At 61.1% G+C, this 114,997-nt stretch carries 98 protein-coding genes and 1 pseudogene (2 of these 99 cut by a window edge); 46 read left to right on the forward strand and 53 right to left on the reverse strand.

From position 1 onward, the window contains the following. The 8 genes from MFF34_RS11860 to MFF34_RS11895 form a co-directional block, all read right to left on the reverse strand. Positions 1–267 carry the 5' end (the start) of an Ig-like domain-containing protein gene (locus tag MFF34_RS11860; RefSeq protein WP_238213883.1) on the reverse strand. 1,965 nt of this gene lie to the left of the window's left edge, so 267 of the gene's 2,232 nt are visible here — the first part of the coding sequence; it begins with the start codon at positions 265–267; its stop codon lies off the left edge, out of view. Between the two features lie 32 nt (positions 268–299). Next, positions 300–1,628 (reverse strand): hypothetical protein, encoded by a 1,329-nt coding sequence (locus tag MFF34_RS11865; protein ID WP_027593360.1) that lies wholly within the window; start codon positions 1,626–1,628, stop codon positions 300–302. 224 nt (positions 1,629–1,852) lie between these two features. Then, positions 1,853–2,989: a DUF6708 domain-containing protein gene (locus MFF34_RS11870; RefSeq protein WP_238213885.1), complete on the reverse strand. Its 1,137-nt coding sequence runs from the start codon at positions 2,987–2,989 to the stop codon at positions 1,853–1,855. Beyond that, positions 2,989–5,655, reverse strand: coding sequence for a T6SS effector BTH_I2691 family protein (locus tag MFF34_RS11875; RefSeq protein WP_238213887.1), 2,667 nt, complete (start codon positions 5,653–5,655; stop codon positions 2,989–2,991). The genes MFF34_RS11870 and MFF34_RS11875 overlap by 1 nt, the downstream gene beginning before the upstream one ends. Before the next feature lie 11 nt (positions 5,656–5,666). Then, positions 5,667–6,545: a DUF4123 domain-containing protein gene (locus MFF34_RS11880; protein ID WP_238213896.1), complete on the reverse strand. Its 879-nt coding sequence runs from the start codon at positions 6,543–6,545 to the stop codon at positions 5,667–5,669. Then, positions 6,545–8,725: a type VI secretion system Vgr family protein gene (locus MFF34_RS11885; RefSeq protein WP_238213906.1), complete on the reverse strand. Its 2,181-nt coding sequence runs from the start codon at positions 8,723–8,725 to the stop codon at positions 6,545–6,547. Before MFF34_RS11885 ends, MFF34_RS11880 begins: the two co-directional genes overlap by 1 nt. A 468-nt stretch (positions 8,726–9,193) precedes the next feature. Then, positions 9,194–10,072, reverse strand: a complete 879-nt coding sequence (locus tag MFF34_RS11890) for a phosphatase PAP2 family protein (protein ID WP_238213908.1) — start codon at positions 10,070–10,072, stop codon at positions 9,194–9,196. Between the two features lie 2 nt (positions 10,073–10,074). Beyond that, entirely contained in the window at positions 10,075–10,764 is a 690-nt protein-coding gene (locus tag MFF34_RS11895) for a histidine phosphatase family protein (RefSeq protein ID WP_238213910.1), read from the reverse strand. A 314-nt stretch (positions 10,765–11,078) separates the two neighbouring features. Between MFF34_RS11895 and MFF34_RS11900 the strand changes: the two genes are divergently transcribed. From MFF34_RS11900 to MFF34_RS11935, 8 genes are all read left to right on the forward strand, one after another. Further along, positions 11,079–11,819 carry a gluconate 2-dehydrogenase subunit 3 family protein gene (locus MFF34_RS11900; RefSeq protein WP_027593354.1) on the forward strand — a complete coding sequence of 247 codons (741 nt, stop codon included), beginning with the start codon at positions 11,079–11,081 and terminating at the stop codon, positions 11,817–11,819. 3 nt (positions 11,820–11,822) lie between these two features. Then, positions 11,823–13,607 carry a GMC family oxidoreductase gene (locus tag MFF34_RS11905; protein WP_238213912.1) on the forward strand — a complete coding sequence of 595 codons (1,785 nt, stop codon included), beginning with the start codon at positions 11,823–11,825 and terminating at the stop codon, positions 13,605–13,607. A gap of 12 nt (positions 13,608–13,619) precedes the next feature. After that, on the forward strand, positions 13,620–14,912 hold the full coding sequence (locus tag MFF34_RS11910; protein ID WP_238213914.1) for a cytochrome c: 1,293 nt from the start codon (positions 13,620–13,622) through the stop codon (positions 14,910–14,912). 234 nt (positions 14,913–15,146) lie between these two features. Beyond that, positions 15,147–16,169 (forward strand): LacI family DNA-binding transcriptional regulator, encoded by a 1,023-nt coding sequence (locus MFF34_RS11915; RefSeq protein WP_238213916.1) that lies wholly within the window; start codon positions 15,147–15,149, stop codon positions 16,167–16,169. Between the two features lie 63 nt (positions 16,170–16,232). Continuing rightward, positions 16,233–17,012, forward strand: a complete 780-nt coding sequence (locus tag MFF34_RS11920; RefSeq protein WP_238213917.1) for a sugar phosphate isomerase/epimerase — start codon at positions 16,233–16,235, stop codon at positions 17,010–17,012. Beyond that, positions 17,005–17,955 (forward strand): sugar kinase, encoded by a 951-nt coding sequence (locus MFF34_RS11925; RefSeq protein ID WP_027593349.1) that lies wholly within the window; start codon positions 17,005–17,007, stop codon positions 17,953–17,955. Before MFF34_RS11920 ends, MFF34_RS11925 begins: the two co-directional genes overlap by 8 nt. 53 nt (positions 17,956–18,008) lie before the next feature. Then, complete coding sequence (locus MFF34_RS11930; RefSeq protein ID WP_027593348.1) at positions 18,009–19,301, forward strand: MFS transporter; 1,293 nt, start codon at positions 18,009–18,011, stop codon at positions 19,299–19,301. Between the two features lie 11 nt (positions 19,302–19,312). Beyond that, positions 19,313–20,287, forward strand: a complete 975-nt coding sequence (locus tag MFF34_RS11935) for a D-glycerate dehydrogenase (RefSeq protein WP_238213919.1) — start codon at positions 19,313–19,315, stop codon at positions 20,285–20,287. 18 nt (positions 20,288–20,305) lie between these two features. On the opposite strand, the gene MFF34_RS11940 is transcribed toward MFF34_RS11935, so the two are convergent. The 7 genes from MFF34_RS11940 to MFF34_RS11970 form a co-directional block, all read right to left on the reverse strand. Further along, a complete protein-coding gene (locus tag MFF34_RS11940; protein ID WP_238213951.1) occupies positions 20,306–21,271 on the reverse strand; it encodes an endonuclease in 966 nt (321 codons plus the stop codon). Between the two features lie 196 nt (positions 21,272–21,467). After that, complete coding sequence (locus tag MFF34_RS11945) at positions 21,468–23,105, reverse strand: BCCT family transporter (protein ID WP_238213954.1); 1,638 nt, start codon at positions 23,103–23,105, stop codon at positions 21,468–21,470. 72 nt (positions 23,106–23,177) lie between these two features. After that, positions 23,178–24,314, reverse strand: coding sequence for a hybrid-cluster NAD(P)-dependent oxidoreductase (locus tag MFF34_RS11950; protein ID WP_238213956.1), 1,137 nt, complete (start codon positions 24,312–24,314; stop codon positions 23,178–23,180). Positions 24,315–24,319: 5 nt separating this feature from the next. Further along, on the reverse strand, positions 24,320–25,513 hold the full coding sequence (locus tag MFF34_RS11955; protein ID WP_374707389.1) for an SRPBCC family protein: 1,194 nt from the start codon (positions 25,511–25,513) through the stop codon (positions 24,320–24,322). Between the two features lie 320 nt (positions 25,514–25,833). Then, positions 25,834–27,021 (reverse strand): MFS transporter, encoded by a 1,188-nt coding sequence (locus MFF34_RS11960; protein ID WP_371918125.1) that lies wholly within the window; start codon positions 27,019–27,021, stop codon positions 25,834–25,836. Between the two features lie 195 nt (positions 27,022–27,216). After that, a complete protein-coding gene (locus MFF34_RS11965; RefSeq protein WP_238213960.1) occupies positions 27,217–28,446 on the reverse strand; it encodes a pyridoxal phosphate-dependent aminotransferase in 1,230 nt (409 codons plus the stop codon). Then, positions 28,443–29,111 (reverse strand): RraA family protein, encoded by a 669-nt coding sequence (locus MFF34_RS11970; RefSeq protein ID WP_238213962.1) that lies wholly within the window; start codon positions 29,109–29,111, stop codon positions 28,443–28,445. The genes MFF34_RS11965 and MFF34_RS11970 overlap by 4 nt, the downstream gene beginning before the upstream one ends. A 104-nt stretch (positions 29,112–29,215) precedes the next feature. Between MFF34_RS11970 and MFF34_RS11975 the strand changes: the two genes are divergently transcribed. The 3 genes from MFF34_RS11975 to MFF34_RS11985 all read left to right on the forward strand — a co-directional run bounded on the left by MFF34_RS11975 (position 29,216) and on the right by MFF34_RS11985 (position 32,592). Further along, positions 29,216–30,112, forward strand: coding sequence for a LysR family transcriptional regulator (locus MFF34_RS11975; RefSeq protein ID WP_238213964.1), 897 nt, complete (start codon positions 29,216–29,218; stop codon positions 30,110–30,112). Positions 30,113–30,205: 93 nt separating this feature from the next. Then, positions 30,206–31,021 carry an alpha/beta fold hydrolase gene (locus MFF34_RS11980; RefSeq protein WP_238213966.1) on the forward strand — a complete coding sequence of 272 codons (816 nt, stop codon included), beginning with the start codon at positions 30,206–30,208 and terminating at the stop codon, positions 31,019–31,021. 128 nt (positions 31,022–31,149) lie between these two features. Then, positions 31,150–32,592, forward strand: coding sequence for a sodium:alanine symporter family protein (locus tag MFF34_RS11985; RefSeq protein ID WP_238213974.1), 1,443 nt, complete (start codon positions 31,150–31,152; stop codon positions 32,590–32,592). 56 nt (positions 32,593–32,648) lie between these two features. Here MFF34_RS11985 and MFF34_RS11990 read toward each other — a convergent pair whose 3' ends face one another. The 10 genes from MFF34_RS11990 to MFF34_RS12035 form a co-directional block, all read right to left on the reverse strand. Then, positions 32,649–33,644 carry an aldo/keto reductase gene (locus MFF34_RS11990; RefSeq protein ID WP_238213976.1) on the reverse strand — a complete coding sequence of 332 codons (996 nt, stop codon included), beginning with the start codon at positions 33,642–33,644 and terminating at the stop codon, positions 32,649–32,651. Positions 33,645–33,760: 116 nt separating this feature from the next. Then, a complete protein-coding gene (locus MFF34_RS11995; protein ID WP_238213979.1) occupies positions 33,761–34,612 on the reverse strand; it encodes a LysR family transcriptional regulator in 852 nt (283 codons plus the stop codon). Between the two features lie 37 nt (positions 34,613–34,649). After that, positions 34,650–35,270 (reverse strand): TetR/AcrR family transcriptional regulator, encoded by a 621-nt coding sequence (locus MFF34_RS12000; RefSeq protein ID WP_238213981.1) that lies wholly within the window; start codon positions 35,268–35,270, stop codon positions 34,650–34,652. A gap of 2 nt (positions 35,271–35,272) precedes the next feature. After that, positions 35,273–36,097: a CoA ester lyase gene (locus tag MFF34_RS12005; protein WP_238213983.1), complete on the reverse strand. Its 825-nt coding sequence runs from the start codon at positions 36,095–36,097 to the stop codon at positions 35,273–35,275. Beyond that, a complete protein-coding gene (locus MFF34_RS12010; RefSeq protein WP_238213985.1) occupies positions 36,094–36,936 on the reverse strand; it encodes a MaoC family dehydratase N-terminal domain-containing protein in 843 nt (280 codons plus the stop codon). Before MFF34_RS12010 ends, MFF34_RS12005 begins: the two co-directional genes overlap by 4 nt. A 40-nt stretch (positions 36,937–36,976) precedes the next feature. Then, entirely contained in the window at positions 36,977–38,179 is a 1,203-nt protein-coding gene (locus tag MFF34_RS12015) for a CaiB/BaiF CoA-transferase family protein (protein WP_027593334.1), read from the reverse strand. A 63-nt stretch (positions 38,180–38,242) separates the two neighbouring features. After that, on the reverse strand, positions 38,243–39,406 hold the full coding sequence (locus tag MFF34_RS12020; protein WP_238213987.1) for an acyl-CoA dehydrogenase family protein: 1,164 nt from the start codon (positions 39,404–39,406) through the stop codon (positions 38,243–38,245). Between the two features lie 69 nt (positions 39,407–39,475). Beyond that, positions 39,476–40,072 (reverse strand): thiamine pyrophosphate-dependent enzyme, encoded by a 597-nt coding sequence (locus tag MFF34_RS12025; protein WP_027593332.1) that lies wholly within the window; start codon positions 40,070–40,072, stop codon positions 39,476–39,478. Continuing rightward, positions 40,060–40,590, reverse strand: coding sequence for a thiamine pyrophosphate-binding protein (locus MFF34_RS12030; RefSeq protein ID WP_238213989.1), 531 nt, complete (start codon positions 40,588–40,590; stop codon positions 40,060–40,062). Before MFF34_RS12030 ends, MFF34_RS12025 begins: the two co-directional genes overlap by 13 nt. A gap of 201 nt (positions 40,591–40,791) precedes the next feature. Continuing rightward, positions 40,792–42,159, reverse strand: a complete 1,368-nt coding sequence (locus MFF34_RS12035) for an MFS family transporter (protein ID WP_027593330.1) — start codon at positions 42,157–42,159, stop codon at positions 40,792–40,794. Positions 42,160–42,349: 190 nt separating this feature from the next. On the opposite strand from MFF34_RS12035, the gene MFF34_RS12040 reads away from it, so the two are divergent. Beyond that, positions 42,350–43,273 carry a LysR family transcriptional regulator gene (locus MFF34_RS12040; protein ID WP_027593329.1) on the forward strand — a complete coding sequence of 308 codons (924 nt, stop codon included), beginning with the start codon at positions 42,350–42,352 and terminating at the stop codon, positions 43,271–43,273. Here MFF34_RS12040 and MFF34_RS12045 read toward each other — a convergent pair. After that, a complete protein-coding gene (locus MFF34_RS12045; protein WP_238213991.1) occupies positions 43,270–44,469 on the reverse strand; it encodes an MFS transporter in 1,200 nt (399 codons plus the stop codon). The two genes, MFF34_RS12040 and MFF34_RS12045, sit on opposite strands and share 4 nt — an antisense overlap. A gap of 92 nt (positions 44,470–44,561) precedes the next feature. Beyond that, positions 44,562–45,497, reverse strand: coding sequence for a LysR family transcriptional regulator (locus tag MFF34_RS12050; RefSeq protein WP_238213992.1), 936 nt, complete (start codon positions 45,495–45,497; stop codon positions 44,562–44,564). A gap of 106 nt (positions 45,498–45,603) precedes the next feature. On the opposite strand from MFF34_RS12050, the gene MFF34_RS12055 reads away from it, so the two are divergent. Continuing rightward, positions 45,604–45,876 (forward strand): PepSY domain-containing protein, encoded by a 273-nt coding sequence (locus MFF34_RS12055; RefSeq protein ID WP_027593326.1) that lies wholly within the window; start codon positions 45,604–45,606, stop codon positions 45,874–45,876. 7 nt (positions 45,877–45,883) lie between these two features. On the opposite strand, the gene MFF34_RS12060 is transcribed toward MFF34_RS12055, so the two are convergent. After that, entirely contained in the window at positions 45,884–46,807 is a 924-nt protein-coding gene (locus tag MFF34_RS12060) for a LysR family transcriptional regulator (protein ID WP_085272891.1), read from the reverse strand. A 102-nt stretch (positions 46,808–46,909) separates the two neighbouring features. Between MFF34_RS12060 and MFF34_RS12065 the strand changes: the two genes are divergently transcribed. Beyond that, entirely contained in the window at positions 46,910–47,662 is a 753-nt protein-coding gene (locus MFF34_RS12065) for an SDR family NAD(P)-dependent oxidoreductase (protein WP_238214000.1), read from the forward strand. A 50-nt stretch (positions 47,663–47,712) separates the two neighbouring features. Here MFF34_RS12065 and MFF34_RS12070 read toward each other — a convergent pair whose 3' ends face one another. Together MFF34_RS12070 and MFF34_RS12075 are read right to left on the reverse strand one after the other, a co-directional pair. After that, entirely contained in the window at positions 47,713–50,259 is a 2,547-nt protein-coding gene (locus tag MFF34_RS12070) for an HWE histidine kinase domain-containing protein (RefSeq protein WP_238214002.1), read from the reverse strand. 186 nt (positions 50,260–50,445) lie between these two features. Then, entirely contained in the window at positions 50,446–51,453 is a 1,008-nt protein-coding gene (locus MFF34_RS12075; protein WP_238214004.1) for a zinc-binding alcohol dehydrogenase family protein, read from the reverse strand. 234 nt (positions 51,454–51,687) lie between these two features. Here MFF34_RS12075 and MFF34_RS12080 point away from each other — a divergent pair, with 234 nt between their 5' ends. Further along, on the forward strand, positions 51,688–52,632 hold the full coding sequence (locus MFF34_RS12080) for a GlxA family transcriptional regulator (protein WP_238214006.1): 945 nt from the start codon (positions 51,688–51,690) through the stop codon (positions 52,630–52,632). Positions 52,633–52,671: 39 nt separating this feature from the next. Here the strand turns inward: MFF34_RS12080 and MFF34_RS12085 are convergent, their stop codons facing one another. The 5 genes from MFF34_RS12085 to MFF34_RS12105 all read right to left on the reverse strand — a co-directional run bounded on the left by MFF34_RS12085 (position 52,672) and on the right by MFF34_RS12105 (position 58,488). Further along, the gene (locus tag MFF34_RS12085; RefSeq protein WP_238214019.1) at positions 52,672–54,048 is read right to left on the reverse strand and encodes an amino acid permease; all 1,377 of its coding nucleotides are present in this window, start codon (positions 54,046–54,048) and stop codon (positions 52,672–52,674) included. 331 nt (positions 54,049–54,379) lie between these two features. Beyond that, complete coding sequence (locus MFF34_RS12090; protein WP_238214027.1) at positions 54,380–55,768, reverse strand: tripartite tricarboxylate transporter permease; 1,389 nt, start codon at positions 55,766–55,768, stop codon at positions 54,380–54,382. Beyond that, a complete protein-coding gene (locus tag MFF34_RS12095; protein WP_238214029.1) occupies positions 55,765–56,241 on the reverse strand; it encodes a hypothetical protein in 477 nt (158 codons plus the stop codon). The genes MFF34_RS12090 and MFF34_RS12095 overlap by 4 nt, the downstream gene beginning before the upstream one ends. Before the next feature lie 58 nt (positions 56,242–56,299). Beyond that, on the reverse strand, positions 56,300–57,202 hold the full coding sequence (locus MFF34_RS12100) for a hydroxymethylglutaryl-CoA lyase (RefSeq protein ID WP_238214031.1): 903 nt from the start codon (positions 57,200–57,202) through the stop codon (positions 56,300–56,302). Further along, positions 57,202–58,488 carry a hydroxymethylglutaryl-CoA reductase, degradative gene (locus MFF34_RS12105; RefSeq protein WP_238214045.1) on the reverse strand — a complete coding sequence of 429 codons (1,287 nt, stop codon included), beginning with the start codon at positions 58,486–58,488 and terminating at the stop codon, positions 57,202–57,204. Before MFF34_RS12105 ends, MFF34_RS12100 begins: the two co-directional genes overlap by 1 nt. Before the next feature lie 137 nt (positions 58,489–58,625). On the opposite strand from MFF34_RS12105, the gene MFF34_RS12110 reads away from it, so the two are divergent. The 3 genes from MFF34_RS12110 (at position 58,626) to MFF34_RS12120 (ending at position 61,145) form a co-directional block, all read left to right on the forward strand. Next, positions 58,626–60,005 carry a PLP-dependent aminotransferase family protein gene (locus MFF34_RS12110; protein ID WP_238214047.1) on the forward strand — a complete coding sequence of 460 codons (1,380 nt, stop codon included), beginning with the start codon at positions 58,626–58,628 and terminating at the stop codon, positions 60,003–60,005. A gap of 85 nt (positions 60,006–60,090) precedes the next feature. Next, complete coding sequence (locus MFF34_RS12115; protein ID WP_027593315.1) at positions 60,091–60,513, forward strand: hypothetical protein; 423 nt, start codon at positions 60,091–60,093, stop codon at positions 60,511–60,513. A 14-nt stretch (positions 60,514–60,527) separates the two neighbouring features. Continuing rightward, positions 60,528–61,145 (forward strand): dTMP kinase, encoded by a 618-nt coding sequence (locus MFF34_RS12120; RefSeq protein WP_238214049.1) that lies wholly within the window; start codon positions 60,528–60,530, stop codon positions 61,143–61,145. 38 nt (positions 61,146–61,183) lie between these two features. On the opposite strand, the gene MFF34_RS12125 is transcribed toward MFF34_RS12120, so the two are convergent. Beyond that, a complete protein-coding gene (locus MFF34_RS12125) occupies positions 61,184–62,080 on the reverse strand; it encodes a LysR family transcriptional regulator (protein WP_374707390.1) in 897 nt (298 codons plus the stop codon). A gap of 137 nt (positions 62,081–62,217) precedes the next feature. Between MFF34_RS12125 and MFF34_RS12130 the strand changes: the two genes are divergently transcribed. Both MFF34_RS12130 and MFF34_RS12135 read left to right on the forward strand, forming a co-directional pair. After that, complete coding sequence (locus MFF34_RS12130; protein ID WP_238214053.1) at positions 62,218–63,558, forward strand: aromatic acid/H+ symport family MFS transporter; 1,341 nt, start codon at positions 62,218–62,220, stop codon at positions 63,556–63,558. A 167-nt stretch (positions 63,559–63,725) separates the two neighbouring features. Then, positions 63,726–64,973, forward strand: a complete 1,248-nt coding sequence (locus MFF34_RS12135) for an OprD family porin (RefSeq protein WP_238214060.1) — start codon at positions 63,726–63,728, stop codon at positions 64,971–64,973. 42 nt (positions 64,974–65,015) lie between these two features. Here the strand turns inward: MFF34_RS12135 and MFF34_RS12140 are convergent, their stop codons facing one another. The 3 genes from MFF34_RS12140 to mdlC are packed head-to-tail and all read right to left on the reverse strand — an operon-like array spanning position 65,016 to position 68,873. Then, positions 65,016–66,095: an enolase C-terminal domain-like protein gene (locus MFF34_RS12140; RefSeq protein WP_238214063.1), complete on the reverse strand. Its 1,080-nt coding sequence runs from the start codon at positions 66,093–66,095 to the stop codon at positions 65,016–65,018. Further along, a complete protein-coding gene (locus MFF34_RS12145) occupies positions 66,092–67,276 on the reverse strand; it encodes an alpha-hydroxy-acid oxidizing protein (RefSeq protein ID WP_238214064.1) in 1,185 nt (394 codons plus the stop codon). Before MFF34_RS12145 ends, MFF34_RS12140 begins: the two co-directional genes overlap by 4 nt. A gap of 10 nt (positions 67,277–67,286) precedes the next feature. Then, a complete protein-coding gene (gene mdlC / locus MFF34_RS12150) occupies positions 67,287–68,873 on the reverse strand; it encodes a benzoylformate decarboxylase (protein WP_238214066.1) in 1,587 nt (528 codons plus the stop codon). Positions 68,874–69,022: 149 nt separating this feature from the next. On the opposite strand from mdlC, the gene MFF34_RS12155 reads away from it, so the two are divergent. From MFF34_RS12155 to mdlD, 3 genes are all read left to right on the forward strand, one after another. Beyond that, complete coding sequence (locus tag MFF34_RS12155; RefSeq protein ID WP_238214068.1) at positions 69,023–69,724, forward strand: helix-turn-helix transcriptional regulator; 702 nt, start codon at positions 69,023–69,025, stop codon at positions 69,722–69,724. A 100-nt stretch (positions 69,725–69,824) separates the two neighbouring features. Beyond that, positions 69,825–71,312: an indoleacetamide hydrolase gene (iaaH, locus tag MFF34_RS12160; RefSeq protein WP_238214077.1), complete on the forward strand. Its 1,488-nt coding sequence runs from the start codon at positions 69,825–69,827 to the stop codon at positions 71,310–71,312. Positions 71,313–71,320: 8 nt separating this feature from the next. Then, on the forward strand, positions 71,321–72,631 hold the full coding sequence (gene mdlD / locus MFF34_RS12165; protein WP_238214079.1) for an NAD(P)-dependent benzaldehyde dehydrogenase MdlD: 1,311 nt from the start codon (positions 71,321–71,323) through the stop codon (positions 72,629–72,631). Between the two features lie 39 nt (positions 72,632–72,670). On the opposite strand, the gene MFF34_RS12170 is transcribed toward mdlD, so the two are convergent. Continuing rightward, positions 72,671–73,759, reverse strand: a complete 1,089-nt coding sequence (locus MFF34_RS12170) for a hypothetical protein (protein ID WP_238214082.1) — start codon at positions 73,757–73,759, stop codon at positions 72,671–72,673. A 399-nt stretch (positions 73,760–74,158) separates the two neighbouring features. On the opposite strand from MFF34_RS12170, the gene MFF34_RS12175 reads away from it, so the two are divergent. Then, entirely contained in the window at positions 74,159–77,008 is a 2,850-nt protein-coding gene (locus MFF34_RS12175) for an HD domain-containing phosphohydrolase (RefSeq protein ID WP_238214084.1), read from the forward strand. 106 nt (positions 77,009–77,114) lie between these two features. Here MFF34_RS12175 and MFF34_RS12180 read toward each other — a convergent pair whose 3' ends face one another. From MFF34_RS12180 to MFF34_RS12190, 3 genes are all read right to left on the reverse strand, one after another. Next, positions 77,115–77,756 carry a 3-oxoacid CoA-transferase subunit B gene (locus tag MFF34_RS12180; protein WP_238214086.1) on the reverse strand — a complete coding sequence of 214 codons (642 nt, stop codon included), beginning with the start codon at positions 77,754–77,756 and terminating at the stop codon, positions 77,115–77,117. An 8-nt stretch (positions 77,757–77,764) separates the two neighbouring features. Next, positions 77,765–78,460: a 3-oxoacid CoA-transferase subunit A gene (locus MFF34_RS12185; RefSeq protein WP_027593311.1), complete on the reverse strand. Its 696-nt coding sequence runs from the start codon at positions 78,458–78,460 to the stop codon at positions 77,765–77,767. A gap of 246 nt (positions 78,461–78,706) precedes the next feature. Further along, positions 78,707–79,612 (reverse strand): LysR family transcriptional regulator, encoded by a 906-nt coding sequence (locus MFF34_RS12190; protein ID WP_374707391.1) that lies wholly within the window; start codon positions 79,610–79,612, stop codon positions 78,707–78,709. A 114-nt stretch (positions 79,613–79,726) separates the two neighbouring features. Between MFF34_RS12190 and MFF34_RS12195 the strand changes: the two genes are divergently transcribed. The 6 genes from MFF34_RS12195 (at position 79,727) to MFF34_RS12220 (ending at position 86,916) form a co-directional block, all read left to right on the forward strand. Continuing rightward, on the forward strand, positions 79,727–80,917 hold the full coding sequence (locus MFF34_RS12195) for a CaiB/BaiF CoA-transferase family protein (RefSeq protein ID WP_238214090.1): 1,191 nt from the start codon (positions 79,727–79,729) through the stop codon (positions 80,915–80,917). Positions 80,918–80,933: 16 nt separating this feature from the next. After that, a complete protein-coding gene (locus MFF34_RS12200; RefSeq protein ID WP_238214092.1) occupies positions 80,934–81,899 on the forward strand; it encodes a hydroxymethylglutaryl-CoA lyase in 966 nt (321 codons plus the stop codon). Further along, the gene (locus MFF34_RS12205) at positions 81,896–82,273 is read left to right on the forward strand and encodes a VOC family protein (protein ID WP_238214094.1); all 378 of its coding nucleotides are present in this window, start codon (positions 81,896–81,898) and stop codon (positions 82,271–82,273) included. Before MFF34_RS12200 ends, MFF34_RS12205 begins: the two co-directional genes overlap by 4 nt. 38 nt (positions 82,274–82,311) lie before the next feature. Continuing rightward, the gene (locus tag MFF34_RS12210) at positions 82,312–83,253 is read left to right on the forward strand and encodes a D-2-hydroxyacid dehydrogenase (RefSeq protein ID WP_238214096.1); all 942 of its coding nucleotides are present in this window, start codon (positions 82,312–82,314) and stop codon (positions 83,251–83,253) included. A gap of 37 nt (positions 83,254–83,290) precedes the next feature. Next, complete coding sequence (gene dctA, locus MFF34_RS12215; protein ID WP_027593305.1) at positions 83,291–84,589, forward strand: C4-dicarboxylate transporter DctA; 1,299 nt, start codon at positions 83,291–83,293, stop codon at positions 84,587–84,589. A 257-nt stretch (positions 84,590–84,846) separates the two neighbouring features. Continuing rightward, positions 84,847–86,916, forward strand: coding sequence for a PAS domain-containing sensor histidine kinase (locus MFF34_RS12220; protein WP_238214098.1), 2,070 nt, complete (start codon positions 84,847–84,849; stop codon positions 86,914–86,916). Between the two features lie 133 nt (positions 86,917–87,049). Here MFF34_RS12220 and MFF34_RS12225 read toward each other — a convergent pair whose 3' ends face one another. Together MFF34_RS12225 and MFF34_RS12230 are read right to left on the reverse strand one after the other, a co-directional pair. Continuing rightward, positions 87,050–87,727, reverse strand: coding sequence for a type 1 glutamine amidotransferase domain-containing protein (locus tag MFF34_RS12225; protein ID WP_238214100.1), 678 nt, complete (start codon positions 87,725–87,727; stop codon positions 87,050–87,052). A 16-nt stretch (positions 87,728–87,743) separates the two neighbouring features. After that, on the reverse strand, positions 87,744–88,487 hold the full coding sequence (locus tag MFF34_RS12230) for an SDR family oxidoreductase (protein ID WP_238214102.1): 744 nt from the start codon (positions 88,485–88,487) through the stop codon (positions 87,744–87,746). 123 nt (positions 88,488–88,610) lie between these two features. Between MFF34_RS12230 and MFF34_RS12235 the strand changes: the two are divergent. The 3 genes and pseudogenes from MFF34_RS12235 to arfB form a co-directional block, all read left to right on the forward strand. Next, positions 88,611–88,772: pseudogene (locus MFF34_RS12235) on the forward strand (LysR family transcriptional regulator); the annotation flags it as partial. 39 nt (positions 88,773–88,811) lie between these two features. After that, a complete protein-coding gene (locus tag MFF34_RS12240) occupies positions 88,812–89,519 on the forward strand; it encodes a substrate binding domain-containing protein (RefSeq protein WP_238214423.1) in 708 nt (235 codons plus the stop codon). A gap of 115 nt (positions 89,520–89,634) precedes the next feature. Then, positions 89,635–90,048 (forward strand): alternative ribosome rescue aminoacyl-tRNA hydrolase ArfB, encoded by a 414-nt coding sequence (arfB, locus tag MFF34_RS12245; RefSeq protein ID WP_238214110.1) that lies wholly within the window; start codon positions 89,635–89,637, stop codon positions 90,046–90,048. Between the two features lie 24 nt (positions 90,049–90,072). Here the strand turns inward: arfB and MFF34_RS12250 are convergent, their stop codons facing one another. Genes MFF34_RS12250 through MFF34_RS12260 form a run of 3 tightly spaced genes read right to left on the reverse strand, consistent with a single transcriptional unit; the run spans position 90,073 to position 93,090 of the window. Continuing rightward, a complete protein-coding gene (locus MFF34_RS12250; RefSeq protein WP_238214112.1) occupies positions 90,073–91,464 on the reverse strand; it encodes an MFS transporter in 1,392 nt (463 codons plus the stop codon). Further along, positions 91,421–92,200 (reverse strand): SDR family NAD(P)-dependent oxidoreductase, encoded by a 780-nt coding sequence (locus MFF34_RS12255; protein WP_238214120.1) that lies wholly within the window; start codon positions 92,198–92,200, stop codon positions 91,421–91,423. The genes MFF34_RS12250 and MFF34_RS12255 overlap by 44 nt, the downstream gene beginning before the upstream one ends. Then, positions 92,197–93,090: a sugar phosphate isomerase/epimerase gene (locus MFF34_RS12260; RefSeq protein ID WP_238214122.1), complete on the reverse strand. Its 894-nt coding sequence runs from the start codon at positions 93,088–93,090 to the stop codon at positions 92,197–92,199. The genes MFF34_RS12255 and MFF34_RS12260 overlap by 4 nt, the downstream gene beginning before the upstream one ends. A 125-nt stretch (positions 93,091–93,215) precedes the next feature. On the opposite strand from MFF34_RS12260, the gene MFF34_RS12265 reads away from it, so the two are divergent. After that, complete coding sequence (locus MFF34_RS12265) at positions 93,216–94,136, forward strand: LysR substrate-binding domain-containing protein (protein ID WP_238214124.1); 921 nt, start codon at positions 93,216–93,218, stop codon at positions 94,134–94,136. Between the two features lie 108 nt (positions 94,137–94,244). Here MFF34_RS12265 and MFF34_RS12270 read toward each other — a convergent pair whose 3' ends face one another. Both MFF34_RS12270 and MFF34_RS12275 read right to left on the reverse strand, forming a co-directional pair. Beyond that, positions 94,245–95,321, reverse strand: coding sequence for an aromatic ring-hydroxylating dioxygenase subunit alpha (locus MFF34_RS12270; protein ID WP_238214132.1), 1,077 nt, complete (start codon positions 95,319–95,321; stop codon positions 94,245–94,247). A 36-nt stretch (positions 95,322–95,357) separates the two neighbouring features. Beyond that, complete coding sequence (locus tag MFF34_RS12275) at positions 95,358–96,311, reverse strand: PDR/VanB family oxidoreductase (RefSeq protein ID WP_238214134.1); 954 nt, start codon at positions 96,309–96,311, stop codon at positions 95,358–95,360. 352 nt (positions 96,312–96,663) lie between these two features. Here MFF34_RS12275 and MFF34_RS12280 point away from each other — a divergent pair, with 352 nt between their 5' ends. From MFF34_RS12280 to MFF34_RS12335, 12 genes are all read left to right on the forward strand, one after another. Further along, entirely contained in the window at positions 96,664–97,134 is a 471-nt protein-coding gene (locus MFF34_RS12280; RefSeq protein WP_027593298.1) for a MarR family winged helix-turn-helix transcriptional regulator, read from the forward strand. 369 nt (positions 97,135–97,503) lie between these two features. Next, positions 97,504–99,183 (forward strand): DUF1302 domain-containing protein, encoded by a 1,680-nt coding sequence (locus MFF34_RS12285; RefSeq protein ID WP_238214136.1) that lies wholly within the window; start codon positions 97,504–97,506, stop codon positions 99,181–99,183. Between the two features lie 12 nt (positions 99,184–99,195). Beyond that, positions 99,196–100,560: a DUF1329 domain-containing protein gene (locus MFF34_RS12290; protein ID WP_238214138.1), complete on the forward strand. Its 1,365-nt coding sequence runs from the start codon at positions 99,196–99,198 to the stop codon at positions 100,558–100,560. 58 nt (positions 100,561–100,618) lie between these two features. Further along, positions 100,619–101,707, forward strand: a complete 1,089-nt coding sequence (locus MFF34_RS12295; protein WP_238214140.1) for a BNR domain-containing protein — start codon at positions 100,619–100,621, stop codon at positions 101,705–101,707. A gap of 4 nt (positions 101,708–101,711) precedes the next feature. Beyond that, positions 101,712–104,177 (forward strand): RND family transporter, encoded by a 2,466-nt coding sequence (locus tag MFF34_RS12300; protein WP_238214141.1) that lies wholly within the window; start codon positions 101,712–101,714, stop codon positions 104,175–104,177. A gap of 112 nt (positions 104,178–104,289) precedes the next feature. Next, positions 104,290–105,495, forward strand: a complete 1,206-nt coding sequence (locus MFF34_RS12305; protein WP_099429312.1) for an MFS transporter — start codon at positions 104,290–104,292, stop codon at positions 105,493–105,495. Between the two features lie 46 nt (positions 105,496–105,541). Next, the gene (locus MFF34_RS12310) at positions 105,542–106,114 is read left to right on the forward strand and encodes a cupin domain-containing protein (RefSeq protein WP_238214143.1); all 573 of its coding nucleotides are present in this window, start codon (positions 105,542–105,544) and stop codon (positions 106,112–106,114) included. Further along, the gene (locus tag MFF34_RS12315) at positions 106,111–107,103 is read left to right on the forward strand and encodes a fumarylacetoacetate hydrolase family protein (protein ID WP_238214152.1); all 993 of its coding nucleotides are present in this window, start codon (positions 106,111–106,113) and stop codon (positions 107,101–107,103) included. Before MFF34_RS12310 ends, MFF34_RS12315 begins: the two co-directional genes overlap by 4 nt. Next, positions 107,094–108,074, forward strand: coding sequence for an NAD-dependent epimerase/dehydratase family protein (locus MFF34_RS12320; protein ID WP_238214155.1), 981 nt, complete (start codon positions 107,094–107,096; stop codon positions 108,072–108,074). The genes MFF34_RS12315 and MFF34_RS12320 overlap by 10 nt, the downstream gene beginning before the upstream one ends. A gap of 11 nt (positions 108,075–108,085) precedes the next feature. Continuing rightward, positions 108,086–108,874 carry a cyclase family protein gene (locus tag MFF34_RS12325; RefSeq protein ID WP_238214164.1) on the forward strand — a complete coding sequence of 263 codons (789 nt, stop codon included), beginning with the start codon at positions 108,086–108,088 and terminating at the stop codon, positions 108,872–108,874. 18 nt (positions 108,875–108,892) lie between these two features. Then, entirely contained in the window at positions 108,893–110,530 is a 1,638-nt protein-coding gene (locus tag MFF34_RS12330) for an arylsulfatase (RefSeq protein ID WP_238214166.1), read from the forward strand. Continuing rightward, positions 110,527–111,534: a formylglycine-generating enzyme family protein gene (locus MFF34_RS12335; protein WP_238214168.1), complete on the forward strand. Its 1,008-nt coding sequence runs from the start codon at positions 110,527–110,529 to the stop codon at positions 111,532–111,534. The genes MFF34_RS12330 and MFF34_RS12335 overlap by 4 nt, the downstream gene beginning before the upstream one ends. A gap of 123 nt (positions 111,535–111,657) precedes the next feature. Here MFF34_RS12335 and MFF34_RS12340 read toward each other — a convergent pair whose 3' ends face one another. The 3 genes from MFF34_RS12340 to MFF34_RS12350 form a co-directional block, all read right to left on the reverse strand. Next, complete coding sequence (locus MFF34_RS12340; RefSeq protein ID WP_238214171.1) at positions 111,658–112,593, reverse strand: VOC family protein; 936 nt, start codon at positions 112,591–112,593, stop codon at positions 111,658–111,660. A gap of 22 nt (positions 112,594–112,615) precedes the next feature. Further along, positions 112,616–113,773 carry a S9 family peptidase gene (locus MFF34_RS12345; RefSeq protein ID WP_238214173.1) on the reverse strand — a complete coding sequence of 386 codons (1,158 nt, stop codon included), beginning with the start codon at positions 113,771–113,773 and terminating at the stop codon, positions 112,616–112,618. A gap of 353 nt (positions 113,774–114,126) precedes the next feature. Next, positions 114,127–114,997 carry the 3' portion of a LysR family transcriptional regulator gene (locus tag MFF34_RS12350; RefSeq protein WP_238214175.1) on the reverse strand. Its footprint extends 53 nt past the window's final position, so only the last 871 of its 924 coding nucleotides appear in the window; its start codon lies beyond the right edge, outside the window; it ends in the stop codon at positions 114,127–114,129.

Below are 114,997 nucleotides of genomic sequence, written 5' to 3' on the forward strand. Positions count from 1 at the left end.
CAAGGCGTCGTCGTAGATGCCCGGCTCCGGCAACAAAGTACACATGTAGGACGGTGCACCCGGCGCGCCGGCAACCCGCGAACTGGTGGCGCGTGACTGACACAGCTCAAGCGACAGGTCGTTGCCGTCCTTGTACCACATCGGGTAGCCGCCGGTGGCGAAGGTGTAGGGCCCGGGGTCGACATCGGACAGCGCGGCGAAGGCAGCGCTGGTGACAGTGAGGGAGAAACCGGCGGCGAACAGCGCACGGCGTGGCCAAGTGTTCATGCTGCCTCCTTGAGGGCTGAGCCTTTGTCTGTTCATGGCACCAGCACCACGTCTTCGCTGTCGCTACCGCCATTGGCGCTGGTGACTTGCACCTTGGCCGGTGGGATGGGCGAAAGGGATGTGCTCAATGTCTTCACCGCGCCGTTGCCACTGAGGTTGCCCAGCAACGTGCCGTTGCCGGTGTGTGCGGTGAGGGCGGGCGGGCTGGTTTCGTCACTGGTGCTGGCGACCAGCGTCAGTTGCCCGGTGGACAGGTGGTATTCAGCCTGAGTGATGGTCACCAGGTCGGTCAGTGGCAGGTTGGCCGTGGTCAGGCTGCTGGTCGGGATGGCCACGCTGTTGTCGGCGGTCAGTACCAGCGTGGTGGGCACATTCGGGTTGAGTACCGACTGGGCGTACCAGGCACCGGTGCCGTTGGCTTCGGTCAGGTTCAGGTTTGGCGTCTGGCTGGTCAGGGTGACGGCGGCCGGTGGCGGCGGGGCCATGACGAAGACATCTTGCTGGGCGTGCAGGTCGCCATTCTCGGTGCGCCGCGAGTAGGTGGTGCGCTGCGGCATCAGCGGCGTGGGCAGGGCAACATCGGAAAGCTTGCCCGAGATCGAGAACAGCTCGGTCCGCAGGTCGATGCCCCCCGGGCCTTCGATGCGCACGAAGTTGGTGTTGAACGGGCTGCCGGTCACACGCTCATCCAGGTTCGGGTCGCCGATGAAGCGCTCGCTGCCTTCGGTGTAGGGGCCATTGACGCTGCGCAGGAACGGCCCGACATCGCCTTTGAGCGCGCCGCTGAAGTCGCCAGCGCCAGCGATGCCAATGTCGCGGGTCATGTTGATCGCCCGGCGCCCACCGGCCGGTACGTCAAAGACTTCGACGCCGTAGGGATGGGTGACCACGTAGGTGCCTGCGGTCGGCACATCGACGCGAATACGCACCCGGGCGAAGCTGACCTGGTCGCCTTCGACCGGCTCTTCGGCGGCAAATGCTGCCTCGATGGCCGTGCCGTAGCTCAGGTCGATGCCTCGTGCAGCGTCGACGATGGCGGCGTCGGCGGTGAACCAGAAGGCTTCGTCAGGGAAATTGGTGGGGAAGGCGATGGGTTGGGTGTCGTCGAACACGCCGGGGGTGGGTAGCAGTGTGCACATGTACGCCGGCGCGCCGGGAGCACCGGCGACCCTTGAACTCACCGCTTTGGTCAAGCACAGGTCGAGGGTGCGACCATGACTGTCCTGGTACCAGCCTGCAAAGTTGCCATTGGCAAGGTTGTAGGGGCCGGGGTCGACAGCGTTCAATGCAGCCTGTGCCGGGATCTGGAGCATGCCGGCGAAAATCGCCACTGCCAGCGGGTGGGGTATCGGTCGGAGCATGAGTCAATTCCTCCTGCAAACGGGCCCATGGACTTGGGGCGTCTGGGAGGAGATCGGCAATAGGCGTGCCAAACCGAAATAAATGACTCGCAGGCCTTGTACAACGGGGGATGCGGGCGTTTAGTGGGTTTCTTTTACGCTGCTTGCCAATGGGCCCGGTACCCCCAGCATTGGGGAATGGGGTCGGTGGTTGCGACCCACTCGCTTACCTGTTCAGCCCGCTTTTATGTCGGTGTTTTTGGCGATTTGGAGGTGCGCGGTTTCCGTGGTTTTTTCTCCGGACGCTTGCCGGGTTTTAGCTGCCAACGGTCGGCATTGGCGAGTAGGCGTTCCTGGATGTCGGGCGGGTAGTCACTCAAGGTGGTGGGTGGAGGCACTGGTTTGCCGGGCAAGCCGGCCTCACGGATCACCTTTGGCCAGCGTGGTCGCCAGCACAGCAGCAGGCTGACCCAATGCGCGGTGCCGACGATGACGAAAGCGGGCCAGACCATGAGCAGGGCGAGTTTGAACAGCCAGCTGCTTTTACGGAAGAAGCGGCCGAGGCCTTCGAATTGGGCGCTGAATGCCTGGATGGGCGAGGGTAACTGGGTACTCAGACGGGGGCGGGGGACGGCGTGTGGATCTTCTTCCATGTAGCGGCGGATGAACTCCCATTCGTCACGGAGTTCGCTGCCGCCTTGGCCTTGCTTGCCAACGAAGGCCATTTCCATGTGGGGGAGGCCGGTATGGCTGGGGTGCCATATCAGGCCTAGTCTCACGCCTACGCTGAGCGAGTCGTCCTCTGGATACAAGCCTGTGCTTCCGGTTGTTCTCCAGGGGAAAGTTACGATGCCGCCGCAATAACTTGGTCGATGGAGGTGGACCTGTTGGGTTTTTCGATTGAAGCGAATGAGTAAGTGACGGCTGGTCAGCATCTCCAAACGTGTGATTTTTATCCCATATTTTGAATATAGATATAGTGTGGTACCAGCGACTAGTATCATGATAAGAGTGAGCATCACAGATATAAATGAGCGTGAGGTCTGATCCGTTATATCAACCCAAAGGAAACTTAGTGCGGTGATTGTCGTGACGCCTATGATTGGCATAACTCCGACGAGCATCGCAAGCGTAAGTAGTCCACGTTTTTCTTCTGAACCACCGCAGCGCATCTCCATGTAATCATCGTTGAAGGCAAAAACGGGGCCGCGCGTATTAGGTTTTTCGCTGACAGACCGGAAATGAATATCTTCTTCCAGATCCCCCTCGTATAAGTCTTTAGCTGATCGCTTCTCTGAAGGTGTCATCTGTGCTTCGGAGGCTTTTCGTGCGACTTCTGACTCGGTTGCCATCTGCCAAAATGCCCACTCCATCAAGTACATTACAGAACCTCACTGAATGCCGAATATAGAGCCCTCAACTCATCTTCCTCCTTGTAAATGCTGGCGCTATTTCCGATGCGGAAACAACTGCGCTTGCACCACTTCTCCAGTGCGTCATCTTCAAGGAGGTAAATTATGAGCGTTAGGGCGAGGCCTATCCAAAAGGCTCCCAGCACTAATCGAGCGAGTAGCAGACGAGCAGCTTGTGTGCCGAGAGTGTTTGCGAGCCCTGCCATGGTTCGGCTAAAAAGTCTTACTAATTTATTGGAGCTTGAATTAGCCAAGTGCTCGAACAGTGGTCTCGCAATCGCGACGGCTGTTCCAAACTCTGCCAATGATAATGTAATGGTTGCCGCTCCTCTGAAAGCGTATGCAGTGGCCAGAATCTTCGACTTCCTCCTCTCTTGCTTCGTAGTCGGTTCGCTTTCTAGATGCTTAATCCAGTCTGCAAAATCCCACCACGCCAGCACCCCCCCGCCGATACTGGCCAAACTACCCCCCCAAAGTTTCAACCTCCCCAAGCTCGCCGCTGCCCCTCTCCCAGTCACGCTATTCGCGCCATACCGCGTCACCACCTGGTCCACATAACTGGCGCCAATCTCGAAGCCCGCCGCCGCAGTAGTCATCGCGGCAGCCAAGAGTTCGGTCTTCACCCGTGCATCACTGTCTGGCAGTTCGCGTGCCTTGAAGGCCATCAGCATGCCTTCGAGCAAACACACCAGGCCTGCAGCACGCACCTTGTAGAAGTCGCTGTTGTTGGCCTGCATCAGGCCTTCGGCCCAGGCCTGGTCCAGATAGCGTGCAACCTGGGCACCACTGCGCTGAGGGTTCAAGGGCTGCCCGCTGCGAGCCGCTTCGCCCAGGCGTATGTCGACGGCCGTTTCATGTACCGAGGCGAACAATGTCAGGCGCAGGCCATGGTGCAGCGCGCGGTCCACACTGCTAGGTGCCCCGGTACGCAGCACTTGGCGCCCCAGCGCGACGTACCAGGCATACAAGCCGATGCTGGCGGTGCTGTTTCTGCTTTGTAGCTCCTCGTACAGCGTGTTGATGCGCCCGAAGGCATTCGCCGCGATGTGCGCGTGCCGGGCGAGCGACTCACGCAACGTGAAAGAGGTCTCTGAGGCCGGCTCGGCCTTGGCCGCTTCCAGAAGCGCGGCAAGCGCTTCGCGGATGTCATCCTGGTTGTAGCTGATGCCGCGCATTGCCAGATTGCCCCGATGCGCCACATCGCTGCGCCACCAGTGGTCCAGTACCGTCGCGCCCCACTCGCTGAGCTCCATGCCGATTACGCACTGGCCGGTTTGCTCGGCAAAGGCCAAGCCATTGATCAGGTCGGCATTGTCGTAACGGTCCAGGGCCTGCAGCAGGCGTTCGCTGAGGAGCCATCGGGTATGGTCTTTGGCGCGGTCTTCTGCAGCTTGCTGGGCTTGTTGCATCGCTTGCTCGAAGCCTGCGAGCTGATCGTGCATGGCCTGGCGGTCGACCAGGTGGCCGTACTTCTGGTCGAACTTCTTGCTGAATTCGCCAGCATCCTGGCGGGCCTGAACCTTGGCCCGAACTTCGCGTTCGTACTGCGCCAGATGAGGTTTTATCCGGGCGTCATGCGCATCGGCCTGCTGGCGAGCGTGGTTGGTAAACCCATAGAAGTCCACAGGCGTCACCGGCTGCTTGCGCACGGCCTCGGCCATGACCTCGCGCTTGACGATGCGCTCGGCCATCATCTGCGGGTAGAGCTTCTCGATTTCCAGAAACGACTGCGCAACAAGCAGTTTGCGCTCATTGTCCACGCCGGGTTCCACAACGCGCTGAAGCCAGTGGGTCTTCACCTCGTCGACGGCTGCGTTGCGCCAGGCATTGAGCTCTTGGGTAATGCCGAGGGCATCCTCGATCACGATAGCGGCGCCGCGCGGTTTGGTTTGATTCATGGGCGGTGCCAGGGCTTGCCGTGAAGCGTGCGGGGATACGATCTGAGCGTTGTTGAACGGCTGCAGGTCGAGCAGGGCCTGCAGGTCTGCGTCGTCCTGGGCCTTGAAGTCGGCTACCCAGTTCAGTTGGTCGTGCTTGAGCACGTGGGGCTGTGGCGGCGCGTCAGAGGGTTGAATGAACCCTGCGATATCGATCGCGGGCAGGCTGCTGCGGTACTCGTCTTCGAGCAGGCGGTAGTTGTCGAGCATGCGCGGCGTGAGCGGGGAGGGGCTGAACAACGGGCGCAGCTCCTGGATGTCGTCCAGGTCGTAGAGCGTGATGGTCCAGCCGAAGGCGCGGATGATGTCCTCCAGGTTGCCTGCGCTAGGGGCAGGCTCCCATGGGGCGTCGGCGCTGATGTACAACAGTGAGCCATTCGGCGCCACGCGGTACTGGCTGTGCCATTCGTGCGCCAGTGCGCTGTGGCGTTTGATCAGCAAGTAAAGAAAGCCTTCGCGCAGCGGGCGGATGGCGTAGCTGGAGTGGGTCAGCGCAGCCACCTCCTGAAAGGGGCTGAGGTAGCCCGGCAACTTGGGCAAGCGGGCGCGTTGTGCCGGATTGTCGCCAACGGCGGCATATCGCAAGGGCAGCAGTTCGAAGCGGCGGGTGCAGTCGGCGACGGGGCTGTTGCGTAGCGCGGGGCGGTAGCCGGTTGTGATACGTCTGCACAGGTCGAGCGTGTCGGTGAGCGAATCCATGGGCGTGTGTTTTAGTCCTTTGTGCGCAGGCGTCGCTGCACGTTGTCGATAAGGGCGGTGTGCTGTTCGCGGGTGGCGATGATTGCCTCCTGCCAGGCTGGTGAGGTGTTGAGCTGATCACCGTCGCGAGCCATCATCAGTACATAGGTGATGAGATCCTCCTCACGGGCCAAGCCTTGCTCGCGTGCCTGGTCGAGGTAATGCTGGATCAGGCCGACGCGCGTGCCGTGGCAGGCACCCGCCAAGGCTGGGCAGTGCTGAACGTCCTTCAGTACCTCGGCAAGTTGGTAGCTCAGCGGGTCGCCGGCCAATGCTGCCCAGCAATCTTCGTCCAGTGTGATCGGCGTGACGTGCGCAGCGTGAGGTTGATCGCCGCCCGCTATTTGCAACCACAGCGTCTTGTGCGGATGCGCTTCAGGTGCCCACCAGTGATGGATGGGTGCCAACCATTCGCTCACCCCAGGCAAGTGACGGTGGCTATCGAGCGCTTGCAGGGCAGCAGCGGTGTGGTAACGCAGAAGGTACGAATGGCCATCTGCGCCTGTGACGATGTTGGCCTGGCTCAAATGCAGCGCGAGTTCGGCAGGTGGCAATGCGCTGATTATCCAGCCACATACCGCGCCCTCTGCACCTTGTTCGAGCTGCCATTTAAAGTCGTACTGGGCTGAAACATCGGAGCCGGGACGCGAGCCGAACAGCCAGGGGCCCACTGCTCGCAAATTGCTGAACTGGGCTTGCTGCAACAGTGGCCAGCAGCGCTGCGAGTAATACTCGAGCAGGTTTTCCCGAGCCTTGGGTGAGAGATCGGCCATTTCCACAACCGCGCTCAGGCGGTACCGATCGGATACTCGCAGGACCTTGACCAGTGCTCTGACGAATGGGCTGGGCATCAGTGTGCTCCCGCCATACGGATCATGGTGTGGCCGTTCGTGATCGCTTTCAGCAAACAACTGAGGCAGACGGGCTCGCCGGGCTCAGGAATGCCAGCGGTCGAGGTTGTGCGTTGGCTGCCCTTTGCCTGCTGGTGGATCGGCCCTTTGAAGGCCACTGCCACACCGTCCAGCGTGACACCGGCCCCATCGATTCGCAGCAGCCCGCCTGGGCTCCGGATCGTCAGGCTCTCGCTGACCTGTATGTCATAAACCTTGGTGGTGTGCCGGATGGCTTCGCCGGTCTGCAACACGTGATGACCGCCCACCACTTGTTCGAGGTGGCCACCAATTTCTACCGTGTGGTTGGCTTTGGTAATGTCCTGGCGCTGGTTGCCAACCGTCTCGATGCGGTCCTGGCCGGTGACGATCGTGTGCGTCCGGCCAATCTTCAAGTTGTTGTCATTGCCGATGTCGTGAATCCGGTCTTGGCCGATGCTGACGGACTCGTCCCGGCCGACGTCTTCCCGGCGGTCCTGGCCAATCGAAACCGTTTCGTCACGCTCGACCCGTTCGGCGCGATCATTGCCAACCTGCGTCGTTTCGTTATGCTTTACAACGTTGTTCTGGTCCCTTTCTGCATGGATGAACACCTCCTGGCGACCCAGTTCGTCCTCGAAACGCAGTTCATTGAAGCCATCGCCTTTGTGGGTCTGGCTCTTGATGGTCATGCGCGTCTTGTGCTCGGGCAGGTCGTACGGGGGCAGCTGATTGCCGCAATAGGTGCGGCCGGTGATCATCGGCTGGTCCGGGTCGGCGTTGACGTACTGGATGATCACGTCCTGGCCAATACGCGGGATGGCCATCGAGCCCCAGCTGCCACCGGCCCAGCCTTGCGACACCCGCACCCAGCAGGAGCTGAATTCATTGTTTTCGCTCTCCCTGTCCCAAGGGAAGCTGACCTTGACCCGGCCCCACTGGTCGCAATGGATCTCCTCGCCAACTGGGCCGACGACGGTGGCCATGTGCGGGCCGTCGATGCGTGGTTTGGCCAACGGCGCTGGGCGCCATTCGGTTCTGCCTGGCACCAGCACGGCGTCTTGGCTATAGTGCGTGCCTTGCCTGGCGCCGGCGGCTTCCTCCTGCAGGCTGGTGAACTGGGTACCTTCGTGGTGCACCTTGATTACACGCCAGTGCACGTTCAAGTCTGGTCGCGGGTGCTCGATCAGGGTGAAGCTCAGCCCCGGTTGCAGGCGCACGTCATCGCCTTGCACTTCGGCAATGCGGGCATCATGGCGCAGCGCGGTGATCCGGGTGGCGGTGAAGGGCACGCCGACCGCATCACGCTTGTAGCGGCCGGGGTAGTCGAAGCGCTCGTACGCGGTGGATTGGTGCGTCAGGCCACTCGCTTCTGCGCGGTGTTCCTGGCGGTATTCCGGGTTGGTGAACGTATAGTCGCGTTGCACCTGTCGTGCAGTGCGTACCTGCTCGCTGTAGCGCAGGCGGCGTAGACAAGCCTTTGCCTGATCGCCACCGCTATTAGCGCGATACAGTACTGCGTCTGGGTCGATGTCATCGTCATCGACGAACCCTTCATCGTCATCATCGATCTTGATAACACCCCGGCTGATCTGGCCCAGCGAGAGCAACCGGTCGGTGATGACCAGCATGTGGTGTTTGGGTGTGTGCTCGAAGCAGTAGACAAAGCCTTCCTCGGCGGCGAGGCGGGCGATGAAGTCCAGGTCGGTTTCACCCGCCTGCACGCAGAATTCCCGTACCGCATGTTCACCGCAGCTGTGCAGCTCAAAATGAAGGATGCCTTGGCGTTTGAGCATGAGCTCGAGAATCTGCGAGGCGGTTTTTTGCTGGAAGATGCGCCAGTTCGAGCGCAGCCTGGCACGCGCCAGCGTGGGTTCGACCAAGGCGCGGTAGCGCGTCCGGTGAAAACCTGTCTCTCCTTGGCTGAAGGTGCTGACCAGGCCGTGCACGTAGCGCACGGGGTGGGCTCCCCGCCAGAGGGTGAACAGCACCGGTTTGTCGAGCAGCTGGCCAAAATCGACATCGTCTTGGTAACTGACCAGCTCCAGGTTCAACTGGAAGGGTGTGCTGATTGCTTCGTCGAGCTCGAACGAAACCACTTCAAACTCAACCTGGCCGACCAGCGGCTGGAAGGTGAAGCGCAAATCGGATTGGCTAGGCATGTGGATTCCCCCGAAAGTGCCTGAGTACGGTCATGACGAGCACTTGCCCGCTACTGCTGCAAGATGACGTTGAGCGACTCGAGAACTTCGGCGGGGATGAGGGAGAGCACCTGCGGGCTCCAGGGTATTGCCGACAGCTTGCGCAGTGGGGGGCTTTCCGTCGTGCACGGGTATGCGATGGCTGCTCCCCACGCACGTCTTCAAGCAGGATTGGCTTGTTGGTGAGCACTGTTTTACCAGTGCCATCGGGATCCCTGAACATTCCTGTTCCTCGTGTATGGGCAGGCAGCGTATGCACTGGGCATGGGCCGACCATGCGGCCAGACGCAAGCATTTAGCTGAAGCCTGAACACTAACGAGGAATCAATTCATGGGTGAGTACTGAGCGTCCTATAAACGTGTAGGAAAGTTCGATTTCTATTCTGTTAAGAAACAATTGGTTGCAGGTAATCAAGGCGAAGGGTGTGTTCAAGCATCTCGATTCGGCTCTTGCTCGGCGCAAAGCTGGGCTTGCAAGGGTAGTGAGCTGATCGAATGGGCTGGAGAACGATGGCTTGCAGGGCTGTGATTTGGCGCCTGCAAGGCCAGGCGGCCGTAGAACAGCAAGGCAGTGGCCCAGGTGGTGAACCAGACGAACAGCCCTGCCCAGAAGGTGTGGGACATGTAGTGCCAGCCTTGCAGCACGCGGGTGGTGCCGTAGACGAACCCCAGCAACAGGATCGCCACCAGCAGCTTGCGCGCATGCATCCAGCGGTGGCGTAGCGCTACGAAGTACAGGGCCAGCAAGGTGAAACCACTGGACGCATGACCGCCTGGCCAGCATCGGCCATCGCCGGCCTTGTCCAGCCAGGAGAAGTGCTCGAACCACTCGACCCGCGCCTGCTGGCCGCCGTACAGCGTCGTTTCCACCGGGCAGTACACGCTGGTATGGCTTTTCAGGTAGTGGATGACCGTGGTGCACAGCGCGAACGCGACCACCACGAACAACAAGTCGCGGCGGTGGTGGGTCGTGAAGCGCAATACTGGTGCGATTCGTGCGGTTTCCAGCCACCGCGTAAGGCCCCATTGCGGGTGATTGGCCAGGCGCGGCCAAGCGAACGACAGCAGCGAGCCGATCACGGCCAGTTCACCGGTCCAGTTCGGTAATACCCGTGGCCACTTGTGGGTGACCTTTTCGAACCATTGATTGTGCAACAGCGGAAATTGACCGGTGGCCGGATCGATCAGCAGGTTGCTGATCCAGCGGTCGAGTTCGGTCAGGTCGAAGGCGACGAAGACGATGCCCGCCAGCAGCAGCGGTAGCAGCAGGTTGTTGCGGTAGAAGGCGGCGCGTGAAGGTACAGGCATGGTCAGATTTCCCGGGCATCAGCGAGTTTGCGCCACTGGCTGGCATCCATCTGGCCCAGCACCCGGGCCTTGCCATCTTCGCCCTGGGTGATGAACAGCGCGCTGGCGTAGCGGTTGGAGTCCGCGTCAGTGTCGACGTTGAGCTGGCGCTCCACCTGCTCCAGGCAGCCACTGTGGCTGACCAGCACGAGGTTGCGGCCGGGTTGCTTATGGGCGAAGGCATTGCTGGCGAAGGTGTGGTCACACTGGTTGAGCCAGTCCTGGGTGGCGATAGCCTTGCCGAACATGGACTGCGCGGTCTGCCGGGTGCGCACTTCCGGGCTGGCCCAAACATCTGCACTAAGCAGGCCAAGGCGGTGCAGGCCTTGGCCGACGTCGGCGGCTACCCGGCTGCCCGCCAAGGTAATACCGGTGGGGTCGTCCAGGCAGGCACCGCGTGAGCGGTCGCAGCGTTCGGCGTGACGAATAACCACAATGACTGAGCCCTTGGACCAGGCGCTGTGCAAGCCGCTGCTGTGCAGCGTATGCGGGTTGCCAAGGTCTGCAAGGGCGGGGCGTGCGGTTGCCCAGGCAGCGAGAGCCACCAGCGCGAGCGATACGCACATCGCCACCAGCAGCGCTTTGGCGCGGGGCAATCGGTAGGGCCGGGCGAGTTTAAGGGCCGGCGGGGTGTCGATGACGCCATGCAGCATGCTGTCACTCCAGTGAGCACGGGCAACGGATGCGAACCTGAGGCTCGGATCCTTTGAGAGTGCGCGCACTTTAGGCAGGCGGATGTCAGCAGTAAGTGAGGTAGATGTGAAAATTGTCTTGCCGGGTATGCCCATGCCGGCAACTCATCGCTTACGGAACAGCAATAAAGTCAAGAATGAAACCGGTTTCAAAACATTTCTGAACGCGCTAGATTATTCGGCTGTCTTCTACACGCGCCCGCTTGCGCGAGTACCCCATTGAAAAATCAGATGGCGCAAACCAAGGCCGCCCCTACCGCTGATGAGGATTTGAAATGCCTGAGCATGCCCCAGACAATCCGCGCCGGGAATTCCTGCGCAAGACCTTGACCTTGATACCGGTCGCCACCGTGGCCAGCACCGGGCTGGGCTTGGGTGCCAGCCAACTGCTGGCCGAACCTGTGCGTGAGCCCAAGGTGCCTGTCGCTGCGCCTGCGGGCGATTATCAGCCAACCTTTTTCACCGCCGAAGAATGGGCCTTCGTGCAAGCGGCCGTTGCCCGCATCATCCCTGCGGACGAACTGGGCCCAGGTGCGCTCGAAGCGGGTGCCGCCGAGTTCATCGACCGCCAGATGAATACCCCCTATGCCACGGGCGCCCAGTGGTACATGCAGGGGCCGTTCAACGCCGACGCCCCACCAGAATTGGGCTACCAGCTGCAACTCAGCCCGCAACAAATCTACCGGCTGGGCATCGCTGCCGTGGACGGCTGGTGCAAAGCCAACTCGGGCCAAGTGTTTGCTGCGCAAGATAGCGCTACCCGAGACCGTATTCTCGCCAAGGTCGAAGCCGGTGAGCTGGTGTTCGACGCGCTGCCGGCCAAGCTGTTTTTCAGCTTGCTGGTTCAGAACACCCGCGAGGGGTTCTTCTGCGACCCGATTCACGGTGGCAACAAAGGCATGGTGGGCTGGACCCAGATCGGCTTCCCCGGTGCACGGGCAGACTTCATGGACTGGGTCGAGCGCAACGAGCCTTACCCGTTCCCGGCAGTGTCGATCCGTGGCGAGAGGGCCTGAAGCATGGCGAATGTGTTGAAGAAAGTAGACGCCGTGATCGTGGGCTTCGGCTGGGCCGGCGCGATCATGGCCAAGGAATTGACCGAGGCGGGGCTGCAGGTGGTCGCCCTCGAGCGCGGGCCAATGCAGGACACCTACCCTGAGGGCAGCTACCCGCAGGTGATCGATGAGCTGACCTACAGCGTGCGCAAGAAGCTGTTCGTCGATGTGTCGAAAGAGACCGTCACTATCCGTCACAGCGTCAACGACGTTGCGTTGCCCAACCGTCAGTTGGGCGCCTTCTTGCCAGGCAAGGGCGTGGGCGGCGCGGGCTTGCATTGGTCCGGCGTGCATTTTCGGGTAGACCCGATCGAGCTGCGCATGCGTAGCCATTACGAAGAACGCTACGGCAAGGCGTTCATCCCTGAAGGCATGACCATCCAAGACTTCGGCGTCACGTACCAGGAGCTTGAGCCGTACTTCGATTTTGCCGAGAAGGTGTTCGGCACCTCGGGCCAGGCCTGGACCGTCAACGGCACGGTGGTGGGTGAAGGGAAGGGCGGCAACCCCTATGCGCCTGATCGCTCCAACCCGTTCCCGCTGCCTGCACAAAAAAATGTGGTGTCGGCAAAACTGTTCGAAAAGGCCGCCACCAGCCTCGGCTACAAGCCGTACAACCTGCCATCGGCCAACACGTCGGGCCCTTACACCAACCCGTACGGCGCGCAGATGGGGCCGTGCAACTTCTGCGGCTTCTGCAGCGGCTACGTGTGCTACATGTACTCCAAAGCCTCGCCCAACGTGAACATCCTGCCCGCACTGCGCCAGGTGCCGAACTTCGAGCTGCGCGCCAATGCCCATGTGCTGCGCGTGAACCTGGATGACAGCAAGCGCAAAGCCACGGGCGTGACCTACATCGACGCACAAGGCCGGGAGGTGGAGCAACCGGCGGACCTGGTGATTCTCGCAGCCTTCCAGTTCAACAACGTGCGCCTGATGCTGCTGTCCGGCATCGGTAAGCCTTATGACCCGGTCAAGAACGAAGGCGTTGTCGGGCGCAATTTCGCGTACCAGAACATGGGCACGGTCAAGGCGTTCTTCGACAAGGACACCTACACCAACAACTTCATCGGTGCTGGCGGTAACGGCATTGCGATCGATGATTTCAACGCTGACAACTTCGATCACGGCCCTCACGGTTTTGTCGGTGGTTCACCCATGTGGGTCAACCAGGCGGGCAGCCGCCCGATCGCCGGTATCGCCAACCCGCCCGGCACGCCCACCTGGGGCAGCGCTTGGAAGAAGGCCACGGCCGACTACTACACCCACCAGGTTTCGATGGATGCGCATGGCGCGCACCAGTCGTACCGTGGCAACTACCTGGACCTGGACCCGACCTACCGGGACGCCTTTGGCCAACCGTTGCTGCGCATGACCTTCGACTGGCAGGAAAACGACATCAAGATGAACCAGTTCATGGTCGACAAGCTCAGCAAGATCGCCCAGGCGATGAACCCGAAGTCTATTGCTGTGTTGGGCAAAAAGGTCAAGGAACACTTCAACACTGCCAGCTACCAGACCACCCACCTCAACGGTGGCGCAATCATGGGCACTGACCCCAAGACCAGTGCGCTTAACCGCTATCTGCAGAGCTGGGACGTCCACAACGTTTTCGTCCCGGGGGCGTCGGCATTCCCGCAGGGGTTGGGTTACAACCCGACCGGGTTGGTCGCGGCATTGACGTACTGGTCTGCACGGGCGATCCGTGAGCAGTACCTGAAAAACCCTGGCCCACTGGTTCAGGCTTGAGGAGCGATGAGCATGAAGACACTGTTGATCGCCACCATCCTGTGCGGTGCAAGCCTTTCAGCCCAGGCGGACAGCGCGTTGGTCAAGCAAGGCGAGTACCTGGCGCGCGCGGGCGACTGCGTGGCCTGCCACACGGCCAAAGGCGGCAAGCCATTCGCCGGCGGGCTGCCCATGGAAACCCCCATCGGCACGGTCTACTCGACCAATATCACCCCTGATGCCAGCGGCATCGGCAACTACAGCTTCGAAGACTTCGACCAAGCCGTGCGCCATGGCGTCGGCAAGGACGGCAGCACGTTGTACCCGGCCATGCCGTATCCCTCGTATGCACGCGTCAGCGATGACGACATGCGCGCGTTGTACGCCTACTTCATGCAGGGCGTCGAGCCGGTGGCGCAGCCGAACAAGGCGACGGACATCCCCTGGCCGTTGAGCATGCGCTGGCCGCTGGCGATCTGGCGGGGGCTGTTCGCGCCGCAGGTGAAGGCCTGGCAGGCCTCGGCTGCCGCCGACCCGGTGGTCAACCGCGGTGCTTATCTGGTCGAAGGGCTGGGGCACTGTGGCGCATGCCATACCCCGCGCGCCCTGACCCTGCAGGAAAAGGCACTGAGCCCGCAGGATGGCGAGCAGTTTCTGGCAGGCAGCGCCCCGCTTGAAGGCTGGATTGCCAAGAGCCTGCGCGGTGATCACAAGGATGGCCTGGGCAGCTGGAGCGAAGCGCAGCTGGTGCAGTTTCTCAAGACCGGCCGAAGCGACCGCAGTGCGGTGTTCGGTGGCATGAGCGATGTGGTCGAGCACAGCATGCAGTACATGAGCGAGGCTGACCTGACGGCCATTGCCCGGTACCTGAAAACGCTGCCGCCCAGCAACCCCGATGACCAGCCGCATGCGTATGACAAGCAGGTCGCCGAGGCGCTGTGGAACGGCGATGACAGCAAGCGCGGGGCGTCGGTATACATCGACAACTGCGCGGCGTGCCACCGCACCGATGGCCATGGCTACAGCCGGGTGTTCCCGGCACTGGCTGGTAACCCGGTGGTGCAGACCACTGATGCCACCTCGCTGATCCATGTGGTGCTGGCCGGTGGCACGGTGCCTGCGACGCACACCGCCCCGTCGAACTTCACCATGCCGGCGTTTGGCTGGCGCCTGAGCGATCAGGAAGTCGCTGATGTGGTGAGCTTCATTCGTACCAGCTGGGGCAACCAGGGCGGGGCGGTGAAGGCGGGCGATGTCGCCAAGCTGCGCACGGATGACCTGAAACACACCTCTGGGGATGACCTTGGGCAGGTAACGACCCACTAATACTTCGCAAAATTCAAGGCTTGCACGCCCCCTGTAGGAGCAGCCTTGTGCTGCGAAAAGGCCGGTACAGACCACAGAAATTCGTGGCGGGTACTGGCCTTTTCGCAGCACAAGGCTGCTCCTACCGGGAACGTGTAAACTTGCCGACGAACGGTAGGTGACGAAACGCGCCGGTTTTGGTGTATTGAAACCGGTTTCATAGCCTGTCACCGAAAATAATCACAAGGGACACCCATGACCGATATGCCTGCCAATGCCCGCGAGCGGGTGACCATCAGCGAAGTAGCCCGTGTGGCCGGCGTGTCCAAGGCCACTGTCTCGCGCTACATCGGTGGCGATCGCCAGTTGCTGGCCGAGGCGACCGCCAAGCGCCTGGAAGAAGTCATCGAGCGCCTCGGCTATCGCCCCAACCAGATGGCCAGGGGCCTCAAACGCGGCCAGACTCGGCTGATCGGCATGCTGGTGGCAGACATCCTCAACCCCTATTCGGTGGCGGTGATGCACGGCGTCGAAACCGCCTGCCGCCAACACGGCTACAGCCTGGTGGTGTGCAACACCAACCGCGACGACGATCAAGAGCGCCATCACCTGGTGGCCCTGCAGTCCTACAACGTCGAGGGCCTGATCGTGAACACCCTCGGCCATCATCCCGGCGAACTGCTGAACCTGCAGCGCGAGATGCCCATGGTGCTGGTGGACCGCCAACTGCCTGAACTCAATGTCGACCTGGTCGGCCTGGACAATGCCGACGCCGTCGAACAAGCCCTGGATCACCTGCAGGCGCAAGGCTACCGCGACATTCTGGCGGTAACCGAACCGCTCGATGGCACCAGTTCGCGCCAAGAGCGGGTGCAGGCATTTGGCGCTTCCATCAACCGGCGCCCGGGCATGCGTCAACAGGTGCTGGAAGTCAGCCCCGACCTTCACGCCGGCCTGGCTTCATTTCTTTCGGCCAGCGGTCATGGCCCTCAAGCAATCTTCACCTTCAACGGTGTGGCGACGCTGGCCGTCACCCGAACCCTGCACGACGCCGGCTGCGGCTTGTTCGACGACGTCGGCCTGATCGCCCTCGACGAACTGGACTGGTACCCCTTGGTCGGCAGCGGCATCACGGCATTGGCCCAACCCACCGAGCGTATCGGCGTGGCGGCATTCGAGTGCCTGCTGGGCCGCCTGCGCGGCGAACGCGGGGCGCCACGGCGCATCGACTTCAAGGCCGACCTGATCATCCGAGGTTCAACCCACTCACGCGACTGAACGAAAGGCACGTTGCGGCTTGACGTGCATAAAAATGAAACCGGTTTCATAAGGACAATAACAATGCGCTCGAACCCCGTTTCCATCAGCCTCTCCAGCTACGGTGCCAGCTTGGTACGGCAGCGCGGCCAGCAACATTTTCTGGACATGCTGGCCGCTGCCGGCGTAACCCGTGTCGAATTTCGTGAAGAACTGTTCGAAAGCGCGCCGGACACCGAAGCGCTGGCCGCCGCCGTCACCGCGTTGCGGCTCGAATGCCTGTATTCCACGCCCCTTGAACTGTGGACGGCGCAGGGCCTGCCAGACCCACGCCTGACGCAGAAACTGGCGCTGGCCCGCGCGATGGGCGCGGTGGCCCTGAAGGTATCGCTGGGGCATTTCGATGACACCTGCGATGTGGCGGCCTTACGCTCGCTGTTGCCTGACGATGGCCCCCAGCTGTTGGTCGAGAACGACCAGACCGAGCAAGGCGGGCGGATCGCGCCGCTGCTCACGTTCTTCCAGCGCGCCGATGACCTTGGGCTGGCGCTGGGCATGACGTTCGACATCGGTAACTGGCAATGGCAGGGCGAGCCTGTGCAGCAAGCGGCTCGCCAACTGGGGCGTTGGGTGCGTTATGTGCACTGCAAGGCGGTCGAGCGCCAGCCTGGTGGGCGACTGGTCGCCGTGCCGCCGCAGGCTGATGATCTGCAAGCGTGGGATGCCTTGCTGGCCGCGTTCACGCCCGGCGTGGTGCGTGCCGTGGAATACCCGTTGGCCGCCGACGACTTGCTCGCGCTGACCCGTGCCCAGGTAGTGGCGCTGTCTGCGCTGGGCCTGGCCGAGGAGGTCAGCCATGCATGAGCATGACGTGCTGTGCTTCGGCGAAACCATGGCCATGTTCGTCGCCGAGCAGGTGGGAGACCTGGCGCATGTCGGGCAGTTCGGCAAACGCATCGCCGGTGCCGACAGCAACGTTGCCATCGGCCTGTCGCGGCTGGGCTTCAAGGTCCGCTGGCTGAGCCGGGTGGGCGACGACTCCCTGGGGCGCTTCGTCCTCGACAGCCTGCGCCGGGAAGGCCTGGACTGCAGTGACGTTGAAGTCGACCCGCAACACCCCACCGGTTTTCAGCTCAAAGCCCGCTGCGATGATGGCAGTGACCCGGCAGTGGAATACTTTCGCAGCCATTCAGCGGCGCGCCGTTTGTCCCCGGCATTGATCCGCCCACATTGGCTGCAGGCCCGCCACCTGCATGCCACTGGCATTCCGCTGGCGCTTTCAGCCGAGTGCAGGGCCTTGTCGCATGCATTGGTGGATGGCATGCGCGCTGCCGGGCGAAGCATTTCCTTTGACCCTAACCTGCGCCCATCGCTGTGGCCGGACCGCACGCACATGATCCACGAGATCAATGCCCTGGCAGTCAAGGCTGACTGGGTACTGCCGGGCCTTGAAGAAGGCCGCCTGCTGACCGGCCAGCACGCACCGGCGGACATTGCCGCGTTCTACCTCGACAAAGGGGTGGAGCTGGTGGTGATCAAGCTGGGGGACGAAGGCGCGTATTTTCGCACCGCCAAAGGCGATGGCCAGGTAGCCCCGGTGCCGGTGGCCAAGGTGGTGGACACCGTCGGTGCGGGTGACGCCTTTGCTGTCGGCGTGCTCAGTGCGCTGCTCGAAGGCCGTGAACTGCCCGAGGCGGTGGCGCGCGGCAACTGGTGTGGCAGCCGCGCCGTGCAGTCGCGCGGCGACATGGAAGGCTTGCCGCTGCGTCACGAACTCGAAACCCATGACCTGCGCATAAGCGCCTGAACGCCTGGCCCCTACCTGTTGCGACAAAAACAAAAAGCTCAGGAGTACACATGATGCAAACGACAAGTCTCGCGCGTCGCCGTTGGTGGTACATCATCCCAATCGTGTTCATCACCTACAGCCTGGCCTACCTGGACCGTGCCAACTATGGGTTCGCGGCAGCGTCCGGCATGGCCGACGACCTTAAAATCACCCCGGTGCTGTCGTCGTTGCTGGGTGCGCTGTTTTTCCTTGGCTACTTTTTCTTCCAGGTACCTGGGGCCATCTACGCCGAAAAACGCAGCGTCAAGAAGCTGATCTTCGTCAGCCTGATCCTCTGGGGCGGCCTGGCCACGCTGACCGGCATGATCAGCAATGTGTACATGCTGATCGGCATCCGCTTCCTGCTTGGCGTGGTGGAAGCCGCGGTGATGCCGGCGATGCTGGTGTACCTCTGCCATTGGTTCACCCGCGCCGAACGGTCCCGGGCCAACACCTTCCTGATGCTCGGTAACCCGGTGACCATCCTGTGGATGTCGGTGGTGTCGGGCTACCTCATCAAGCACTACGACTGGCGCTGGATGTTCATCATCGAAGGCCTGCCTGCGGTGATCTGGGCGTTCTTCTGGTGGCGCCTGGTGGACGACCGCCCGGCTCAGGTCAAGTGGCTTAGCGAGCAGGAAAAGACCGATCTGGAAAACGCCCTGGCAGCAGAACAGCAGGGCATCAAACCGGTGAAGAACTACCGCGAAGCGTTCCGCTCGCCTCAGGTGATCATCCTGTCGATGCAGTACTTCTGCTGGAGCATCGGCGTGTACGGCTTCGTGCTCTGGCTGCCGTCGATTCTGAAACAGGCGGCCAACGTCGACATCGTCCAGGCCGGCTGGTTGTCGTCGGTGCCCTATCTGGCGGCGGTGCTGGCCATGGTCGGGGTGTCCTGGGCGTCGGACCGCTTGCAGAAGCGCAAGCGCTTCGTCTGGCCGCCCCTGTTGATTGCGGCGCTGGCGTTCTATGGCTCCTATGCCTTGGGCAGCGAGCACTTCTGGTTGTCCTACGCATTGCTGGTGGTTGCCGGCGCCTGCATGTACGCGCCCTATGGGCCGTTTTTCGCCATCGTGCCGGAGATTCTGCCCAGCAACGTCGCCGGTGGCGCCATGGCCTTGATCAACAGCATGGGCGCGCTGGGTTCATTCGGCGGCTCGTGGCTGGTCGGTTACCTCAATGGTGCAACCGGCGGGCCGGGCGCCTCGTACCTGTTCATGTGCGGAGCACTGCTGACGGCAGTCGCGCTCACGGCGGCGCTTAAAACCTCACACACCGCTGGGCGGGCCAAGCGCGGCGGCTCTCATCTGGCCACGAGCCACTAGGAAATCCTGCTATGAAGAAGCGAATCGTCCTTTACAAGCGCCTGTCCGACACGTTGATGGCGCGCCTGCAGCAACAGGTTGACGTGACGTGGGTGGACACGGCCGGGCCCGATGGCCTTGCCCGCCTGCGCGATGCGTTGCCGGGCGCTCAAGGGCTGTTGGGTGCCAGCCTGCGCCTGGACAGCAGCCTGCTGGACCTGGCCCCGCAACTGGAGGTGGTCGCCAGCGTATCGGTAGGCGTGGACAACTACGACATCGCCGACTTGACCCGGCGTGGCGTGATGCTGACCAACACGCCCGACGTACTGACCGAAACCACCGCCGACACCGGCTTTGCCTTGATCCTGGCCAGTGCGCGTCGGGTCGTGGAGCTGGCGGGCTGGGTGCGTGACGGCCAGTGGCAAGCCAACCTTGGGCCTGCGCACTTTGGCACGGATGTGCACGGCAAGACCTTGGGCATCATTGGCATGGGGCGGATTGGCGAAGCGTTGGCCCGGCGTGGCGCGGCCGGTTTCGGCATGCGTGTGCTTTACCACAGCCGACGCGCCAAGCCTGCGGTGGAGGCCCGTTACGACGCCCACCATTGCAGCCTTGACGACCTTCTGCAACAAGCCGATTTCGTCTGCCTGACCGTGCCGCTGAGTGCCGCCACCGAGGGCTTGATCGGCGCGCGTGAGCTTGCCCTAATGAAGCCTGAGGCAATGCTGGTGAACATTGCGCGTGGGCTTGTGGTGGACGAAGCTGCGCTGATCGAGGCCTTGCGGGAGAAACGCATCCGCGGCGCGGGCCTGGATGTGTTCGTCCAGGAGCCGTTGCCCAGCGATTCGCCGCTGCTGCAACTGGACAACGTGGTGGCGACCCCGCACATCGGTTCGGCCACCCACGATACCCGTGAGGCCATGGCGCGCTGCGCGGTCGACAACCTGCTCAGCGCGCTGGCCGGTGAGCGCCCGGCAAACCTGGTGAACCCAACAGCCGGGCGTTGATGCACCGAAGCGCAGCGGTTACCGGCAGTTGCCCGCCTTGCGGTAGCCGGCCGCTTGCGCTTCGCCCTCGGAGCCGAACATCACCTGGTTCTTCGAGGCCACCTGGGTGTAGCCCGGGCAGCCACTGGCCAGGTGATAGACATGGCTGTTGCGGTTGCCGAGCACGGCGCCTGTTGCCGCGGTGCTGGCCAGGCTGGGCTTGGCCGCTTCGCTGACCGGTTTGGCCGGCATGGTTTGCACCACGCCACTGCCAACAGGCTTGTAGTCGGCTGTCCATTTGCGTTCGCCCGTCACGAACGGGTTGGCGTGCCCCATGATGGCGGCGATGCGCCGGTCACGTTCTTTTTCCCAGGCCGAGACGGGGTGCTGTTTGTCCCAGGCCATCAGCAGTTGCTGCTGTTGACGCGACATGCTCAGCTTGTAGCGGTCGAACATGTAGAAAGTGGTACGGGCAACCAGGCCCTTCACTTCGTCACGCGGCTCGGCGGCGCGCTGCACGAAATCGACCTTGGTCGAGCACTGGCCGTATTGCCCGGCGTTGCCAGCGACCATGCCGTAGTTGAAGTTGCTGCGGTCACCGTTGACTTCGCCCACGGCCGGGTAGAGGTTGAACAGGTCGGCTTCCATCGCGCGGAAGACCGGGTCGTCATCGACACAATGCTCGCGGCCGCCGTTTTTCCAGCATTGGCGCTGATTGCCGAAGGTATAGGCCGGCACGATGTGTTCCCACTCGGTACGCTCGGCGCGGTTTTGCTGTTTGCGGGTTTCATAACCGCAGGAGGCAGCATCGATGCGCCCACCTGACTTGCCCACCCAGGTCCATTTGCAGCCGCAATACAGGTCGCCCATGGCGCTGCTTGCCTGGTCCAGGTAGACCTTTTGCTTGGCGACGACCTTGGCTTCGGTGAAGGTGGAAGGCGGGTTGGCGAAGGCGGGGAGATTGACGGCGAGCAGGAGCGTTACGGCATAAAGCAGTTTTTTCATGGGGGCAGCAGGTTTCAGTTAAGGAACTGCATTCTAATCGAAATCTAACCTGTTGATTTGGGTTGAATCCCCTCCGGTCAAGCGCGGTCCTGGTAGGAGCAGCCTTGTGCTGCGAAGAGGCCGGTACAGACCACAGTATTTCGTCTCTGGTACTGGCCTCTTCGCAGCACAAGGCTGCTCCTACAATGCGATGACGTCAGCTAGCTGCCAGTTCGTTGGCAGGCCGCTGGGTTTCTGCGCCCGCATGCACCGGCGCCGGTCCAGTAATCACCGCATCACTGGCAAACAGGCTGCGCATCAGGCTGTACCCGGTCAGCAGCATGTAGAACGCAATCGGCAGGCCGACCACGATGCTGGCCATCTGAATCGCCAGCAAGCCGCCGGCAATCACCAGGCTGGCCGCGATGGCGCCCTCCAGCACACACCACAGCACGCGTATCCAGTTGGGTGGGTCGATGCTGCCCAGCGAGTTGAGCATGCACAGCACCTGGGTTCCGGCATCGGCCGCAGTGACGAAATGCACGGCCAGCAGCAGGCAGATGATCACGCTGAGGATTGCACCCAGCGTCGGGCCGTCGAGGCGGTCGAGCAAGGTGAACATGGCCGTGGTGGTTTCCTTGCGCGTGGCTTCCAGAATCGGGCCACCCTGGAACGCGCCGGCCGCTGCCTGCTCGGCGACCGGCAATGCTTGATAGGCGTGGCGCACTTGCTGCTCATCCTTCAGCGCGGCACCGCCGAACACGGCCATCCACAAAATAGTCACCAAGGTCGGCACCAGCAACGCGCCGAACACCAGTTCGCGGATGGTCCGGCCACGGGAAATCCGGGCAATGAACAGGCCAACGAACGGCCCCCAGGTCATCCACCACGGCCAATAGAAAGCGGTCCAGCTCTTCTGCCAACTGCTGTCGGCCTGGGCGTCGGTCCAGAAACTCATGCCGATGATGTTCTGCGCGTAGTCGCCCGCCGACTCGAACAGCAGGTTCATGATGTAATGGGTTGGGCCTAGGGCCAGCACCACCAGCATCAGCCCCAGGGAAATCCACATGTTCAGTGTCGACAGGCGCTTCATGCCACGCGATACACCGGCCACCAGCGAGATCGAGGCGATCACGGTGACGACGGCGATGATGCTCAGCTTGAACGACAAGGTGACTGGCGTGCCGAACACCTGATGCATGCCCATGTTGATCTGCTCGACGCCCAACCCCAGCGATTGCGACACCCCGAATGCAGTGACCGCGCCACCAATGATGTCGACCGTGTGGCCAATCGGCCCGTAGATGCGGTTGCCGATGATCGGGTAGAGGATCGAGCGCAGCGCCAGCGGCAGCCCTTCACGGTAGGCGAAGTAGGCCAGGCCCAGGCCGATCACGGTGAAGATCGCCCAAGGGTGCAGGCCCCAGTGCAACAGGGTAATGCGCATGGCCATGGACGCGGCCTGGTCGGTGAGCCCCGGTGTGAATGGGTTGCTGGCGTAGTGCAGCACCGGCTCTGCAACCGACCAGAAGATCAGCCCAACGCCCATGCCAGCACTGAACAGCATGGCGATCCAGGCGGCAAAACTGAACTCGGGTTTTTCGTCGGGGCGCCCGAGCTTGAGGGTGCCATAGCGGCTGAAGGCGATGTACACCAGTAAGCCGAGGATGGCGCTGACCAGCGCCAGGTAAAACCACTTGAGGTGGTCGAGAATGGCGTCCGACGCGCCTTTGAATACGCCCGCGGCTTGGTCGCCATGTGAAGCGCAGAGCACCACGAACGCCACCACGATTGAGATCGACCCTACCGTTACAATAGGGTTCAGGCCTTTGAAAAGGCCTTGTTTTGCACGCATCGTCCATATCCTTTTTATTTTCGCAAGACGGCAAAAAAGGACGCCCCACTAACAGGGCGTCCTTGTCGAATGTCAGAGGTCGATCACCAGGTCCGACGTCGGGCGGCTGCAGCACAGCAGCCGCAGGCCTTTGTCGATTTCACGCTGGCGAATGCCGCCGTTGTGCTTCATTTCAACGCTGCCCTGCAATACCGCGGTCTTGCAGGTACCGCACACACCTTGGCTGCACGAGGAGGGGACTACGGCACCGGCTTTTTTGGCAGCGGCCAGTACGGTCTGGTCGGCGCTCATGGTGAATTCCTTGCCAGAGCGGGCAAGGCGCACGGTGAAGCTGTCCAAGGCCTGGCCGGGGGCGGCGGGGGCGGCTGCCGGCTCGGCTTCGGCGTTGATGTCGAAGCTTTCCTGGTGGTAGCGGGCCAAGTCGAAACCAGCGCCCGCCAACAAGGCTTTGGTCGCCTCCATGTAGCCCTTAGGCCCGCAGGTGAACACCGCCCGCTCCTTGAAGTCGGGGATCTGGCGCTGCAGAGCGTCCAGCGACAGGCGCCCGATCGGGCCGTCCCAGTCGGGCTCGTCGCCAGCGCCTTCGCAGAAGAACAGCGTCCGCAGCCCTGGCATGGAGCGTTCGAGGCGCGCCAGTTCATCGCGGAAGATGATGTCTTTAGGCGTACGCGCACTGTGCACGAAGACGATGTCCAGGTCGGCGTGCAGGTCGGCGGCGGCGCGGGTCATCGCCATCAGCGGGGTGACGCCGGAGCCGGCCGACAGGTACAGCAATTTGCGCGCAGGGCCCGCCACTGGGGTAAAGACGCCCGCGGGGCCAGAGGCGGCCAGGGCGTGGCCAGGGCGCAGGTTATCGTGCAACCAGTTGGACACCGTGCCGCCCGGCACCCGCTTGACCGTGATGGCAAAGGTGAACGGCCGGGTCGGTGTCGAGGACAGGGTGTAGCAACGCGACACGCTGGCCCCCGCAATCACAGGCGACACAGTGAGGAACTGGCCCGGTTCATAGGCAAGCGCCGGGTAGTCTGGGCTGTGGAAGGTGAAGGTCTTCACGTCGTGGGTCTCGTCCACGACGCTCAGGCATTCGATGCGTTTGCTTTCACCGCTGGCCCACTGGGCACCATGGGCGGCCCAGTGGTCGGTGTCGGTGAAGCGCTGGTCGGCACGCAGGCCGGCAATGTTCTGGGCAATGTTCTCGAGCACGGTCATCTCCTTCACACCCCATGTGCCGCGAGGCGCGAGGTGTACCAGCGGGCGAACTGGTCGACGTACGGCTCGGTGTAGGTGGAGTAGGGGCCTGGGACGAAGGCGGGGTCTTGGGTGCCACTGTGGGTGATGGCGACCAGGGCAGCGTCCTGTTGGGTGGTGGCGACCCAGACCTCGGTCAGGCGCTGCAGGTCGTAGTCGACCCCTTCGACGGCATCGCGGTGCACCAGCCATTTGGTGCGCACCAGGGTGCGGTCCGGCGAGAGCGGGATGATCCAGCTGATCATGGCGTGGTCGCTCATCACGTGAGCCCAGGCGTTGTTGCCCCACAGGTGGGTGTCGCCCAGGTCGCGACGGGTCAGGTTGCCCAACAGTTTGCGGCAGGCAACCTGGGTATCGAGTGTCTGCGATTCACCCGCACCGGCGATGATCATGCGCTGGGTGCGAAACTGCGTGGGGGCGTCATCCTGCAAGTGCTCCACAGTCTCGTAGAGCAGGCCCGAACTGGCCCAGTCAGCTTCGATGCCGGCCTTGCGAATTTGATAGGCATCGTAGGACGCGCGAGCCTCGTCGCTCATCTCTTCCAGGCTGACGCCAAGGTCTTCGGACTGGTAGGACACGATCAGTTCCGGGTGGGTGCCGGCGCAGTGGTAGCACTCACGGTTGTTCTCCATCACCAGCTTCCAGTTTCCGTTCTCGATGTAGTCGAGTTCGTAGGCGATGCGGGTATTGGTCAGGTCGAACGGCGCGAAGCGCGGCTCCATCACCGCTTCGAGGTCCTTGATATCTTCAGGCGGGTTGTCGCCCAGGCACACCAGTACATGGGCCCCGACAACCTTGCAGTGCACTGGGATCAGGCTGCGGCACTTGGGGTCGAAGCCCTTGCCCATGTGGCTGGCATGCTTGAGGCTGCCGTCCAGGTCGTAGGTCCACTGGTGGTAGGGGCATACCAGCATGCCGACGGTGGATTTGCCTGCTTCTTTCAGGCGCGCGCCGCGGTGGCGGCATACATTGCGGTAGGCGCGAATCTGTTCATCATCGTCGCGCAGGATCAGCACCGACGATTTGCCGATATCGACGGTAAAGACATCACCGGGTTCATCGACATCGGCGGTAACGGCGACCTGTATCCAATGCTGGTTGAAGAAGATTTCCATGTCGGTTTCGAAAACATCCTGGCGGCTGTACAGCGCGCCATTCATGCCAAAACCAGGTTGGCGGGATGCAATCAGTTCGCGATGGGTTTTGCTCGATGAAGGGCGCATTGTTGTCCTCAGGCACTTTTATTTTTAATCGACCAAGACGTCTGGCGCGGATTATTGAAGTGGCCCTGAAAAGACGTCAATGCGCTTAATTTTCAGTGTGGTATTACTTGAGGTTATGCTAGCGGAAGGCTGTAGGGCGGGGGTTTTCAGCGATATTACGGATGGGACAATTAATAGAAGTTTGCTGCGTTAATTAATCCAAGTTGTTCTGTTTCATAGCGGGATCGGAGGCGCACAGCTCCCCCGAATAACCGGTTTTAATGCCCACCCTTCATACGCCGGGCAACGAGATAAATGCCCAAGCCGACCAACGCGGTTGCAGCGCCGATGTACCCCGTACTCGTCCAGCCCATGCCTGCGGTGATGGCCATGCCACCCAACCACGGCCCAAGCGCATTGGCCAGGTTGAACGCGGCGTGGTTCGAGGCTGCTGCAAGGCTGGGGGCTTCATGGGCAATGTCCATCAGGCGGATTTGCAAGGGGGCTGCCAGTGCAATCATGGTGCCCACCAGGCCGACGCCCAGCAGCAGGGTCCATAACGAATGCGCTGCGAAGGTAAAGAACAGCAGCACTGCAATCGACCAGATCAGCACCAGCCCGACGGCGCGGAACTGCAAGCGGTCGAACAACTTGCCACCGGCGATGTTGCCGACGATGCCGCCGACCCCAAAGGCCGCCAGGCCGAAGGGGATCCACTGCGGCGATACCTGGGTCACGTGCAGCATGGTGGGCGCCAGGTAGCTGAACACACAGAACATGCCGGCAAAGCCGATCGATGCAATGGCCAGCGCCATCCACACCTGGGGCAGGGCGAACGCTTTAAGTTCTTTGCGCGGGTCGCTGCGCACTTCATCGTGCGGTTGCGGCACGAAGCGCCAGACCAGGGCGATGGTGCACAGGGCGATCGCCCCGACCAACACAAAGGCAGAGCGCCAGCCGAAGTACTGGCCCAGTAAGGTGGCAACCGGGTTGCCCAGCAACATGGCCAGCGTCAGGCCCATCATCACCCGCGCCACGGCACCTGCCCGTTGGTTATTGGCGACCATGCTCGATGCCACCACCGCAGCGATGCCGAAGTAGGCGCCATGGGGCAGGCCGCTGATGAAGCGGAAAGCGACCAGGCCGCCGAACGAGGGGGCGAACGCCGTGGCCAGGTTGCCAAGGGCATACAGCGCCATCAACAGCAGCAACATGTGCTTGCGCAGCAGCTTGGCCCCCAAAATCGCCAGGGTCGGGGCACCGACCATCACGCCCAGCGCGTAGGCACTGATGGCGTGGCCCACCTGGGGCTCGCTCAGCTGCAGGTTGCTGGCGATGTCCGGCATCAACCCCATAATGGCGAATTCGCCGGTACCGATGGCAAAGCTGCCCAGCGCCATGGCGGCTTCCATCTTGGCGACAGTGCTCTTCGGCAGGGCTAGCGGTGGTGCTTCATGGACAGACATTTGAATCCCTTTTGAAACATGCTGAAACGTTCAACGCGGGATCATAGACAATCTCTGGCCAAAACGTCGAGGCCGCAGCCTCGCCCACAGGCGCAACCCTTCGGTGTAGGAGCAGCCTTGTGCTGCGAAGAGGCCAGTGCAAGCAACGAAGACTGATGGTGGTTTCACCGGCCTCTTCGCAGCACAAGGCTGCTCCTACCTGGCCGCGCGACAGAAGCGCCCGATCGCATCACACGCTGCCATCAGCGACGCATCGTCCAGCGCGTAGGCAATGCGCAGGTAAGGCCCGAGCCCGAAGGCACTGCCATGCACCACGGCGACATCGGCTTCGTCGAGCAGGGCCAGCGCGACATCCTCGTCAGTGGCCAGGTAACGACCACCCGGGGAGGTCTTGCCGATCAGCCCGGCGCAATTGGCAAAGGCATAGAATGCCCCGGCCGGTTGCTCGCAGTGCAGCCCTGGGATCCGATCAATCGCCTTCACCATCAGGTCACGGCGGCGCTGAAACACGTCCCGGCTTTGATGGATGAACGCTTTCGGGCCTACCAGCGCAGCAACCGCCGCCTGCTGAGAGACCGAGCACGCACCCGAGGTCTGTTGCCCCTGCAGCTTCTCCATGGCCGCCAGCAGCCAGCGCGGGCCCGTGGCAAAACCGATGCGCCAGCCCGTCATGGCATAGGCCTTGGATACGCCATTCATGGTCAGTGTGCGTTCGGCGAGCCGAGGTTCCACCTGGGCCAGGGTATGGAAGCGCTGATCGTCGAAAATCAGGTGCTCGTAAATGTCATCCGCCAGCACCAATACGTGTGGGTTTGCCAGCAGCACCGTAGCCAAGGCCTGCAGCTCGGCAACGCTGTAGACCGCGCCGGTCGGGTTGGACGGCGAGTTGAGGATCAGCCAGCGGGTGCGCGGCGTGATCGCGGCACCAAGCGCTTCAGGCGTCAGCTTGAAACCGCTGCTGGCCTCACACGTGACGATCACGCTGCGGGCGCCACACAGTTGGACCATCTCCGGGTAGCTGACCCAGTAGGGCGCTGGCACGATGACCTCGTCGCCGGCATTGAGGGTCGCTGCCAAGGCGTTGTAGATCACCTGTTTGCCGCCGCTGGCGACCAATGTGTCCTGCCACTCGACCTGCAAGCCATTCTCGTGGCGGAACTTGGCCGCCACCGCTTCGCGCAGGGCGCGGCTGCCAGCGACTTGGGTGTAGCGCGTATGGCCTTGGTCGATCGCCTGCTTGGCGGCGTCGCGGATGTGCGCGGGTGTGTCGAAGTCTGGCTCGCCCGCGCACAGCGAAATGATCGTGGCCCCCGCCGCGCGGCGTTGGGCGACGCGGTCCATGATGCCGTAGGTGGCCGAGGGGCGGGCGCTGGCCAGGTTAAGGTTCAGGCGCTGGACGCCGCCGTCGGTGTCCTGCTCGCTCATCGGTGGTGCTCCGTATTGATCGCATCAAATTGGCTGTCATGCATCACGTCGGCCACCGAGCGGCCAGCGCGCACAGCATCCACCATGCCGGCCTGGCGGCGGGCGATGCGCTCGGCCAGGTCCAGCACCTGCCCGATGTGGGCCTGGGTGACGAAGACAGTGCCGCAGTTGTCGGCAATCACGTAGTCGTTTTCATCCACTGCTACACCTGCCACCTGGACGGTGCAGGCTGCGTCGACCTGGACCACGCGATTGCGTGCGCTGACCATGGTCACGCCACGGCCATACACCGGATAACCGATGTCGGCGCTGCCGTCGATGTCGCGGCTGCAACCGTCGATGATGCTGCCGCGCACGTGCCGGGCCACGGCGGCATTGGCCAGAATGTCGCCCCAGCAAGAGATCCCGTCGATGCCGCCGGCGATCACCAGTACGCGGTCATCACTGGCGATCGCTTCGATCACCGGGCTGATCAAGTGCACGGTCGGTGCACGGTCGGTCTTGGCTTCCAGTTGCACAGTGCTGGCGCGGCCGACCACCTTGGGGCAGTGCCATAACGGGCGCAGACCGAACGTGGCGCCGGGCAGGCCGAGGAAGTCGAGGGCGTCGGACACGGTGTTGGTGTCCAGCGCCGCCAGGCGTTGTAGCACGCTGTCTTGGCTCATGGGTGAACCTCTTTGGTGAAGGAGGCATGAGTGTCCGACAGGCTGTTTGATAGGTATATTCCTTATCAAGGATGTTAAACATATGCCCAACCTATGGAACCGCCATGATCAATTTCCGCCTTATCCGCCACCTTTGGCTGTTCCTGGCTGTTGCTGAGGAAAAGAACTTTGGGCGGGCCGCGAAACGCCTGGGCATGACCCAGCCGCCGCTCACCGAGCAGATCCAAATTCTTGAGCAGGCATTGAAGGTCAAGCTGTTCGACCGTTCCCGGCGCGGTGCGGCGTTGACCCCGGTGGGCGCCGCCATCCTGCCGGCGGTACGCAAGTTCGCCGACCAACTCGAACGCCTGGAACTGGCCGTGGAAGAAGCCGTGGCGGGCCATCAGGGCATGGTCACCATCGGTGCCATCTCGTCGGCTATGTTCGACGTGCTGCCGGAGGTGATCGAGCGCTTCAAGCAGGACCACCCTCAGGTCACGGTCTCGGTACGTGAAATCGACAGCGTCGAGGCGGTGCCTTCGCTGGAGGCGGGCGATATCGACCTGGCGTTCGCGAGGCTGGATGGCGACCTGGGCAAGGGCATCGAATGGCGCCCGTTGACGGAAGAGCAACTGATGGTGGCACTGCCGGTTGATCACCCACTGGCAAACCATAACGAGATCGCGCTGGCGAGCCTGGCCAGCGAGCCGCTGGTGATGTTCGCGCGCAAGGTCAGCCCCTTGTACTTCGATAACCTGATTGCCACCTGCCGCGCCAACGGGTTTTCGCCTCGAGTGCTGCACGAAGTGCGTTCGGTGGCGTCCCAGATAGCCTTCGTCAGCTGCGGGCAGGGTATCGCCCTGGTGCCGGCGGCCATGAAAAAACTGGCACCGGCGAACGTGGTCATACGCCCGCTGGCGCAGCAGGTGAGTGTGGTGACCACCACCTACGCCTGGAATGCCGAGCGCGCCAACCCACTGGTGCAGGCATTGGTAAACCAGCTGAGCGAACGCATTTCATAGGTTTGGCCTATGAAATTGATCGCTGATGAGGAATTTACAGATTGTTGGTGGGCGTCGAGAGTGTGCCTCTCAACTACAAGAGGAGTTTACGGCGTGCCCGAATCCCAATCGTTCCGCCAGTTCGTCCTGCCTTTGAACGTGGAGGGCGTCGACCTTGAACTGTCCATTGTCCACCGCGAGGGCCGTGGGGCGCCGATCCTGTTTCTGCACGGGTTCGGCTCGACCAAGGAAGACTATGCAGGGCTGACACGCCAGCCGGCGTTTGCCGGCCGCCCATTCGTGGCCTACGACGCACCGGGGTGCGGGCAGAGCCACTGCAGCGACCTTTCACGTGTTTCGATTCCGCTGCTGCTGGCGACCGCTTTGCAGGTGCTGGAGCACTTTGGTATTCAGCGTTTTCACCTGGTGGGCCACTCGATGGGCGGCCTGACGGCGTTGCTGCTGGCGCATCAATGCCCCGAGCGAGTGATCAGCTTCATCGACATCGAAGGCAATATCGCCCCGGAAGACTGCTTCCTCAGCCGTCAGATCGATGACTACCCAGCCAACAACCCGCAGGTGTTCTTCGACGCGTTCATCGAGCGCACCCGGCATAGCAGTGACCCGGCCAGTGCCTTGTACGCTGCCAGCCTGCCTTACAAAGTGCGGGCAGAGGCCGTGCGGGGGATCTTCAGCTCGATGGTAGAGCTGTCTGACCACGGCGACCTGATGAGCAAATTCCTCGGCCTGCCGTGCCCACGCATGTTCATGTATGGCGAGCAGAACAGTCACCTGTCTTACTTGGCGGACATCCAGGCGCAGGGTGTAGAGCTGGCCAGCATCCCCGCGTGCGGGCACTTCCCGATGTATTCCAACCCTATCGAAATGTGGCGCCGGATCGCCGGCTTCCACGCGCGTCACGCCGCCTAAGGCTGTCAGCACCCCGGCTTCGCGGGGTGCCATTTCCACCCTAAAGAATCGATGTGCGGCCGCGGCGCTGCGCAGGGGCACCCGTGTGCCCGTTTCAAGCCGCGAATAAAAACAAAGAGGTATTGACCATGCTTGAAGCCATCAATGGTTTTCTATCCGGCAAGGTGCTGATTGTGCTGATCGTAGGGTTGGGCAGCTATTTCACCTGGCGCTCACGTTTTTTGCAATTTCGTTATTTTTTCCACATGTTTGCGGTGTTCAAGGACAGCCTACGCAAGAGCGGCGGCCAGCTCAGCTCGTTTCAGGCACTGATGCTGAGCCTGGCCGGGCGCGTAGGTGCCGGTAACATTGCTGGTGTCGGCCTGGCAGTGACCCTGGGCGGGCCGGGTGCGGTGTTCTGGATGTGGGTGACTGCGTTGGTGGGCATGGCCAGCAGTTTCTTTGAATGTTCGCTCGGCCAGTTGTACAAGCGCTGCGACGAGCATGGGCAGTATCGCGGCGGCCCTTCGTACTACATTCACCATGGCCTGCAGCGTCCATGGCTGGCCAAGCTGATGGCGGTTCTGCTGCTGGTGACCTTCGGCTTTGCGTTCAACGGGCTGCAATCGCACGCCGTTACCCATTCGTTGCAGAACGCCTTCGGCTTTTCGACGGGCCATAGCGGTATCGTGATCGCTGTCCTGCTTGGGTTGGTATTCATCGGCGGCATCAAGCGCATCGCCGCCGTGTCGGACCTGCTGGTGCCGGTCAAGACGCTGGCCTATATCGGGGTAACGCTGTACGTGATCGTGCTGCAGTTCGAGCACGTGCCCGACATGCTGGCCACCATCTTCAAGAGTGCCTTCGGCCTGGAGCCGGCGTTTGCGGGCCTGGTGGGCAGTGCAATCGTCATGGGCGTGAAGCGCGGCGTGTTCGCCAACGAGGCTGGGCTGGGCAGTGCACCTAACGTCGCGGCGGTGGCCAAGGTCGAACACCCTGCCGCCCAGGGCGTGGTACAGGCGTTCAGTGTGTTTTTCGACACGTTCGTCATCTGTACCTGCACGGCATTGCTGATTTTGCTGTCGGGCTTCTACACGCCTGGTTTCGAAGGGGATGGCCTGGTACTGACCCAGGATGCCCTGGCGGCGGTGGTGGGCGACTGGGGGCGGGTATTTATCAGCGTTGCGCTGGCGCTGTTCGTGTTTACCTCGATTCTTTACAACTACTACCTGGGCGAAAACAATTTGCGTTACCTGGCGGGTAACCGACGGTGGCCGATCCTGGTGTATCGCGGCGTGGTGCTGTTGCTGATTCTGTGGGGTTCGGTGCAGAACCTGGGCACGGTGTTCGCGTTTGCCGACATCACCATGACCTTGCTGGCCCTGGTCAACCTGGTAGCGCTGGCGTTGTTGGGCAAGGTGGTGCTGCGCCTGATTGACGATTATGACCGGCAGCGCAAGGCCGGGGTGCAGATACCGGTATTTGATGCTAGCCAGTTCCGCGATCTAGACCTGGACCCACGCGCCTGGCCGGAGGGCGATCAGGTTGCGGCTGAGGGGGGGAGCGAGACGCGTATGCCGCAAGTTTTTTAGCGCCTGTGAGATCGAGCGCCGCGCGGGCGGCGCTCGATGTCCGCAGCCCCACAAACCTACTTAAACCCGGTAACCGCATGCGGCACATACGGTGCTTCCAACCGCGCAACCTCTTCATCAGACAACGGCACCCCCAATGCCGCAATGGCATCGTCAAGATGCCCAGGCTTCGATGCGCCAATAATCGGCGCCGACACGGCGCGGTGCCTGAGCACCCAGGCCAAGGCAACCTGAGCCATGGGTAAGCCACGCTCGCTGGCAATCTGCTCGACCACATCGATCACACGGCCATCCTCGACTTCCGTCCCTGCATAAAACGACTTGCCAGAAACATCGCTGAGCGTGCGCGCGGTTTCTTGGCCCTTGGGCCGGGTCAGCCGTCCACGGGCCAGCGGGCTCCAGGGCATCAGCCCGACGCCCTGGTCCTGGCACAAGGGGATCATCTCCCGCTCTTCCTCCCGGTACAGCAGGTTGAGGTAGTTCTGCATCGACACGAACCGGCTCCAGCCATTGGCCGCTGCGACGTGCTGGGCTTTGGCGAACTGCCAGGCATACATTGAAGACGCACCGATATAGCGTGCCTTGCCGGCCTTGACTACGTCGTGCAGGGCTTCCATGGTTTCTTCGATCGGCGTGTGATAATCCCAGCGGTGAATCTGGTAGAGGTCGACGTAATCCACGCCCAGGCGGTTCAGGCTGGCGTCGATGCTGCTGAGGATCGCCTTGCGTGACAGGCCTTGCTCGTTCGGCTTACTTGCACCTTGCCACATGTTCGCCGGGTAGAAGACCTTGGTCGCGATGACGGTGTCTTCACGGCGGGTGAATTCCTTCAGCAATTGGCCCAGGATCACTTCCGATGTACCCGCCGAGTAGCTATTGGCTGTGTCGAAGAAGTTGATGCCTTGCTCTACCGCGTGGCGAATGATCGGGCGGCTCTGTTGCACATCCAGGGTCCAGGGATGGGTACCGGCATCCGGGTCACCGAAGGTCATGCACCCCAGGCACAGTCGGGAGATGTCCAGGCCGGTGTTGCCGAGTTTGACGTACTGCATCTGTGAATCCTCTTGGTCAGGATTGCCCGGCGTGTGTAGCCGAGCGATTGAACAAGGTTAGCGGCGCAACGTGAGCGTGCAAATTCCCAGGATGTGCAGGTGATATCTGCAAAAATTCACAAGCGCAGCAGGGGTTTGACCTGCTCGAGCAGAAAATCCGTTACGGCTTTGATGCGGGGTGTGTTGCGCACGTCCTCGTGCACGGCCAGCCAGATTTCGATGCTCATCGACCTGTCGTCCTCGCAGGCTTGCTTGAGCCCGTACTCCTCGGCCATGAAGGCGGGCAGGCAGGCTACCCCCACGCCACCGGCTGCAGCCTGGGCCTGGATGCGCAGGTCGTTGCTGTGCAGGGCGAAAGGGCGACCTGCGGCCTGCTCAAGCAGCCAGCGCTGCTGTGGGGATTTCGCCTGAGAGTCGTCGTAGCCGATGTACAGGTGCGGTTCGCGTCGGCGCACGTAGGGCGCCGATGCGTACAGCCTGTATTCGAGATGCCCGAGCAGGCTGGCCACCAGGGTTGGCTCGGTGGGCCTGGCCAAGGTGATTGCCACGTCCGCCTCGCGGCGGGCCAGCGACGCGCGCGACTTGCTGCCGACCAAGGTGAGTTGCAAGGCAGGGTAACGTTTGTACAGTTCGCCCAGCCTACGCGCCACCATGCTGCCCAACAGCGCGGGCGGGGCGGCAATCACGACTTCGCCTTCAACGGCCTGTTGGTCGGCACTGGCGAAGTGCTCCAGTGCAAACGAGGACACCAGCATCTGCTCGGCAAACTCGCCAACGCGCACGCCCTGTTCGGTCAGGGCGTAAGCACGTGGGCGGCGGTCCACCAGCTTCAACTGCAGCGAGGCTTCCAGCGAACTGATCCGCCGCGCCACGGTGGCATGGTCAACCCCCAGGCGCTTGGCAGCGGCCGACAGCGAGCCGGCGCTGATAAATGCAGAAAAATGACGCAGGTCTTCCCAATCGAACATGACAGGCCTCTGGTGTGAGGCCCGATGATACGCGGTTTCAGGCGGCTCCCGTCAGCCGGGCGGCGCGTGCCGGTCGTTTCGCAGGCGGGCATGCTGACAGCAGCGCATGGCTCATCTGTATCATCCAGGCCTCGATTTTCGCGTCATCCACCGGCATTGGCCGACGGCGCATACCTTCGGCGGTGTCTATCAGGGCCAGAATCGCCTCGGCTGCGCTGGCGATATCCCCCACCGTGAAACGCCCCTGTTGCTGGCCGTATTCGATGATCTGGCACAAAGGCGCTCGTGAACGATTGAGCGCCTGCTCCAGCCACCTACGTTGGCCAGGCTCGACATGGCGTGATTCGTGGCGCAGCAACAACGCCTCAAAGGGATGCGATGCCTGGCGCGCGAGTTGAAACCGCAGGTAGCCGCGCAGGTCGCGGGTGTAGGGCCCTCGGCGCCAGGCTTCGAGGCGCTGGGCGAGAATGTCCAGCAATACATCGAGCAGCAGGTCCTGTTTGCTCGCAACGTGGTGGTAAAGGCTGCCCGGCTGCAGGCCAGCCCGGGCCGCGAGCTGGCGCATGCTCATGGCGCCATAGCCGACTTCTGCCATCAAGCCCTGTGCCACAGTGAGCAGAGGGCTGGGGCACTGTTGCACGTGACGGGCGTCGGGCATGGCTATTCACCCTTGCCTGCGGCGTGCACAAGGGCACGGGCGCGCAGGATCACCGGCGCATCCACCATCTGCCCATCCAGGGTGAACACGCCGGCACCGCCTTCGGCCGCAGCCAACACGCGGTGCGCCCATTCCAATTCGTCGGGCGAAGGTTGCAGGGCGCGATGAATCACGCTGACCTGGCTGGGGTGAATGCACAAGGCCCCGCCAAAGCCCATGTCGCGAGCGAACTGTACGTGCCGCTGCAGGCCAGCGACGTCCTGAATGGCCGGGTGCACGCCATCGAGCGGCGGCGCAAGGCCGGCAGCGCGGCTGTGCAGCAAGACGGCATAGCGCGCATGCCCGAGCACCTGTTCGGCGGCTTCGCTGGTTGTGCGCAGGTTCAGGTCCAGGCCGAGGTCGAGGCTGCCAAAGGACAAGCGTTCGACGCCCTCACAGGCCGCCAGCAAGGGCAGGGCGACCAGCCCACGTGCGCTCTCGATAATTGGCCAGACCGGCTTGCCGGTAGCACGCACACGCTGCACTTGCTCGACCGTTTCGGCCTTGGGCAGCAGGATGCCACTGACACCGGCGTGACGCTGGCACAGCGCAAGGTCAGCCGCGTGCGCCCAATGCTGCGGGGCGTTGACCCGCACCAACACGCAGGCCTCGGGCTGCTCGGCCAGAAATGCCTGCAGGTTGTCCCGCGCCTGCGCTTTCGCCGCTTCTTCAACGGCGTCTTCCAAATCCACAATCACCCGATCAGCGCCGCTGGCCAGCGCCTTGGCGATACGTTCCGGGCGGCTGGCGGGGACGAACAGGGCAGAGCGCACGATAGCCTGGCTCATTGGCTGGCCTCCAGGCTGAATTCGACTTCTGCGGTTTGCGCCATGCCCGCTTCGGCGGTTGCCCAAAGTTGCGCCTTGCCGCGTTCGAGCAGGCGCCCACCCACCTCGAAGGTGTTCGGCGAAATCAACGGCCGCAAGCCGCGGAAGCTGAATCGGCGTATCTGGGCGGCGGGGTTGGCACGGGCAAAGGCGCGCAGATTGAGCGTGGCAATCAAGGGCCCGTGCACCACCAGCCCCGGGTAGCCTTCGGTTTCGGTGACATAGGGCCAGTCATAGTGAATGCGATGGCCATTGAAGGTGACGGCGGAGTAGCGGAACAACAGGGTTGCGTCGGGCGTCACGGTCTCCTGCCAAGCGCCGGCGGGTGCCGGCTCGGTACCGCCAAGCTTGGGTGGGGTGGGCTCGCGGTAGACGATGTCCTGTTCTTCGATCAGCGCTTCATGGCCATCCTGGACATACACGTGCCTGACGGTGACAAACAGCAGCGACCCGGTGCGGCCGTGTTTTTCTTCGACGTTGAGAATCGTCGAGTGGCGTGCTACCTGCGCTTCCACCTGTAAAGGGCTGACGAAAGTCAGGCGGCTGCCGGCCCACATCCGGTTGCGGTTGTCTGCCGGCGGCAAGAAACCACCGCGCGCGGGATGGCCATCAGCGCCCAGCCCGGTGGCCTCGACGGGGTCCTGGAAGAACGCCCAGTGCCAGAGCAGGGGCAGGGGTTCTCCAGCCGAGGGTGCGGGCTCGCTGAGGGTGGCCGCGAGGCGCTTGACCAGGTTGTGGGTGATGCGATCGTGGCTGGTTTCGCTACGGCCAATCCAGCGGCTGAGGTCGTGTGTTGTCATTGTCGTGGTCCTCGATCATTTAACGCTGTGCCTGAAGCGGTCAGATGACCCCATCGCGGCGCAGTTCCTGTATACGTTCGGCAGACAGCCCAAGCTGGGCGAGGATGCATTCGCTGTGCTCCCCCAAGGCTGGCACTGGGTCCATGCGTGGGCGGTAGGCATTGCTGCTGGCCGGGGGCAGCAGGCTGGGTATGCTGCCGTTTGCCGTGGCTACCTGGCGCCAACGGTCGCGGGCTTGTAACTGCGGGTGCTGCCACACCCCCTGCATGTCGTTGACCCGTGCGTTGGCAATGCTGGCGCTATCGAGGCGCGCAACCACCGTGTCCAAGTCCAGGGCGGCGAACGCCTCGATGATCAGCGCACGCAATGCCTCACGGTTGGCGACCCGCAGGTAGTTGGCAGAGAACCGCGCATCGTCGGCCAGCGCGGGTTGCAGCAGCACCTGCTCACAGAACAGGCGCCATTCGCGCTCGTTCTGCAAACCGAGCATTACGGTATTGCCATCGCCGGTGGGGAAGGGGCCGTACGGGTAGATGGTCGCGTGCGCCGCGCCGGCGCGTGGCGGCGGGGTCGCGCCTTCGTAGGCGTAGTACAGCGGGTAGTTCATCCACTCCACCAGGCTTTCCAGCATCGACACCTCCACATGGCTGCCTTCGCCGGTGCGGCCACGCAGCAGCAGGGCCGACAACACGCCGGTGTAGGCGTACATGCCGGCCGCGATGTCGGCAATCGAGTTGCCCGCCTTGGCCATCTGCTCGTCACCCGGGCCGCCGGTCACCGATAAAAAGCCGCCTTCGCTCTGAATCAGCAAGTCGTAGGCCTTTTTCTGTTCAAAAGGGCCGCCCGCGCCGTAGCCCGAAATGTCGCAGACGATCAGCGTGGGGAACCGCGCATGCAGCGCCTCGAACGACAGCCCCAGGCGCGCAGCGGCGCCCGGCGCCAGGTTTTGCACCAACACGTCGGCCTGCTCCAGAAGCTGGTCGAGAATGTCGCCGGCGATGTCCTGCTTAAGGTCCAGAGCGAGGCTTTCTTTCGAGCGGTTGGTCCAGACGAAGTGCGAAGCCAGGCCGTTGACCCGTTGATCGTAGCCCCGCGCAAAGTCACCGACCCCCGGCCGTTCGACCTTGATCACGCGGGCGCCAAGGTCCGCCAGTTGACGGGTGCAGAAGGGCGCAGCAATGGCATGTTCGAGGCTGATGACGGTGATGCCGTCTAGCGGGCGGATTGCCGTAGGCTGGCTCATGATGGTTATCTCTCTTGTCATGGCAGGGCCCCTTGGCGCCTTGGCGACCAGGGGCGGCATCGGTCAGAACGAGCGTGGCAGTTCCAGCAGGTGCTCGGCGACGTACGACAGGATCAGGTTGGTCGAGATCGGGGCCACCTGGTACAGGCGCGTCTCACGGAACTTGCGCTCGACGTCGTATTCGTTGGCAAAGCCGAAACCGCCGTGGGTTTGCAGGCAGGCGTTGGCGGCTTCCCAACTGGCCTTCGCCGCCAGGTACTTGGCCATATTGGCCGCGGCGCCGGCGTTCTTGCCGCTGTCGTATTCGGCACAGGCACGCCAGCGCATCAGGTCGGCGGCCTCGATCTCGATGTGCGCTTCGGCGATCGGGAACTGCACGCCCTGGTTCTGCCCGATTGGGCGGCCGAACACCACGCGGTCGCGGGCGTACTGGCTGGCCTTTTCGATGAACCAGCGGCCATCGCCGATGCACTCGGCGGCGATCAGCGTGCGCTCGGCGTTGAGGCCGTCGAGGATGTAGCGGAAGCCTTTGCCTTCTTCGCCAATCAGGCTGCTGGCAGGGATTTCCAGGTTGTCGAAGAACAGCTCGTTGGTCTCATGGTTGACCATGTTGGCGATGGGCTGCACGGTCAGGCCGTTGCCGATGGCTTCGCGCAGGTCGACGAGGAAAATCGACATGCCTTCGGATTTTTTCTTCACCTCTGCCAGCGGTGTGGTACGGGCCAGCAGGATCATCAGGTCGGAGTGCTGGATGCGCGAGATCCAGACCTTCTGGCCGTTGATGACGTACTTGTCGCCCTTGCGCACGGCCGTGGTCTTGATCTTGGTGGTGTCGGTGCCGGTGGTGGGCTCGGTGACCCCCATCGACTGCAGGCGCAGTTCGCCACTGGCGAGTTTTGGCAGGAAATAGCCTTTTTGTTCTTCGCTGCCGTTACGCAGCAGTGTGAACATGTTGTACATCTGGCCGTGAATGGTGCCGGAGTTACCCCCGCAACGGTTGACTTCCTCAAGAATCACCGAGGCCTCGGCCAGGCCCAGGCCGGAGCCACCGTACTCTTCTGGGATCATCGCCGAAAGCCAGCCCGCATCGGTCATGGCCTTGACGAAGGCCTCCGGAAAGCCCTTTTCTTCGTCGATCTTGCGCCAGTATTCGGCAGGGAAATCACCACACAGGGCGCGCACGCCCTCGCGGATGGCGTTGAGTGCTTCGTTGTCGTAGTCGCTCATTATTGTTCTCCAGGCGGCGCAGGCTGGCAGCCTTGTCGTGGCTCGGCTGCCAACCTGCGCCTGACACAGTCAAAGAGGCTGGAAGCCCAGGGCAGCGCGGAAGCGGTTCTTGATGTAGTGGCCGTCACGCGGCGGCAGCACCCGGGGTGGGTTTTCGGCTTTGATCTTGACGGTAGCCAGCTTCACACCTTCGCGGCTGGCGAAGCGTTCGCGCAGGTCATGCACCCCTTCCATGTCGCGAATCTCGCGGGTCCAGCTGAAGCCGCAGGTCTGGGCGACCTGGTCGAGCTTGATGCCGAAACCGGCGTGGCTGACCTGCATGCCGGTCTCGCCGAAGTGGCCGTTGTCCAGCACCACAATGGTCAAATTGGCAGGCTTCTGCAGGGCGACAGTCGCCAGCGCGCCGAAGCCCATCAGCAGCTCGCCGTCACCGGTGACGACCACCACCGACTTGTCGGGTTGCGCGTTGGCCAGGCCCAGGCCTACGGTGATGGCGCTGCCCATGGCGGCCCAGAGGTAATAGTTGCCATCGTGGTCACCGGCAGCCATGACGTCGTAAGACGCCGAACCCAGGCCGGTCACGACCAGTACATCCTGGCGATCAGCGAGCAGGGTACGCACCACCTCACGGCGGCACAGCGTGTGGTTGGCGCTTACTTGACCCATTTCTTTTCTCCGATCAGGCGCTGGCCGAGCAGCAAGGCAGAGGCGGAATCACCATTGAAGGCCATGGTGGCGGCGCCATGCAGCAGTGGCGCGACGTCTTCTGGCACATCGGCACGCCAGGTCATGACCTTCATCAGTTGCAGCGAGGCCTCGGTGGCCTGGCCCATGGGGTTTTGCCAAGCGTTGAACTCGGCCCAGTCACCGCGCATGGTCACCACCATCAGCAGGGGGAAACCCGCACAGTTCTGCAGGGCCAGGGTGTTGATGCAGTTACCGACGCCGCTGGACTGCATCAACAGTGCACCGCGTTCGCCGCCCAGCCAGGCGCCGGCCAGATAACCAATGCCTTCTTCTTCGGTGGTGAGGACGACGGCCTTGATATCAGGGTCCTGGTACGACATGCGGATCGCGGCCGAATGGCCGGCGTCCGGAACGAACACGACATGCTTGACGTCGTGGGCCTTGAGGACGCGGAAAACGTCTTCTTGCCAGCTTTGTTCAGCTTCTTGCGATGACATGGTTGTCTCCAGTGCTGCTCTTGTTTTGCCTCATCATGCAGGCAAGGCGGGGTGCCGACGACTACCGTTTTTCTCTTTGAGATATGCCGGCGTGGCATAGCTCGCAGAGTGGCCGGCCAGGCAAAACGAAGCGGCCCTGATGGCTTCCTTGGGGAAGCCATCAGGGCCGCGCGGGTCAATAAAGGGGCAATGTTGGCGAGGTCAGGCCTTGGCGGTCTGCACCTTGCTGGCCGGCATGCCGGTATTCTCCTCGACCCTGCCATCGCCACTGATGTACCCATGCCGCGTCAGGTTGGGCATTAGCATCGATGCGATGAAGGTCACGCACAGGACGGCGGCCACGTAGAAAAAGAAGTAGTCCTCGGCCCCTTCGGCCCTGAACGACAGCGCGACATATTCAGCGGTCCCGCCAAACGCCGCGTTACCGATGGCATACGGGAACCCGACCCCCAGCGCACGCACTGCAGGGGGGAACAATTCGGCTTTTACGATGCCTGCGATCGGGGTGTAGAGCGAGGCGATGACCAGCCCGCCGAAGACCAGCGCAAAGGCCATGAAGGGGTTGTGGGTATGCTTGATGGCGAACAGCAGCGGGATCACCAGCAACACGCCCAGGCTCGAGAACATCAGCATGTGCGTCCTGATTCCGAGCCGGTCGGCCATCAGGCCGAACAGCGGCTGGCAAAGCATGAAGCCAATCAGCGCAGAGGTCATGATGAAACTCACCGTGGCCGCGTCGAAGCCTGCCGATATCACCAGAAACTTCTGCATGTAGGTGGTGAAGGTATAGAAGTACAGCGACCCACCGATGGTAAAGGCGATCACCAGCCCGACGGCACGCTTGTGCTTGAACATGCCGCGCAACGACCCGGCACCCTCGCGGTGCATGTCCTTTTTTGAGGCGGTTTCGTGCATCGAGCGGCGCAGGTACACGACAACTACGGCGCTGATGGCGCCAATGAAAAACGGAATGCGCCAGCCCCATTCACGCAACTGCTCATCGCTGAGCGTCTGCTGCAGGATGACTACGGTGAACAGGGCCAGCAATTGCCCGGCGATGATCGTGAAGTACTGGAACGAGCCATAGAAACAACGCCGGCCTGGTGTTGCTATTTCGCTGATGTAGGTTGCGCCGGTGCCGTATTCGGCACCCACCGAGAGCCCCTGTATCAGCCGTGCAACGACTAGCATGATCGGTGCGGCGATACCCACCGTTTCATAGGTCGGCATCACCGCGATCAGCAGCGACCCGGCGCACATCATGAACACCGAGATGATCATCGAGACTTTGCGCCCACGGGTGTCGGCCAGCCAGCCGAAAATCCACCCACCCAGGGGCCGCATGAAGAAACCGACGGCGAACACACCCGCGGTGGCCAGCAACTGCGTGGTGGTATCGCCTTTGGGGAAGAACGACGCCGCGAAGTAGATTGCCGTATAGGCGTAGATGAAAAAGTCATACCACTCGACCAGGTTGCCGGAGCAGGCCCCCATGATCGCTCTGACACGATTGGGTTGGCGGGCGGGGGCATCTTCAACGAGGGTGGTGCTGGAGCGGGGAGTTGGCATGGTAGTCAGCCTCTGGTCTTATTCTTGTAGCGGGCGTCCGATCGGTGATCGACCCTGTTTTCACGCTACTCCAGAGTGGGCCCGTCAATAAGAGGACTAGCTGACTAACTGATATGCTGAAATTCTATAGCTGCTGACAGGTGTGCTGTTTAGACTGCCAGTTACCTTCTGCCTCGACACGGGCCTGCCGATGGACGTCGTTCAACTCAAAACCCTGATTCATGTTGCCGAGCTTGGCAGCCTCAGCAAGGCCTCCGACCGGCTGCACATTGCACAGCCCGCCTTGAGCCGGCAGATCCGGCAACTGGAAAAGGAGCTTGGGGTCTACCTGTTCGAGCGCCATGGCCGCGGCATGATCATCACCGACGCCGGCAGCGAAGTGCTGCAGCACGCCACGCGGATCATGGATGAACTGGAGGCCATTCGCAGTTCGGTAGTGGGCGGGCATGCATCGTTTCGCGGGGCCGTGGCGATCGGCACCACACCGACCATCGCGGAAATCGTCACTGTGCCCCTGGTGACCCGGATCCGCGAAGCCCACCCGGACTTGTCGATCCGTTTCTCGTCGGCCTTCAGCGGTTACCTGGTGGACTGGATTCAGCGTGGCGAACTGGAGCTGGCGATCTCTTATGACCTGGAGCCGCTGCACACCCTGCGCATCGTGCCAGTAATGATGGAGAACCTGGTATTGGTCGGGCCGCCCAGCGCAGGCTTGGCGTGGGACAACCCGGTCAACTTCGCAACCCTGGCCCAGCAGCAGTTGGTGCTGCCCAGCCCGCGCCATGGCTTGCGCAAGATCATGGACCACTGCGCCGCGGACGTCGGCTTCAAGATTGCCGCCAATGTCGAGGCCGATTCGTTCGGGGCGATGATCGACCTGGTGCGTCATGGCTTCGGCTTGACTGCGCTGCCCTTGGCCTCGATCTACACCCACCTGCAGAATGGCACCTTGTGTGCGGCGCCACTGATTGAGCCGACACCGATGCGCAAGCTGGTCATGGTGTCGCCTGCGGACAGGCATGTCAGCCCAGCCACGCGCTATGTGGGTGAAACCTTCGTCGAGCTTGCTTCAGAGCTGGTAGCGCAGGGCATCTGGGCGGGGCACATGCTTTAAGCGCTGGGTGCCTGACGCTGCAGCCGCGCCACGGCGGGCACACACAGCAACGCCAGCAGGGCCACGCCGGCGGCCACATAGCCCAGCGTCGACACCCCGAATGTCGGGATGACCAGCCCACCCAACAGCGCCCCCAAGCCAATACCGGCATTGGCGGCAGACACGTTGGTGGTGCCGGCCAGTGCCTGAGAGTGCGCCACCGAATGCATCACGCGCACCTGGCAGATGGGGTAGAGCGCCGTGTTGGCGATGCCCCACAGCGCCAGTGCGCCCCAGAGCGTTACAGGCGCAGCGGCCAGCGGGCTGAAGGCCGCCATGCCCATCGCCAGCAGTACAAGAAACAGCGCAGTGGCCTTGATCGGCGAATGCCTGACAGCTCGCCCCCCCAGCCAGTTGCCCAGCAAACCAATGGCGCCGAAGCCCATCAGCCACCAGCCGACATCCGCAGTTGCAACACCTGCGGTACGCTCGAGCATGTCGGCCAGGTAGGTGTAGGCAATGAACATGGCAGTGAACACAATGATCGACAGCGCCACATTGGCGAGGAAGTTCGGTTCACGGAAGATCCGTGCCTGGTGGCGCAAGTCGACCCTGGGCAGGCGCGCAACCGCTGGCATCCAGATGAGCACGGCAAAGGCCATGGCCGCCGATGCAGCAGACAATATCCAGAAAGCGCCGCGCCAGCCTATGGCGTCAGCCGCCAACGTCCCTAATGGAATGCCCAGCAACAGCGCAGCTGAGATGCCGAGGTAGACCCGCGCGACGGCCTGCCCTTGGCGATCGGGGCTGACCATGCTGGCGGCCGTTTCGCTGGCTGTACCCCAAAAGACAGGCAGTGCCAGGGCGGGCAGGAAACGCGCCACTGCCAAGACCCCGATGTTTGGCGCAAGGGCCGCCAACGCATTGGACGCCGCGAACAAGGCGAGGATGGCTGCGAACAGCTTGCGCCTGTCCAGGTGAGCAAGTGCCGCCGTCAACGGCGGGCCCGCCAGCATGACGGTGAAGGCAAACAGTGTGATCAACTGCCCGGCAGTCGAAATCGAGACATCAAGGTCGCGTGCCAGCCCGGGCAGCAGGCCGACCATCAAGAACTCGGTAGTGACAATCAAAAAGGCGGAGGCGGCGAGGACCAAAGTCCCCAAGGTCGCGCGTCGGTCGGTCGCCAAGCCCACGGGTGGGCGTTCAACAGCAGTCATGCAGGCAGTTCCTCAATCAGGGGCTGCCATTGTATTGATTCTTAAAAAGCCTATTACGGTCAATATTTCAGATGGTACGCGAAATATATTCACTAATCGCAGGGCGCGAGGCGGTGGCCGTCTGTTCGCAGTGCGTTCAGCAGCACATCCAGCAGCGCCCTGACGCGGGGAAGGGCCTCACGTTTTTTGAGCCACACTACGTTCATCGGCAGCCCATCTGTTGCCAAGTGCGGCAACACTTCAATCAACGCGCCACTTTCCAGCTGTTGATTGACCAGCCAGGTGGGCACCTGAGTGACCCCCAAACCCTGCACGACTGCCTGTACCACCCCTTCGCCATCGCCGATGGCAAGCCGCGCCGGCATGAAGCGCCGCTCCATTTCACCCGGTTGCATACCGGTCATGTGCCAGGGGCTGCCCACCCCGTCGGGCTGCCCGTAAACCACACAGTCATGGGCTTGCAGGTCCGCCTCATCGAGCGGTGTGCCACGGGTTTGCAAGTAGGCCGGTGAGGCACAGAAGATGAACCGTTGAGCACCGATGAACTGGTGCCCCAGGTCCTCCGGCCAAACGTCCGGGCCGCCGATACGTACCACGATATCGATACCCTGCTCGGTCGGGTTGACGAAGCTGTCGGTAAAGGACACGTGTGGCTGCAACTGGGGATGGCGTTTGAGGTAGTCGAGAATGACCGGCAAGACGTGCAGCCGCCCATACGCTGCGGGCAGGTCGATGCGCACCCGACCCCGCGGCTCGAAGTAGTCTTCATGCAGGGCCAATTCCGATGCTTCGAGGTCGGCCAGCACGCGTGAGCAGGTTTTGTAGAACGTTTGCCCCGCATCGGTCAGGGCAAGCCGACGCGTCGTGCGCTCGAACAGGCGTAAGCCCAGGCGAGCTTCCAGCCGCGCGACACCTTTGCTGACAGCCGAGCTGGTCAGGTTCAGGCGCTGCGCCGCCGCGGCAAAACTGCCGAGGTCTGCCACGCAGACAAAAACGTCAATGCCCTTCAAACGTTCGGAGGAGTGCACCGTCAACCCTTTGTGTAATGAACGTGGCTGCAAGCGTAACGATGATTGAACCGAAACGACAGCGCCCAGGTCGCATCCTTTAACTCAGGCAAAAAGGATGTTGACGATGAAAACCATGACGCGCGTATTGACGGGGTTGGCACTGGTTGGCGCACTGGGCGCTAGTGCCGCGTGGGCTGACCAACCAGGTGCCGACTGGAAGGTGAACAAAGACCAGGCCGAGACGGTGCTTAAAGGCGCCGGCTACACCCAGATCACCAAGATCGAAGCGGATGACGGCCACTGGGAAGGCGAGGGCATCAAGGCCGATGGCAAGCAGTACGAATTCCACGTTGACCCACACTCCGGCAACATCACCAAGGATGAACTGGATAATTGAGCCACCGTCAGGTCACGTTTGGCGTCAGCCATTGTGACCCGGCCAGCCGCTCGATGAAAAAATCAGCCAAGGCCTGCACCTTTCTCGGCCGGCTTCGGGCTGAAGGTGTGACGAAATACAAGCCGCCTTGGGTCATGCTCCACGTTGGTAGCAGGTGCTCAAGGCGGCCGTCCGCCAAGTATTCGGAGGCGATGAAATCCGGTAATTCGGCGATCGCCAAGCCCTCCAGCAAGGGCGCCACCAACGCATCCGAATTGGTCACACGCAGGGGCCCCCGCGGCACGACGTCTTGTTCGGTGCCGTCACTGTGGGTGAACCGCCAAACCTGGCTGCGGGCGCGGTAGGCGTAGCTCATGCAGGCATGGTCAACCAGGTCGCGCGGGTGCTCAGGGCGCCCATGACGCGCAAGGTATGACGGCGCGGCTACCAGGTATTGCGTGACCGCACAGATACGTCTCGCCACCAAGGACGAATCCGGCAGTGCTGCAATGCGCAGTGCTGCATCGAACCCCTCGGCAACCAGATCGACTGTCGAATCTGACAAGTGAAGGTCGAGTTCCAACTGGGGGTACCTGGCCATCAACGCGGGCAGCAGCGGCGCTACCCAGCGTAAGCCGAATGACATAGGCACCGCCAGGCGCACCAAGCCCCGTGGCTGCACCGACATCTCCTGGGCGGCGCTTTCCATCTCTTCTGCCTGGCGGTACAACGCGCTGGCCTGTTCGACCATGCGCTGGCCGAACTCGGTGACGCAAAGCTGGCGTGACGTGCGATTGAACAGACGACCGCCCAAGCGTGCCTCCAGCCGCGCCACCGCACGCGATACCGTCGGTACCGACACGCCCATGGCGCGCGCCGCCGCTGCGTAGGAACCTTCTTCCGCCACTTTGGCGAACATTGCCAGGCCTTCGAAATCGGGAATTCTTGCCATTTCAATTCTGCAATGATGAGTTTCAAATGATTCTATTTTGAAAATAACGGTGCGTCGATAAGCTTCTCCCACAGCCAATCACTACCCCTCGGGAGAAACACCATGAGCAACAAACTTGAAGGCAAGATCGCACTGGTAACCGGCGGCACCACCGGTATCGGCCTGGCCACCGCCAAACGTTTTGCAGAGGAGGGCGCCCATGTGTACATCACCGGCCGCCGCCAGAGCGAGCTGGACAAGGCCGTAGCGCTGGTCGGTAACGCCACCGGCATCGCCGTCGATTCGACCCGGCTTGATCAGTTGGACGCTCTGTATGCCCAAATCGGCCAGCAACAGGGGCGTCTGGATGTGCTGTTCGCCAACGCGGGTGGCGGCTCGATGCTCCCATTGGGAGACATCACCGAAGCCCACTACGACGATACGTTCGACCGCAACGTCAAAGGTGTGCTGTTCACAGTGCAGAAAGCGTTGCCGTTGCTGGCGCCGAACGCCTCCATCATTCTTACGGGCTCTACCGCCGGTAGCTCCGGGACTGCGGCATTCAGCGTGTACTCGGCGTCCAAGGCCGCCGTTCGAGCATTCGCACGCAGCTGGATCCTCGACCTGAAGGACCGCGGGGTCAGGGTCAACACTCTCAGCCCTGGTGCCACGCGAACCCCAGGCCTGGTTGACCTGGCGGGCCCCGGTGCAGAGCAACAGCAGGGGTTGCTCGACTACCTGGCCTCCCAGGTGCCACTGGGGCGTGTGGGTGAGCCTGTGGAAATTGCCAATGCCGCCGTCTTCCTGGCGAGCGATGACTCAAGTTTCGTCAATGGCGCCGAGCTGTTTGTCGATGGCGGTCAGGCTCAGATCTAGAGCGTGAGCCTGGGCAGGGTAGGCAGCGGACGATCGTGTGCTCCCGCTGCCTACTGCCCGCTGTCGATCAGGCTTTCCAGGTTCGACAGAATCGTCAGGGCATCGTAGGGCTTGCGCACAACAGGGACGTGCTTCAAATGCGCAGGAATGCTAATGCTGTCGCCATAGCCGGTGGCGAACAGGAACGGGATGTTTTTGCGCGTGAGTTCTTCGGCGACGGCAATCGACGTGCCCGTCCCCAGGTTGATATCCAGCACCGCGACATCCGGCCTGCGGCTGGCGAGCAGCTTCATCGTCTCGGCTTCGGAGCTTGCGGTAATCACGTCTTCGACCAGCGCATCGGCCAGAATCTGTTCGAGGCCTACTGCAATAACCAGCTGGTCCTCGAGAATCAGCACGCAGGATTTGACCAGGTCCGAGCCGCTGACATGAGGCGCAGCCGGTGGCGCCATTGGCGCAACGGCATCGACCGTTTCGACCTGGGTCAGGTGTTTGGCAGGGATCTTGAAATACCCCTGCAGCCCTTCTGGCCTGTATTCGAGCGTGCTGGTGCCGCCGAGGTCGAAGGGGATGCTGCGTTCGATCAGCACCGAACCGAAACCACTTCGGCTGGGTGGGCGAACCGTTGGCCCACCGCTTTCGCACCACGTGATGTCGCACGCCCCACTCACATCGACCTGCCAACTCACGGCCAGCTTGCCACCTGCCCGAGACAGCGCGCCGTACTTGGCGGCGTTGGTCGCCAGTTCGTGGAGCACCAAGGCCAGCACCGAGTAGGCGCGGGCATCAAGCAGCAGGCTGGGGCCGTTCAGCTCGATGACATCGGCCGAGGTGCGGTAGGGCGACAGCTCGGCTTCCAGAAGCGTGGAGAAGCGCCCACCGCCATCACCTCGCACGACCTGGTCATGCGCCAGGGAAAGCGCCTGAATGCGGCCTTTGAGCGTTGCCACGTAGCTGTTGAGGGTCTGGTTTTCGGCGGTGGGGTGGGCCACCAGCGCACCGATCAGCGAAAGAATGTTCTTCACCCGGTGGTTGAGCTCTTCGTTGAGCATCCGTTGGCGGACGTCCGCCTTGGAGCGCTCGTCGGCCATGAGCTCACTGTTATACAGCACCACCTCGACTATCGCGGCGCGGATGGCCTCGCCAAACTGGCGGTCTTGCTCGGACCAAGGCTGTGAGTGGTGGTGAACGGTCTGTTTCCACACCGCGAAGCTCTTGCGTGGCGTCAGGCGTTCACCTAACGGGCCGCTGTCGTAGGTTTTGTTGGGGTCGCCGGCCCAATCCAGGGTCTCGATCACCTCTTTGCGAAACAGCATCAGGTAATCCCGGGGCTGCTGTGACATCGGAATGACCAACACGCCTGAAACGTCGACGGCGTAATCCTGGGCCGGCGGGTGCGCCATCGAGAGGCAGTTCGAAGCCCAGGTACGGCCCTCGGCGACACCTTCGGCGAATCTCAACAAGCTGGGCAACGCCACGTTTGGCGGTGTCAGTGCCTCAGCGGTCCAGCGGCCTTGCAGCGACATGCCGATGCCGTCGCAGGGGATGAGCGCCTTGAAGTCCGTCATGCGAGCACGCAGCAGTTCCCCGAAGTCGGCGGTGCGGTGTGCATCACGCAGCAGGTTGTCGAGCACTTCGCGTGCGTAGGCGGCGGCCTCCAGGCTTTGTTTGGCGCGCAGGGTCTGGATATGCAGCGAGAAGAATTCGCCGAACATTTCTGCCGCGACGCGTTGGCCCATGGACAACGTGCGGGGTGCGTAATGGTGGCAGGCAACCAGCCCCCAGAGCGCGCCGTCGACGATGATCGAAATGGACATGGACGCGCCCACGCCCATATTGCTCAGGTACTCGCAGTGAATGGGCGAGACGCTGCGCAGGTGCGCGTAGGACAGGTCGAGCGGTTCACCATTCAGGTCCAGCACAGGGGTGATGGGCACGGTCTTGAACTGGGCATCGGAAATGATGCGGACCGGATTGCGCAAGTACAGGGCGCGCGCCTGCTGCGGAATGTCGGACGCGGGGAAGTACTGCCCTAAAAAGCTTTCCAGGCCGCTGCGCTTGGCCTCGGCAATCACCTTGCCAGCGCCGTCAACGCCAAGCTGGTAGATCATCACCCGGTCGTAACCCAGCAACGCTCGCACGCGTCGTGCAGTATCGGCGAATAGCTTCTCGGAGCGATCGATCTCGCGCAGTTGGGCGATGACGGTGCGGACCAGCTCCACCGGCTCGGCGATGCTTGCACCGCAGGGCTCGAACTCGAGGATGGCGGTGCCTTTGTAAATATGCGCGGCAATATCGAACGCCTGACCGGACGGCAGGCTCACGGCAAACGACAGTGCCGGGCGAGAGCCCTCTTTGACCCGTGCCAGTGCGTTGCGAAGGGTATGCGCAGCCTCGGTGCCGATAATTGCTTCGAGGCGTTGACCGTTGATGTCCCCGGCAACGCCCAGCATGCCTGGGGTATTGGCCGAGTGACGCAGGACCACGCTTGCTGATGCATTGCAGGCCAGCAGGCAACCATGCGGCTGGATGCTGCCCGGAATCTGGATGGGTTCGCGATCGCAGTTGGTCAGATTGACGGGAGGTTGCAAAGTCATAGGCGGCCCCTGCCGGTTTACCAGACACCGGCTGCCTGTATGACCGCCGAACAGTTTCAGGCAAACGAAGTGTTTACGGTCACATTCAGCGTTTGATTCTAGCGGGCGCGTTACGCTTCGTCATCAGGGGCGCAAGAGGGCCAGCGCAAAGTTGGCCCTCTTGGAAGTTGCAACAGTTTGCCGGGATCAGAAACCTTCCAAAACAATCTTGCCCCGGGCCTGGCCACGCTCTATGAGGGCATGGGCACGCTTGAGGTTTTCCGCGTTGATGGTGCCGAAGTGCTCGCCGACGGTGGTCTTGAGTACACCTTCATCGATAAGCGCTGATACTTTCTCGAGTAGTTGGTGTTGTTTGATCATGTCTTCGGTGTGGTAAAGCGAGCGCGTGAACATGAGTTCCCAGTGCAGCGACAGCGATTTGCGCTTGAGTGGCATGACGTCCAACTGCGCGGGGTCATCGATGAGTGCGAGTTTGCCTTGTGGGCGAAGCACCTCCACAAGCTGCGGCAGGTAGGTATCGGTATGCGTCAGGCTGATCACATAATCAACGGGATTGCCCCCAAGTGCTTCCAGTTGCAAGGCGATCGAAGCCGAATGGTCGATGACATGGTGGGCACCCAGTTCGCTGACCCATTGCTGGGTTTCGGGCCGGGAGGCGGTGCCGATGACCGTGAGTTGCGTGAGCTGCCGGGCCAGTTGCACCAGGATTGAGCCGACGCCGCCACCAGCCCCGATCACCAACAGGCTTTGCCCCACGCCACCGTTCGGTGCGATACCCAGTCGATCAAACAACAGTTCCCAGGCAGTGATGGAGGTCAATGGCAACGCGGCGGCACTGGCATCGTCGAGGCTACGCGGTTTGTGCCCGACAATGCGTTCGTCGACCAGGTGATATTCGCTGTAGCTGCCCGGGCGATCGATGGCGCCGGCATAGAAAACCTCGTCGCCTGGCTGGAACAACGTGACCTCGGCGCCTACTTCGCGCACGATCCCCACCGCGTCCCACCCCAATACCTGCGGCTGGCCGGTCTGGCGTGAGGCGCGCACTTTGGTATCGACCGGGTTGACGGCAATGGCCTTGACCTCGACCAGCAGGTCTCGGGTGCCGGGTGTTGGCTTGGGCAGGTCAGTTTCGAACAGCGAATGTGGGTCTTGAATCGGCAAACCGGCTTGGGTGTATACGACGGCCTTCATTGGCATTACCTCAGTGGAATGGGAAGTTGGGCGCAGGCTATCCGCTTGGGTTTAGTCCAGAAACCAGCTGAATGAAGTAAGACTTTCACGCTGGGGGTGAAAATGGCGGAGCGAACGCTTTGGGTCGTGGTGCAGCTCCGCGGGTAGGGACTGGCGCCATGATGCTCAAGATTGCCTGCGGCTTAAATGACGCATAAAGTACTGATTCAGGACATGGCGTTAAGGAGCACAGCAATGCATCGAGTCGGCTATCTGATCACGGAGGGCTTCCAAGTCATGTCCTTGGCAACGCAGACCGTGTTCGAGTTCGCCAACCTTGTGGCGGGCGAAGAGGTCTACAGGATTCAGAACTATTCAATCGGCGGGGGGACTGTGCGCTCTTCTTTAGGGATGCACATCGATACGCTGCCCTTGGGGGCGCCGGGCCTCGCTGACAGCTGGATGGTCACCGGAACACTCACCCCGTTGACGCCGCCTTCTGAAGACGTGCTGAAAAGCGTGCGGGGATTTGTCGACGGCGCGCGTCGCACTGCTGGGTTGTGCACCGGTACATTCGTGCTCGCCCAAGCGGGTGTACTGGAGGGCCGTCGCGCCACCACGCACTGGGCCTACGCCAAAGCCTTGCAACGGATGCACCCGCAAATCAAGGTCGAGGACGACAGTATCTTCATCGTCGACGGCCCTGTGTGGACCTCGGCGGGGATGACCGCGGCGTTGGACATGGCGCTGGCGATGGTGGAAAAGGACTTGGGGGCTGAGCTTGCCCGTTCTATTGCGCACAAGCTGGTGATGCATCAACGCCGCTCTGGCGGCCAGTCGCAGCATTCGGAATTGCTGTCGCTGGCGCCCAAGTCAGACCGCATCCAGAGCGCGCTGGACTATGCGCGCAAGCACCTTAACCGCCCGCTCAGTGTTGAGGAACTGGCGGATGTGGTGCACCTGAGCCCCCGGCAATTCACCCGTGTGTTTACTGCGGAGACGGGGCAATCACCGGCCAAGGCGGTGGAAAGCCTGCGCCTGGAGGCCGCCCGGTTGATGATCGAGCAAAGCCGCCACAGCCTGGATACGGTGGCGAGGGAAACGGGGTTCAGGGATCGCCGCCATATGCGTGAGGTGTTCATGCGCGGCTTTGGCGTGCCGCCGCAGGCCGTGCGCAGGGATGCACGGCGGGTTGTGTAGTGCCTGTCCCAGCCCTATGGGCTGGGATCAGGCTGACCATCAGCTACCTACATAGCCAACGGTCTTCCCCGCCAGCCGATTACGCATCACCCAGTACGCCCCCAGCACAACCAGTGAGGTCACCGAGGTGAACCAGAACTGGAACCGCGAGGCCGGGTCGAATGCCTGGGTGACAATCACCGCTAGCAGCGCGAACAGCGCAACGATGTTGGCGTAAGGGAAGAACCACGCCCGGAACGCCGTAGGGTCGACCGCTTCATGCCGGGTTTTCCAGCGCATGGCGAAGTGGGCGACGATGATGAAGATCCACACGATCATCACGAACGTGCCGCTGCTCTTGGCCAGGGTCATGAACAGGTCGCCGCCGCTGACAAAGTGCACGGTCAGGATCAACAGGCAGATGCTCAGGCTCAGCAGCAGCGCATTGAGCGGTACCCCTTTGGACGTGGTGCGAGAGAACAGCTTCGGCGCATGCCCACGCTGGCTCAGCGAGAACAGCATGCGCGAGTTGGAGAACATGAAGGAGTTCATCACCGACATGAACGAGATGAACAACACGATCTTCATGGCCACTGCGGCGCCACTGAACCCAGCCAGGCTGAACAACGACACATACGGGGACGCCAGGTTCTCTGTGTCTGTCCACGGCAGGCAGAGGATCAGGATCGACACCGAACCGACATAGAACAACATCACCCGCAGAATGACGCTTTTGATGGCCCGAATGACGTTCTTGCGAGGGTTCTCTGATTCACCGGCGGCAACGGCAGCGATCTCACTCCCGCCCAGCGAGAAGATCACCACCACCACACCCGCCATGACCGGCGACAGGCCATTGGGCATGAAGCCATCGTGCGCGGTCAGGTTGACCCAGCCAGGGGAAGGGATGTTGCTGTGCAGGCCGAGCAGAATCGAAAGCCCCAGCACCATGAAGATCAGAATGGTGGCGACCTTCATCGCGGCCAGCCAGTACTCCACTTCAGCGAAGGATTTGACCGAGTAGGCGTTGCTTGCCATCAATGTCACCAGCATGATGAACGCGCCGGCCCAGATGGGCAGCCAAGGCAGAAAATCGTTGAGGATGGCGCCCAGCAGTACCGCCTCCAAGGTGATGGTCAGCATCGACTTGAGCCAGTACAGCCAGCCGACGGTAAACCCTGCCCATTCGCCGAGGTAGCTGTTGGCATAGGTTGAAAACGAGCCTGCATCCGGGTTGCGGCAGGCCATCTCGCCGAGCATGAACATCACCAGGGTGACCACAATGCCGCCGATGAAATACGACAGGATCGCGGCAGGCCCTGCCGAGGCAATCAACTTGCCCGACCCCATGAACAGCCCCGCGCCGATCACCCCGCCCAGCGCGATCATGGTGATGTGCCGTTGTTTCAGGCTTTGCTTCAGACTGTTGGATTGCATTTCCTTGTCCTCTCTTATTATCTGGGAGGCGTCGGCAATGATGCTGCAGTGCAAGGTTTGCCACTGCAGACATTGTCGCCCCACCCACAGGCATCGTCGTGCGCCTGCGTCCACGCCCTGCAGCCTTTTATTCAGGCGATAGCTGTCAGGCTGGCCACCATGGGCAAAGCGGTCGTGCATCTCAAGCGAATTCTGCGCACAACATCCTGCGTTTTTTTCCTATGGGTGCAATGAAGGGCAGGATTGGCTGTGATTTGCTGGCTGGGGAATTGAGTGAAATGGGTTGGGGAAATGGTGCGTAGATCGAGCGCTGCCTGCGCGGCGCTCGATCTTATACCCCCAACAGGGCAATCATCGCCGGCACGGTCAACACCGCGGTGTAGTAACCCATGAACTGCACGCCGATGTTGAAACCGAGAAAGCGTGAGAGAAAACCACCCAGCAGGCCAATGGTGACAATCACCAGCAACCCCAACAGGCCGCCTTCCCAGATCCCAATCACCAGGATCAGGCCGACAAAGGTCGCGATCACTGCTTCATGGCTGATCTTGCGCGACACATAGGCAGCAGCTCGGTGCGCGTAATTCATGGTGAAGGGGTAGGCGATCAGGATCGCGACCACCACCGCCAGCATGCCGTAGCCCAGAAACTCCCAGGTACTGAGCAACGAATGCAGGTTATTCACCTCACCGCTTGCGGCATCGACGCTGAAGCGTGGCGGGGCGTTGAACAGCGGTGCGGCGGGGCCAGCAGCGACCGGGCTCAGCGGCAGGCCGAAGGCGATCAGCGGAATCAAGGCTTCGGCCAGGTAAGTCGATTCGGTGACGCCGTTGCGCGCGGTGATGACCGTGGTCAGGCGATGGTAGACGTGCTTGACCCGTGAACCGACGGCCTCGCCCATGATCACGGTCATTGCCACCGGGCTGAACACGAACGTGGCGCTGGAGACAACGGCAGTGATCGCCGTCCACAGGGTTTGCTTGCTGTCCAGTACGCGCAGCGGGTTGGGGAAGAACCCGCCCCAGCGCTTCACATCGGGCGACAACGAGAACGTGCGCACCTGCTGGCGGCGCATGCTGGCGCGTTCGGCGGGCGCGAGCAGGCAGAACAGCGCCGCAATCAACGGGCCGATAGCGATGCCGAGGAAGTAACTGACGCTGAGCTTGACGCCGTAGTGCGCGGTCAGGCTTTGCAGGCCGATAATCACCATGACGAACGGGATCAAGGTCAGCACCGCTGCCAGGCGGCCCTTGGAGAACCAGGCGATGGCCACTGCCGCCAGCAAGAAGACCCAAGGCGCGGCCTGTTTGATCATGTCGCCGAACGGCGCCAGCATCACGGCGAACAGCACCGCCATCGGTACCGCGATCAACGCTGCGATTACAGCGCCGGAAATCATCTTGCGCAGGGCAATGTGCGGCACGCCCAGGTTGCGCAGGAAGTTGGCTTCGCGCATCAGTGGCGTTGCCATGGTGTCGCCGGGGATACCCAACAGCGCGGTCGGTACCGCGTGGGTCATGTGCTTGGCCACGGCACCGGCCAGGAAGAACGTCAGCACACCGGCCGCCGGCACGCCCAGCAGCACCACCAGCAGGGTCAAGGGGGCGAGGGTAGTGGTTTCGTCGCTGCCGGAAATCAGGCCGATGCCGGCAAAGATCACCGCACCGAGGATGCCCATGCCCAGGGCTATGAGGAACTGATCCATCACCAAGGCGATCATGGCCGGCCTCCCTGGGCAGTGGCGGCATGTACAGGCGCGGCAGCGGGGGCGCTCTGGTCATTCTGCAGCGCAGGCAGGCCTTTTTCGTACTCGGCGAAGAGGTCGTACAGGTCCATTTCCTTCAGCTCTACAAGGGTCGCCGCAGGCAAGTCGGCGAGGCTGCCCAGCGGGCCGAACTCGTTCTGCAATTCGACCAGGATCTTGGCCCGCCAGGCAGGGTCGGCCAGGTGCTCGACGACATTGCGCTTGGGCTTGAAGAGCGCGGCACTGATGCCGCCACCGACCAGGCAGCCGACAATGCCGACCAGCATTGCGTAGGCCCGTGCCATTTGCGCCGACGCCACCCAACCCACCAGCAACTGTTGCGCGGTAAAGAACGCGCCGAGGCTGACCACGGCGCCAATGGCGATGGCGTAGACCAGGTGGCGACCGTCTACGGTGTCGCCCCAGACTTCGTACAGTTCGGACTTCATGAAGAATCTCCCACTGCCCTTGCGGGCTTTTATTGTTATGAACGTGAAGAGAGGACGTTTAAGCCATTGTGCGCTGGGCGAGCAGGGCGCGCGCTACCCTGGAGGCCGTTGGCCGGCCAAGCTGGGCACCGATGAATTCACCTGCTTCGATCACCGCGTCCAGGTCGACCCCGTGGCGCACGCCCAGGCCATCGAGCAGGTACAGCAGGTCCTCGGTGGCGACATTGCCGGTGGCACCTGGCGAATAGGGGCAACCACCCAGGCCGCCCACCGAGCTGTCGAACACCCGCACACCCGCCTCCAACGCGGTATGGATATTGGCGATTGCCATGCCATAAGTGTCATGGAAGTGCCCGGCCAGTGCGCTCACCGGTACGACCTGGCGGCAGGCCTGGATCAATGCCCGGGTCGCCGCCGGTGTACCCGCGCCGATGGTGTCGCCCAGGCTGATCTCGTAACAGCCCATGCCGAACAGCGAGGCGCTGACCGCGGCCACGGCCTGCGGCTTGACCGGGCCGCTGAACGGGCACCCCATGACGCATGAAACATAACCGCGCACGCTAACACCGGCCTCGCGAGCGCGCACCAAGACCTGCTGGTATTGGCGCAGGCTTTGGTCTATCGAGCAGTTGAGGTTGCGCTGTGAGAATGCCTCGGAAGCCGCCGCAAACACGGCGACCTCGCGACAGCCCGCCGCTATGGCCGCTTCCAGCCCTTTGAGGTTGGGCACCAGTGCCGTCCAGGCCACACCTGAGCGCACCGGCAACGCCTTGAACACTTCATCGGAGCCGGCCATCTGCGGCACCCAGCGAGGCGAGACAAAGGCCCCGGCCTCCAAGGTTTGCAGCCCGGCGTCGGCCAGCCGCTGCAGCAGTTGCACGCGAATCTGCGGCGAAAGCGTCAGTCTTTCATTCTGCAGGCCGTCCCGCGCGCCCACCTCTACCAGCCGTACCGCCTCCATTACTGCGCCCGCTTGTGCTTGAGCAGTTCTGCGGCTTTGTCAGCACGCACATCGCGCGCCTCGACCATCTGCTTGACCAGCCAGTTAAGCTCGTCGCCGCGGGCACCCGCCGACAGCGCAATGTTGCGCGCGTGCAAGGCCATATGGCCGCGCTGGATGCCTTCGGTCGACAGTGCCCGTAGCGCGCCGAGGTTCTGTGCAAGGCCGACGGCAACGGCGACTTCGGCCAGCTCCTGTGCGGTTTTAACCCCCAGGATGCGCAGTGACAGCTGCGCCAGGGGGTGCGTCTTGGTGGCGCCGCCGACCAGGCCGACCGGCATGGGCATCTCCAGGGTGCCGACCAGATGGCCCTGGCTGTCCTTCTCCCAGGTGGTCAGCGAACCGTAGTGCCCATTGCGGCATGCATAGGCATGGGCACCGGCCTCGACCGCACGCCAGTCATTGCCGGTGGCGACGATCAACGGGTCGATGCCATTCATGATGCCCTTGTTGTGGGTGGCGGCGCGGTACGGGTCGACCACGGCAAAGTTGTAGGCATCGAGGATGCCTTCGATGACCTGTTCACCTGTGTAGGCGCCGGTACTTAGCAGTTCTGGGGCAATACGCACCTGCGCGCGGGCCAGGCGCAGGTCGGCCAGGTTGGAGAGGATACGCAGGCGGGCCTTGCCGCCGGTAATTTCTTCCAGCAAGGGCGCCACGGCCTCGGCCATGGTGTTGACCGTGTTGGCGCCCATGGCATCGCGTACGTCGACGATCAGGTGGGCCACCAGCATCGGCCCGCGCGGGCTCTGGGCGAAGGTATGCACCTCGATGTCACGGCAACCGCCGCCAAGGCTGTTGAGCAGCTGGTCCTTGCGGTTGGCCAGTTCGATGATTTCGTCTTTGTGGCGCAACAGGCTCAAGCGTGCATTGAAGGGGTCGGCGACCTCGACGATCTGTACCTGGGCGCGCATCAGCGGCAGCGAACTCGACGTCTTGAAGCCGCCGGCCTCGCGTGCCAGCTTGGCCATGAACGAAGCCGCAGCAACCACCGAGGGCTCTTCCACCACCAACGGCACAATCACATCGCGGCCGTTGATCTGGAAGTTGCTGGCCACGGCGTAGGGCAGCTCGAAGGTACCGATCACGTTTTCAATCATGCCGTCGGCGATTTCCAACGGCAAAGCGCCGGCGTCACGCAGCAGGGCGACGTCTGCCTGGGGCAGTTCGAGTGCGTCCTGCAAGTGGCTGAGGCGTTCAGCGGGTGACATGGCGCGGAACATGGGCAGGCGGGAGTCGATGCTCATGGGGGGAGTCTCTTGCAGTTATTGTTGTGAGTTGGCGCCACCGTAGTCCGATCTGTCTGGTGAAAGAAGGTACAGTTTGGCCAGACAGTACCTAAGCTGTACCCTTTGTTCACACAAGGCATTCGGGACACCTGACGATGGCGCGGCAGACACTCGCAGAGCAACTGGCAGCATCCTTGGCCGAGCAGATCGGCAATGGCACGTACCGCATTGGCGAGCGCCTGCCGTCCCTGCGCGAGTGCATGCGTTTGTTCGGCCATTCGAAAAACACCGTGATCAATGCCTATGAATCGCTGGCCTCGCAAGGCCTGGTCGAAGCGCGCCACGGGCAAGGTTTTTTCGTCAAGCAGGGCGCGCCACGCAGCCACGAGCCAGAGGAGCCACTGCCCTACACCCGGGCGATGGACACCATTTGGCTAATGCGTCAGCAGTTCGTCCGCGAGCCTGGCCATTCGCCATTGGGCGAGGGCTTTCCGCCGGTGGAGTGGTTGATGGACATGCGCCTGGACAAGTTCACCCGGCAAATCATGCGCACCGGCGTCACCACGCTGTTTCGTTATGGCAACCGCCTGGGCAACGCCAGCTTGCGTCAACACCTGGTGCAAAAGCTCGCCAGCTATGCAATCACCGCCAGCCCCAGGCAAATCGTCACCACCCACGGCGCCAACCATGCGCTGGACCTGATCATTCGCCGCTTCATCGCCCCAGGCGACAGCGTGCTGGTGGAAGACCCTGGCTACTACCCGCTGTTTGGCAAGTTGCAGTTGCAAGGCGCACGCATGCTCTCGGTACCTCGGCTCGCAGATGGGCCGGACATCGAGGTGCTGGAGCAGCACCTGCGCCTGCATAAACCCAAGCTGTTCTTCATTCAGTCTGTAGGCCACAACCCGACGGGGTCTGATATTTCACCCCGCAAGGCGCATCGGTTGGTGCAATTGGCTGAAGAACACAACTTCCTGCTGGTGGACGATGATGCAATGGCCGATTTCAAACCGGCCGCGGCAATCAAGATGTCGGCATTGGACCAATTGCAGCGCTCACTGTATGTCGGCAGCTTCTCCAAGTCGGTGTCTGCGGCCTTGAGAGTGGGCTTTATCGCCGGCAGCAAAGAGGTGATCGATGAACTGGGCGACTTGAAGATGCTGCTGCACACCAGCACCTCGGAGCTGTGCGAGCGCACTGTCGACGTCATCCTCACCGAAGGGCACTTCCTGCGCCACGTGATCCGCCTTCAAGAGCGCTTGAAAGCCGCTACCTGCGCGGGCTTGCAGATGCTCGACGGGATCGGCGCCGAGGTATTCGCGCGGCCCGAGCAAAGCCTGTACCTGTGGGCCAGGTTTGCCCATGTCGACGACGCCAGGGTGCTGACCCGGCAATTACTGCCCAAGGGCTTCATGATTGCCCCAGGGCATATCTTTGCGCCGGAGCAGGCGCGTGTTAACCCTTGGACGCGCTTGAACGTGGCCTATTTGAATGATGCGTTGCTCAACGCGGTGTTGGGGCGTGAGGCAGGCTAGGGTGCCCTGTCAGCGCAGCCAACGGCGTAGCGCGTATTGCCGTAAACTGGTTATCAAGGGTTTACCTGTGCAGGAGGCCTTCATCATGCGCAGATTCATGCTGTTGCTCGCTATCACAGCGATCGCGGGGTGCCAGGCGCCCATGCCGGCCGCCAATCCGCAGATGGCCTGGGTCGATTTCTCGGTGCCGTTTCCCAACGACAGGGTGCTGATGGCCGAACGTCTCGACAATCAGCGCCTGCGCGACGGTCGCTTTTTCCAGGTCAGCCCTGGCAGCCATGAGCTGATTGTCCGTTTCGACTTCGAGGCCAGCGGTGGCTCAGGCATGAGCATGATGGGGGGCAGCACCGTTCGCGAATGCTACCTGACCCTCAACTACCCGCATTTCAAGGCGGGCCAGCGCTACGTGCTGGAGGCGCGCTCCATGGCCTTGACGCCGGAGGCGCGGTTGTACGATGCCCAGGGGCAGAAGGTTGCAGAGGTGAGCGAGTTCTATTGTCTTATGTGAGTGATACCTGCCGTATGAATCGTCCGCTGTTCGTTTCTCTGGATGGGCCCAAAGGCACCGGCAAGACCACCTTGCTGGAGGCCATTACCCAAGTGCTGAGGGCAGGCAACAACAAGGTAATCCGGCTTAGCGAGCGCAATAACGACCCCAACAGGGGTGAAACCATGGCCTTAGTCAACCAACTCGCCAGAAACCCCTGCCGGGAGCTGGAGTTGGGGGTTTGTGAGCGCTTGGCCGATAGCCGAAGCTGGATCTCACGGCATGTGCTGCCCAAGCAGCCGCCTGGCAGCATCATCCTGATCGATCGCTGGTACCCCTCCGATGCTGCGTTTCGGCGGACAGTGCCGTTTGCGGAGATTCTGCGGTTGAACATCGAGCGAAACGTGCGCGTGCCAGACCTGCATGTCGGCGTGGTCACCGCCCCTGAGGTTTCATGGGCGAGGGCTGCGGCGCGCTCGCGTGGGTTGGGGAGCACGGTGATGTTCAACCTGGGGGAACAGGTGGCCAGTACCGAGGCATTCGAGCGGGCGGTGGCGGAGCAGGGGTGGGTGTTGTGCCGGAATGAAGGGACGGTGGAAGAGGCGACGATGCAGGTGGTTTCGCAGATTTACAGGGTGCTGGGATGCCCGTAAAGCGGCATGGGTTGAAGATTTTGGAGCAGCGCTCACCTTTACAGGCATGAAATCGTATCTTTCAGGAATTGGCAGAACCAAAGCTGCGCAGTGCTATCACCACTGTGTTCATGCCAGTGCAGGCTGACTTCGAACCTTGGAACGGTAAATGGCAGTTCCAGGGTCTTGAGCCTGTTGCGCTCGATGTACATCTTCGCGACCCGCTCGGGCAATGTCACCAACAGGTCACTGGTTGAAATGATTTCTGGCAGCACGCTGAAATGCGGGACCCGCAGGCTCACAGTGCGCTCGACGCCTGCTTCCCTCAAGCGATCTTCCACGAAATGGTGACCCGTCCCCGCGGATACCACTACATGCCGCTCCTCGAGAAACTGCTCCATGGACAGCGTGCCCCCCACGCGCGGATGGTCCAACCGGGCCATGCAAACGTACCGCTCCTCGAACATGAGTTCGCACTTCGCCTGAACCGGCAGGTAGCTTCGATTGCACACCGCAGCGTCGATTTTTCCGGTTTTAAGCCACTCATCCAACCGCTCGATCTCGATCTGGATGACTTCCAGCTCCACCAGCGGTGCCTTGGCCTGCAACCCACGCAGCACATGCGGAAGGAAAAACACCTCACCCAAGTCTGACAGGGCCAAACGGAATCGTCGCGTTGACTGGTCAGGCTCGAATTTCTTCGTGAGCGCTACTGCGCGCTCGATGTCCGCAAGCGAGGGCCTGAATGAGCCATAGAGCTGAGACGCTAGAACGGTGGGTTGCATCCCATCCCGGGTGCGTTTGAACAGGGGGTCGCCCCATTGATCACGGAGCCGCCCAAGCGCATAGCTCACCGACGGCTGAGTGACATGCAGGCGCTCTGCCGCTCCGCTGACGCTGCCCGTTTCATAGATGGTGACAAATACCCTGACGAGATTGAGATCGATCATATTCAAATAGAGGTGGCTTATTTTGTTTTCAAAAATATATCTATTTGATCTATCAGGCAACACTCCATAACGTGGCGCTTGGACGAAGTGTCGAGGTTTGTCTGCCGATTCGATCCCTGAAAACAACAACAAGAGTACATGCCATGCAACGCATCAGTGCAGTCGGTATCCTCGATACCGCAAAGCTAAGCCGCTTTCATTTTCTCCTGGTTTTTTGGTGCTCCTTTATCATGCTGTTCGATGGCTACGACCTGGTCATCTACGGCTCTGTGCTGCCTCACCTGATGACAGAATGGAACCTGACGCCTTCGCAAGCGGGGATGCTGGGCTCTAGCTCTATGCTCGGGATGATGGTCGGCGCGGTGCTGCTAGGCACCACTGCTGATCGTTTAGGCCGGCGCCCCATCATCGTGTTCTGTGTCGCGCTCTTCAGCGTCGCGGCATTTGTCAACGCCTTTGCTGTTGATGCCGTCACCTTTGCGATCTGCCGTTTTCTGACCGGGGTAGGGCTGGGCGGTGTAGTACCCAACCTTGTGACCATCTTGAAAGAGATGGCCCCGACCCAGTACCGCAATCGCCTGATCAACCTCATGCTCAGCTTCTTCGCAGTGGGCGGCCTACTGTCGGCGCTGGCGGGTATCTATTTGATTCCGATGATGGGTTGGCACTCCCCGTTCTACGTTGCCGGGCTGTCTTTGCTCTGCCTGCCACTGTTGTACAAGACGCTGCCCGAGTCGGTTGCCTACCTTGTTCACAAAAACCGTCAAGAAGAGGTCGGGCTGCTTCTGCAGCGCATCAACCCCGCCCACCGTCACAGCAGTGGTATCCACTATGAAGTCGAGTCGGTCGCCAACACGGCCGGCACTTCGATGGCCTCGCTTTTCAGTGATGCTCGTGCTTTCGCAACGATGATGGTGTGGGTCGCGTTCGGCATGTGCATGCTGATGGTTTATGGGCTTAATACCTGGTTACCGAAACTGATGAACAGTGGCGGTTATCCGCTGGGTTCCAGCATTACATTCCTTTTGATCATGAACATTGGAGCGCTGATCGGGCAGCTCGCCAGTGGCTTTGTCGCTGACCGCTGGGGCTGCAAGCCGACGCTGCTGCTGTTCTTTGCAGTGTCCGCGATCTCGATCTCCTTGTTGGGTATTCGCCCTGGGCCCATGACGCTGTATGCGCTGCTGCTGGTGGCTGGTGGCGCAACGGTTGGATGTTTGTCTGTCGTGCACACCCTCGCAGCGGATATCTACCCCGCCAATGCACGTTCGACCGGGGTGAGCATGGCCGCCGCCGTGGGCCGTTGCGGCGCGGTGGCGGGGCCTCTTCTTGGGGGCTACCTCTACAGCTTGAGCCTGCCGTTCGAGCAGAACTTCCTGCTGTTCGGGCTGCCCGGTGTAGTGGCCGTAATCGCCGTGATGATGATCGCCCAACGGCACGCCAACCGGGTGTCGGTGGACACCCCACTGAAACAAAACGCTTAAAACCTCCGTTTCACCCCGTTCTGGTTTAAAGCTCGCCTGCGAACGGGTTTTGGCGCGACGTTACCGTCGCGCCTTTTTATTCAACAACTTGCCCAGCGCTGCATTGACGGCCTGGGTGACTGCGCCCTGAAGAAATGCACACACAATAATAATTCGGAGTGGGTTAAATGAAGCAGATTGGTCGTATAGGCTGGGCTATGACGGGCTTGGCGTCAGTGTTTGCAGTGCCGGGTCATGCGGATGTGTTAAAGGACAGCCATCTCACCTTGGGGCTTCGTAATTTTTATTACGACCGGGATTTCAAACAAACCGAGGCCCCCAAGTCCAGAGTGGGTAGTTGGAGCCAGGGCTTCGACGCGCAATTCAAGTCCGGTTATACCGAGGGCCCTGTACAGTTTGGGCTGGACGCTTATGGCCAGTATGCGTTCAGGCTCGATAGCGGTGGCGGGCGCGGGCCAGACACTGTACTCCCTTACGATGACAGCAAGGGGCGACCGGTGCAGGACTACGGCCGTGCAAGCCTGGCTGCAAAGATGAAGTTCTCGAACACGCAGGTGCGTGTCGGGGAACATCGCCCGATGTTGCCAGTGGCGTATTACGACGACTCCCGCCAGCTCATCACCACCTACGAAGGTGCGACTGTCGAGTCCAAGGAGTGGGCGAAGCTCACCCTCAACGCGGGGCGTTTCTGGAAGACGGCGACCCGCGAGTCGTCTGATCGCGAAGATATCTACTTGTTTGGTGATACGCCCGCACAGAGCAGTGATGGGTTGAACTTTGCCGGTGCGCGCTACGATTTCACCCCCGCCTTCAACACCACCTACTACTTTGCGCAACTCGAGGATATTTATCAGCAGCATTATGCGGCTGCCGCGTACACCTGGGCGATGGGTGGTGGCTATACGCTGAAGTCTGATATTCGCTACTACAACACGCAGGATGAGGGTGCGAAGCGCTCAGGGGATTTGGACAACCGGTCTATCGGTTTCATGACGGCGCTGAACAAGGGCGGCCACACCTTTACTGCAGCCTACCAGCGTATGAGTGGTGAGGACGCCTTCCCGTTGCTCAACGGTTATGCGCCTCAGCCGTTCCTGGTGAACTGGTCGACGATCGCGTTCTACAAGGCGCAGGAGCGCTCCTGGCAAGCACGCTACGACTACAACTTTGCGGCCATGGGCCTGCCGGGGTTGAAACTCATGACGCGTTATTTGCGCGGTACGCAAATCGACCGGGGGCCTGGGCTGTCGGATAACGTCGAAAGCGAGACCAACGTTGTCATGTCCTATGTCATTCAGAGTGGGCCACTGAGCGGCCTTGCATTCGAAGGCCGTAACATCAAGGTCAAAACGCGCTACGGCGCGGACTTTGATGAGAACCGTCTGATCACCAGCTACACCTGGACATTCTGGTAACCAGTAAAGGGCTCGCCTGCGCGAGCCCGATGCAGGTTTAGCTCACACCAGATATTGGGCAATCTGTTGTTCACGCCAGATGATGCCGGCACCCGGTAGATCCGGGATGACGGCATTACCGTTTTCAAAGGTGAGGGTGGGCTCGATGACGCTGCCGGCGAGATCCAGACGCTCCAACCAGTGCGCCGTCGGTGTCGCCGCCAGCAGGTGTGCACTGATTTCCTGGAACAGGTGGCTGGACATGGGGATGCTGAACTGTTGCGCCAGCGCGCTGGCGCGCAGCCAACCGGTTACGCCGCCGATCTTCATCACATCAGGCATGGCCAGCCGGCACGCACCCGCAGACAAGGCTTTGAACATTTCCTCTGGGCCAAGCCAGTTCTCGCCCATTTGCACGGGTACATCCAGAAGGTTCTGGATGCGCTGGTGCCCGGCATAATCATGCTGCAGCGTCGGCTCCTCGATCCAGGCGACGCCCTCAGCTTGCAACGCTTGGCTGCGCTTGATCGCCGCCGGCACATCCAGGCTCTGGTTGTAGTCCACCATGATGCCGAAGCCATCACCGACGGCTTCGCGAATACTGCGCACCACTGCCAAGTCACCCTCGAGGGTGGCGTAACCGATTTTGGTCTTCACGGCACGGAAGCCCGCTTCTGCTGCAGTCACAGCCCTTTCAGTGGCGAGCTTCACACCATCCAGGCTGTGGCTGTCATAGCTCTGGATCGGGCGTGCGCTGGCACCGAGCAATTGCACCAAAGGCATTTCATGGACTTTGCCCAATGCATCCCAGGCGGCCATGTCGATGCCCGCCGCCGCCATGCGGATCAAGCCGGTATAGCCTGCTAGGCAGAAACGTTTGGCCAGCATCGCTTCAAGGCTGACGGGCGCCAGGGGCTTCTTGACGATCAGTTGGGCCATGTCATCCAGAAGCTGCTTGAGGGATTTCAAGGCCACCGGTGTGTAAGCAAAGAGGTAGGCGTGGCCGACTACACCGGCATCGGTGCTGAGGTCGATGAGTACCAGGGGCGCTGTTCCGACAGTGCCGACCGCCGTGTGTACTGGATAGGCAAGCGGGACGTTGACTGCCCGCGTGCGCAACTGGGTAATCAATATTTCGCTCATGCGAGAGCTCCTTTACCAAGGGTTCGATTGATCGAGGAGGCTTCGACGCCCCCGTCGTTGAGGAGATACGCCGGAGACAGCGAGGCGACATCGGGGCATCCGATCTGAGCGAGGGTGCGATCGATATCCGTTTTGATGAGGGCTAACACCTCTTTAACACCGGTCGCTCCGCGAGCGGCCAGCCCATACAGCGTTGCGCGGCCAAGGAGTACCGCTTCGGCGCCCAGGGCGAGTGCCTTCACGATGTCTGAGCCTCGGCGGAAGCCGCTGTCGATAAGCACCGGCTTGCCGATCTTCGCTACCGAGTCGGCGAGCACCTCCATCGGCGAAATCGCGCAGTCCAATTGGCGACCCCCGTGGTTGGAGAGAATCACGCCATCGGCACCGTGCGCGATGCAGCGATCTGCGTCTTCGGCGCTGAGCAGGCCTTTGACGAGCAGTTTGTGTGGCCACAGGTCCCGTAGCCATTTCAATGCTCGCCAGTCAAAACTAGCATCCATCTGCCGACTCATCAGGGCAGCTTGCATCTCCAGGCTGGAGGCCTGGGTGCTAGCAAAATTCGCAAGCTGCGGCATCCCGTGTCGTAACAGATCGAATGACCAGCGTGGATGCAGGCACCCCTCGAGCATGACCTTGGGGGTGTAGCGCATGGGCATTTTGAAACGGTTATGCAGGTCGCGCTCCCGGTAGCCGTTGACCGCAACGTCCGTGGTCAGTACCAGCGTCGTGTAGCCAGCGTGCAGGGCCTTGAGCACCATTGCCTGAGCAATCTCCCTGTGGATCACGTAGAGCTGAAACCACAGCTCTCCATCACAGTGACGGGCGAGGTCCTCGATCGAGAGGTTGGAAGCCGTCGACAGCACGAAAGGGATCCCAGCGTGGGTTGCCGCTCTGGCCAGGGCGAGGTCACCCTGTGGCCATAGCGCGCCGTTCAAGCCGGTAGGCCCGATCAACAACGGCATCGATTGGCGCTTCCCCAGCACCTGGGCCTGGAGGTTACGTTGGCTTACGTCCACCAAGCGCTTGGGCTTGAAGCGCCATTGCTGGAAGACGTCGCGGTTGTGTTTAACGCCGTATTCGTCTTCCGCTCCGCCTTCAAGATAGTCGTACACCATTTTGGGCAAGCGTTTTTGCGCCAGTTTTCGATAGTCCTCGACGCTGAACAGGTTTTGCTGACTCATCGTTCGACCCTCACTGCACAGGGCTGACGGTGCTGACTTCGATCAGTACCGGCCCTTTGGCGGCCAGCGCTTCCTGCAAGGCGCCTGTGAGCTGCTCCAGGTTTTCGGCCTTCAACGCGTGCACGCCGTAACCCTTCGCGAGTGCGCCAAAGTCGATATTCGGAACGTCCAAGCCAGGGACATGCTCAGCTTCGAGTACGCCGGCAAACCATCGCAGGGCACCGTAGGTGCCGTTGTTCATGATCACGAAGATGGCTGGAATGTTGTACTGAGCGGCAGTCCACAACGCACTGATGCTGTAGTTGGCCGAACCATCGCCAATGACGGCAATGACTTGCCGAGCCGGCTCAGCCAACTGAACACCGATTGCTGCTGGAAGGGCGAAACCCAGCCCGCCCGCGGCGCAAAAGTAGTAGCTGCCGGGGTGACGCATGTTCAAGCGCTGCCACATCTGAGCGGTGGTCGAGGTGGACTCGTTCAGGTAAATCGCATCTACCGGGGCCATCTCATTAAGTGTGTCGAACACGGTTTCAGGGCGGAGTCGCCCCGCGTCCTGGCTGAGCTTCTCAGGTTCAGGATTGGCGCTTGGCATTGGGCGGTCGCTGTCACTCACGAGAACGGCAAGCGCAGAGGCCATCGCGCCAATGTCGGCAACGATTGCATCACCCATCGGTGCACGCGCGGCTTCAAGCGGGTCACAGGTCACAGAAATCAAGCGGGTGCCAGGTTTGAGGTATTGCCCTGGGTCGTATTGGTGGTAGCGGAATACCGGAGCGCCAAGCACCAACACCACGTCATGGCCTTCCAGCAGCTGAGAAATCGCTGCGATCCCGGCAGGCATGAGCCCCCGGAAACACGGGTGTCGGGTCGGGAAGGGGCAGCGCGGGGCGGACGGCGCCACCCATACCGGGGCTTTGAGGCGTTCGGCCAGTGTCACGCAGTGCGCATTCGCATTCGCTGCATCGACATCTGGGCCCAGGACGATCGCGGGGTTGGACGCGCTATCGAGGACTTCCACCAGTGCTTCAAGGTCCTGGTCATTGAGCCTGACTGCCGAGCTGATGCTGCGATCGAACAGGTGATGGGACTGAGGGTCAGCGTCCTTGTCCCAGTCATCGTATGGCACAGACAGGTAGACAGGGCCGCGAGGCGCCATGCTCGCCATGTGGATGGCCCGGCTCATCGCATGCGGGACTTCTGCAGCGCTCGCGGGCTCGTAGCTCCATTTGACCAGCGGGCGCGGCAGGTTGGGGGCATCGACGTTGGTTAGAAGCGCTTCGACACCGATCATGGCGCGCGTTTGCTGGCCCGCCGTCACGATAAGGGGAGAGTGCGAGTTCCAGGCATTGCTGAGTGCGCCCATGGCGTTGCCGGTGCCGGCAGCTGAGTGCAGGTTGATGAACGCAGGCTTTCGCGTTGCCTGCGCGTAACCATCGGCAATCCCCACCACGCAGGCTTCCTGAAGCGCCAGGATGTATCGAAAGTCTTGCGGGAAATCTTTCAGAAACGGCAATTCATTCGAACCAGGGTTGCCGAAGACGGTGTCGATGCCCTGACGGCGCAGAAGCTCATACGTGGTGCTATGTACCGAAGCCATGATGATTGTCTCTTACCAAATGATGAGAGCCACGATAGAATCGAGGCATAAATAGATCAAATAGATAGATTAAACATTTATCTATAGAGACTGATTATATTGCTGTGAGTGTGGTCTTGAGCCGCTGCGCAGCGTTTAGGGAGGTTTGCATGGCGACCTTGCTGCGAGGCATTAACGTAGATCGCGTTGCCGAACTCGTTTGGCTACTGGCTGAGTCACAGGGGCGGCCCGATATCCGGGCAAGGTCGCTTCAGGCAGTGGCTGCGCTTCTGGAGGCGGAGCATGTGGCATCGTTCGTATGGGATCAGCACGAGCATCGCTCCACCCAGCCCGTTGCTTTCAACATCGATGGGCACCACCTGCAGGCGTATGAGCAGCACTTCCATCGCGTGGATGTGGTGACCCCGGTGATGCGCAAGGTAAGGCAGGCTGCCCGCGTCGATTGCCACGTGCCACGTGACACGCTTGTGGCCAGCGAGTTCTACAACGACTTCCTTCGGCCGGCGGACATGGAGCACGGTCTTAACGTGTTTTTCTTCGATGGCAACCAGGACGTGGGCGATTTGAGGATCTGGAGGGGGCGAGGGCGAGTGCCATTCAGTGAGCGAGAGGATCAACTGCTTCTGACGCTTGAGCCGTACTTTCTCAACGCATTTCGCACCGTACCCAAACAGCGTCAGGCCTTGTCGCTCAGAGAGGCTGAGGTAGTCAGGCTGGTGGCCGGAGGCGCCAGTGATAAAGAGGTCGCCCGAGCACTCGGCATCGGCTTTACCACGGTGCGTACTCATCTCAAGAACGCGATGGCCAAGCTTGACTGTCGGAACCGAACGCAGTTGGCCCGCTGTGTGTGAACCCGAGCTGGCAATCCTCAAATTTGAGGAGACCCTTTGTCGCAGGGCCACATTAACGTGTCTGGCGACAGCATCGTCAGCGCGGCCAAGAGAACAAGAAATGGATCAGCATGAAGGCAACACCGTGGAGCAGGCCAGTGAGTCGGGTACCCCTCAAAAGGCATTGTGGGAGCTGACACTCACCGAGGCGTCGGCACGTATTCGAGAGGGCAAGGTCAGCAGTCGCAAGCTGGTTGAGGCGTTTCTTGCGCGGATCGCCGATTACCCTCAGCTAAACGCTTTCATCAGCGTCGACCCCGCTGCCGCGCTGGACCAGGCGGATGCGTATGACCGATATCTGGGGGAGGGTGGAGTGCCGCTTCCGCTGGGCGGCCTGCCGATTGCCGTGAAAGACAGCATTCACGTAATCGGCTTTGCCAGCACGGCCGGAACGCCCGCGCTGGCCAATTATTACCCCACGCGCAACGCCGACATTGTCGATGCCTTGCTCAAGGCAGGCGCCATTGTGGTTGGAAAGACCAACATGCATGAGTTGGCTTTCGGCACATCAGGCTACAACACCGCGTTCCACAGCCCAGGGGTCGTGGGGGTGCGCAACGCGTTTGACCCCACGCGCATCGCCGGGGGCTCCTCTTCTGGCAGCGGTAGCGCTGTCGGCGCTCGCCTGGTGCCTGCTGCGCTGGGTACTGATACGGGAGGGTCTGTCAGGCAACCCAGCGCGTTGAATGGTTGCGTGGGGTTCCGGCCCACCGTGGGGCGCTATTCAACAGAGGGTGTCACACCTGTTTCACCGACGCGAGACACCCCCGGCCCCATGGCGCGCTCCGTTGAAGATGTCATCACGCTGGATACGATCATCACGGGGGCGCAGCCCATCGCTGCACCTGCAGCCTCGTCCATACGGCTGGGTGTGCTCAAAGAGTTCTGGGCGGATCTCAGTGAGCCTGTGCAGGCGCTCGCCCTCGCGGCGTTGAGCAAGCTGGAGCAGAGCGGTGTTCAGCTTGTGCGGCTATCAGACCCTGAGATCTTTGCGTTGAACAGTGCTGTCAGCATGCCCTTGGCGCTGCACGAATGCAGGCCTGCACTGACCGATTATCTGTCGGTGAACGAGACCGGTGTGTCGTTCGACGGGCTGGTCGCTGCGATTAGCAGCCCGGATGTTCGAAGCATCTTCGAACAGCACATCGTGCCTGGTCAGCTGGGTAATGTGAACGGTCAGCCCGTGGACCTCGAGGGTGCTTATACGGCCGCCATCAAGCACAGCCGGCCCACGCTCATCGGGCGTTTCGACACCCTGTTCAAAGCGCATCAGCTAGATGCGCTTATCCACCCCACAACGCCAGATTTGGCCATCAAGAGTGAACCGGATGCGGCTCGCTTCGACGCGTTCGCGCGCATGATCAGAAACGCCGACCCCGCCAGCAATGCCGGCATGCCCGGTATCAGTCTGCCCATCGGCCTCTCCGAGAAAGAGGGCCTGCCTGTAGGGATCGAGATCGATGGGCTGCCGGGTACTGACGCGTGCTTGCTGAGTATCGCGTTACTCATTGAAAGCATTGTTGAACCTGTAACCCCCTATCGAGAGTGATTCTGCCTATGAATTATCCATCTCCAGTGATGATCGACGCGCTGTTTGCGGCTCAGAAGGCTTTTTTCGCCACACGGGCCACGGCTGATATCGGCGTGCGCAAGCAAGCGCTCGAAAAGCTGCGCGGCGCTGTAATCAACAACACAGAAGCGCTCTATACGGCACTTGCTGAAGACTTGGGGAAGACCCGGGAGGTCGTTGACCTGGCGGAAATCGGAGAGGTGTTGCACGAAATCGATTTTGCGCTGGCTAACCTCGATGCCTGGGCCGTCCCCGAGCGGGTACCTACGCCAGACATCATCGCGCCCTCCGAGTGCTACATCGTTCAGGAACCCTATGGTGTCACTTACATCATAGGCCCGTTCAACTACCCGGTTAACCTGACGCTGACCCCGCTGATCGGCGCGATCGTGGGTGGCAACACCTGCATGATTAAACCGTCCGAAACCACACCCGCCACCTCGATTGTCATCGAAAAAATCATTTCAGAGGCGTTTGCACCTGAGTACGTCACGGTGGTGCAGGGTGGCCGCGTCGAAAACAGCCACCTGCTGAGCCTGCCCTTCGACTTCATCTTCTTCACCGGCAGCCCCACTGTCGGCAAGGTCGTCATGAAGGCGGCGGCGGAGCACCTTACGCCGGTTGTCCTTGAACTCGGTGGCAAGTGCCCGTTGATTGTTCTGCCTGATGCCGATCTCGACCAAACTGTGGATCAGTTGATGTTCGGCAAATTCATCAACAGCGGCCAAACGTGCATCGCGCCTGATTACCTTTACGTCCACCGAAGCGTCAAAGAAGCACTGTTGCAGCGGTTGGTGGCGCGGGTGAAAAGTGAGCTTCCCCACGTCAATTCCACGGGCAAGATCGTGACGGCTCGCCAAGTGGAGCGCTTGGTCGCCTTGGTGGCGGAAACACGCGGCACGGTATTGGTCGGGGCCCAAGCCGAGGTGGACAAGCGCGTGTTTAGCGCGACCGTGGTGGATAGCGTGAAATGGGATGATCCGCTGATGGCCGAAGAACTGTTCGGGCCGATCCTGCCTGTGCTGGAATTCGATGACATCAGCGGGGCTGTCGACCTGATAAACAAACACCATCCCAAGCCCCTGGCGGTCTACGTTTTCAGTAAGGACGTTGTTCAGGCCAAGGGGGTCATCGACCGAATCCAATCGGGAGACGCACAGGTGAACGGGGTCATGCTGCATGCCTTTTCGCCCTATCTACCGTTTGGCGGTATCGGTGCGTCCGGGATGGGGGACTACCACGGGCACTACAGCTACCTGACCTTTACACACAAGAAGTCGGTGCGAATCGTGCCGTAACTTGCAGCGAAGCGCGCTTCGGCGCGCTTTTTCGTGGATCTACTGTTGGCAGCATGAACTGTTAAAGCATGTTCCCGTCCCATCCTTGAACTGCACCACCACCTGCTCGGAGCCGTCCTCTGCTTCGGTTCTGCGGATGCTGTCTTCGAATGCAGTGGGCAGTGCATTCGACCGCTTAGAAATCAAGCGATCAATTAGAACCTCATAGGCTTTCGGTTGTATGAACGGTTTCGCCATCCATGTCTTGCCAGCAACAGTTATAGGGAACTCAAGCTGAGGTGGAATCTCTTGCCCTGGAGCGACAGGTAATGCCAGGTCATATTCGAATGCCACCGCCACAGATCTCATATCTGAGGGGTTGAGAATGGCGTCCGACAAATCATCCCAGCCCAGAAAGTGAAGAACATCAGCAATACAGTTTTGTTGGATGGTCAGATTAATATTTTGATCGTCTGCTGAAGCACTGGTTGCTGACGAGACCGTGAAAGGTCCTTCCGCTCGATAAATGGCAAGGGGAGACGCTGGGTCTATGTGTGTCCCTATTACGTAGCCTTTGGTTGTGGTCAAGCCAATGGCTGCAAGGCTATTGCGGTTAGGTAGGATTTGTCGCTTCCACGCTGATTTTACGGTCTCGCCGATATTCGGCGCACCGGAGCCTTTGGCATCTGCGATACAAACTTCACGGCCATCCGTAAAAATGAAGTCTGGATGAGCGGTTTTCACCCTTCCTGGCACCAAACTTTCCCAATGGGCGACCCATGTGTATCCCCGGTCCATAAGATCCAGATAGGCGAGGGAAGCGCCGATAAGGCCTTTTTGCCCTGTGCCTACGAAGTCTTTGTAAGACGAAAAGCCGGCATTAATGAAGAGGGCATCATGGCCAGCCCTCTTCTCAAGAATAGCCAAGGCTGATACAGCCATAGCCGCGAGCGACAACGGGGGCATTTTGGTCAAGCGTGAGCCGACCATCGAAGTGCGGATCAATGCGTGAGCAAGGGTAAAAGGGGCAGTCAGCAGACTAGGTTGGGCTGACTTTTCTTCTCTCCAGCGGGCTCTTTCCGACGCGTCTAGACCGTTGAAGTGGAATACTTTTTGCCGCTCAGTAACAGTGGTGCCAGTGAACCACATCCTATGATCTCCATCGTATTTTCCGATGGACATTGTACAGATGCCGCTGAGTCAACGCACAATCTCTGGAGTGGATACCGGGAAGTTCTGCTCAAGTATCACTGGAGTAGCCCCCGGTCTTGGCAGGTTCGACCGCCGCAACCCTGGCGGTGAAGGCGTCATGGAATCATATCGAAGTAGGCATGGGACCGTACCAGTACGGTCTATGCTGGAACCGTGAATCACGCATTTTCCTTCTGCAGCCTGCATCTTCGTCCTGGCTGATTACACTGTTCGCATCGCCACACATGGAGTACCCGGGATGGGCTGCATGTTGATCGCTCGTGCTGCTCTGAAGCCAGGCGGCCTATGGCTTGTGCTTATTACTCCAACGCCTTCGGGCGGCAGAGGGTCGCAGCCATGAGCAATCCAGGGCGCGGCTATTCCTTGCAATGGCTGGTGGCGTTGGCCATTGTGCTGGGCATGTCGCTGTTGGGCGCGGGCCTTGCCTGGCAGGGCTATCGCGGAATCCAGCAGACACTGGTCGCCGCCGCCGGTGACACCGCTCGGCAGTTCGGCAAGACCATCGATGAACGCGCCCGGCGCTTGGTCGACCCCGTGCAGAGCAGCATCCGCCTGCTGGCCTTCAACCCGACGGCCAGCACCCTCGCGCAGCGCCTGGAGCGGCTACCGCAGCTGGTCGAAAGCCTCAACGCCAACAAGATGCTGAGCGCCGCTTATATGGGCTACCCCAATGGCGAGTTCTTGCTGGTGCGCAGGCTCAAGGACCCGCAACTGCTCCAGCGTTACGCCGCACCGGCAGGAACCGCGTTTCTGGTGCAGAGCGTCAGCAAGGGCGACGACGGCACGCTGCTGGGGGAGTGGCGGTTCTACGACCCGGCGCTGGCGCTACTCAAGTCCCAGGCCAAGCCGAACTACCGCTATGATCCCCGCGTACGCCCCTGGTTCGTCGAAGCATCCGCGCAATCCACCACTGTCTTTACCCACCCCTACGTGTTCTTCACCACCCGCGAGATCGGCATGACCATGGCTCAGCGCAGCGTCGACGGCGGCTCGGTGGTCGGCATGGACGTCTCGGTCGACGACCTGGCCAGCGAAACCCGCGACATGCGCATGACCGCAGGCACCGAGATCGCCGTGGTAGACGGGACGGGCAGTGTGGTGGCGTACCCGGACCTGGCGCGGGTCATCGTGCATGAAGGGGAGGCCGTGCGCCTGTCCCGTATCACCGAGCTGGGCATCCCGAGCCTGGCACAGCTCTACGCGCACTTGCCCCAGGGCAGCCAGCCTGAAGCATTCCAGGTGGACGGCGAAACCTGGTACGGCATGCTCGAGCAACTGACGACCTTGGCCGGGCAAGACTTGCAGGTGCTGATTGCCGTGCCGGCCCACGAACTGCTGGCCGACGCACGCAAGGTGCTGGTCGAGCAGCTGCTCTGGGCCGCAGTGCTGATGGGCGTGTTGCTGCCGCTCGGTGGCTTGCTGGGCCGGCGAATCGGCCGCCCGCTGCGCCTTCTGGCCGATCAGGTGCGTGGCCTGGCCAGCTTCGATTTCAGCCGTGAGGTGGGGGTTGAGTCGCAGGTGACCGAGGTGCGTGAGTTGAGCCGGGTACTTAGTCGCATGTCCGGGACTATCCGCAACTTCCAGGCGATCACCCTGACGCTCAGCCGTGAAAGCCAGTTGGAACACATGCTCGACGGGGTGCTCACCCCACTGGTGGATGCTGCTGGGGCCAGCGCTGGCGCGGTGTACCTGTTCGATGCTGAGCGCGGCGTGTTGCGCCTGGCCGCCGCCTGCCGAGGCGAGGGCTACCCAGAGGCGTTGCCGATTGGCGAGCACGCCCCTGATAAACTGACGAACGCCGTGACACAGGCCCTGGCACTACAGGGCCGCGGTCACGCGGTGGTGCTCAATGATCGTGGTCATGCGTTGCTCGGCATCCTGGTGCTGCAGCTGGCGAGTGAGCAGGCGCTTGATGGAATGGGCGAACCGTTCCGACGCTTTGTCGAGGAACTGTCCGGCGCTGCTGCCGTGGCAATCGAGACCCGTCAGTTGGTCGAGGACCAGCAGCGCCTGCTCGACGCCATGATCAAGCTGCTGGCCGATGCCATCGATGCCAAGAGTGCCTACACCGGAGGCCACTGCGAACGCGTGCCGCAACTGGCGCAGATGCTGTTGGACAAGGCCGTGGCGGCCGACAGCGGCCCCTACGCCGGTTTCACCATGAGCGAGGCCGAGCGTTATGAGTTTCGGGTAGCGGCCTGGTTGCATGATTGCGGCAAAGTCACCAGCCCCGAATATGTGGTGGACAAGGCTACCAAGCTGGAGACCCTGTACAACCGCATCCATGAGGTGCGCATGCGCTTCGAGGTGCTCTGGCGCGACGCCGAACTGGTGTACTGGCAAGGCGTGGCCAGCGGCGCGGATCGGCAGGTGCTGCAACGTACGCTTGAGCAGAGCAAGGTTGAACTGCAGGAGGCGTTCGCCTTCGTCGCCAAGGCCAATATTGGCGGCGAGTGCATGCAGGACGAAGACGTCGAGCGTTTGCGCCGCATCGGCGAGCGGCGCTGGCAGCGCCATTTTGACAACCGCCTGGGCATCTCCCGCGACGAAGCGGCGCGCTTTGCCGGTGCGCCGCCTGTGCAACTGCCGGTGGACGAACCGCTACTGGCCGACCGCAGCGAACACCGGGTGCCCTGGGGGCCGCGCAAACCACCGGTGGCCAAAGGCGACCCGCGCAATGTCTGGGGGTTCGACATGCGCCTGCCGGCCAATGCCAGCGACCATGGCGAGTTGTACAACCTGTCGATCCGCCGCGGCACGCTGAACGACGAGGAGCGCTTCAAGATCAACGAACACATCGTGCAGACCATCATCATGCTCAGTTCGCTGCCGTTTCCGCGTCAGATGCGGCGTGTGCCCGATATCGCCGGCAATCATCATGAAAAAATGGACGGCAGCGGGTATCCGCGACGGTTGGGCAAGGCAGACCTGGGCATCGCCGAACGGGTGATGGCAATCGCCGATATCTTCGAGGCACTGACGGCGGCGGATCGGCCGTACAAGGCGCCGAAAACCCTGTCCGAATCGGTGAAGATTCTGGTGTTCATGGCGCGGGACAACCATGTGGATGGTGAACTGCTGCGCTTGTTCCTGAGCAGTGGCGTGTATCGGGAATATGGCGAGCGGTTCTTGCGGGCAGAGCAGATGGATGAGGTGGATGTAGGGTATTGGCTAGGGCAAATCTAGGCGAGCTGGCCCGAGATTGCTAACGCGCACTGTAGAGTCCGCCTTGGCGGCGATGCGACCTTTTAGGCCCATTCGCCGGCAGGCGGATACCTACGCTTTGCGCGGATTACTTGATCAGCGGTACGCCACTGAGCTTCTGCAACTCGTCGAAGTCGATGTCGGCGCAGATCTCGACCACTTTCAGCCCGTCGGACGTCACGTCCAGCACGGCCAGGTCGGTGTAGATGCGGCTGACGCACCCAATACCAGTCAGCGGATAAGTGCACTCGGGCACGATCTTGCTTTCGCCGGACTTGGTCAGGTGGTCCATCATCACGAACACCTGGCGGGCGCCGGTGGCCAGGTCCATCGCGCCGCCTACGGCCGGGATCGAGCCTTCGGCGCCGGTGTGCCAGTTGGCCAGGTCACCTTTGGCCGACACTTGGAAGGCGCCCAGTACGGCGATGTCCAGGTGGCCGCCACGCATCATCGAGAACGAGTCGGCGTGGTGGAAGAAGGCACCCCCGGTGAGCAGGGTCACGTGCTGCTTGCCGGCGTTGATCAGGTCATCGTCTTCTTCGCCCGGCGCGGGGCTTGGGCCCATGCCCAGCAGGCCGTTCTCGCTGTGCAGGAACACTTCCTTGTCGCCCAGGTAGTTGGCCACCATGGTCGGTGCGCCGATGCCCAGGTTGACGTAGGAGCCTTCCTGAATGTCTGCGGCCACGCGCTGGGCCATCTCGGTGCGGGAGAGCTTTTTGGTGATGGTCATGGCAGGCCTCAGACAGCGTTGGCGATCGAAGAAGCGGCAGCGCCGGTGACGGCGACCACGCGCTGGACGAAGATACCCGGGGTGATGATGTGTTCCGGGTCCAGTTCACCGAGTTCGACAATCTGGTCGACCTGGGCAATGGCGGTTTTGGCGGCCATGGCCATGATAGGGCCGAAGTTGCGAGCGGCCTTGCGGTAAACCAGGTTGCCCCAACGGTCACCCTTGTGCGCCTTGATCAGCGCGAAGTCAGCGTGCAGCGGCATTTCCAGGACGTACTGGCGGCCGTCGATCTCACGGGTTTCTTTGCCTTCGGCCAGCAGGGTGCCGTAGCCGGTCGGCGAGAAGAACGCACCGATGCCCGAGCCCGCGGCGCGGATACGCTCGGCCAGGTTGCCTTGTGGTACCACTTCGAGTTCGATCTTGCCGGCCCGGAACAGCTCGTCGAAGACATAGGAGTCGGACTGACGCGGGAACGAGCAGACCACCTTGCGCACGCTGCCCGCCTTGAGCAGCGCGGCCAGGCCGACCTCACCGTTGCCGGCGTTGTTGCTGATGATGGTCAGGTCGCGGGTACCGGTGGCGATCAGAGCATCAATCAGCTCAGACGGCATACCGGCAGTGCCGAAGCCACCGACCATGATGGTCGAACCGTCGGTGATGCCTTCCACCGCGCTGGCGATGGACTCAAACGTTTTATTGATCAAAGCGAGCTCCTGGTTTTTCCTGGAGTAGGGATTGTCGACCTGGCCGGCGCGCTTCGAAGCGACTGGGCCAGTCAGCGCCTAGGAAATGTTTGCTGACTGCCGATAGCGTGCCGCAAGATTGGGCACAAGTAGAGAGAGGGGAGCGGATTTTGTGCGATTATCGAACTGTTGTGCGGTGTGCGGGTATTGTTGATGGGCATCTCACCCCAGGGTTTTCTTTGATTCTTGCGGGCGTCATTGCGCAAATTACAGGTCGTTTTCTCTACCCGCGAGATACTCGAACAGCTTGGCCGCCTCAGGCGATAGCTGGGTCTCACCTGCAACCCCTACATACAGCGTTCGGATGGCCCAGTCATCGGTGAGCCTGATGGCTTGGATCTGCGTCCCTAGCAGCTCTTTCCTCACTGATGCCAATGGCAGAACGCCCACGCCAAGGCCGGCCTCGATCATCCTGCAGATCCCATCGAAGCTGCTGACCTGAATGCGAACCTTCAGCATCTTTCCGTTCGCTACTGCTGCGTCAGTCAAGCGCCGGAGCAGGGAACTGCCTTGGTTGAGTGCCACGAAATCGTAGTCTAGCGCGTCCGCCAGCGCTATCTCGCTCGATGCAGTCAGTGGGTGATCAGTGGGCACCAGCAGCACCAGTTGATCACGCCGGTAGACCCTCTTCAACAGCCCCTCAGACGCGACGTTGTCAGCAAAAATCCCGATGTCAGCTCGGCCATTGAAAACAGCGTCCACGATGTCGTCGCTGAGCGCTTCGTCCATCCCAATGCGGACATGCGGGTTATCGGCAAGGTAGCTCGCCAGATCCTGGGGTAGAAATTGCACGACAGCAGACGTGTTGGCGGTCAGTCGAACATGACCGCGCACGCCCATGGCAAAGTCATTTGCATCGCAAGCCATGCGGTTGACGCTCTCGAGTATATGCCGAGCGTGATCAGCGATGCCTCTACCCGCTGCAGTCAATTCCACCCCGCGTGGCAAGCGGACGAACAGTGCGCAGTCGGTAATGCGCTCCAGCTCAGACAGGCGCTTGCTCGCGGTGGAAAGCGTCATGTTTGCGCGATGGGCTGCTTGGGTCAGATTGAGCGTTTCTGCCGCGAAGACCAGGAGGCGTAGGGATACCAAATCCACATGTAGTAGGCTCATCAACGGCTCCTAGCCTTTCGATTTTGGAAAGGGTACTGGATAATTTCGCAATTTTCATCATGCACAATGAGAGGGATCATCCTGCCATAACAACCCACAAGAGCGGATGACGCCATGACCCTCCCATTACAAGGCATCAAGGTCATCGAAATGGGGCAGCTGATTGCTGGCCCGTTTGCTGCCAAGATGCTCGCCGAGTTCGGTGCCGACGTTATCAAGATCGAGCCACCTGTGACCGGCGACCCTCTGCGCAAATGGCGCATGCTCCACAACGGAACGTCCGTATGGTGGGCTTCTCAATCGCGCAACAAGCGCTCTATTACGCTGGATCTGCGTCAGGCCGAAGCCCATGATGTGGTCAAACGGCTGGTTGCAGACGCTGATATCCTCATCGAAAACTTCCGCCCCGGCACGCTTGAAAAGTGGGGCCTAGGGTGGGACGTCCTGCGCGAAATCAACCCACGCCTGGTCATGCTGCGTGTGTCTGGCTACGGGCAGAGCGGCCCGTACCGTGACTTGCCGGGCTTTGGTGTCATTGGGGAGGCCATGGGTGGCTTACGCCATCTTTCCGGTGAGCCAGGGCGTACGCCTGTGCGGGTTGGGGTGTCGATCGGTGACTCTCTGTCTGCGCTTCATGGGGTGATTGGCGTTCTTCTGGCTTTGCGCCATAGAGAGCAGAACAACGGCGAGGGGCAGCAGGTTGATGTCGCGCTGTACGAGTCTGTGTTCAACATGATGGAAAGCCTGATCCCTGAGTACTCGGTATTCGAGTCCATTCGCCAACCGGCTGGCAGCAGCCTGCCTGGGATCGCACCCACAAACGCATACCGTTGCAAGGATGGAAAGTATGCGCTGATCGCGGGTAATGGGGACAGCATCTATCGCCGCCTGATGGAGAAGATTGATCGCCTCGATCTCGCCAATGATCCTGAGCTTGAGCAGAACGATGGCCGCGTCCGACACGTGGCCCGCATCGACGCTGCGATCTCGACCTGGACGGCCGAGCGCTCGCTTGAAGAAGTACTGGATGCGCTGAACGATGCGCGCATTCCTGCCGGCAAGATCTACGACGCCGCCGATATCGCAACCGACCCCCACTACCAGGCTCGTGAGATGTTGCTGGCGAGCACGCTGGACGATGGAACACCGGTCACCCTGCCAGGCATCGTGCCCAAGCTCCTTTCCACGCCAGGGCAATTGCGATCAAGGGCACCGACCCTCGGCGAGCACACCGACCACGTCTTGAATGCGTACGGCATCGATGCGCAAACCCGTGAACAGTGGCGCGCACGCGGCATTATTTGAAGTACGGAGTAACCTGATGAAACGTCTATTTATACAGGAAGTCGCAACCCGTGACGGCTTCCAGAACGAAGCAACCTTCATCGAGACGGCTGACAAGATTTCGATGATCGACACGCTTAGCCAGTGTGGCTTCGCCAAAATTGAAGTGACCTCGTTTACCTCGCCCAAGGCGATTCCGGCGCTGCGTGACGCAGAAGCCGTGATGCATGGCATCAAACGCCAGCCCGGGGTCGAGTATACGGTGCTCGTTCCCAATGTCCGGGGTGCCGAGCGCGCATTGGGTTGCGGAATCGACGAGGCCAATCTGGTCATGTCGGTGAGCGAACCCCACAACAGGTCCAATCTGCGCATGACCCGTGAAGACTCCTTTGCTCAATTGAAGGAAGTAGTCTCGGTTATTGGCCAAGGCCCCGTTGCCGTGAACGTGTCGCTCTCTACGGTATTCGGTTGTCCGATGCAGGGCGATGTGGCGTTTGCAGAGGTAATGAGCTGGGTTGCCCGCTTCGCAGATTTGGGTGTGCGTGGGGTTACGCTGTGTGACACCACAGGCATGGCGTTCCCTTCTCAGGTGCAGGCTTTGTCAGCTGAAGTGCTCAAACGCTTCCCTGAACTGCAGGTGACGCTACATTTCCACAACACCCGCGGCATGGCCCTGGCCAACACGTTGGCCGCACTCGAGGCCGGGATCGATCGCTTCGACGCTTCACTCGGAGGCCTGGGCGGCTGTCCCTACGCCCCAGGCGCGAGTGGCAATGTGTGTACTGAAGACCTCGTTCATATGCTCGACCTGATCGGATACGACACCGGCGTCGACTTGGACAAAATCCTCTTGGCCTCAGCACGCCTACCGGGGTTGATCGGGCACTCAACGCCCAGCCAGATCCTCAAGGCGGGTAAGCGCCTGAACCTGCATCCCATCCCTGATCACGTCCACAACATGACCAAGCAAGTCGTGTCGGCGATACCGGAGGTGGCGAAATGATTGACCACCTGGACCATCTGGTACTTACCACCATTGATGTCGGGGCGTGCAAAGACTTTTATGTCCGCGTCATGGGCATGCGCCTCGAGACCTTCGGGGCAGGGCGCCTGGCGTTCTGTTATGGCAATCAGAAGATCAATGTCCACGTCCGCGGCCAAGAATTTGAGCCAAAGGCCCATCTACCCGTTCCCGGCGCATTGGACTTGTGCTTCATCGCCAGCGTCGATCTTGAACAAGTGATTGCACATCTGCAGGCCCAGGCGTGGCCGATCGTTGAAGGGCCCATTCAGCGCACGGGCGCCACTGGGCCTATCCGTTCAGTCTATGTGCGCGACCCAGATCTCAACCTGATCGAGATTTCCGAGCTGCTGTGAACGCGCTCGCGACCTGACAAAATAACAAGAGGTACTTCATGAATACCGTATTCCTGGACGGCGCCAGCCTGCCGTCTGCCATGCAGCGCCCCACATTTGCTAACAGCTGGACTGTCCGCGAGCGCACTGGCCCTGACGAGGTGGTCGCTGCGCTTGCGGATGCCCAGGTCGCCATTACCAACAAGGTGAAATTGGGGCGGGTGCAGCTTGAACAACTCCCTGGGTTGAAGCTGATCTGCGTCGCAGCAACCGGTTATGATTGCATCGACATCGCAGCGTGCAGGGATTTGGGCGTTACCGTTTGCAATGCACCGGCTTACTCAGCGGTAAGCGTTGCTGAAGCAGTTGTCGCGTCCCTGTTCGCACTCCGCAGGCGCCTCTTCGAATACCGTGAGGCCGCGTCGCGTCAGTGGCCCACCTCCAATCACTTCTGCGTGCACGGTACGCCGATCCTCGACATCCGGGGCGCCACCCTGGGTATTGTGGGGCGCGGTGATATCGGAAGTAGGGTGGCCCGATTGGCTTCAGCGCTCGAGATGAAGGTGATCTTCGCCGAGCATCGCGGCGCGGCCACTATCCGTGAAGGTTATGTCTCATTCGAAGACATGCTGCAGCAGTCGGACGCCATTACGCTGCACTGCCCGCTGACCGCGCAAACCCAGCATCTGATCGGCGCACCGCAGCTTGCTCAGATGAAGCCCGGAGCCCTGTTGATCAACACCGCCCGAGGGCCGCTCATTGACGAGCACGCACTCCTCGAAGCCTTGCAGTCCGGTCACCTCGGGGGCGTTGCGCTTGATGTGCTGGATGGAGAGCCACCGCGCGCTGATCACCCATTACTGAACTGCCATCTGCCAAATCTCATCATCACGCCTCACGTCGGCTGGGCAAGCCAGAGCAGCGTATCCCGCCTCAAGGACATCTTGCTTTCGAACATCCAAGCCTTCGCCGCAGGGAAGCCGATCAACGTGGTCTGCTGACCGCACTAGCACTTACAACTTGAACAGGTAGAGCGCCATGACAAAAACAATCAGCTCTTCATCCGATATTCCTGACGCCCCGGTGATCAAACGCAAGCCGTTTTATCACCATCTCTACGTGCAGGTTTTAGCGGCGATCTTGCTGGGTATCCTGCTGGGGCACATAAGCCCTGGTCTGGGTGAGCAGATGAAGCCGCTAGGCGATACGTTCATCAAGATGATCAAGATGCTGATCGCGCCGATCATCTTCTGCACCGTCGTGAGCGGCATCGCCAGCATGCAGAACCTTAAGAAGATCGGTCGTATTGGCTTCAAGTCTCTCGTGTATTTCGAAGTCTTGACTACCTTGGCACTGATTGTTGGCTTGATAGGTGTAAACCTGTTCAAGCCTGGGGTAGGGATGCACATTGATCCCGCTACGCTGGATGCATCCGCTATTGCTGGCTACACCAAGGCGGCACACGATCAAAGCGTTGTTGGCTTCCTGACACACATCATTCCCACCACCGTGTTTGGCGCCTTCGCTGACGGCGAGATCCTTCAGGTACTGTTTATCTCTGTATTGTTCGCCTTTGGGCTCCAGCTGCTAGGGCCTATCGGCAAACCGCTGTTGGCGACGATTGATCTGGTTGCTCAAGCGTTCTTCCGGATGCTCAAAATCGTCATGTACGTGGCACCGCTGGGCGCTTTCGGTGGCATGGCATTCACGGTGGGCAAGTACGGTATCGGATCGCTCGCGGCCTATGGAAACCTGCTGATCTGCTACTACGTGACCGGCCTTGTGTTCGTGTTCGTGATCCTGAATCTTGCCGCTCGGCTGGCTGGCTTCAGCCTCTGGAAGTTTTTGAAGTACATCAGGGAGGAGCTGTTTCTGGTGCTCGGCACATCGTCCTCTGAGTCCGCGTTGCCGCGACTCATGACCAAGCTTGAGAAGCTTGGCTGCGAGAAGTCCACGGTGGGCCTGGTGGTGCCGTCAGGCTATTGCTTCAACCTAGACGGTAGCTGCATCAACATGACGGTGCTAGCCATCTTTATCGCCCAAGCCCTGGATATCGATGTATCGCTCTATCACCAGATAACGCTGCTGCTCATCCTGCTGCTGACTTCCAAGGGTGCAGCGAGCGTGACCGGGGGCGCGTTTATCACGCTGGCTGCGACGCTTGGCTCCATCGACGTCATTCCCGCTGCCGGCCTGGTGTTGGTGCTGGGCGTCTACCGGTTCATCTCTGAAGGCGGTGCACTGATCAATGTGATTGGTAACGGTGTCGCCGCACTGTTTGTGGCTCGCTGGGAAGGTGTTCTCGATCAAGAACAACTCAAACGCGAGCTGGGCTAGGTTTACGTGCTGGCCTTCCTGATGCCTGCCACGCACAGGTAGCCGGCGGGCTGGCGCGTGACTTTTCAGGTATGAGGCAAGCATGCCTCAGCCGTTCCGGTGAAAGCGCTATATGAGATATTTCGCGTGGAGTACAAATGTACTCCACGCGAGTGCGCTTCCAAAAGGCGAAGCGCTGTGCTCGCTATCGCTCGGCATCACGCTTTAGAATCGCCTCCAGTGGCAAGTCGCTCATAAGCGTAAGAAAGAGGCAATTTATGGATCGCGAAGGCGCCGGCTCTTCAGGAGACTTGGATGCTCCCGCATCACCCCATCAGGAGTCCGCGTTTCCGACGAGCGTTTTGGAGCGCCTGCAGTTGGCGCTCGATGCTGGCGCGATCGTTGGAACGTGGGTGTGGAACATCCTTGACAACCAAGTGACTGCGGATGAGCGATTCTCGCGATCTTTTGGGCTTCCAGCAGATAAATGCATGGCGGGTATCCCGATTGAGGAAGCCTTCGCCTCTATTCACCCTGACGATCGTGAACGTGTCTCTGCCGATATCGAAGAGGCGATGACCCGCGGGGGGGCCTACCGGTGTGAATACCGCGTCAGACAGCATGATGGCAACTACCGTTGGATTGAGGCTAATGGTAGAGCTGAGCTTGACGATGAAGGTCGCGCTGTTCGGTTCCCTGGCGTTCTTATGGACATTGAGTCACGCCGGTCAGCAGAGGCTGAGCGCGACAGGATGTCAGCGTTGCTTCGTACCTTCACTGCTGCCGTTCCGGGTGTTGTCTACGCAAAAGATCTAGCGGGGCGGCTGATCGTTGCCAACGATGGTGTCACCCAACTGGTTGGCAAGCCACCGGAGCTCTACCTGGGCAAAACCGACTTGGAGTTTTTGGAAGACAAAGCCCAAGCACGCCAGATAATGGAAACCGATCGGCACATTATGCAGGGCGGGCAGGCCGTTCAGATCGAAGAGCGTGTCGACATGCCGGATGGCACAGCCACCTACTGGCTTTCGGTCAAAGCGCCACTGTGCGACGAAGCAGGCGAGGTCATGGGGCTGATCGGCTCATCCATCGATGTAACCGCGCGAAGAAACGCCGAGGCGGAGCTGCTTGAGCTCAACCGCACCTTGGAAGCGAGGGTTGAAGAAGCTGTGGCCGAGCGAGAAGCGGCGCAAGCAGCGCTGCGTCAATCGCAAAAAATGGAAGCGGTCGGCCAATTGACCGGAGGCATCGCACACGACTTCAACAATCTGCTGGCGGGCATCACGGGGAGCCTTGATTTGATCAAGCTCCGCTTGAAGCAGGGACGCATAGCCGATGTAGAGCGCTACCTGACGGTGGCCCACGGTGCGGCGCATAGGGCGGCCTCACTCACTCACCGGCTGCTAGCGTTCTCTCGCCGCCAGACACTGATGCCTGTTCATACCAATGTGAACACGCTCATCAGCGATATGGAGGAGCTAATAAGTCGGACAGTAGGGCCAGCCATTCAACTCAAGGTGGAGCTCCGCGCGACATCGAGTACCTGCCTGGTCGACCCGGCCCAAGTGGAGAACGCGCTGCTGAACTTGTGCATCAACGCGCGTGACGCGTTGAAAGGCGGAGGCTCAATCGCCATCAAGACCTACAACGAGGAACTGGTGCAAGGGGCCGAGCTGGATCCGGAATTGGAGCCTGGAACCTACTTCACAATCTGTGTCGCCGACGACGGTCTCGGCATGAGTACCGAAACGCTCACTCGAGTATTTGAGCCGTTCTTCACGACCAAACCCGTAGGGGCGGGCACCGGGCTTGGGCTGTCCATGATTTATGGCTTTGCCAAACAATCGGGCGGGCAGGTCAGGATCGAGTCGGAAGAGGGGCGAGGAACCCGGGTATTCCTTCAATTACCCAGCCTTGCAGCCAGCGTCGAAGCTGCACCTCGCGCAGAGTCCTTGCCTGAATCGCCAATGGCCTTGCCAGGCGAGACGGTACTGGTCGTCGATGATGAGCCCTCCGTCCGCATGTTTGTGAGTGAAGCGCTGGGGAACTGCGGCTACATCGTCATTGAGGCCGCCGACAGTCTAGCGGGCCTTCAATTACTGCGTTCGGATACCCGCATCGATTTGCTGGTGACCGACATTGGCCTCCCAGGAGGCATTGACGGCAGGCAGATGGCCGATGCCGGCCGCTGCACTCGGTCGGGGCTTCCGGTCTTGTTCATGACGGGGTATGCGCAGCCGCACGTTTTGGACAATGCCCAGCTAGAGCCCAGCACGGCTGTGCTGACGAAACCGTTCACGCTTGAAGCGTTGACGTTGAACGTTAATGCTTTGCTCAAGGGTTGCTAAACCAAATCGAGTACGACACGCAAATATCTGAGGCGATCGGCTGCGGTCATGGCGGACTCCTCTGCAGCTCTCAATGAGGGGTGTTTCATCTGGCCCGCCTGAAATCTTGATGAGATCAGGCGGGCTGAAGAGACTATTTCAATTGAGCGACGAGTGCCTTCGCTACGCCTTCAGAGCTTGCTGGGTTCTGCCCTGTGACCAGCTTGCCGTCTTCGATGATGAATGGCGCCCAATCGGGGCCCTTCTGGTAATGCCCGCCCAAGCGCTGGAACTCATCCTCGATCAGGAAAGGCACCACGTCGGTTAACGCCACGGCCGCTTCCTCGCCGTTCGTAAAGCCGGTAACTCGACGGCCTTTGATCAACGGGGCGCCGTCAGCAGCCTTGACATGGCGAAGTGCGCCAGGCGCGTGGCATACGAACCCAATGGGTTTGCCAGCGCGCTCAAAAGACTCAATCAGGCTGATGGAGGTCTTTGACTCCGCGAGGTCCCACAGCGGCCCATGACCCCCCGGGTAAAATACCGTGTCAAAGTCCTTCTCGCTGACGGTATCGAGCTTGACGGTATTCGCCAGTGCGTTTTGCGCAGCTGCGTCGGCATTGAAGCGTTGGGTCATGTCAGTTTGGAAGTCAGCCAGTTCACTTTTCGGATCAAGCGGTGGTTGGCCTCCTGCAGGCGACGCGAGAACGATTTCGGCACCAGCCTCCTTGAAGATGTAGTAGGGGGCGGCGAATTCTTCGAGCCAAAACCCCGTTTTCAACCCGGTGTCACCGAGTTTGTCGTGCGACGTAAGTACCATCAAAACTTTCATTTCTTGTCCCTCTAACTCAGAAGTCCTGCGATGTCGGACGCAGCACGATCTCATTGATATCCACGTCAGCCGGTTGCTCAATGGCGAATGCGATGGCTCGTGCAACGGATTGCGCAGGAATTGCGTTTTTGTAGAAATCAGCCACTGCCTGCGCACTGGCCTCATGCCCGCTACCGAACTTAAGCTCAGAATCCACCGCACCGGGTTCGATTGTGGTCGTGCGGATGCTTCTACCAACCTCATGGCGCAAGCCATCCGAGATCGCGCGAACAGCGTATTTTGTGCCGCTGTAGACAGAACCCCCTGGGCTGAACACCTTGATACCGGCCACGGAAGAGATGTTGATGAAGTGACCTGAGCCTTGCTTCTCGAACAGAGGTAACGCAGCCGCGATACCGTACATGACCCCCTTGATGTTGATGTCGATCATACGATCCCATTCATCGACTCGCAGTTCCGAAATAGGTGCGATTGCCATCAGGCCGGCGTTGTTGATCATCACGTCTACATGGCCAAACGTGTCTACTGCGTGCTGAACGAGGGCAACCAGGTCTTCGCGACGGGTCACGTCTACCACGCGCGCCGTGGCTTTACCGCCACCGGCTTGGATGTCCGCAACGATTGCCTGAAGCCGGTCGTTGCGGCGTGCGGCCAACACGACGGAGGCTCCCAGTTTCGCCAAGTGCCGAGCGCTGGATTCGCCCAGACCACTACTTGCACCCGTGATTACGACCACTTTCCCTTCGATACCATTGCTCATTTCGCTAACCTCGGTGGGTGGAGATGGCACCGATTATGAGTTGCCATTCAATCACATAGAATGGAATATTTAGGATTTGAAAATTCCGATTTGTGGAATAACGTAATGCTGAACCGACTAGAAATGATCAGGGTTTTCCTTACGGTCGTGGACGCTTCGTCCTTCCGTGAGGCCGCGAACCAGTTGGGAGCCTCCCCGCAAAAGGTTACGCGAGCGGTGCAGGAGCTTGAGCGGCTACTGGGCGAGCCCCTGTTTCACCGGAGCACGCGGCAGATGAGGATCACGGATTTCGGAAGGGAGCTGGCCCGGGATGCGAGAGCGTCCGTGGAAAGTTTCGACCAACTGTTTGCGAAGGCAGACCATGGTGAGGAAGACGGGGTCGTCGGGCGCGTTGGGCTGACCGCCCCTCATGCGATCGGCAAGCTCTATCTTGCGCGCTTCCTGGCAGAGTTGCGCCGGCAACATCCACAGTTGAGCATCGATCTTTCGTTGGATGATGAGCTGACAGACTCAGTGCTATCGAAGATCGATATTGGCATTCGGGTGGGTACCGTCCGAGATCGGCGATTTATCGCCAGGACTGTCGCGAGTGTTCCGCTGATTGTCGTTGCCGCGCCCGCGCTCATCACCAGTGCGGGTATGCCCTCGAACCTGGACCAGCTCAAAGACATGCCCTTGTCCTTGCTCCTGGATCGTAGGTCCGGGCGCGGTTGGCCGTGGATTTTTGCTAACGAAGAAAGTTTTACGCCTGAGCAACCCGGCTTCACCTGTGATGATCCGGAAACCGAGTTGGAAATGGTGCTTCAGGGGGCTGTGTTTGCCCAAATGCCCTTGTATCTCGCGGAGCCTCATTTGTCCCAAGGTACCCTTGTGCAGGTGGTACCTGACTATGCTTCGCCGCCGCTCGATTTGGTTCTTTATCGGACGCGACCCGGGCCCGCGCCACGCCGAATACGACTGGTATATGACTTCTTGTTGAAGAAACTCGGCGACAAAGATCTGTTTCCTGGTGGTGCTCCAACGATGGCTTAACAGGGTGTGCACAGGTCAGCACTGGTCATCTTCCGCGCTGACCCAAAAATTATGTGTTGTTCTAGGGGGGAGCGGCGCTGGCGGTGATAATAGGGGCAATGACAAGGGCCATATCATGCTGACCATTTCCAATAACGTGCATCTGCCGGATGCCGAAATCGAACTGACATACATCCGCGCGCAAGGCGCGGGTGGGCAGAATGTCAACAAGGTGTCCAGCGCCGTGCACCTGCGCTTCGACATCCGTGCCTCATCGTTGCCCGAGTTCTGCAAGGAGCGGCTGCTGGCGCTGCGTGACAGCCGCATCACCGGTGACGGCGTGTTGATCATCAAGGGCCAGCAGTATCGCACCCAGGAGCAGAACCGTGCTGACGCACTGGCGCGTCTTGCCGAGTTGATCATCAGTGCCGGCAAGACCGAGAAGAAACGCCGCCCCACCAAGCCGACCCTCGGCTCGAAGACCCGCCGCCTCGAAGGAAAAGCCAGGCGGAGTACGGTCAAGGCGGGTCGGGGTAGGGTGGACTTCTAGTGCGGGTAGGCCAGCACCTCTGGGTCAATGCTGTGATTGCGCCTGCAGGTTGTGAGTTGGAGCCGAAGCGGCGAGGGCAGCAGGCCTGGATGACAGGGCTGCGATCGCCGCTATCAAGGCGAGGCCACCAATGAAGCACGCGACCGGGACCCAATCGCTACCGTTGGACATGAGTGCGTAGCACAGACTTGGTGAGAAACCGGCAACGATGAAGCTCAGCTGGGTGGCTAAGCCGACACCGGTATAGCGCACACGGATGCTGAACATCTCTGCATAGAACGAAGGCCACAGGGCATTAGGGGCGCTGTAAAGCAAAGATTTGAGAACAACAGTGCTGAAGATGATCAGACCAATGCTTCCAGTGGTGATTGACCAGAGGAAGAAGAATACCCCTGCACTGCAAGCGAATGCGCCCACCGTGAAGATTGTCTTGCGCCCAATTCGGTCACCCAGCAGCCCGAACAAGGGCTGACACACCAACGCTACCGCCTGACTGGCTGCAATCGCAGTAAGCATTGAGGGCCGATCGATCCCTTGGTTATTGGTGGCCCAGGAGAGGCCAAAAATCATTACAAGGGAGGAAACCGAACAGATCAATGCGCAGCAAAATACAGTAAAGAATGCGCGACGTTCGTTGCGCATGAGGTCGACGACAGGCGGAAGGTCACTGGCAGGTTTACTTGCTTTGAACTCGGGACTTTCTTCAACGCCGCGACGGATAATCCACGTGATCACGACCATTACTGCGCTGAGCAAGAACGGAATGCGCCATCCCCAGCTCAGAAGCTGCTCTTCACTCAACATGGAGAGCGGGATGAACACTGAGGTGGCGAGGATCGACCCCATGGAGGCGCCATTGATCAACCAGCTTGTGTAGAACCCTTTACTTTTACCCGGAGCATGCTCCATGGTCAGCAAGCTGGCCCCCACCTGTTCTCCACCTGCAGAAAACCCTTGAAGCAAACGGCATAAAACCAACAGCGCTGGTGCCCACGCACCCACTGTCGAGTAAGTTGGCAGAAGGCCGATGGTGAATGTTGCGAGACCCATCAGCAGCAGCGTCATCATCAATACTTGCTTTCGGCCCCACTTGTCGCCCAGGTGACCGCAAACCAATGCGCCGATTGGGCGCGCTATGTAGCCAACGCCGAAGGTGGCAAGCGCAGCAAGCGTACCCGCCATAGGATCATTGGAGGGGAAGAAGAGGGTGCTGAAAACCAAGGCTGCGGCAGAGCCGTAAATGAAGAAGTCGTAGTACTCGACGACGCTACCCAGGAAGCTGCCGAATGCAGCTCTGCGGGCCATGCGCCGGTGGTTTGTGGCATCTGAATGCATGGTGACACCTTTCTTGTAATTGTTTTTATAAGAAAACTCAGCGGCTGCCAAATGGTGCCAGCTGGCTACCGCCGCAGACATGAATGACTTCGGCGGTTACGAATCCGGCGTCCCCAGAAGCCAAATAAGAAGTAGTTCCAGCAATATCCTCTGGCGTGGCCAGACGCTTCAGTGGTGTATTGCTGATAGACCCCTGCGCCATTCGCTCAAAGCTCTCTGCATCACGTCCATCCAGTGTGAATGCGGAGGGTAAGAGGCCTGGCGCAATGGCATTCACGGTGACGTTGTAGTCGGCTAACTCTCGAGCCATCGATCGTGTCAGGCCAACCAAGCCAGCCTTGCACGCCACATAGGCAGGAGGGCCGCCCGCTACCCAGCATCGCGACACCATGTTGATTACTCGACCACTTGCTTGTCGCTGCCAGTAAGGGGCGACGTGCTGGCAAATCAACGCCGGAGCGCGGAGGTTTACAGCCATCATGTGATCCCACTTCGCGACGTCGAAGTCGTAGATAGAGCCTCGGTGGTTAACGGCAGCGTTGTTGACCACAACGTCGATGCGACCAAACTGCTGACCCACCTGCTCGACCATTTCACGGATCGACGCGGGGATGCCAAGATCAGCCTGGACTGCAACGGCACATTGGTCGGGCGCCAGTTGAAGCTGCTCCAAGAAGCCCTGAGTCGCTTCCAGGTCGATATCAACGGCCGCAATGTGCATTCCATCTTTGGCTAAGCGAATGCAGATTGCCCGCCCCAGTTCTCCAGCGGCGCCGGTGACGAGTGCAACGCGGCGATTTTCATATGTTGTATTCATGGGCACGGTACCTCAGGGCTTGTTTCGGAAGCGACGGTGGTCATATTCATGTAGCGACGCACAAGATCCCGGTTCCGGGACAGCTTCGATACGTCGGTGTGGCTCGAGTCAAAATCCTCAATTGAGATCCAGTCGTCGAAACCGTTTTTTCGGAGCGTTTTCAGCATCGATTGAAGCGGTAGCACCCCCTCATCCGGCGGGCACCATTCCCAGCGCCAGCCCTCGCCAGGGGCCTGCGGAACGTACGCCACATTTTTAACTTGCACGTGAGCGAGGTAATCGCCCATCAGATCCAGCGACAGCTGCACGTCCTCTCGCCCCTCGATTGCCAGGTTGCCAAGGTCGTAAATGATGCCCAGCTGCCGCGCCGGATAGTGCTCAGCGATTCGCATCGCAAGCGAAGGGCTAGAACAGATGGTTCGTTGGTGGACTTCAAGCGCGAGCTGAATACCTGATTTTTCGGCGAGCGGGACAATGTCATCGAGGAAGCGGCGCATAGTCGAATAGCCGGCGGCATAACGCTGACTCTCGTAGCCAGGGCCCCAGAGTCGAAGTCGGGCTTGACCTGCTTGAGCGGCTAGGTCGATGAGGAGTCGCGCATTTTCAATGTCCCCGACAGCCAGGTAAGGGCTTAGCCCAAAAATCTCGATGCCGTGCGACTGGCAGTGACGGTAAATGCGATCAATAGCCTGATGAGTCGGAGGTACGGTACAGCGGTTATTGCTTCGCGCGTCCCATGGGCGCCCAGCATCCAGGTTATCGACGTTTGCCACCCGCCATTCCACACCTTGGTAGCCTTCCCGCGCTAAGTGCTCGACAAGGTGTTCGGGGGAAAGCGTAGGCAGCGAAGCGCTGGAGACGCCTAAACGCGGCGTTTTTTGTTGTGTCATATACAGCACCTTAATCACACCCCGAGGTGGTGGGGTGGCTGGATGCTAAATCAAACAGGTGGTTCATTAAATTGATATAAAAGCCACCTTTGGTTAACCTGTGGGTTGATAAACAGAGGTGTTGAATGAAGCCATCACCCATCAGTCTTCGTCATTTCAGGGTGTTCCTCGCAGTCGTTAGCTCTGGCAGCCTTGTGACGGCTGCCAAGCTTCTTCACATCACGCTGTCGGCGGTATCCAAAAGCATCAAGGAGCTTGAGCAGGAACTGGACGCCCAGTTGCTGGTGCGTGGGCGAAAGGGGGTGCAACTGACGCAAGCGGGCGAGTCGTTCAGCAAGCATGCCACTCAGACCATGGCCAACTTCCGGCTGGCCATGGAGGAGGTGAAAGATGTGCCCCAAGCACCCCAGGTTTTGAAAGTGGGTGCGTTACCGACTGCTGCTGGTTACATGCTTGCACCTGTCGTAGAGCAGATGCGTCAGCGATACCCCCATATTCAGGTGCAGGTCGCTTCCGGTATTTACGATTACCTGGTGGGCAAGCTGAGAACGCGTGAACTCGACTTGATCGTGGGCCGCTTGATCGGACGGGACATGGTAGGTGTGGTGTTTGAAGCACTCTACGAAGAGGATCTGGTGCTTGTGGTACGCAGTGGCCACCCATTGACCCGGCAGCGTCATCTTGGTTTGGAAGATCTGCGCCCCTACACGCTCGTCGTTTCGCCGCACGGGACCTTGGTGCGGATCAGCGTCGACAATTTTTTATTATCCAAGGGCGGGGTTGAGGGATTTCAAATACAGGAATCTCTGAGCGAGACATTCTCGCGAGTGTATGTGCAAGATTTCGATGGGGTGTGGTTTGTTCAGCGGGGGGTGGTCGATCTGGATATACGCATGGGGTTAGTTCAGCAATTGCCGTTCAGCAGCACACTGCTTCGTGCTCCGATAGGATTGACGTCCCCGACAGACCGGCCATTATCAGAGGCGGCCACCGTTTTTGCCGAGCTGTTGAGGCAATGGTGTGCTCAAGTGCAGCCCCAAAACTGAGCGACTGGATGGGCCTCAATATCGACTGACCTGCAGGAGGTGGTGATGGGGGACGATCCCGCTCGCCCCCGTAGCCTGATACCCGCACGATATAAATGCACTGGGCATTCAGCGGGTGGAGTGACAAAGCCTTTCTATGATCCGGCGGGCCCTGTTGGCACCGACGTCAACATGAATATCAATCATCTGCCGTTCACCGAATCGACACATGTTCTTGTATTGAGATTCGATAACAACTTTGTCCTCATCAAATGTCATCATGGTTTGCTCAACTACTTTCGCTTTAACTTCTTCGTGATTGCTTTCCGGGTTGGTGGCGATGGTCCAGAAGTAATGGCTAGTGGTTTCGGTTTCCGGGGTCACGCCATGGAAGCCGCGCATGTGGAAGCCGCCCCGCTGCGGATTGTCCAGGGGCTCGGTTCCGGCATCTACAGCGCCGGTCCAAATACGCAAGTGGCTGATATGAAACTCAATTTCCTGCCATCGATCGACAGTGCCCTTGAATGGGTAGGCGGCGACATAGGTCGGAGGTGGGACGGAGTCAGGCATGTGTCGAACAACGCGAACCGAATGGTCGTCACTTTCTACCGTCATCTGGGCATTCATGTGAACGCTGGCGTTGCCGCCAATGGTGCGTAGGTGGACATAGCCCAAATGGCTCAGATCCATCAAGTTGTCGTGTATGAGCTGATAGGGCGCGTCGTAGTGATACACGTCACCCTCAAAAAGATAATGCCCATTCGTGTGAACATCGTAGGCAGGAGGTTCATCGATAGGCTCTGGGTGTTCGGGGCTGCCAAACCAGATCCAAACAATCTGGTCTTTTTCAACCACGTGAAAGGCTGCCACTTTTGCTTTGCTAGGTATTTTTTCCTGGCCGGGGACCTCAATGCATTTACCGGCTTCATTGAACAAGAGACCGTGATAGCCGCAGCGAAGGCCGCTGGCTTCAAGTGTTCCATCAGACAGCGGTAGTGCCCTGTGACAGCATCGGTCTTCGAGTGCCGCCACCTTGCCATCCGCTGTGCGGAACATCACGACTGATGTGTTCAGCAAGGTTCGGCCCACGGGACGATCCTTGAGTTCCCAGCCCAACGCAGCCACATACCATTGATTGAGCGGGAATGTGGAAGGTTTGGCGGGTGCAATATCCTGGGCGAGTGACTGAAGGGGAGAGGCAGTCATGGGAGTCTCCGTTGCAGTGAATGTGTTGGTTAGAGATCAGAGGTCAAGTACGAGTCGAGGTGACTTTGCCCGGGAGCAGCATGGCGTGAAGCAATCATTCCTGGCGTGTTCATCGGCGGTCATGAATTGATCCCTGTGATCCGGGATACCCTCCAGCACGCGTGTCACGCAGGTCCCACACACGCCTTGTTCGCAGGATGTTTGAACTTCAATTCCCGCGTCGTCCAACACCTCGAATACGCTGCGGTCGACTGGAATTTCAAAGGTTCTACCGCTCCTGGCGAGCACTACCTCGAAGGGCGTGTTTGAACCCTGGTCACTGACCTGGCCCGCAAAGAACTCTCGATGCATGCGCGCTTGCGGCCAGCCGGCAGCCTCGCCGGTTTCCAGAATGTGGTTCATGAAGCCAGTGGGGCCGCACACATACAGATGGCAACCTTGATCGACCGTATCGAGAATGGCGGCGGCATTCAGTTTTTGCTGCTGCACGCCGCTGTCATCATGGAAAGTGATGCGGTCCGCGAACGGCGCATGAGCAAGTGCCTTGACGAATGCTGCACGGTCGCTGGAGCGGAAGCAGTAATGAAGCTCGAACTCCAGGCTGCGATGCGAAAGCTCATAAGCCATGGCCAGGATTGGGGTAATACCAATGCCTCCGGCAAACAGCAGATGGCGCTTAGCGCTGTGGTCGAGCTGGAACAGATTGCGTGGCGCACTGATCGTCAGCGTTTGACCTTGCTCTACAGCTGAGTGCATTGCCTGCGAGCCGCCGCGGGAGCTAGGCTCCCTCAGAACACTAATGAGATAGCGATTACGCTCTCGTGGGTCATTGCACAGCGAGTACTGGCGAATGAGCCCGCCTGGTACATGAACGTCGATGTGGGCACCGGCTTCAAAGGGCGGAAGTGATCCGCCATCCAAGGGGCTCAATTCAAAGCTGCAAACACCTTCTGCTTCGATTGCCTTGCGGCTGACGTTGACTTCAAACATGACTCATCCCTCCACATTCAAGCGGCTACTGAAAATTCACAGGTAAATGATCGACCGGGAGGAGGTCAGCCTGGCGCGAATGGCGGCAGCTCTGGCTTGCAGCCAGGCACGCGGGAAGTGACTAGGTGACGGGTGTTCATGGCACTACCTGATAATTATTTTTGTGAGGTGCTGTGACGGCATATCATGCTGGGCTGGCCCCAGCTATCGGTTGAGTAAATCCTCGGATCAATTGGTTGCGGTGTCAACTAATTTTCTCCAAGGCCAATTGAAGGTGTGCTCTCTATGTCCACGGCCCCCCAGCTAGACCTCGCCCGCTATTTCTCCAAGGCCAATTGAAGGTGTGCTCTCTATGTCCACGGCCCCCCAGCTAGACCTCGCCCGCTATGTGCCCGCGCTGCTGAATTTTCTGTCGAACAAACTCTCCTCAGGGGCTTCGCAGTGCTATCGAAAACACTTCGGGATTGGCGTTGTGGAGTGGAGGATGCTGTCCATGCTGGCAGTGGAAAGCGGGATAACGGCGAATCGTATCTGCCAGGTGATCGGCCTCGACAAAAGTGCTGTTAGCCGCTCTCTACAGGCGCTGGAGGTGGCAGGGCGAGTTCGTACGGAAGTAGATCCTGCTGACGGAAGGCGCTACACCGTTTCGCTTACCGAGAGCGGTGTGCAGTTGTACAACCGGGTCTTGATGGTTGCGCTTGAACGAGAGCGTCGCTTGCTGAGCGGCCTCTCGTCAGCCGAAGTCGATACCTTGATCAACTTGCTTGGACGCTTGAACAGCCAGGTCTCTCACGTCAACGACTACGATCCAGAGAACCCCTGAGCGTGATGACAATGATCTTCATCCGTTCGACGACCAAGCTGCACCTGAGATAACACTACCGGCTACCGGCGCCCCCTTCCGGTATCAACCCTCCACGCTGCCTTCGCACATTTGCGCGGGCATACCCCCCTCGGACCATCGCAACCGCACGATTCAATGCTTGGCCGCAAGTATCGCGATTGCCGATAGGTCACATCCCAACAAGCGATTAGTCAGAGCCCTGCACTGAGGTCAACCTGTTCCCGTCGTCTGGTCTATCCCGCCAGCTGACTTCACCTTGGCAGGTCGATCGCATCGATCCCGTTCGCCTCGTCCTGCCGTGCTGGCAAAGAAAATTGCCAACAAAAACAATAAAAGAGGGTTCGTTCGATGGCTATTCGCTCCATCGCCGCAGCGCGGCGTGCGCCTTTCACTCTGACGCTCGCCACTGCCTTGGTCTGCGGTCTTCCATGTGCCCAGGCGTTTGAAGTGCAGACCGACAACCCTGACCTCAGTCTGCGGTGGGACAACACGCTCAAGTACAGCTCTGCCTGGCGCCTGAAGGACCAAAGCAGCAAGCTCAGCAGCGGCTCGGTGGCGTTGAACCAGGACGATGGCGACCGCAACTTTGACAAGGGCCTGATCTCCAACCGCCTGGATGTACTCTCTGAACTGGACATTGGCTACCGCGAATACGGCGCGCGGATCAGTGGCGCGGGCTGGTTCGATACCGAATACCAGAAAGACAACGACAACAATGACCCGACGCGGGCCAACCAGCGTTCGGTTGCCTACGACGAATTCACCGACGATACCCGCCACTTGCACGGCGGCGACGGCGAGCTACTGGATGCCTTTGTCTACTGGAATGGTGATCTGGCCGACCGCGCGCTCTCGGTACGTCTGGGCCGCCACGGGCTGATTTGGGGTGAAAGCCTGTTCTTCGGCGCCAACGGTATCGCTGGCGGCATGGCACCGGTAGACGTGGTCAAGGCAGTGTCGGTACCCAACACCCAGTTCAAGGAAATCACCCGGCCGGTCAGCCAACTGTCGACCACCTATCAACTGACTAATGCATTGTCAGTCGGCGCTTACTACCAGTTCGAATGGGAAGAAACCCGTTTGCCGGGGGCTGGCAGCTATTTTTCGGTGAGCGACACCATTGGCGAAGGTAACGAGCGGCTGATTGTCGGCGCACCGTTCCCGCCATTTCTGGGCGGCAACCCCGGCAGCCCGGCAGCCTTTTTCCACGGCAACGACAAAGAAGCCAAGAGCTCGGGGCAGGGCGGCCTGCAGTTGCGCTACACCGCCGACACCGTTGAGTACGGCCTTTACGCCATCCAGTACCACGACAAATCTCCCAAGCTGTACTTGAAGCCAAGCGCTACCGGACCGAACTTCGCCACTGGCCAGATCGGCGAATACTACTGGGTCTATCCCGAAGAGATCCGTGCACTGGGCGCAAGCTTTGCCACCACGCTGAATGAGTACAGCTTCGCCGGTGAAGCCTCCATGCGCTGGAATATGCCGCTGGTTTCCAACGGCCAGACCGTTACGCCGGGCATGGTTGCCGACAATGACGACCATCCGCTTTATGCCGTGGGCCGCACGGCGCACCTGAACCTCAACATGCTGGCGTCGCTGGGCCCCTCGTTCATCGCCAATGAGGCAAGCCTGGTCGGCGAAATCGCTTGGAACCGCTTGCTCAGTGTCACCAAGAACCGTGCTGCGCTGGATCCGAGCGCTACCGACGACGGCGTTGGCATCAAGCTGGTGTACAGCCCGACATATCGGCAGATTTTCCCTGGCATCGACCTCAGTGTGCCAGTGGGCGTCAGCTACTTCCCCATGGGCAAATCGGCGGTGATCAGCAGCTTCGGCCCGGACCGCGGTGGCGATTTCAACATCGGCTTGAGTGCAACCTACCTGGACCGAGTCACCTTCGGCCTGACCTACACCCACTACTACGGCCCAGAGGACACCAACCTCAACGCCGCCAGCCAGTTTACGTTCAAACAATCACTGAAAGACCGGGACTACCTGGCCTTCTCGGTCAAAACAACATTCTGAGGGGACGCGTGCATGAACATTCCTTTCTCACTCAAGCATTTTTGTGTGGCCCTGCTCGGCGCTGCCGCGCTCAGTTTGCAACCCGTGCAAGCCGCTGGCCCGGATGATCTGGGCAAGCAACTGACGCCGCTGGGCGCTGAGCGCGCCGGTAACGCCGACGGCAGCATTCCGGCGTGGGACGGCGGCTACACCAAGGTGGACCCCGCGTTCAAAGAGGGTGGCAAGCGCGGCGATCCGTTTGCCGCTGACAAACCGCTGTTCAGCATCACTAGCAAGAACATGGACCAGTACGCGGCCAAACTCAGCGATGGCACCAAAGCCATGTTCAAGCGTTACCCGGATACCTATCGCATCGACGTTTATCCAACCCGGCGCAGCGCTGCAGCTCCGCAATGGGTGTACGACAACACCCTGAACAATGCCAAGCACGCCAAGCTGGTGCAAAGCAGTGCAGGCCTTGTGCCCGAAGGTGCCTACGGCGGTATTCCGTTCCCGATCCCGAAAGACGGCACAGAGGCGATGTGGAACCACATCCTCAACTGGCGCGGCACGTCACTGGCGATGGATTTCCGGCATTACTTGATCACCGCCGATGGCGCCCAAGTACTGACCACTGACGGCAAAGCGGTGCAGGAGATGCCGTATTACTACAAGGATGGTAACGCCGCCAGCTTCGACGGTGACTATTGGCTGTTCCGCCTGCTCAACGTTGGCCCGCCATTGCGGGCAGGCGAACAAATCATGGGACGTACCAACCTCAATGGCGACAAGTCAGAGGCCCACGTCTACCTGACCGGTCAGCGACGAGTGCGCAAGCTGCCCAACGCCTGCTGCGACACCCCTACGCCGGCGACTGCAGGCGTGATGTCGTTCGATGAGCTGAGTGTGTTCCAAGGTCGGCTGGACCGCTTCAACTGGAAGTTGGTGGGCAAGCAAGAGATGTACATCCCCTACAACACCAACAAGGTCCAGGCTGCCGGCAAGCCTGAAGACCTGTTCGACAAACATCACCTGAACCCCGACCAAGTGCGCTGGGAGCTCCATCGTGTGTGGGTGGTAGACGCCGAACTTGCTCCCGGCAAGCGTCACCAGTTGCCCAAAGGGCGGTACTACCTCGACGAGGACACATGGCAAGCCATGCTCGGTGACCGCTGGGACGCCAATGGCCAGTTGGCCAAGACCCTGTGGTCGCTGCCCGCGGTGATGCCAGACCTACCGGCGGTGGCCCAGTTGTCTTCGGGCTTCTATGACCTGGTGTCCGGTGCCTGGTTCATCCAGAACGTTTACACCGGCAAAGCTCAGCAGTACGCCTCGGTCGAACGTTACAAACCTGCTGAATTCTCACCTGCCGCAATGGCCGGGCGGGGCGTGCGCTGACGATGTTCAGGGGAGGGTGCATAGCGCCTTCCCCTCCTGCGACAGAATCGAGGTAGATATGAACACACTGCGTCAGTTGAGTGGCCTGTTGTTGGCCCTCCTTATGCCCTTTGCGCCTTATTGCCTGGCTCAAGGGCTGGTGGTCGGCGACGTACTACAGAGCCCGGCGGCCAAGGTTGCCAACCCTCAGCGCGGGGTTTTCACTGCCCTGGCCTTGGCGGGCCAGCGCCTGGTGGCGGTAGGTGAACGCGGTCTGATCCTGCTATCCGATGACAACGGCGAGCATTGGCGTCAAGCCCGCGTGCCGGTATCGGTGGGGCTCACCGCAGTGCAGTTTGCCGATGCCAATGTCGGCTGGGCCGTGGGCCATGGCGGTGTAGTACTGGGGACTGGCGACGGTGGCGAAAGCTGGAGACTTCAGCTCGATGGCCTGCGTGCAGCGCAGCTTGAATTGCAGGCAGCGCAAAGCGCGCTGTCGACCCAGGCGGATGACGAAGTGGCGCAAGTACGCGTACAAACCGCCGAACGCCTGCTTGCTGAAGGGCCCGACAAACCACTCCTGGCGCTGTCAGCCCGTGACACCAAGCATGTGCTGGTGGTTGGTGCCTACGGCCTGGCTTTGCGCAGCGATGACGGCGGCGCTAGCTGGCATTCAGCGATGGGCCAGATCGATAACCCAATGGGCCTGCACCTGTATGCCGTGGCGTACCAAGGTAATGACTTGGTGCTGGCCGGCGAGCAGGGCTACTTAGCGCGGGCGCTGGACGGTGAACACTTCGAACAGATAAGCAGCCCCTATGCCGGCACGCTGTTCACCTTGGCAACGCGCGGCGACGGTGCACTGCTCATTGGCGGGCTCAAAGGCCACGCGTTTGTCCTGGCGCCCGGTGCCGAGCGCGCCGAAGCGTTGCCGACCCTGGCGCCGGTGTCCTTCAGTGATGCCAGTGTTCTAAACGATGGTCGCGTGCTGCTGGCCAATCAAGCGGGCGGATTGTTTGCAAGCGCTCCCTCGGGATTCACCCCGGTCTCCGAATCATTGCGCAAACCGGTCTCAGGCATCGTCCAGGCCGCCGATGGCAGCCTCGTTGCCGCGGGGTTCTCCGGGCTTTCGCGCCTGCCACAGCCCACCGTTTCCGCTTCGGAGTGAGTCAATGAATTCCGCTCGCCAAACCCTGTCATCCGCGTCCGATAACTTCGATCCTCGCTCTGGATCGCTGATCGAACGCGCACTGTTCAATCACCGCCATTGGGTGCTGTTGCTGTGCTTGCTGACCACCGTGCTGCTCGGTTGGCAGTCGGGCCGCCTGGAGCTCAATGCCAGCTTCGAGAAGATGATCCCCACCGGGCACCCCTACATCGCCAACTACCTGGACAACCAGAAGGAGTTGTCCGGCATCGGCAATGCGGTGCGTATCGCCGTCACCAACCGCCACGGTGATATCTACGACGCCCATTACCTGCGTACCCTGCAGGCGCTGAGCGACCAGATCTACCTGTTGCCGGGTGTTGACCGCGCCTACATGAAATCGCTGTGGACGCCTGCCACCCGTTGGGTTTCGGTGACCGAAGAGGGCCTGGACGGCGGCCCGGTGATTCCTGATGAATACGATGGCAGCCCGTCATCGCTGGGCGAACTGCGGCGCAACGTGCAATTGTCCAACGAGATCGGTCAATTGGTAGCCTTCGACCAGCGCTCCAGTATCATCTACGTGCCGCTGATGGCGCGCACGCCCGATGGCAAGCCGTTGGACTACCGGGTGTTGTCCGATCAGTTGGAGACCCTGCGGGCGAAGTACCAGAGCGACAGCGTCGATATCCACATCACCGGTTTCGCCAAGAAAGTCGGTGACCTGATCGAAGGCCTGGAGCAGATCCTGCTGTTCTTCGCTGTTGCCATCCTGATCACCACGGTGGTGCTCTACGGCTACACGCGTTGTGTGCGCAGTACCTTGCTGGTGGTGTTCTGCTCGCTGGTGGCGGTGGTCTGGCAGCTTGGCCTGCTGCCCCTACTGGGCTACGAGCTGGACCCCTATTCGGTGCTGGTGCCGTTCCTGGTGTTCGCCATTGGCATGAGCCACGGCGCGCAGAAAATGAACGGCATCATGCAGGACATCGGTCGCGGTATGCACCGCGTGGTGGCTGCGCGTTTCACCTTCCGCCGACTGTTCCTCGCAGGCCTCACTGCGCTGCTGTGCGACGCCGTGGGCTTTGCCGTTTTGATGCTTATCCAGATCCAGGTGATCCAGGACCTGGCGATCATCGCCAGCATCGGTGTGGCCGTGCTGATCCTCACCAACCTGATCCTGCTTCCGGTGCTGCTCTCCTATGTCGGCGTCAGTCCTAACGCTGCTGCGTTGAGCCTTAGAAGCGAGCGGGCCGAGGAGGGGGGCCAGGTGCGTCATGCATTCTGGCGCTTCCTTGACCTGTTCACCCGCAAGCCCTGGGCCGCCGTCTGCGTGGTTGTCAGCCTGGTGATGGCAGTGCTCGGCTTCCTGGTCAGCCTGAACTTGGCCATCGGCGATCTTGACGCCGGGGCCCCGGAGTTGCGCGCCGACTCGCGCTACAACCTGGACGATGCCTTCATGACCCGCAGTTACGGGGCCAGCAGCGATCTTTTCGCGATCATGGTGCGTACACCAAACAGCGCCTGCGCACGCTACGACATCCTGCGCAAGGTCGATGAGCTGGACTGGCAACTGCGCAGCCTGCCGGGCGTGGACTCGACCAACTCGCTGGCGCTGCTCAACCGTCGGATGCTGGTAGGTCTCTCCGAAGGCAGCCCCAAGTGGTACGAACTGCAGAACAACCAGGCGATGCTCAACATGATCACCGCCAGCGCGCCGCGCGGGCTGTACAACGAGTCGTGCAACTTGCTCACGCTCTATGTCTACCTCTCCGACCACAAGGCGCAAACGCTGACCCGGCTGGTGGAGCACGTCGAAGCCTTCGCCGCTGCCAACGACACCGACGAAGTCAAATTCCAGTTGGCTGCCGGTAACGCCGGGATCGAGGCCGCTACCAACATCGTGGTCAAGGAAGCCAATCGCGAGATGCTGTTCTGGGTCTACGGCGCGGTGATCTTGCTGTGTCTGATCACCTTCCGCTCCTGGCGCGCCACCCTCTGTGCGGTGATTCCGCTGATGCTTACCTCCATTCTCTGCGAGGCGTTGATGGTCTGGCTGGGCATCGGCGTCAAGGTCGCCACCTTGCCGGTGATCGCCTTGGGCGTGGGCATTGGCGTCGACTACGCGCTGTATGTGATGAGCATCATGCTTGGCCACCTGCGCCAGGGCGCCAGCCTTTCCGAAGCCTATTACCGCGCGCTGGTCTCCACCGGCAAGGTGGTGATGCTCACCGGCGTGACCCTGGCCATCGGCGTCGGCACCTGGATCTTCTCACCCATCAAGTTCCAGGCCGACATGGGCGTGCTATTGGCCTTCATGTTCGTCTGGAACATGGTCGGCGCATTGCTGCTGTTGCCAGCGCTCGCCTATTTCCTGCTGCCAGCGACCCGCCGCAGCGATGCAGTCGTCGCCGCCGAGCCCGTCGCCGATATGCAGCCCGCCAAGGCCGCCGCCACGGGTCGCCCGTTGTTGCTGGATACCGCCAGCCGCTGACCTTCGCCCCAACAACAAGAGCACATGGGTATGACACCACTGATCGAGACTTTGCAAACCCTCTGGCTCGCAATGCCGCGCGGCCTACAGACGGCCATGGAGGCGCACTGCAATGAGCACTGAGCGCCAGGCGGGTTTGCCGCAATCCTTGTTGCTACTGTTTGGCAGCTGTTTGCCGGTGCTGGGCGCGGTGCTGCTGGCACCGGTACTGCCGCGCATGCAGGCGCATTTTGCCGATACACCCGGCGCCGAAGTGCTGGTGCCCATCAGCCTGACTATTCCTGCATTGGTGATCGCGCTTCTGGCGCCTTTTGCCGGTGTCATCGCCGACCGTCTGGGGCGCAAGCCGCTGTTGCTGGCCTCGATGATGCTTTACAGCCTCTGCGGGCTGCTGCCGCTGTGGCTTGAGTCGCTGCTGGGTATCGTCATCAGCCGTGCAGGCCTGGGCCTGGCGGAGGCTGGCATCATGACCTGCTGCACGACGCTGATGGGTGACTACTACCAGGGCGGGCGGCGCGAGCGCCTGTTCGCCCTGCAGATGGTCGCCACTTCGCTTTCGGCGGCAGTGTTCATCGCCTTGGGCGGCGCACTTGGGCAAAACGACTGGCGTCTGCCTTTCGTGCTGTACGGCGCCGGCCTGTTGCTCCTGCCGCTGATGGCAATGCTGCTTTGGGAGCCGAAGGTCGCTGAAGCCGCGGCGTTGTCTGGCAAGGCTGAAGACTTCCCGTGGCGCAGGCTCTTGCCGTTGTACCTGCTCACCGTACTGGCGGGCATCAGCCTATTCATCGTGCCGGTGCAAGCCGGTTTCCTGCTCACCTTGCTGCACGTCGACTCGCCCCAGCAGATCGGCATGACCATGGGCGCCAACCAGCTCGGCGTGCTGGCCGGTGCACTGAGCTTCCGCCTGCTCAACGCCCAGCGCCGGCAACACCTGCTGCTGCTGGCTTTCGCCACAGCCGGGGGCGGTGGGCTGCTGATGGCCACCACCGACAACCCAGCGCTGGTGGTGGTTGCGGTGCTGATCAATGGCCTGGGCATCGGATTGATGCTGCCGACCCTGATCACCGGGGTGATGAGGCAGGTTGATTTCACCCAGCGCGGCCGCGCCACCGGAGGCTTCACCGCGGCCCTATTCGCCGGCGAGTTCATCAGCCCTCTGGTGGTGCTGGGCCTTAATGGCGGCGTGGTCGCCCAATTGCCTGGCGCCCTGACCGTGGTGGCTGTCGCCCAGTTGCTGCTGGCGCTCGCCTGCGTGGTGCTGGCGAAGTGTTTCCGTTCGCGCGGCGCTGGCGCTACCACCACGCCTGATCACATCTAGAGGTAGCCATGCCCCTCGTGACGGCAATTGATTGAAAGGAGTTTTCATGCAAGCACTTCCCCCATTCCAGCGCGTGGTCACCGGCCACGACAAGGAGGGCCGGGCCGTGGTCACCCTGGCAGGCCCTACGCCCAACAACTTCCCGCTCAAGGCGGTGCCCGGCACCCTGTTCTATGAGGTCTGGAACAGCAGCGTCAGCCCGGCGCTGCTGGACAATGGCGCCGACCCAACCGACAAGCCCCTGCAGCTTTCCCCCGGCGACCAGGGCAGTGTTATCCGTGTGGTGGATATCCCGCCGGACAGCGTGCAGAACCAAGTTAGCGCCGAGGAGGCCGCCGCGGCCTTCGCCGAGATCGGCCAAGCCCATGCAGGCACTGGCAAGGCCGACTCCAGGCACAAGCTCATGCACCGCACCGAAACCCTCGACTACGGCCTCGTCACCGAGGGTGAGGTGTGGCTGGTGCTCGACGGCGAGGAAGTCCACCTCAAACGCGGCGACATCGTGGTCCAGCGCGGCACCAACCATGCCTGGAGCAACCGCACCGAGAACATGGCGCGGATGGTCTTCATCCTGCTTGACGGCCGCTACGCCCCCGAACTCAAGGAGATGCTGCAATGAAGCTTGCCACACTCGACGACGGCAGCCGCGACGGCCGCCTGCTACTGGTTTCCTGTGACTTGAGCCGTGCGGTGGACGCCGCCGATATCGCCCCCACGTTGCAAGCGGCCGTGGATGACTGGCCGAACGTGGAGGCCGACTTGCGCGGCCGCTATGATGCCCTTAACAAAGGTGAACTCGCCGGTGCCTTCGACTTCGAACCCAACCGCGTGATGGCGCCGCTGCCGCGTGCATGGCAATGGCTGGACGGCTCTTGCTTCCTCAGCCACGGCGAGCTGATGCAGCGAGCGTTCAACCTTGCGCCCATCGAAGGCGTAGAGTCCACGCCGTTGATGTACCAGGGCGCTGGCGACGACTTCCTTGGCCCGCAGCAAGACATTGCACTGCCCAGCGAGGCCCACGGCATCGACTTCGAAGGCGAGTTCGCTGTGCTGGTGGACGAGGTGCCCATGGGCTGCACGGCCGAACAGGCACTGAAGCATATTCGCCTGGTACTGCAGGTCAACGACGTCAGCCTGCGGGCGTTGGCACCACGGGAGATGAAGACCGGCTTCGGCTTCGTTCAGGCCAAATCCTCCTCCAGCTTCGCCCCGGTGGCCGTTACCCCAGACGAGTTGGGAGGTGCCTGGCGCGACGGTCGCGTGCACCTGCCGCTGAACGTGGAGTGGAACGGCCAGTGGTTTGGCCACCCGCATGGCGGCGCCATGCACTTCGGCTTCCACCAGTTGATCGCCCATGCCGCACTGACCCGTCGCCTTGGCGCCGGCAGCGTGATTGGCTCTGGCACCGTTTCCAATGCCGACCGCAGCGTGGGATCGGCGTGTATTTCCGAGTGCCGCGCCATTGAAATGATCGAACACGGTGCGCCGCGCACCGGCTTCCTACAATTCGGTCACCGCATTCGCATGGAGGCGCGCAACACGGATGGTTCGCCGTTGTTCGGTGCCATCGACCAGCAGGTAGTCCAGGCAGCCCCGCCATGCGCGTGATGATTACCGGAGCTGCCGGTTTCCTTGGACGCTTGCTGGTGCAACGACTGCTGGACAAGGGCCAACTGCGCGGCCAGCCGTTGGAAGCGCTGGTGTTACTGGATCAGCAACTGGAGGGTTTTCCTTCCGACCCGCGCCTGCGCTTGCTCGCCGGCAGCATCGCAGAACCGACCCTGTTACGCCGCGCCCTGGCCGATGGCGTGGATGTCGTGTTCCATCTGGTGAGCGTCCCCGGCGGCGCAGCCGAGGAGCACTATGCATTGGGCCGGCAGGTGAATCTGCTGGCGACCCTGGAATTGCTCGACCAGTTGCGCAACGCTGCGCGGTCACCGGTGCTGGTCTACGCCAGCAGCGTGGCCGTGTACGGTGCGCAACTGCCGGCACGCATGGACGAGCAGTGGATGCCGCGTCCGGCGCTGTCTTATGGCGCGCACAAGGTCATGGTGGAAACCCAGCTCAATGACCTCGCCCGCCGTGGCGAGGTAGATGGCCGCGCATTGCGGCTACCGGGCATCGTCGCAAGGCCCCGCGAGCCGAATGGCTTGCGTTCGGCCTTCATGAGCGACCTGATGCACGCCCTTGCCGCGGGAGAAAACTATTGCTGCCCGGTATCGCCGAAGGCCACCGCCTGGTGGATGTCGGCGCGTTGCTGCGTCGACAACCTGCTGCATGCCGCCGAACTGCAAAACCCCGGCCCTCAGCGGGTGTGGCAGTTGCCAGTGCTGCACCTGGCCATGGACCAAGTGGTCGAAGCCCTGGCCGAGGCCTTCGGCGACGACCGTCGGGCCTTGGTGAGCTACCAGCCGAACGCGGACCTGGAGGCGTTGTTCGGCCGCTATCCGCCTTTGCGTACCCCGCAATCGCGAGCCCTGGGATTTCATCACGATGGCTCTGCCCAAACCCTGGTGCGTAACGCCCTTAGCCTGAGCCAACGCCCGCGCCATGCGCGCGCGTCATTACAAACCCTTTGAGACCTGCTGCCATGACCCTTGCCCGTAAACGCCGCCTCGTCGATCTCTCGGTAACGCTGGACAACAACCCCTACACCGACCCGCCGCCGCTGCTGCCCAAGATCGACTACATGGACCACCAGCAGGGTTGGCCAGAAATGGCCGCGATGTTCCCTGGCCTGTCCCTGGACCAGATGCCGGGGCACGAGTCGTGGGCAGCAGAGCGCCTGTCGATCACCACCCACAGCGGCACCCACATGGATGCGCCTTGGCACTACGCCTCTACCACCGACGGCGGCAAGCCGGCGTTCGGTATCGATGAACTGCCGCTGGAGTGGTGCCTACAAGCGGGAGTGAAGCTGGACTTTCGCCACCTGCCCGATGGCCATGTGGTGACTGGCGCCGAGGTGCACGCTGAGCTTTCGCGTATCGGCCATGAGTTGCAGCCGCTGGACATCGTGCTGGTGAACACCCGTGCCGGCAGCCTGTTCGGCGAGCCGGGGTATCTGGAAGCAGGCGTCGGCATGGGCCGTGAAGCCACCCTCTACCTGCTGGAGCGCGGCGTGCGAGTCGTGGGTACCGACGCTTGGAGCTGGGACGCGCCCTTCAAGTACACCCGCGAACGCTTCGCCGAGAGTGGCGATGCGTCGATCATCTGGGAAGGCCACAAGGCTGGGCGCGACATCGGCTACGGCCAGATGGAGAAACTGGCCAACCTTGATTGCCTGCCGGCCAGCGGCTTTTTGGTGTCTTGCTTCCCTTACAAGATCAAGCATGCCTCGGCCGGCTTCGTCCGCGCCGTGGCCATCTTCGAAGAATAAGAACAGGAGCAACTCCCCATGCGATTACGCATACTGTTGGCGGCCCTAGCGTGCCTTGCGCCAGTGCTCGCCGATGCGGCCGAGCGCCCCAATATACTGCTGATCGTGGCCGATGACCTGGGCTACTCCGACCTCGGCGCCTTCGGTGGTGAAATTGCCACACCGAGCCTCGATCACCTGGCGGCCAGTGGTCTGCAGCTGACCAGCATGTACGCTGCGCCGACCTGTTCGCCGACCCGATCCATGCTGATGTCCGGCACCGACAATCACCTGGCCGGGCTGGGTACCATGGCCGAAGGGATGCAGCCATTCCAGCGAGGCAAGCCAGGCTATGAGGGCTACCTCAACCAACAGGCGCACTCCATCGCCGGCCTGTTGCGCGATGGTGGTTACCGTACCGCCATGGTCGGCAAGTGGCACTTGGGCCTGGCCCCGGAGCAGGGCCCGGACCGTCGTGGCTTCGAGCAGTCTTTCACCCTGCTCGAAGGGGGTGGGGTGCACTTCAAGCCCGCCCCTGGCTCGACCGCGAAGATCGAACAACTCTCTTACCGCGAGAATGGCAAGCCAGTGGAGCTTCCAGATGACTTCTATTCCACGGACTTCTATACCGACAAGTTGCTGGCGTACCTGAAGGCGGGGCAGGGCAGTGGCAAACCCTTCTTCGCGTATGCGGCTTACACCTCGCCACACTGGCCGTTGCAAGCACCGCAGGCTTACCTGGATAAATACCGCGGTCGCTACGACGGCGGCTACGACGCGGTTCGCCAGGCGCGAATCGAGCGCATGAAAGAAAAAGGTCTGCTGCCTGCCGACTTCCAGAGCGCCGCGCCGCTCCCGGTCACCCCGCAGTTGCCTGGCTGGGACCAACTGGACCCCCAGCGCAAGCGCATCGAGGCGCGCAAGATGGAGATCTACGCCGCGATGGTGGACAACCTCGACCACAACGTCGGTCGCCTGCTGGAATACCTGCAGACCAGCGGCCAGATGGACAACACCTTGATCGTTTTCATGTCCGACAACGGCCCCGCTGGCGAACGCCACGAGCAGTACTACCCCGCGGCGCCGAATACCGACAACCGCCTGGAGAATCTCGGCCGACGCGGGTCGCAGATCGACTACGGGCTGCGCTGGGCAGAGGTGAGCGCGGCGCCACTGCGGCTGTTCAAGGGCAGCACCGCCGAAGGCGGTATCAGCGTGCCGGCCATCGTACAATTGCCGGCCAGCCTGCGTCGTCAGGGGCTGGAACGTGGTGTGGCACGGGTGGATGACCTAGCGCCGACCTTCCTCGCCCTGGCGGGTCTGCCGGACCCGGGTGACCAGTACCAAGGCCAGCCCAAGCATCCCATCACCGGCCGCTCCATGCTGCCGATGCTCGAAGGCAAAGGCCGGGCTGGGCCGGTAATGGCCGGTGAGCTGTTTGGCAGCCGCTATTACCGTGAAGGTAACCTGAAACTCCTGGGCCTGGTGCCCTGGAGCATGCCGGGCCAGCCCCAGCCAGCGTTGCGTTGGCAGTTGTTCGACTTGTCGCACGATCGCGGCGAGCAGCACGACCTCTCCGCCAGCCAGCCGGAAACGACGCAACGCTTGCAGCAGGCCTGGCAGGACTACGCCCGCCGTGTCGGAGTGGTCGCACCGCCTCTGGCCAATGCCCCATGAGGCGCCAGCTCTTCGTCGTCGGTTGCTTGAGTGTGCTGGCCCTGGCGACGGTAGCTGCGCGGCCGCCCACCAGCCTGCCCTTGGGCAATGTCGCCGGCTGCGAGGCCTACGGTGGCTTGCCGGCGGGTTGGGGCAACGACCCGCTGGCCGGGATGATCCGCGTCAGCGGCGGGCGTTTTACCCCCGGCACTGATGGGGGTTACCCGGATGAGCGACCGTTCGCCGCAGTGCACGTCGGCGACTTCTGGATCGATCGCACCGAAGTTACCCGCGCGCAGTTCGGCGCCTTTGTCGAGGCTACCCATTACATCACCGAGGCTGAGCGCTCCGGTGGCGCCGCGTTGTTCCACGTACCGCTGGACACGGCCAGCGACGGGTCGGCGTTGCCTTGGTGGCGTTACGTAAGGGGGGCTGACTGGCGCCACCCATCGGGCCCGGACGGGCCGTTGGCCAACCTGGACCAATACCCAGTGACCTTGGTCACCCTGGCGGACGCCCAGGCCTACGCACAGTGGCGCGGCAACGACCTTCCCAGCGAGGCCGAGTGGGAATATGCAGCGCGCGGCGTTGACCCCTCGCAACGTCTCGGCGAGGAACCACGCGACAGCAACGGCCAGCCCGCCGCAAATTACTGGCAGGGCGTGTTCCCCGTGCATGACGCAGCCGAGGACGGTTTCGCTGGCGTTGCCCCAGTGGGCTGTTTTGCCACCAACGCCGCTGGGCTGTTCGACATGATCGGCAACGTTTGGGAATGGACGGCAGATGCCCAATGGGGGCCGCTGATCAGTCACGCCAATGGCGATCCGAGCCAATTGCGTAGCGCGCTTGCACGGTCGCGTCCCCAGGTCATCAAGGGTGGCTCCTACCTTTGCGCCGCGTCCTATTGCGCCCGCTATCGCACGGCGGCACGTGAGCGCCAGGATGCGGACCTGGCGACCTCTCATGTGGGCTTTCGCACCATTCGCCGTATCCCGCCAACAACCTTGACCCACTCGGAGTGGTAGGGTAGTACAAGCAGTCTGAATGACCCCTCGCCAACCGGTTTGCCGGGAAACGAAGAGCGGGTCGCCCCAGGGTATGGGGGCGACCCGCTCACGGCGTGTCAGCGTTCGTGGAACCACCCACCCTCAATGTTTGGGTGGCGGGCCGCCAGGGGCCCATTTTTCCTGGTAGTGGAAGAGGAAGTACTGCGAGTTATCGGCACCGGGCGCTGCAACCCGCGCGGTCCAGCGCTCGTCATGCAGGTCCATGTCGGCGTCGTATTCCACGTGGCAGCCCATGGGGCTGTTGAAGTACCAGAACCAGTTGGACCCCAGCTGGTGACGCCCTGGCCCCCAGAACGACTCATAGCCTTTCTCGACGAAGCGGGTACCGGCAATCATCACCTCGGTTGGGCCACCCATGTGGAAGGTAAAGTGTTCGATACCTTTCATGAACGGCGGCGTCTGGATCAGGAACAGGGTATGGTGGTCCTGGGTGCCAGCCGGGCGCAGGAAGGGGCCGGTGTCGACGAAGCGGTCGGTGCAGACAAAGCCCAGGCGGGTGTAGAACGCTTCTGCCTTGGCCTGGTCAGGCACGAAATAGACCACATGCGACAGGCTGCGTGGCAAAGCCGGGATGTCGTCGCTGGCGCCCAGCGAGTTGATGGCGCGGCCCAACTGTGCGCCGGGGGCGTTGCTTATTTCGCCGGGCATCACCAACGGGCGGCGCAGGGTGATGCGAAAACCCAGGGCGAAGCCCATGTCGTCCACCACGCGCAAAACGCCGTCCTCCCCACGCACAACGGTGCGGTCCTTGGAAAGTTCGGCCTCGATGGCCTGCAGGGTGGCTTCGTCGGCTACGCCGTAAACAGTTTCGCGCAGGGTGTTCGCAGTCTCCATGGCCTTGGGCAGGCGTGGGTCGTCGCGGTGGCGAATTTCAATACCTGTGCCGTCCAGAGCCTCAAGGTAGCCGCCGGCTTCGTCCAGCTTGCCCGGCTTCAAACCGTAGTCGGTGAGGTATTGCACGCAGGCGTCGACGTTGTCGACGCCGAACACAAGGTAATCAGGTCCGATGATCTTCATGGTCGGTTTCTCTTCTCGTCTATCAGGCGGTACGACCACCGAGGTTTTCGGCGACCCAGTCGGCGATGTACTGGCCGGCGTTAATGGAGTTATCGAAGCTGGAGTGCTGCACACCGCCTTCGCGCGGGGTGAAGATCTTGAGTTCGCGCTTGGGGCTATTGACCAGTTGTTCGTAGGTGCGGTGGGCCCATTTGAGCGGGATCTGTGAGTCCTGCTCGCCATGGGTGACCAGGAACGGCACCTTGATCCGCTCCACCACGCCGTCCAGGTGGACGTTTTCGGCGATGGTCATGAATTCGTCGATGTTCTTACCGCCCCAGACCCAGCGCACGTGCTCCCAGTAATGCGGCACCGGGAAGCTGCCTTCGCGTTCCAGGCGGCGCTTTTGCACGTCGCGCCAGTCGTGGTTGGCGCCCCACACCACGCCACAGGCAAAGCGCGGCTCGAAAGCCACCACACGCGGGCAGTAGTAGCCGCCCAGCGACACGCCTTCGCAGCCGATGCGCTTGGGGTCCACATCCGCACGGGTTTCCAGCCAGTCGAACACGCGGCTGCCCCAATGCTCGGCGTCATAACGGGCTTTCAGGTCGTGCAGGCGCAGCGCTTCGCCGGTGCCCGGCTGGTCGATCACCAGCGATGACACGCCCCGCTTGGCGAGCCAGGCCGGCAGGCCAACTCGGTATTTCATTTCTTTCGTGGAATCCAGGCCGTTGAGTTGCAGCAGTAGAGGCGCCGGCCCCTGTACGCCTTCGGCACGGATGAATAGCCCGGAAATGACTTTGCCCTCATAGGGGATCTCGACCCGCTCGCAGTTCTCGCCGGAGAGCGCGATGCCGCGGGCGAAGGTGTCGAGGAAGCGTTGGTAAAGCTCCATGCGACCTGGGGCGCCGTGAGCTTGAAGCCGTTCACCTGTGAGGTAGTAGGTTGCGGCACGGTTGTACTTTTCGCCGGCCGAAAGCAGGCGGCCTTTCTCTTCGTCCTCGCGGGCCAGGTCACAGAGTTTGTCGGCCGTCTTCGACCAGGCTTCTCGAAAGGCGCGGGTTCCGGCGGCGTCAGGTTGCTTGGCGGCTTCCTGAAGCGGTTCGCACATTTCGACGATTTCACCGATGCGCGCGCCCATCTCAATAGCGAGGTTTACTGAGAGGTTCCAAACGTAGTTGGTGGGGAAATAGCGGAACATATTGTTGTTTTTCCTTCTTCTGGTCCTGGCCGCCATCGACCCTGCATAGCCAGGGCTATCGCCCGAGGCGCTGTTCGCAGATCGGCAGGGCTCAAGTCGGGCAACCCGGTGTGAACGCTCCCGCATCAGGCAGTGGCGCGGGCGTCGGCCGCCCCTTGGGGCAGCTTGCGCAAGCTCGCATGGGCCAAAGGATTGGACAAATCGCTTGTTCGGATGCCAGCTATCGGATTGCGAGATACCTGGCGTGCCGCCGTGACGGCAGGCATGGCGAACGCTGAGGGCACGCATCGCCAGTATCGATTGGTTGGCGCATCCGGGATGGGGCCGTAGCGGGACCCCGAATGCCGAGGGGCTCAAGCGGTAACGGCAGACTCTGGGCGGCTGACCATCTCCGTCAGCTTTTCGCGCAGCCAGCGCAGCATGGGGTCACGGTCCAGGCTGCGGTGCCAACTCATGTATTCCTGCATGGCCGGCAGCTCCACCGGCGGCGGCAAGATGCGCAGCGGCAGGTTGCGTGCATAAAGCCGTGCCAGGCGGCTGTGCATGGTGGCGATGCGTTGGGTCCCAATGACCAGTTGCGCCAAGGTATTGAAGTCGTGGGTGATGACTTCCACGCGGCGTTTGCAGCCGTATTGGCTCATGAACCACTCCTCTATGCCGGGCGTACGGCTGCGCCCGAAGGCGACGCCGACATGGCCCAGCTCAAGGTAGCGTTCCAGTGTGAGGCGCTCGCCGATGCTGTGGTTCTCGGCGCACACCACGCAGACGTGCTGTTCGTCGAACAAGAGCTGTGAGGGGTGCTCCTTAACGATGAAGTGCTCTGGCGCGATCATCAGGTCCACTTCGCCGCGCATGAGCATTTCCATGGCGGTCTGGCCGGGGCTGATGAGTTCGAAGGTGATGTTCGGGGCTTCGTGGTTGATCTCGCGAATCGCTTCGGCGAACAGCACGCTGATCAGGTAGTCCGAGGCCATGATGCGGAAGTGACGTTTACTCTCGGAGATGTCGTGCACCGGTTTGGCGGTGATGGAGGTCTGGATTTTCAGCAGTACGTCGCGAACCGGTAACGCCAGTTCCTTTGCCAGTGGGGTGGGCATCATCTTGCGGCCCACCTGCACTAGCAGGTCATCTTCGAAGTAGGTCCGCAGGCGTCCGAGCACACCGCTGGTGGCCGATTGGGTCATGTGCAGGCGGGTGGCGGCACGGGTGATGTTCTGCTCTTCG

The organism is Pseudomonas sp. PAGU 2196 (assembly GCF_022179005.1).
Taxonomy (GTDB): domain Bacteria; phylum Pseudomonadota; class Gammaproteobacteria; order Pseudomonadales; family Pseudomonadaceae; genus Aquipseudomonas; species Aquipseudomonas kermanshahensis.

Excerpts from the sequence above, each read along its gene's own strand:
- MFF34_RS11955 (WP_374707389.1), bottom strand. The coding sequence starts at position 25,513 with ATGAATGGCGCGCTGTACAGCCGCCAGGATGTTTTCGAAACCGACATG.
- MFF34_RS12200 (WP_238214092.1), top strand. The coding sequence starts at position 80,934 with ATGAAACGTCTATTTATACAGGAAGTCGCAACCCGTGACGGCTTCCAG.
- MFF34_RS11890 (WP_238213908.1), bottom strand. The coding sequence starts at position 10,072 with ATGCCTGTACCTTCACGCGCCGCCTTCTACCGCAACAACCTGCTGCTA.
- MFF34_RS12135 (WP_238214060.1), top strand. The coding sequence starts at position 63,726 with ATGAAGCAGATTGGTCGTATAGGCTGGGCTATGACGGGCTTGGCGTCA.
- MFF34_RS12300 (WP_238214141.1), top strand. The coding sequence starts at position 101,712 with ATGAATTCCGCTCGCCAAACCCTGTCATCCGCGTCCGATAACTTCGAT.
- MFF34_RS12060 (WP_085272891.1), bottom strand. The coding sequence starts at position 46,807 with ATGGCAAGAATTCCCGATTTCGAAGGCCTGGCAATGTTCGCCAAAGTG.
- MFF34_RS11995 (WP_238213979.1), bottom strand. The coding sequence starts at position 34,612 with ATGTTCGATTGGGAAGACCTGCGTCATTTTTCTGCATTTATCAGCGCC.
- MFF34_RS12010 (WP_238213985.1), bottom strand. The coding sequence starts at position 36,936 with ATGACAACACACGACCTCAGCCGCTGGATTGGCCGTAGCGAAACCAGC.
- MFF34_RS12075 (WP_238214004.1), bottom strand. The coding sequence starts at position 51,453 with ATGAAGGCCGTCGTATACACCCAAGCCGGTTTGCCGATTCAAGACCCA.
- MFF34_RS11870 (WP_238213885.1), bottom strand. The coding sequence starts at position 2,989 with ATGTACTTGATGGAGTGGGCATTTTGGCAGATGGCAACCGAGTCAGAA.
- MFF34_RS12090 (WP_238214027.1), bottom strand. The coding sequence starts at position 55,768 with ATGATCGCCTTGGTGATGGATCAGTTCCTCATAGCCCTGGGCATGGGC.
- arfB (WP_238214110.1), top strand. The coding sequence starts at position 89,635 with ATGCTGACCATTTCCAATAACGTGCATCTGCCGGATGCCGAAATCGAA.
- MFF34_RS12340 (WP_238214171.1), bottom strand. The coding sequence starts at position 112,593 with ATGAAGATCATCGGACCTGATTACCTTGTGTTCGGCGTCGACAACGTC.
- MFF34_RS12265 (WP_238214124.1), top strand. The coding sequence starts at position 93,216 with ATGAAGCCATCACCCATCAGTCTTCGTCATTTCAGGGTGTTCCTCGCA.
- MFF34_RS12285 (WP_238214136.1), top strand. The coding sequence starts at position 97,504 with ATGGCTATTCGCTCCATCGCCGCAGCGCGGCGTGCGCCTTTCACTCTG.
- MFF34_RS12295 (WP_238214140.1), top strand. The coding sequence starts at position 100,619 with ATGAACACACTGCGTCAGTTGAGTGGCCTGTTGTTGGCCCTCCTTATG.
- MFF34_RS12110 (WP_238214047.1), top strand. The coding sequence starts at position 58,626 with ATGGCGCGGCAGACACTCGCAGAGCAACTGGCAGCATCCTTGGCCGAG.
- mdlD (WP_238214079.1), top strand. The coding sequence starts at position 71,321 with ATGAATTATCCATCTCCAGTGATGATCGACGCGCTGTTTGCGGCTCAG.
- MFF34_RS12230 (WP_238214102.1), bottom strand. The coding sequence starts at position 88,487 with ATGAGCAATGGTATCGAAGGGAAAGTGGTCGTAATCACGGGTGCAAGT.
- MFF34_RS12170 (WP_238214082.1), bottom strand. The coding sequence starts at position 73,759 with ATGTGGTTCACTGGCACCACTGTTACTGAGCGGCAAAAAGTATTCCAC.
- MFF34_RS12000 (WP_238213981.1), bottom strand. The coding sequence starts at position 35,270 with ATGCCCGACGCCCGTCACGTGCAACAGTGCCCCAGCCCTCTGCTCACT.
- MFF34_RS12220 (WP_238214098.1), top strand. The coding sequence starts at position 84,847 with ATGGATCGCGAAGGCGCCGGCTCTTCAGGAGACTTGGATGCTCCCGCA.
- MFF34_RS12275 (WP_238214134.1), bottom strand. The coding sequence starts at position 96,311 with ATGTTTGAAGTCAACGTCAGCCGCAAGGCAATCGAAGCAGAAGGTGTT.
- MFF34_RS12310 (WP_238214143.1), top strand. The coding sequence starts at position 105,542 with ATGCAAGCACTTCCCCCATTCCAGCGCGTGGTCACCGGCCACGACAAG.
- MFF34_RS12120 (WP_238214049.1), top strand. The coding sequence starts at position 60,528 with ATGAATCGTCCGCTGTTCGTTTCTCTGGATGGGCCCAAAGGCACCGGC.
- MFF34_RS12025 (WP_027593332.1), bottom strand. The coding sequence starts at position 40,072 with ATGGGTCAAGTAAGCGCCAACCACACGCTGTGCCGCCGTGAGGTGGTG.
- MFF34_RS11950 (WP_238213956.1), bottom strand. The coding sequence starts at position 24,314 with ATGACCGTGCTCGAGAACATTGCCCAGAACATTGCCGGCCTGCGTGCC.
- MFF34_RS12140 (WP_238214063.1), bottom strand. The coding sequence starts at position 66,095 with ATGAGCGAAATATTGATTACCCAGTTGCGCACGCGGGCAGTCAACGTC.
- MFF34_RS12175 (WP_238214084.1), top strand. The coding sequence starts at position 74,159 with ATGAGCAATCCAGGGCGCGGCTATTCCTTGCAATGGCTGGTGGCGTTG.
- MFF34_RS11900 (WP_027593354.1), top strand. The coding sequence starts at position 11,079 with ATGCCTGAGCATGCCCCAGACAATCCGCGCCGGGAATTCCTGCGCAAG.
- MFF34_RS12040 (WP_027593329.1), top strand. The coding sequence starts at position 42,350 with ATGGACGTCGTTCAACTCAAAACCCTGATTCATGTTGCCGAGCTTGGC.
- MFF34_RS11875 (WP_238213887.1), bottom strand. The coding sequence starts at position 5,655 with ATGGATTCGCTCACCGACACGCTCGACCTGTGCAGACGTATCACAACC.
- MFF34_RS11910 (WP_238213914.1), top strand. The coding sequence starts at position 13,620 with ATGAAGACACTGTTGATCGCCACCATCCTGTGCGGTGCAAGCCTTTCA.
- MFF34_RS11865 (WP_027593360.1), bottom strand. The coding sequence starts at position 1,628 with ATGCTCCGACCGATACCCCACCCGCTGGCAGTGGCGATTTTCGCCGGC.
- MFF34_RS12195 (WP_238214090.1), top strand. The coding sequence starts at position 79,727 with ATGACCCTCCCATTACAAGGCATCAAGGTCATCGAAATGGGGCAGCTG.
- MFF34_RS12260 (WP_238214122.1), bottom strand. The coding sequence starts at position 93,090 with ATGACACAACAAAAAACGCCGCGTTTAGGCGTCTCCAGCGCTTCGCTG.
- MFF34_RS12070 (WP_238214002.1), bottom strand. The coding sequence starts at position 50,259 with ATGACTTTGCAACCTCCCGTCAATCTGACCAACTGCGATCGCGAACCC.
- MFF34_RS11930 (WP_027593348.1), top strand. The coding sequence starts at position 18,009 with ATGCAAACGACAAGTCTCGCGCGTCGCCGTTGGTGGTACATCATCCCA.
- MFF34_RS12270 (WP_238214132.1), bottom strand. The coding sequence starts at position 95,321 with ATGACTGCCTCTCCCCTTCAGTCACTCGCCCAGGATATTGCACCCGCC.
- MFF34_RS12020 (WP_238213987.1), bottom strand. The coding sequence starts at position 39,406 with ATGAGCGACTACGACAACGAAGCACTCAACGCCATCCGCGAGGGCGTG.
- MFF34_RS12035 (WP_027593330.1), bottom strand. The coding sequence starts at position 42,159 with ATGCCAACTCCCCGCTCCAGCACCACCCTCGTTGAAGATGCCCCCGCC.
- MFF34_RS12290 (WP_238214138.1), top strand. The coding sequence starts at position 99,196 with ATGAACATTCCTTTCTCACTCAAGCATTTTTGTGTGGCCCTGCTCGGC.
- MFF34_RS11970 (WP_238213962.1), bottom strand. The coding sequence starts at position 29,111 with ATGAGCCAAGACAGCGTGCTACAACGCCTGGCGGCGCTGGACACCAAC.
- MFF34_RS11920 (WP_238213917.1), top strand. The coding sequence starts at position 16,233 with ATGCGCTCGAACCCCGTTTCCATCAGCCTCTCCAGCTACGGTGCCAGC.
- MFF34_RS12080 (WP_238214006.1), top strand. The coding sequence starts at position 51,688 with ATGCATCGAGTCGGCTATCTGATCACGGAGGGCTTCCAAGTCATGTCC.
- MFF34_RS12280 (WP_027593298.1), top strand. The coding sequence starts at position 96,664 with ATGTCCACGGCCCCCCAGCTAGACCTCGCCCGCTATGTGCCCGCGCTG.
- MFF34_RS12345 (WP_238214173.1), bottom strand. The coding sequence starts at position 113,773 with ATGTTCCGCTATTTCCCCACCAACTACGTTTGGAACCTCTCAGTAAAC.
- MFF34_RS12305 (WP_099429312.1), top strand. The coding sequence starts at position 104,290 with ATGAGCACTGAGCGCCAGGCGGGTTTGCCGCAATCCTTGTTGCTACTG.
- MFF34_RS12095 (WP_238214029.1), bottom strand. The coding sequence starts at position 56,241 with ATGAAGTCCGAACTGTACGAAGTCTGGGGCGACACCGTAGACGGTCGC.
- MFF34_RS12105 (WP_238214045.1), bottom strand. The coding sequence starts at position 58,488 with ATGAGCATCGACTCCCGCCTGCCCATGTTCCGCGCCATGTCACCCGCT.
- MFF34_RS11885 (WP_238213906.1), bottom strand. The coding sequence starts at position 8,725 with ATGCCTAGCCAATCCGATTTGCGCTTCACCTTCCAGCCGCTGGTCGGC.
- MFF34_RS12210 (WP_238214096.1), top strand. The coding sequence starts at position 82,312 with ATGAATACCGTATTCCTGGACGGCGCCAGCCTGCCGTCTGCCATGCAG.
- MFF34_RS12030 (WP_238213989.1), bottom strand. The coding sequence starts at position 40,590 with ATGTCATCGCAAGAAGCTGAACAAAGCTGGCAAGAAGACGTTTTCCGC.
- MFF34_RS12205 (WP_238214094.1), top strand. The coding sequence starts at position 81,896 with ATGATTGACCACCTGGACCATCTGGTACTTACCACCATTGATGTCGGG.
- MFF34_RS12130 (WP_238214053.1), top strand. The coding sequence starts at position 62,218 with ATGCAACGCATCAGTGCAGTCGGTATCCTCGATACCGCAAAGCTAAGC.
- MFF34_RS12100 (WP_238214031.1), bottom strand. The coding sequence starts at position 57,202 with ATGGAGGCGGTACGGCTGGTAGAGGTGGGCGCGCGGGACGGCCTGCAG.
- MFF34_RS11925 (WP_027593349.1), top strand. The coding sequence starts at position 17,005 with ATGCATGAGCATGACGTGCTGTGCTTCGGCGAAACCATGGCCATGTTC.
- MFF34_RS12015 (WP_027593334.1), bottom strand. The coding sequence starts at position 38,179 with ATGAGCCAGCCTACGGCAATCCGCCCGCTAGACGGCATCACCGTCATC.
- MFF34_RS11965 (WP_238213960.1), bottom strand. The coding sequence starts at position 28,446 with ATGAGCGAGCAGGACACCGACGGCGGCGTCCAGCGCCTGAACCTTAAC.
- MFF34_RS11990 (WP_238213976.1), bottom strand. The coding sequence starts at position 33,644 with ATGCAGTACGTCAAACTCGGCAACACCGGCCTGGACATCTCCCGACTG.
- MFF34_RS12250 (WP_238214112.1), bottom strand. The coding sequence starts at position 91,464 with ATGTCTGCGGCGGTAGCCAGCTGGCACCATTTGGCAGCCGCTGAGTTT.
- dctA (WP_027593305.1), top strand. The coding sequence starts at position 83,291 with ATGACAAAAACAATCAGCTCTTCATCCGATATTCCTGACGCCCCGGTG.
- MFF34_RS11945 (WP_238213954.1), bottom strand. The coding sequence starts at position 23,105 with ATGCGTGCAAAACAAGGCCTTTTCAAAGGCCTGAACCCTATTGTAACG.
- MFF34_RS12180 (WP_238214086.1), bottom strand. The coding sequence starts at position 77,756 with ATGACCATCACCAAAAAGCTCTCCCGCACCGAGATGGCCCAGCGCGTG.
- MFF34_RS11940 (WP_238213951.1), bottom strand. The coding sequence starts at position 21,271 with ATGAAAAAACTGCTTTATGCCGTAACGCTCCTGCTCGCCGTCAATCTC.
- MFF34_RS12065 (WP_238214000.1), top strand. The coding sequence starts at position 46,910 with ATGAGCAACAAACTTGAAGGCAAGATCGCACTGGTAACCGGCGGCACC.
- MFF34_RS12255 (WP_238214120.1), bottom strand. The coding sequence starts at position 92,200 with ATGAATACAACATATGAAAATCGCCGCGTTGCACTCGTCACCGGCGCC.
- MFF34_RS12330 (WP_238214166.1), top strand. The coding sequence starts at position 108,893 with ATGCGATTACGCATACTGTTGGCGGCCCTAGCGTGCCTTGCGCCAGTG.
- MFF34_RS12325 (WP_238214164.1), top strand. The coding sequence starts at position 108,086 with ATGACCCTTGCCCGTAAACGCCGCCTCGTCGATCTCTCGGTAACGCTG.
- iaaH (WP_238214077.1), top strand. The coding sequence starts at position 69,825 with ATGGATCAGCATGAAGGCAACACCGTGGAGCAGGCCAGTGAGTCGGGT.
- MFF34_RS11960 (WP_371918125.1), bottom strand. The coding sequence starts at position 27,021 with ATGTCTGTCCATGAAGCACCACCGCTAGCCCTGCCGAAGAGCACTGTC.
- MFF34_RS12085 (WP_238214019.1), bottom strand. The coding sequence starts at position 54,048 with ATGCAATCCAACAGTCTGAAGCAAAGCCTGAAACAACGGCACATCACC.
- MFF34_RS12225 (WP_238214100.1), bottom strand. The coding sequence starts at position 87,727 with ATGAAAGTTTTGATGGTACTTACGTCGCACGACAAACTCGGTGACACC.
- MFF34_RS11975 (WP_238213964.1), top strand. The coding sequence starts at position 29,216 with ATGATCAATTTCCGCCTTATCCGCCACCTTTGGCTGTTCCTGGCTGTT.
- MFF34_RS12320 (WP_238214155.1), top strand. The coding sequence starts at position 107,094 with ATGCGCGTGATGATTACCGGAGCTGCCGGTTTCCTTGGACGCTTGCTG.
- MFF34_RS12145 (WP_238214064.1), bottom strand. The coding sequence starts at position 67,276 with ATGAGTCAGCAAAACCTGTTCAGCGTCGAGGACTATCGAAAACTGGCG.
- MFF34_RS11905 (WP_238213912.1), top strand. The coding sequence starts at position 11,823 with ATGGCGAATGTGTTGAAGAAAGTAGACGCCGTGATCGTGGGCTTCGGC.
- MFF34_RS12115 (WP_027593315.1), top strand. The coding sequence starts at position 60,091 with ATGCGCAGATTCATGCTGTTGCTCGCTATCACAGCGATCGCGGGGTGC.
- MFF34_RS11935 (WP_238213919.1), top strand. The coding sequence starts at position 19,313 with ATGAAGAAGCGAATCGTCCTTTACAAGCGCCTGTCCGACACGTTGATG.
- MFF34_RS11915 (WP_238213916.1), top strand. The coding sequence starts at position 15,147 with ATGACCGATATGCCTGCCAATGCCCGCGAGCGGGTGACCATCAGCGAA.
- MFF34_RS12055 (WP_027593326.1), top strand. The coding sequence starts at position 45,604 with ATGAAAACCATGACGCGCGTATTGACGGGGTTGGCACTGGTTGGCGCA.
- MFF34_RS12190 (WP_374707391.1), bottom strand. The coding sequence starts at position 79,612 with ATGAGCCTACTACATGTGGATTTGGTATCCCTACGCCTCCTGGTCTTC.
- MFF34_RS12335 (WP_238214168.1), top strand. The coding sequence starts at position 110,527 with ATGAGGCGCCAGCTCTTCGTCGTCGGTTGCTTGAGTGTGCTGGCCCTG.
- MFF34_RS11880 (WP_238213896.1), bottom strand. The coding sequence starts at position 6,545 with ATGCCCAGCCCATTCGTCAGAGCACTGGTCAAGGTCCTGCGAGTATCC.
- MFF34_RS12155 (WP_238214068.1), top strand. The coding sequence starts at position 69,023 with ATGGCGACCTTGCTGCGAGGCATTAACGTAGATCGCGTTGCCGAACTC.
- MFF34_RS12005 (WP_238213983.1), bottom strand. The coding sequence starts at position 36,097 with ATGAGCCAGGCTATCGTGCGCTCTGCCCTGTTCGTCCCCGCCAGCCGC.
- MFF34_RS11895 (WP_238213910.1), bottom strand. The coding sequence starts at position 10,764 with ATGCTGCATGGCGTCATCGACACCCCGCCGGCCCTTAAACTCGCCCGG.
- MFF34_RS11985 (WP_238213974.1), top strand. The coding sequence starts at position 31,150 with ATGCTTGAAGCCATCAATGGTTTTCTATCCGGCAAGGTGCTGATTGTG.
- MFF34_RS12045 (WP_238213991.1), bottom strand. The coding sequence starts at position 44,469 with ATGACTGCTGTTGAACGCCCACCCGTGGGCTTGGCGACCGACCGACGC.
- mdlC (WP_238214066.1), bottom strand. The coding sequence starts at position 68,873 with ATGGCTTCGGTACATAGCACCACGTATGAGCTTCTGCGCCGTCAGGGC.
- MFF34_RS12315 (WP_238214152.1), top strand. The coding sequence starts at position 106,111 with ATGAAGCTTGCCACACTCGACGACGGCAGCCGCGACGGCCGCCTGCTA.